Annotated in this window: 96 protein-coding genes (1 of these 96 running past the window's edge); 34 read left to right on the top strand and 62 right to left on the bottom strand. The window is 73.3% G+C overall.

What is annotated here, in order from left to right; all coding sequences use genetic code 11:
• Nucleotides 1-90: 90 nt before the first annotated feature.
• Complete coding sequence (locus ACEZDE_RS17150; RefSeq protein WP_380537138.1) at nucleotides 91-333, bottom strand: chaplin; 243 nt, start codon at nucleotides 331-333, stop codon at nucleotides 91-93.
• Between the two features lie 276 nt (nucleotides 334-609).
• Between ACEZDE_RS17150 and ACEZDE_RS17145 the strand changes: the two genes are divergently transcribed.
• The 3 genes from ACEZDE_RS17145 to ACEZDE_RS17135 all read left to right on the top strand — a co-directional run bounded on the left by ACEZDE_RS17145 (nucleotide 610) and on the right by ACEZDE_RS17135 (nucleotide 1,617).
• Nucleotides 610-840, top strand: a complete 231-nt coding sequence (locus ACEZDE_RS17145) for a chaplin (RefSeq protein WP_380537148.1) — start codon at nucleotides 610-612, stop codon at nucleotides 838-840.
• Between the two features lie 33 nt (nucleotides 841-873).
• Entirely contained in the window at nucleotides 874-1,125 is a 252-nt protein-coding gene (locus tag ACEZDE_RS17140) for a chaplin (protein ID WP_380537137.1), read from the top strand.
• Nucleotides 1,126-1,230: 105 nt separating this feature from the next.
• Nucleotides 1,231-1,617 carry a hypothetical protein gene (locus ACEZDE_RS17135; protein WP_380537136.1) on the top strand — a complete coding sequence of 129 codons (387 nt, stop codon included), beginning with the start codon at nucleotides 1,231-1,233 and terminating at the stop codon, nucleotides 1,615-1,617.
• A gap of 89 nt (nucleotides 1,618-1,706) precedes the next feature.
• Here ACEZDE_RS17135 and ACEZDE_RS17130 read toward each other — a convergent pair whose 3' ends face one another.
• Nucleotides 1,707-2,294: a hypothetical protein gene (locus ACEZDE_RS17130; protein WP_380537135.1), complete on the bottom strand. Its 588-nt coding sequence runs from the start codon at nucleotides 2,292-2,294 to the stop codon at nucleotides 1,707-1,709.
• 325 nt (nucleotides 2,295-2,619) lie between these two features.
• Between ACEZDE_RS17130 and ACEZDE_RS17125 the strand changes: the two genes are divergently transcribed.
• The 3 genes from ACEZDE_RS17125 to ACEZDE_RS17115 are packed head-to-tail and all read left to right on the top strand — an operon-like array spanning nucleotide 2,620 to nucleotide 3,733.
• Nucleotides 2,620-2,958: a rodlet layer protein gene (locus tag ACEZDE_RS17125; RefSeq protein ID WP_380537134.1), complete on the top strand. Its 339-nt coding sequence runs from the start codon at nucleotides 2,620-2,622 to the stop codon at nucleotides 2,956-2,958.
• A 50-nt stretch (nucleotides 2,959-3,008) separates the two neighbouring features.
• The gene (locus tag ACEZDE_RS17120; protein ID WP_380537133.1) at nucleotides 3,009-3,347 is read left to right on the top strand and encodes a rodlet layer protein; all 339 of its coding nucleotides are present in this window, start codon (nucleotides 3,009-3,011) and stop codon (nucleotides 3,345-3,347) included.
• Between the two features lie 47 nt (nucleotides 3,348-3,394).
• The gene (locus ACEZDE_RS17115) at nucleotides 3,395-3,733 is read left to right on the top strand and encodes a rodlet layer protein (protein WP_380537132.1); all 339 of its coding nucleotides are present in this window, start codon (nucleotides 3,395-3,397) and stop codon (nucleotides 3,731-3,733) included.
• Nucleotides 3,734-3,817: 84 nt separating this feature from the next.
• Here ACEZDE_RS17115 and hemB read toward each other — a convergent pair whose 3' ends face one another.
• The 6 genes from hemB to ACEZDE_RS17085 form a co-directional block, all read right to left on the bottom strand.
• Nucleotides 3,818-4,801, bottom strand: a complete 984-nt coding sequence (gene hemB, locus ACEZDE_RS17110) for a porphobilinogen synthase (RefSeq protein WP_380537131.1) — start codon at nucleotides 4,799-4,801, stop codon at nucleotides 3,818-3,820.
• Between the two features lie 130 nt (nucleotides 4,802-4,931).
• Entirely contained in the window at nucleotides 4,932-6,611 is a 1,680-nt protein-coding gene (locus ACEZDE_RS17105) for a bifunctional uroporphyrinogen-III C-methyltransferase/uroporphyrinogen-III synthase (RefSeq protein ID WP_380537130.1), read from the bottom strand.
• The gene (hemC, locus tag ACEZDE_RS17100) at nucleotides 6,608-7,633 is read right to left on the bottom strand and encodes a hydroxymethylbilane synthase (RefSeq protein WP_380537129.1); all 1,026 of its coding nucleotides are present in this window, start codon (nucleotides 7,631-7,633) and stop codon (nucleotides 6,608-6,610) included. The genes ACEZDE_RS17105 and hemC overlap by 4 nt, the downstream gene beginning before the upstream one ends.
• A gap of 179 nt (nucleotides 7,634-7,812) precedes the next feature.
• Nucleotides 7,813-9,150, bottom strand: coding sequence for a glutamyl-tRNA reductase (locus tag ACEZDE_RS17095; RefSeq protein WP_380537128.1), 1,338 nt, complete (start codon nucleotides 9,148-9,150; stop codon nucleotides 7,813-7,815).
• Complete coding sequence (locus ACEZDE_RS17090; RefSeq protein WP_380537127.1) at nucleotides 9,147-9,974, bottom strand: redox-sensing transcriptional repressor Rex; 828 nt, start codon at nucleotides 9,972-9,974, stop codon at nucleotides 9,147-9,149. Before ACEZDE_RS17090 ends, ACEZDE_RS17095 begins: the two co-directional genes overlap by 4 nt.
• 343 nt (nucleotides 9,975-10,317) lie before the next feature.
• Nucleotides 10,318-10,593, bottom strand: coding sequence for a glutaredoxin family protein (locus ACEZDE_RS17085; protein WP_380537126.1), 276 nt, complete (start codon nucleotides 10,591-10,593; stop codon nucleotides 10,318-10,320).
• Nucleotides 10,594-10,654: 61 nt separating this feature from the next.
• On the opposite strand from ACEZDE_RS17085, the gene ACEZDE_RS17080 reads away from it, so the two are divergent.
• The 3 genes from ACEZDE_RS17080 to ACEZDE_RS17070 all read left to right on the top strand — a co-directional run bounded on the left by ACEZDE_RS17080 (nucleotide 10,655) and on the right by ACEZDE_RS17070 (nucleotide 14,042).
• Nucleotides 10,655-11,527, top strand: a complete 873-nt coding sequence (locus ACEZDE_RS17080; RefSeq protein ID WP_380537125.1) for an HAD family hydrolase — start codon at nucleotides 10,655-10,657, stop codon at nucleotides 11,525-11,527.
• A 316-nt stretch (nucleotides 11,528-11,843) separates the two neighbouring features.
• Complete coding sequence (locus ACEZDE_RS17075; protein ID WP_380537124.1) at nucleotides 11,844-12,662, top strand: ECF subfamily RNA polymerase sigma factor, BldN family; 819 nt, start codon at nucleotides 11,844-11,846, stop codon at nucleotides 12,660-12,662.
• A gap of 192 nt (nucleotides 12,663-12,854) precedes the next feature.
• Nucleotides 12,855-14,042 carry a DUF5667 domain-containing protein gene (locus ACEZDE_RS17070; protein WP_380537123.1) on the top strand — a complete coding sequence of 396 codons (1,188 nt, stop codon included), beginning with the start codon at nucleotides 12,855-12,857 and terminating at the stop codon, nucleotides 14,040-14,042.
• An 86-nt stretch (nucleotides 14,043-14,128) separates the two neighbouring features.
• Here the strand turns inward: ACEZDE_RS17070 and ACEZDE_RS17065 are convergent, their stop codons facing one another.
• The 7 genes from ACEZDE_RS17065 to ACEZDE_RS17035 form a co-directional block, all read right to left on the bottom strand.
• Entirely contained in the window at nucleotides 14,129-15,379 is a 1,251-nt protein-coding gene (locus ACEZDE_RS17065) for a lysophospholipid acyltransferase family protein (protein ID WP_380537122.1), read from the bottom strand.
• Entirely contained in the window at nucleotides 15,376-16,458 is a 1,083-nt protein-coding gene (locus ACEZDE_RS17060) for an NAD-dependent epimerase/dehydratase family protein (RefSeq protein ID WP_380537121.1), read from the bottom strand. The genes ACEZDE_RS17065 and ACEZDE_RS17060 overlap by 4 nt, the downstream gene beginning before the upstream one ends.
• Before the next feature lie 143 nt (nucleotides 16,459-16,601).
• A complete protein-coding gene (locus ACEZDE_RS17055) occupies nucleotides 16,602-16,700 on the bottom strand; it encodes a 30S ribosomal protein bS22 (RefSeq protein ID WP_003948845.1) in 99 nt (32 codons plus the stop codon).
• 218 nt (nucleotides 16,701-16,918) lie between these two features.
• Entirely contained in the window at nucleotides 16,919-17,128 is a 210-nt protein-coding gene (locus tag ACEZDE_RS17050; protein WP_030261033.1) for a helix-turn-helix domain-containing protein, read from the bottom strand.
• Between the two features lie 125 nt (nucleotides 17,129-17,253).
• Nucleotides 17,254-18,114 carry a phosphatase gene (locus ACEZDE_RS17045; protein WP_380537120.1) on the bottom strand — a complete coding sequence of 287 codons (861 nt, stop codon included), beginning with the start codon at nucleotides 18,112-18,114 and terminating at the stop codon, nucleotides 17,254-17,256.
• A 60-nt stretch (nucleotides 18,115-18,174) separates the two neighbouring features.
• The gene (locus tag ACEZDE_RS17040) at nucleotides 18,175-19,356 is read right to left on the bottom strand and encodes an acetoin utilization protein AcuC (RefSeq protein ID WP_380537119.1); all 1,182 of its coding nucleotides are present in this window, start codon (nucleotides 19,354-19,356) and stop codon (nucleotides 18,175-18,177) included.
• Entirely contained in the window at nucleotides 19,353-20,600 is a 1,248-nt protein-coding gene (locus ACEZDE_RS17035) for an MFS transporter (RefSeq protein ID WP_380537118.1), read from the bottom strand. Before ACEZDE_RS17035 ends, ACEZDE_RS17040 begins: the two co-directional genes overlap by 4 nt.
• A 179-nt stretch (nucleotides 20,601-20,779) precedes the next feature.
• Here ACEZDE_RS17035 and ACEZDE_RS17030 point away from each other — a divergent pair, with 179 nt between their 5' ends.
• Together ACEZDE_RS17030 and ACEZDE_RS17025 are read left to right on the top strand one after the other, a co-directional pair.
• Nucleotides 20,780-22,849, top strand: a complete 2,070-nt coding sequence (locus ACEZDE_RS17030; RefSeq protein ID WP_380537117.1) for a peptidoglycan DD-metalloendopeptidase family protein — start codon at nucleotides 20,780-20,782, stop codon at nucleotides 22,847-22,849.
• 28 nt (nucleotides 22,850-22,877) lie between these two features.
• Nucleotides 22,878-23,873 (top strand): hypothetical protein, encoded by a 996-nt coding sequence (locus tag ACEZDE_RS17025; RefSeq protein ID WP_380537116.1) that lies wholly within the window; start codon nucleotides 22,878-22,880, stop codon nucleotides 23,871-23,873.
• Between the two features lie 40 nt (nucleotides 23,874-23,913).
• Here the strand turns inward: ACEZDE_RS17025 and ACEZDE_RS17020 are convergent, their stop codons facing one another.
• The 3 genes from ACEZDE_RS17020 to ACEZDE_RS17010 are packed head-to-tail and all read right to left on the bottom strand — an operon-like array spanning nucleotide 23,914 to nucleotide 26,384.
• Nucleotides 23,914-24,564 (bottom strand): HAD family hydrolase, encoded by a 651-nt coding sequence (locus ACEZDE_RS17020; protein WP_380537115.1) that lies wholly within the window; start codon nucleotides 24,562-24,564, stop codon nucleotides 23,914-23,916.
• Between the two features lie 27 nt (nucleotides 24,565-24,591).
• Nucleotides 24,592-25,401: a pyrroline-5-carboxylate reductase gene (proC, locus tag ACEZDE_RS17015; protein WP_380537114.1), complete on the bottom strand. Its 810-nt coding sequence runs from the start codon at nucleotides 25,399-25,401 to the stop codon at nucleotides 24,592-24,594.
• Between the two features lie 53 nt (nucleotides 25,402-25,454).
• Nucleotides 25,455-26,384 carry a proline dehydrogenase family protein gene (locus ACEZDE_RS17010; RefSeq protein ID WP_380537113.1) on the bottom strand — a complete coding sequence of 310 codons (930 nt, stop codon included), beginning with the start codon at nucleotides 26,382-26,384 and terminating at the stop codon, nucleotides 25,455-25,457.
• A 129-nt stretch (nucleotides 26,385-26,513) separates the two neighbouring features.
• On the opposite strand from ACEZDE_RS17010, the gene ACEZDE_RS17005 reads away from it, so the two are divergent.
• A complete protein-coding gene (locus ACEZDE_RS17005; protein ID WP_380537112.1) occupies nucleotides 26,514-26,969 on the top strand; it encodes a hypothetical protein in 456 nt (151 codons plus the stop codon).
• A gap of 86 nt (nucleotides 26,970-27,055) precedes the next feature.
• Nucleotides 27,056-28,249 carry an SCO2583/SCO2584 N-terminal domain-containing protein gene (locus ACEZDE_RS17000; protein ID WP_380537111.1) on the top strand — a complete coding sequence of 398 codons (1,194 nt, stop codon included), beginning with the start codon at nucleotides 27,056-27,058 and terminating at the stop codon, nucleotides 28,247-28,249.
• 22 nt (nucleotides 28,250-28,271) lie between these two features.
• On the opposite strand, the gene ACEZDE_RS16995 is transcribed toward ACEZDE_RS17000, so the two are convergent.
• The 5 genes from ACEZDE_RS16995 to ACEZDE_RS16975 all read right to left on the bottom strand — a co-directional run bounded on the left by ACEZDE_RS16995 (nucleotide 28,272) and on the right by ACEZDE_RS16975 (nucleotide 34,132).
• Nucleotides 28,272-28,751: a hypothetical protein gene (locus tag ACEZDE_RS16995; RefSeq protein WP_380537110.1), complete on the bottom strand. Its 480-nt coding sequence runs from the start codon at nucleotides 28,749-28,751 to the stop codon at nucleotides 28,272-28,274.
• Between the two features lie 85 nt (nucleotides 28,752-28,836).
• Nucleotides 28,837-30,681: a dihydroxy-acid dehydratase gene (gene ilvD / locus ACEZDE_RS16990; RefSeq protein WP_380537109.1), complete on the bottom strand. Its 1,845-nt coding sequence runs from the start codon at nucleotides 30,679-30,681 to the stop codon at nucleotides 28,837-28,839.
• A gap of 176 nt (nucleotides 30,682-30,857) precedes the next feature.
• The gene (locus tag ACEZDE_RS16985) at nucleotides 30,858-31,619 is read right to left on the bottom strand and encodes a class I SAM-dependent methyltransferase (RefSeq protein ID WP_380537108.1); all 762 of its coding nucleotides are present in this window, start codon (nucleotides 31,617-31,619) and stop codon (nucleotides 30,858-30,860) included.
• A 32-nt stretch (nucleotides 31,620-31,651) separates the two neighbouring features.
• On the bottom strand, nucleotides 31,652-32,464 hold the full coding sequence (locus ACEZDE_RS16980) for a sugar phosphate isomerase/epimerase family protein (protein WP_380537147.1): 813 nt from the start codon (nucleotides 32,462-32,464) through the stop codon (nucleotides 31,652-31,654).
• Between the two features lie 732 nt (nucleotides 32,465-33,196).
• Nucleotides 33,197-34,132, bottom strand: a complete 936-nt coding sequence (locus ACEZDE_RS16975) for a Ppx/GppA phosphatase family protein (RefSeq protein WP_380537107.1) — start codon at nucleotides 34,130-34,132, stop codon at nucleotides 33,197-33,199.
• A 110-nt stretch (nucleotides 34,133-34,242) separates the two neighbouring features.
• Here ACEZDE_RS16975 and ACEZDE_RS16970 point away from each other — a divergent pair, with 110 nt between their 5' ends.
• Nucleotides 34,243-35,052, top strand: coding sequence for an AIM24 family protein (locus tag ACEZDE_RS16970; RefSeq protein ID WP_380537106.1), 810 nt, complete (start codon nucleotides 34,243-34,245; stop codon nucleotides 35,050-35,052).
• An 82-nt stretch (nucleotides 35,053-35,134) separates the two neighbouring features.
• On the opposite strand, the gene ACEZDE_RS16965 is transcribed toward ACEZDE_RS16970, so the two are convergent.
• Genes ACEZDE_RS16965 through ACEZDE_RS16955 form a run of 3 tightly spaced genes read right to left on the bottom strand, consistent with a single transcriptional unit; the run spans nucleotide 35,135 to nucleotide 38,039 of the window.
• Nucleotides 35,135-35,956, bottom strand: a complete 822-nt coding sequence (locus ACEZDE_RS16965; protein WP_380537105.1) for a heme ABC transporter ATP-binding protein — start codon at nucleotides 35,954-35,956, stop codon at nucleotides 35,135-35,137.
• Complete coding sequence (locus tag ACEZDE_RS16960) at nucleotides 35,956-36,984, bottom strand: FecCD family ABC transporter permease (RefSeq protein WP_380537104.1); 1,029 nt, start codon at nucleotides 36,982-36,984, stop codon at nucleotides 35,956-35,958. Before ACEZDE_RS16960 ends, ACEZDE_RS16965 begins: the two co-directional genes overlap by 1 nt.
• A complete protein-coding gene (locus tag ACEZDE_RS16955; protein ID WP_380537103.1) occupies nucleotides 36,981-38,039 on the bottom strand; it encodes a heme/hemin ABC transporter substrate-binding protein in 1,059 nt (352 codons plus the stop codon). The genes ACEZDE_RS16960 and ACEZDE_RS16955 overlap by 4 nt, the downstream gene beginning before the upstream one ends.
• A 180-nt stretch (nucleotides 38,040-38,219) precedes the next feature.
• Here ACEZDE_RS16955 and ACEZDE_RS16950 point away from each other — a divergent pair, with 180 nt between their 5' ends.
• Entirely contained in the window at nucleotides 38,220-39,089 is an 870-nt protein-coding gene (locus tag ACEZDE_RS16950) for an HtaA domain-containing protein (RefSeq protein ID WP_380537146.1), read from the top strand.
• A gap of 111 nt (nucleotides 39,090-39,200) precedes the next feature.
• On the opposite strand, the gene ACEZDE_RS16945 is transcribed toward ACEZDE_RS16950, so the two are convergent.
• A complete protein-coding gene (locus ACEZDE_RS16945) occupies nucleotides 39,201-39,893 on the bottom strand; it encodes a biliverdin-producing heme oxygenase (protein WP_380537102.1) in 693 nt (230 codons plus the stop codon).
• 163 nt (nucleotides 39,894-40,056) lie between these two features.
• On the opposite strand from ACEZDE_RS16945, the gene ACEZDE_RS16940 reads away from it, so the two are divergent.
• On the top strand, nucleotides 40,057-40,887 hold the full coding sequence (locus tag ACEZDE_RS16940; protein ID WP_380537145.1) for a hypothetical protein: 831 nt from the start codon (nucleotides 40,057-40,059) through the stop codon (nucleotides 40,885-40,887).
• Between the two features lie 42 nt (nucleotides 40,888-40,929).
• On the opposite strand, the gene ACEZDE_RS16935 is transcribed toward ACEZDE_RS16940, so the two are convergent.
• Entirely contained in the window at nucleotides 40,930-42,645 is a 1,716-nt protein-coding gene (locus ACEZDE_RS16935; RefSeq protein WP_380537101.1) for a BACON domain-containing protein, read from the bottom strand.
• 119 nt (nucleotides 42,646-42,764) lie between these two features.
• Between ACEZDE_RS16935 and radA the strand changes: the two genes are divergently transcribed.
• Both radA and disA read left to right on the top strand, forming a co-directional pair.
• On the top strand, nucleotides 42,765-44,282 hold the full coding sequence (radA, locus tag ACEZDE_RS16930) for a DNA repair protein RadA (protein ID WP_380537100.1): 1,518 nt from the start codon (nucleotides 42,765-42,767) through the stop codon (nucleotides 44,280-44,282).
• Nucleotides 44,283-44,380: 98 nt separating this feature from the next.
• On the top strand, nucleotides 44,381-45,487 hold the full coding sequence (gene disA, locus ACEZDE_RS16925; RefSeq protein WP_380537099.1) for a DNA integrity scanning diadenylate cyclase DisA: 1,107 nt from the start codon (nucleotides 44,381-44,383) through the stop codon (nucleotides 45,485-45,487).
• A gap of 25 nt (nucleotides 45,488-45,512) precedes the next feature.
• Here disA and ACEZDE_RS16920 read toward each other — a convergent pair whose 3' ends face one another.
• Entirely contained in the window at nucleotides 45,513-46,394 is an 882-nt protein-coding gene (locus ACEZDE_RS16920; protein WP_380537098.1) for a hypothetical protein, read from the bottom strand.
• Between the two features lie 159 nt (nucleotides 46,395-46,553).
• Here ACEZDE_RS16920 and ACEZDE_RS16915 point away from each other — a divergent pair, with 159 nt between their 5' ends.
• Nucleotides 46,554-47,450, top strand: a complete 897-nt coding sequence (locus ACEZDE_RS16915) for an A/G-specific adenine glycosylase (RefSeq protein WP_380537097.1) — start codon at nucleotides 46,554-46,556, stop codon at nucleotides 47,448-47,450.
• 20 nt (nucleotides 47,451-47,470) lie between these two features.
• Here the strand turns inward: ACEZDE_RS16915 and ACEZDE_RS16910 are convergent, their stop codons facing one another.
• The gene (locus tag ACEZDE_RS16910; RefSeq protein ID WP_380537096.1) at nucleotides 47,471-49,087 is read right to left on the bottom strand and encodes an MDR family MFS transporter; all 1,617 of its coding nucleotides are present in this window, start codon (nucleotides 49,085-49,087) and stop codon (nucleotides 47,471-47,473) included.
• Between the two features lie 131 nt (nucleotides 49,088-49,218).
• Between ACEZDE_RS16910 and ACEZDE_RS16905 the strand changes: the two genes are divergently transcribed.
• Entirely contained in the window at nucleotides 49,219-49,827 is a 609-nt protein-coding gene (locus ACEZDE_RS16905) for a TetR/AcrR family transcriptional regulator (RefSeq protein ID WP_380537095.1), read from the top strand.
• A gap of 27 nt (nucleotides 49,828-49,854) precedes the next feature.
• Here the strand turns inward: ACEZDE_RS16905 and ACEZDE_RS16900 are convergent, their stop codons facing one another.
• The gene (locus tag ACEZDE_RS16900) at nucleotides 49,855-50,760 is read right to left on the bottom strand and encodes a M23 family metallopeptidase (protein WP_380537094.1); all 906 of its coding nucleotides are present in this window, start codon (nucleotides 50,758-50,760) and stop codon (nucleotides 49,855-49,857) included.
• Between the two features lie 287 nt (nucleotides 50,761-51,047).
• Between ACEZDE_RS16900 and ACEZDE_RS16895 the strand changes: the two genes are divergently transcribed.
• The 3 genes from ACEZDE_RS16895 (at nucleotide 51,048) to ACEZDE_RS16885 (ending at nucleotide 54,819) form a co-directional block, all read left to right on the top strand.
• A complete protein-coding gene (locus ACEZDE_RS16895; RefSeq protein ID WP_380537093.1) occupies nucleotides 51,048-52,595 on the top strand; it encodes an aldehyde dehydrogenase family protein in 1,548 nt (515 codons plus the stop codon).
• A 105-nt stretch (nucleotides 52,596-52,700) separates the two neighbouring features.
• Nucleotides 52,701-53,807, top strand: a complete 1,107-nt coding sequence (locus ACEZDE_RS16890) for a ferritin-like domain-containing protein (RefSeq protein WP_380537092.1) — start codon at nucleotides 52,701-52,703, stop codon at nucleotides 53,805-53,807.
• 76 nt (nucleotides 53,808-53,883) lie between these two features.
• Nucleotides 53,884-54,819: a type IV toxin-antitoxin system AbiEi family antitoxin domain-containing protein gene (locus ACEZDE_RS16885; RefSeq protein ID WP_380537091.1), complete on the top strand. Its 936-nt coding sequence runs from the start codon at nucleotides 53,884-53,886 to the stop codon at nucleotides 54,817-54,819.
• Here the strand turns inward: ACEZDE_RS16885 and ACEZDE_RS16880 are convergent.
• Nucleotides 54,797-55,213: a GNAT family N-acetyltransferase gene (locus ACEZDE_RS16880; RefSeq protein WP_380537090.1), complete on the bottom strand. Its 417-nt coding sequence runs from the start codon at nucleotides 55,211-55,213 to the stop codon at nucleotides 54,797-54,799. The genes ACEZDE_RS16885 and ACEZDE_RS16880 overlap by 23 nt on opposite strands.
• 99 nt (nucleotides 55,214-55,312) lie before the next feature.
• On the opposite strand from ACEZDE_RS16880, the gene ACEZDE_RS16875 reads away from it, so the two are divergent.
• Nucleotides 55,313-55,648 (top strand): trypco2 family protein, encoded by a 336-nt coding sequence (locus ACEZDE_RS16875; RefSeq protein ID WP_380537089.1) that lies wholly within the window; start codon nucleotides 55,313-55,315, stop codon nucleotides 55,646-55,648.
• A gap of 4 nt (nucleotides 55,649-55,652) precedes the next feature.
• Complete coding sequence (locus ACEZDE_RS16870; RefSeq protein ID WP_380537088.1) at nucleotides 55,653-58,901, top strand: NACHT domain-containing protein; 3,249 nt, start codon at nucleotides 55,653-55,655, stop codon at nucleotides 58,899-58,901.
• A 94-nt stretch (nucleotides 58,902-58,995) separates the two neighbouring features.
• Here the strand turns inward: ACEZDE_RS16870 and ACEZDE_RS16865 are convergent, their stop codons facing one another.
• Nucleotides 58,996-61,512 carry an ATP-dependent Clp protease ATP-binding subunit gene (locus tag ACEZDE_RS16865; RefSeq protein WP_380537087.1) on the bottom strand — a complete coding sequence of 839 codons (2,517 nt, stop codon included), beginning with the start codon at nucleotides 61,510-61,512 and terminating at the stop codon, nucleotides 58,996-58,998.
• A gap of 430 nt (nucleotides 61,513-61,942) precedes the next feature.
• On the opposite strand from ACEZDE_RS16865, the gene ACEZDE_RS16860 reads away from it, so the two are divergent.
• Complete coding sequence (locus ACEZDE_RS16860) at nucleotides 61,943-62,350, top strand: hypothetical protein (RefSeq protein ID WP_380537086.1); 408 nt, start codon at nucleotides 61,943-61,945, stop codon at nucleotides 62,348-62,350.
• Here ACEZDE_RS16860 and ACEZDE_RS16855 read toward each other — a convergent pair.
• The 13 genes from ACEZDE_RS16855 to ACEZDE_RS16795 form a co-directional block, all read right to left on the bottom strand.
• Entirely contained in the window at nucleotides 62,289-62,636 is a 348-nt protein-coding gene (locus ACEZDE_RS16855) for a histone-like nucleoid-structuring protein Lsr2 (protein ID WP_380537085.1), read from the bottom strand. The genes ACEZDE_RS16860 and ACEZDE_RS16855 overlap by 62 nt on opposite strands.
• Before the next feature lie 113 nt (nucleotides 62,637-62,749).
• Complete coding sequence (locus tag ACEZDE_RS16850; RefSeq protein ID WP_380537084.1) at nucleotides 62,750-63,253, bottom strand: amino-acid N-acetyltransferase; 504 nt, start codon at nucleotides 63,251-63,253, stop codon at nucleotides 62,750-62,752.
• Nucleotides 63,254-63,263: 10 nt separating this feature from the next.
• Nucleotides 63,264-63,650, bottom strand: coding sequence for a BlaI/MecI/CopY family transcriptional regulator (locus ACEZDE_RS16845; RefSeq protein ID WP_380508742.1), 387 nt, complete (start codon nucleotides 63,648-63,650; stop codon nucleotides 63,264-63,266).
• A 102-nt stretch (nucleotides 63,651-63,752) separates the two neighbouring features.
• The gene (locus ACEZDE_RS16840) at nucleotides 63,753-63,929 is read right to left on the bottom strand and encodes a hypothetical protein (RefSeq protein WP_380537083.1); all 177 of its coding nucleotides are present in this window, start codon (nucleotides 63,927-63,929) and stop codon (nucleotides 63,753-63,755) included.
• A gap of 106 nt (nucleotides 63,930-64,035) precedes the next feature.
• Nucleotides 64,036-65,562, bottom strand: coding sequence for a bifunctional lysylphosphatidylglycerol synthetase/lysine--tRNA ligase LysX (lysX, locus tag ACEZDE_RS16835; protein ID WP_380537082.1), 1,527 nt, complete (start codon nucleotides 65,560-65,562; stop codon nucleotides 64,036-64,038).
• 113 nt (nucleotides 65,563-65,675) lie between these two features.
• On the bottom strand, nucleotides 65,676-66,686 hold the full coding sequence (locus ACEZDE_RS16830) for a hypothetical protein (RefSeq protein WP_380537081.1): 1,011 nt from the start codon (nucleotides 66,684-66,686) through the stop codon (nucleotides 65,676-65,678).
• A 79-nt stretch (nucleotides 66,687-66,765) separates the two neighbouring features.
• Nucleotides 66,766-67,551, bottom strand: a complete 786-nt coding sequence (locus ACEZDE_RS16825) for a type III pantothenate kinase (protein ID WP_380537080.1) — start codon at nucleotides 67,549-67,551, stop codon at nucleotides 66,766-66,768.
• A gap of 40 nt (nucleotides 67,552-67,591) precedes the next feature.
• Nucleotides 67,592-68,572 (bottom strand): carboxylating nicotinate-nucleotide diphosphorylase, encoded by a 981-nt coding sequence (gene nadC / locus ACEZDE_RS16820; protein ID WP_380537079.1) that lies wholly within the window; start codon nucleotides 68,570-68,572, stop codon nucleotides 67,592-67,594.
• Nucleotide 68,573: 1 nt separating this feature from the next.
• On the bottom strand, nucleotides 68,574-70,265 hold the full coding sequence (locus ACEZDE_RS16815; RefSeq protein WP_380537078.1) for an L-aspartate oxidase: 1,692 nt from the start codon (nucleotides 70,263-70,265) through the stop codon (nucleotides 68,574-68,576).
• Nucleotides 70,262-70,768 (bottom strand): aspartate 1-decarboxylase, encoded by a 507-nt coding sequence (gene panD, locus ACEZDE_RS16810; RefSeq protein WP_380537077.1) that lies wholly within the window; start codon nucleotides 70,766-70,768, stop codon nucleotides 70,262-70,264. Before panD ends, ACEZDE_RS16815 begins: the two co-directional genes overlap by 4 nt.
• Nucleotides 70,769-70,819: 51 nt before the next feature.
• Nucleotides 70,820-71,671 (bottom strand): pantoate--beta-alanine ligase, encoded by an 852-nt coding sequence (gene panC, locus ACEZDE_RS16805; protein ID WP_380537076.1) that lies wholly within the window; start codon nucleotides 71,669-71,671, stop codon nucleotides 70,820-70,822.
• A complete protein-coding gene (locus ACEZDE_RS16800; RefSeq protein WP_380537075.1) occupies nucleotides 71,668-72,603 on the bottom strand; it encodes a Rossmann-like and DUF2520 domain-containing protein in 936 nt (311 codons plus the stop codon). The genes panC and ACEZDE_RS16800 overlap by 4 nt, the downstream gene beginning before the upstream one ends.
• Nucleotides 72,604-72,692: 89 nt before the next feature.
• Entirely contained in the window at nucleotides 72,693-73,373 is a 681-nt protein-coding gene (locus ACEZDE_RS16795; protein WP_380537074.1) for a lysophospholipid acyltransferase family protein, read from the bottom strand.
• Between the two features lie 124 nt (nucleotides 73,374-73,497).
• Between ACEZDE_RS16795 and ACEZDE_RS16790 the strand changes: the two genes are divergently transcribed.
• Nucleotides 73,498-74,613 (top strand): threonine aldolase family protein, encoded by a 1,116-nt coding sequence (locus ACEZDE_RS16790; RefSeq protein WP_380537073.1) that lies wholly within the window; start codon nucleotides 73,498-73,500, stop codon nucleotides 74,611-74,613.
• A gap of 59 nt (nucleotides 74,614-74,672) precedes the next feature.
• Here ACEZDE_RS16790 and ACEZDE_RS16785 read toward each other — a convergent pair whose 3' ends face one another.
• Nucleotides 74,673-75,368: a response regulator gene (locus ACEZDE_RS16785; protein ID WP_380537072.1), complete on the bottom strand. Its 696-nt coding sequence runs from the start codon at nucleotides 75,366-75,368 to the stop codon at nucleotides 74,673-74,675.
• Between the two features lie 176 nt (nucleotides 75,369-75,544).
• Nucleotides 75,545-76,852, bottom strand: coding sequence for a sensor histidine kinase (locus ACEZDE_RS16780; protein ID WP_380537071.1), 1,308 nt, complete (start codon nucleotides 76,850-76,852; stop codon nucleotides 75,545-75,547).
• 105 nt (nucleotides 76,853-76,957) lie between these two features.
• Here ACEZDE_RS16780 and ACEZDE_RS16775 point away from each other — a divergent pair, with 105 nt between their 5' ends.
• A complete protein-coding gene (locus tag ACEZDE_RS16775) occupies nucleotides 76,958-78,043 on the top strand; it encodes an SAM-dependent methyltransferase (protein WP_380537070.1) in 1,086 nt (361 codons plus the stop codon).
• Nucleotides 78,033-79,238, top strand: coding sequence for an NADH-quinone oxidoreductase subunit D (locus ACEZDE_RS16770; RefSeq protein ID WP_380537069.1), 1,206 nt, complete (start codon nucleotides 78,033-78,035; stop codon nucleotides 79,236-79,238). Before ACEZDE_RS16775 ends, ACEZDE_RS16770 begins: the two co-directional genes overlap by 11 nt.
• A gap of 38 nt (nucleotides 79,239-79,276) precedes the next feature.
• Here the strand turns inward: ACEZDE_RS16770 and ACEZDE_RS16765 are convergent, their stop codons facing one another.
• The 7 genes from ACEZDE_RS16765 to ACEZDE_RS16735 form a co-directional block, all read right to left on the bottom strand.
• A complete protein-coding gene (locus tag ACEZDE_RS16765) occupies nucleotides 79,277-80,662 on the bottom strand; it encodes a hypothetical protein (RefSeq protein WP_380537068.1) in 1,386 nt (461 codons plus the stop codon).
• A 226-nt stretch (nucleotides 80,663-80,888) separates the two neighbouring features.
• Nucleotides 80,889-81,386 (bottom strand): DUF3180 domain-containing protein, encoded by a 498-nt coding sequence (locus tag ACEZDE_RS16760; RefSeq protein WP_380537067.1) that lies wholly within the window; start codon nucleotides 81,384-81,386, stop codon nucleotides 80,889-80,891.
• Nucleotides 81,387-81,443: 57 nt separating this feature from the next.
• Nucleotides 81,444-82,031, bottom strand: coding sequence for a 2-amino-4-hydroxy-6-hydroxymethyldihydropteridine diphosphokinase (gene folK / locus ACEZDE_RS16755; RefSeq protein ID WP_380537066.1), 588 nt, complete (start codon nucleotides 82,029-82,031; stop codon nucleotides 81,444-81,446).
• Nucleotides 82,028-82,387 (bottom strand): dihydroneopterin aldolase, encoded by a 360-nt coding sequence (folB, locus tag ACEZDE_RS16750; RefSeq protein WP_380537144.1) that lies wholly within the window; start codon nucleotides 82,385-82,387, stop codon nucleotides 82,028-82,030. Before folB ends, folK begins: the two co-directional genes overlap by 4 nt.
• Before the next feature lie 92 nt (nucleotides 82,388-82,479).
• Nucleotides 82,480-82,938: a nuclear transport factor 2 family protein gene (locus tag ACEZDE_RS16745; protein ID WP_380537065.1), complete on the bottom strand. Its 459-nt coding sequence runs from the start codon at nucleotides 82,936-82,938 to the stop codon at nucleotides 82,480-82,482.
• Nucleotides 82,935-83,795 carry a dihydropteroate synthase gene (folP, locus tag ACEZDE_RS16740; protein ID WP_380537064.1) on the bottom strand — a complete coding sequence of 287 codons (861 nt, stop codon included), beginning with the start codon at nucleotides 83,793-83,795 and terminating at the stop codon, nucleotides 82,935-82,937. The genes ACEZDE_RS16745 and folP overlap by 4 nt, the downstream gene beginning before the upstream one ends.
• A gap of 10 nt (nucleotides 83,796-83,805) precedes the next feature.
• Nucleotides 83,806-85,650 carry a phosphatidylglycerol lysyltransferase domain-containing protein gene (locus tag ACEZDE_RS16735; RefSeq protein WP_380537063.1) on the bottom strand — a complete coding sequence of 615 codons (1,845 nt, stop codon included), beginning with the start codon at nucleotides 85,648-85,650 and terminating at the stop codon, nucleotides 83,806-83,808.
• A 219-nt stretch (nucleotides 85,651-85,869) separates the two neighbouring features.
• Between ACEZDE_RS16735 and ACEZDE_RS16730 the strand changes: the two genes are divergently transcribed.
• Nucleotides 85,870-87,069 (top strand): alpha/beta hydrolase, encoded by a 1,200-nt coding sequence (locus ACEZDE_RS16730; protein ID WP_380537062.1) that lies wholly within the window; start codon nucleotides 85,870-85,872, stop codon nucleotides 87,067-87,069.
• 127 nt (nucleotides 87,070-87,196) lie between these two features.
• Nucleotides 87,197-88,492 carry an alpha/beta hydrolase gene (locus tag ACEZDE_RS16725; protein ID WP_380537061.1) on the top strand — a complete coding sequence of 432 codons (1,296 nt, stop codon included), beginning with the start codon at nucleotides 87,197-87,199 and terminating at the stop codon, nucleotides 88,490-88,492.
• A 28-nt stretch (nucleotides 88,493-88,520) separates the two neighbouring features.
• Here the strand turns inward: ACEZDE_RS16725 and folE are convergent, their stop codons facing one another.
• The 6 genes from folE to dacB form a co-directional block, all read right to left on the bottom strand.
• On the bottom strand, nucleotides 88,521-89,129 hold the full coding sequence (folE, locus tag ACEZDE_RS16720; protein ID WP_380537060.1) for a GTP cyclohydrolase I FolE: 609 nt from the start codon (nucleotides 89,127-89,129) through the stop codon (nucleotides 88,521-88,523).
• Between the two features lie 121 nt (nucleotides 89,130-89,250).
• Nucleotides 89,251-91,269 (bottom strand): ATP-dependent zinc metalloprotease FtsH, encoded by a 2,019-nt coding sequence (gene ftsH, locus ACEZDE_RS16715; protein ID WP_380537059.1) that lies wholly within the window; start codon nucleotides 91,267-91,269, stop codon nucleotides 89,251-89,253.
• Nucleotides 91,270-91,519: 250 nt separating this feature from the next.
• A complete protein-coding gene (hpt, locus tag ACEZDE_RS16710) occupies nucleotides 91,520-92,074 on the bottom strand; it encodes a hypoxanthine phosphoribosyltransferase (RefSeq protein WP_380537058.1) in 555 nt (184 codons plus the stop codon).
• A 55-nt stretch (nucleotides 92,075-92,129) separates the two neighbouring features.
• Nucleotides 92,130-93,473: a tRNA lysidine(34) synthetase TilS gene (gene tilS / locus ACEZDE_RS16705; RefSeq protein WP_380537057.1), complete on the bottom strand. Its 1,344-nt coding sequence runs from the start codon at nucleotides 93,471-93,473 to the stop codon at nucleotides 92,130-92,132.
• Between the two features lie 251 nt (nucleotides 93,474-93,724).
• Nucleotides 93,725-94,921, bottom strand: a complete 1,197-nt coding sequence (locus ACEZDE_RS16700; RefSeq protein WP_380537056.1) for a zinc-dependent metalloprotease — start codon at nucleotides 94,919-94,921, stop codon at nucleotides 93,725-93,727.
• A gap of 27 nt (nucleotides 94,922-94,948) precedes the next feature.
• Complete coding sequence (dacB, locus tag ACEZDE_RS16695; protein ID WP_380537055.1) at nucleotides 94,949-96,454, bottom strand: D-alanyl-D-alanine carboxypeptidase/D-alanyl-D-alanine endopeptidase; 1,506 nt, start codon at nucleotides 96,452-96,454, stop codon at nucleotides 94,949-94,951.
• 77 nt (nucleotides 96,455-96,531) lie between these two features.
• Between dacB and ACEZDE_RS16690 the strand changes: the two genes are divergently transcribed.
• Nucleotides 96,532-97,026 carry an inorganic diphosphatase gene (locus tag ACEZDE_RS16690; protein WP_380537054.1) on the top strand — a complete coding sequence of 165 codons (495 nt, stop codon included), beginning with the start codon at nucleotides 96,532-96,534 and terminating at the stop codon, nucleotides 97,024-97,026.
• 217 nt (nucleotides 97,027-97,243) lie between these two features.
• Here the strand turns inward: ACEZDE_RS16690 and ACEZDE_RS16685 are convergent, their stop codons facing one another.
• On the bottom strand, nucleotides 97,244-97,903 hold the full coding sequence (locus ACEZDE_RS16685; protein ID WP_380537053.1) for a CDP-alcohol phosphatidyltransferase family protein: 660 nt from the start codon (nucleotides 97,901-97,903) through the stop codon (nucleotides 97,244-97,246).
• Between the two features lie 105 nt (nucleotides 97,904-98,008).
• Here ACEZDE_RS16685 and ACEZDE_RS16680 point away from each other — a divergent pair, with 105 nt between their 5' ends.
• Both ACEZDE_RS16680 and ACEZDE_RS16675 read left to right on the top strand, forming a co-directional pair.
• Complete coding sequence (locus ACEZDE_RS16680; protein WP_380537052.1) at nucleotides 98,009-98,353, top strand: GNAT family N-acetyltransferase; 345 nt, start codon at nucleotides 98,009-98,011, stop codon at nucleotides 98,351-98,353.
• A 113-nt stretch (nucleotides 98,354-98,466) separates the two neighbouring features.
• On the top strand, nucleotides 98,467-98,531 hold the start of the coding sequence (locus ACEZDE_RS16675) for an ArsR/SmtB family transcription factor (protein ID WP_380537051.1). Its footprint extends 265 nt past the window's final position; only the first 65 of its 330 coding nucleotides appear in the window; it begins with the start codon at nucleotides 98,467-98,469; its stop codon lies off the right edge, out of view.

Here is a 98,531-nt window from a genome sequence, read left to right as displayed (position 1 = left end):
AGCAGGCAAGCAGCACAGCACGCACAAGGAACGGGCGGTCTTTCACCTGAGGTGAACGACCGCCCGTTCCGGTGGAACCAGGAGGAGCGCTCAGCCGGCGTTGCTGGCGGAGTTGCCGAAGGCCGGGTTCAGCAGGCCGATCACGTTGGCGCTGACGCCGGAGACGTTCACCGGGACGTGCACCGGGACCTGGACGGCGTTGCCCGAGGCGACACCGGGCGAGTGGGTGGCGGCGCCGCCGGCGTGCGAGCTGGCGAAGGCGGCACCGGCGCCACCCGTGATGACACCGGCCGCGGCGGCGGTGACGAGAGCTCCCTTGACGACGTTCTTCATTATCGCTACTCCATCAAATTGTTCTGCAACGGCGGCGCCGCAACAGGAAACGGACACAGCGTCAACGCGCTTGACCGGCCGACGGGTTCGGGTGCGGCCGTGAGTTCACCTGAATGCATGATTTTCACTACCGGACGCCCGCGGGCGAACAACAGAGCGATCGGCTACTCGGGTGGTTGTTTCCCGCAGCGCGTATCCCCGGACCCTGCGGGCTCGTTCGCCCTGTGTCCGATCCGTAGGGGACGGACGGAAAACAAAGGATCTTCCATGAACAAGATGAAGAACGCCCTGGTTCTCTCCGCCGTCGCGGCCGGCCTGGCCCTGACCGGCGCCGGCGCCGCGTCCGCCGACGCCGGTGCGACCGGTGTCGCGGCCGGTTCCCCCGGTTTCCTGTCCGGCAACCTGATCCAGGTCCCGGTCCACGTTCCGGTGAACGTCTGTGGCAACACGGTCAACGTGATCGCTCTGCTCAACCCGGCCTTCGGCAACACCTGCGTCAACAGCTGACGCAGTTCCTCGCGTTGTACTAGGGAGACTCTCATGCAGAACATCAAGAAGGCCGCGGTCGTCTCGCTGGCCGTCTTCGGCTCCGTGCTCGCCGCCGCCGGCTCCGCCGCCGCGGACAGCAGCGCCGCCGGTGTGGCCGCCCACTCCCCCGGCGTGCTCTCCGGCAACCTGGTCCAGGTCCCGGTGCACGTCCCGGTGAACCTCTGCGGTGACAGCGTCAACGTCATCGGCGCGCTGAACCCGGCCTTCGGCAACACCTGCGTCAACGAGCCCGACAACTGCTGAACCCCCGGCACCACCGGCCAGGTCGCCCCTCGACGCATCCGCATCGAGGGGCTTCCTCGCTCCCTCCCCCACCCGCTCCCCCCTCCCGCGAACAAGGGAACCCTCATGGCCGCTGCACCCCTGTCGAAAGGCCTCGCCGCCGGCGCCCTGCTGCTGCTGGGCGTGCTGGCGGGCCAACCCGCCGCCTGGGCGGCCGAGCCGGCCGCCACCGGAACCACACCGGAGGCCCAGCTCCAGCAACCGGAACTGGGCCCGGCGCTGTCCGGCCTCACCGGCGCCACCTCGCACGCGGTGACCCCGGTCAAGACCCTGCGCCTGGACCCGATGGCGGACTCCTCCGCCGACCCGCTGTCGAACGCCGTGGCGCTCCAGCCGGACCGGCCCGGCGACGTGCCGGTGTCCACCGCGCTGGCCACCGACTCGCTCAGCCACGGCGGCGGCCTGGACAGCCTCCCGCTGGTCGGCCCGCTGTCCTCGGTGCTGCCCGGCTGAGATCCGACCGCACACGACGAGGGCCCGGCGACGACCGCTGCAGCGGTCGGCCGGGCCCTCCGGTGTTACGGCCTCCGTGCCGGGGCCGGCTACTGGTTGGACAGGTCCTGCGCGGTGGCGGTGGTGGTCGCCAGGAACTCCGACACGGTACGGGTCAGCGGACGGTTGGTGGTGCGCTGGTCCAGGGTGATGTACCCGGTCGGCGACGACTCGACCCGCGGCGTGGTGAGCGCGGGCGCCAGCCGGTCCAGGTCGATCTGCGGCTCGGCCTGCGGGTCCTGCTTCGACCAGATGACCGGGTGGCCCAGCGTCGCGGCCACGCCCCTCGCGTCCACCGGTGCGGACGGCAGCGTGGCCGCCAAGCCGTCCTCCCGCACCGCGCCGTCCCCGCCGACCAGCGGCGCGACCAGGCTGAGGTCCGGCGAGCGGTCGGCCGCGGTGAGCGGCGGCACCAGCGGGTCGGGCAGCAGGCTGTCGCCGGCCGAGCCGGTCGTGTCCGGCGGGACGATCGGCAGGCCCGGCATCGAGCCGTGCAGCCCGGCCGGCGAGGCGTCCCCGGTGACCGACTGCACCGCGCCGCTCAGCGGCAGGTCGAACGGCACCCGGGTGGCGGCCGCGGCCTGCTCGGCGGCCGTCGCCTGAGCCGGCGTCAGCGCCACCGCCTCGGCGGACTGCACGGCGGCCCCCACGCCGGCGCACGCGGTAAGGGCCACCACTGCTGCCCGCACACTGAAATTCATATCTTTCCCATTCGCTCGGGCGCCACTGGCTGAGATACCTGACGTTCTGCGTGAACGATCCAGGAGACAAAAGAATGCGCCGGGTCACCTGATTGCCGCACCGAAACCCGGCCGCGTACACGGAACGGGTGAATCTCCGCGCGGAGCTTTCCAGAAAGGTGACTCCGCCCGCACGCATTCGTTAGGACCTGAGAGCAGCAGCTCGCCCGGTGCCCTGCTCGCATCGACAATCCGCGATCCCCACCGACAAGAAGGACGTCCCATGCTCAAGAAGGCCCTTGCCGCCACCACCCTCGCCGCCGCCGCGCTGGCGATGGCCGCCGGCTCCGCTTCCGCCCTCGGCGACTCGGACGGCTCCTCGACCTCCCTCCAGGGCGCCGGCGGCACCAACACCACCGGGACCTGGGGCGACAACAGCCCCAACTTCCACTTCCTGGACAACCCGAACATCTGCCTGCCGGAGATCCACCACGTGCAGGTCGGCCTCGTGCCGGTCCAGGCGGACGTCCCGGTCGGCAACCAGCAGCTGCACCAGACCTGCAACGTCGGCCAGGCCACCCAGGGCAACGGTGACGGCGCGCTGTCCCACCTCATCGGCTGAGACCGTCCCACCCCTGTCCGACCAGTAACGCCACAAGGAGCACCACCACCATGCTGAAGAAGGCAATCGCCGCCAGCACCCTGGCCGCCGCCGCGCTGGCGATGGCCGCCGGATCCGCCTCGGCGATCGGCGACTCGGACGGTTCCGCCAACTCCCTGCAGGGCATGGGCGGCACCAACACCACCGGGACCTGGGGCGACAACAGCCCCAACTTCCACTTCCTGGACAACCCGAACATCTGCCTGCCGGAGATCCACCACGTGCAGGTCGGCCTCGTGCCGGTCCAGGTCGACGTCCCGGTCGCCAACCAGCAGTCGCACCAGACCTGCAACGTCGGCCAGGCCACCCAGAACACCGGTGACGGCGCGCTGTCCCACCTCGTCGGCTGACGAACCCCCCTTCCCCACCCCCCGCACCACTCCAGAGGAGTAACACCATGCTGAAGAAGGCTCTTGCCGCCAGCTCCCTCGCCGCGGCCGCGCTGGCCATGGCCGCCGGTTCCGCTTCGGCGATCGGCAACGCGGACGGTTCCGCCACTTCCCTCCAGGGCCCCGGCGGCACCAACACCACCGGCACCTGGGGCAGCAACAGCCCCAACTTCCACACCCTGGACAACCCGAACATCTGCCTGCCCGAGGTCCACCACGTCCAGGTCGGCCTCGTGCCGGTCCAGGCCGACGTGCCGATCCTCAACCAGCAGCAGCACCAGATCTGCAACGTGGGCCAGACCACCCAGGGCAACGGCGACGGCGCGCTGTCGCACCTGATCGGCTGAAAACCCGCACAGCGAAGCGGCCGGCACCGGGAGAGGCGGATCCCGGTACCGGCCGCTTTCGCATGCCCGGCGTATGACGGCCGGTCAGCCGCGCAGCAGACCGGCGGCCTCGACCGCCCAGTAGGTGAGCACCTGGTTCGCGCCGGCCCTGCGGATCGAAGTGAGCGTCTCCATGATGGCCCGCTCCCGGTCGATCCAGCCGTTCGCCGCCGCGGCCTCGACCATGGCGTACTCGCCGGACACCTGGTAGGCGGCCACCGGCACCGGGCTGGCGTCGGCGACCTGGCGCAGCACGTCCAGGTAGGCCATGGCCGGCTTGACCATCACCAGGTCGGCGCCCTCGGCCAGGTCCAACTCCAGCTCCCGCAGCGCCTCGCGGGCGTTCGCCGGGTCCTGCTGGTAGCTCTTGCGGTCGCCCCGCAGGGACGACCCGACGGCCTCCCGGAACGGCCCGTAGAAGGCCGAGGCGTACTTGGCGGTGTAGGCGAGGACGGCGGTGTCCTGGTACCCGGCCGCGTCCAGCGCGTCGCGGACGACCGCGATCTGACCGTCCATCATCCCGGACGGGCCGACCATGTGGACGCCCGCCTCGGCCTGCACCACGGCCATCTCGGCGTAGCGCAGCAGCGTGGCGTCGTTGTCCACCGAGCCGTCGGCGGCGAGGACGCCGCAGTGGCCGTGGTCGGTGTACTCGTCCAGGCAGAGGTCCGACATGATCACCAGCTGGTCGCCGACCTCGGCCACCACGTCCCTGATCGCCTGCTGCAGGATGCCGTCCGGGTTGGTGCCCTCGGAGCCGGTCGCGTCCTGGAGCACCGGGACGCCGTAGATCATCAGCCCGCCGACGCCCGCCGCGGCAGCCTCGGCGGCGGCCTTCTTCAGGGTGTCCCTGGTGTGCTGGACCACTCCCGGCATGGCGCTGATCGGCACCGGCGCGGTGATGCCCTCCCGCACGAACACCGGCAGGATCAGCTCCGCCGGGTGCAGCCGGGTCTCGGCGACCAGGCGCCGCACGGCCGGAGTGGTCCGGAGCCGACGCGGCCGAACCACCGGGATCTGAACGTCCATCACACTCTCCTGCCTTGAGTTGCTACCACCTTAGGGGCGCGGGGAACTGCGCGCGCAACCGTCACGGAGGTGCATGGTTGGCAGCGCAGTTCCCCGCGCCCCCAGGTGGTTGCCTGGTTGCGCGACTGCCTCAGCGGGCCTTGCGCCGTGAGCCGGGGCGCCGTTCGCTGGGGCGGTAGACCTGTTCCCCGGCCTGGGTCGCCGCGTCACGGCGGGCCGCGCCGAAGTCCGCGAGGGCCTCGGCGAGTGCGGCGACCGACGGGGCGGGGGCGAGCACGTCCACCCGGAGCCCGTGCTCCTCCGCGGTCTTCGCCGTCGCCGGGCCGATGCAGGCGATCACGGTCACGTTGTGCGGCTTGCCGGCGATGCCGACCAGGTTGCGCACGGTCGAGGACGAGGTGAAGATCACCGCGTCGAAGCCGCCGCCCTTGATCGCCTCCCGGGTCTCGGCCGGTGGCGGCGAGGCGCGGACGGTCCGGTAGGCCGTCACGTCGTCGACCTCCCAGCCGAGTTCGACCAGTCCGGCGACCAGGGTCTCGGTGGCGATGTCGGCCCGCGGCAGCAGCACCCGGTCGATCGGGTCGAATACCGGGTCGTACAGCGGCCAGTCCTCCAGCAGTCCGGCCGCGGACTGCTCGCCGGTCGGCACCAGGTCCGGCTTGACGCCGAAGTCGACCAGGGCCTGCGAGGTGGTCTCGCCGACCGCGGCGACCTTGATCCCGGCGAAGGCGCGGGCGTCGAGCCCGTACTCCTCGAACTTCTCCCGGACCGCCTTGACCGCGTTCACCGAGGTGAACGCGATCCACTCGTAACGGCCGGTCACCAGGCCCTTGATGGCCCGCTCCATCTGCTGCGGGGTGCGCGGCGGCTCGACCGCGATGGTCGGCACCTCGGACGGCACCGCGCCGTACGAGCGGAGCTGCTCGGACAGCGCCCCGGCCTGGTCCTTGGTGCGCGGCACCAGGACGTTCCAGCCGAACAGCGGCTTGGTCTCGAACCACGACAGCGTCGGACGGCTGCTGACCTGCTCGCCGACGACGGCTATCACGCTGCTGGCCGGGTTGACCGGCGCCGAGACCGGCGAGGGCAGCACCCGGGCCGCCTTCAGCTCGGCGGCCAGGGTGGCCAGAGTGGCGGTGTAGGTGCGCTGCCGGGTGGTGGTGCCCTCCAGGGTGACCGAGACCGGGGTGTCCGGCTTCCGGCCGGAGGCGACCAGCGCGGTCGCCGAGAGCGGCAGCGAGCCGAGCCGGGTGCGGACCACCAGGGTGGCGTCGCAGCCGCCCAGGTTGGACCAGTCGTAGGCGTCCGGCGCGCAGTGCGAGGCGTCCACGAAGCGCACGTCGGCGCCCGCCCCGGCCCGCAGCGGCACACCCGCGTAGGCGGGCACCCCGACCGACTGGGCCACCCCGGGCACCACCTGGAACGGGATGCCCGCCTGCGCGCAGGCCAGCATCTCCTCGGCGGCGCGGCTGTCGAGGCCGGGGTCGCCGTCCACGGTGCGGACCACCTGCCGTCCGGCCCGGACCGCGGGGAGGAGCAGGGTGATCGCCGCGGCGGCGTCGGCGGGGCCGCCGTCGAGGGCGAGGCCCTCGACGCCCGGCTGGGCGTCGTGCAGCTCCACCCCGGCCGGGCAGTGCAGCCGGACGGCGGCGGCCGTGAGCGGGTCGGCGACCAGGACGTCCGCGGCCGACAGCACCTCCACCGCGCGCAGCGTGAGCAGGCCCGGATCGCCGGGCCCCGCGCCGAGGAAGGTGACCTGCCCGGCCGGGCGCGGGCCCGCCGGGACGACTGCATGCTTAGTGGGGCTCACTGGACTCGCTCCCCCATCAGGCCGGCCGCGCCCGCGGCGAGCATCCGGGCCGCCAGCTCGCGGCCCAGGGCCGCTGCTGCCTGCTCGGACGCCGCCTCGGGCCCGAAGGCGCCGGTAACGGACAACTGCACGACGGACGAACCGTCAACGGTGCCGACCAGTGCTCCCAGGTGGAGAGCGGTGTCGGCGTCAGCACTGCTGCCGTCAGCACGGCGCTGTACTGCGGCTAGGGCGCCCACGGGGGCGGAGCAGCCGGCTTCCAGCGCGGCCAGCAGGGCGCGCTCGGCGGCGACCGCGGCCCGGGTGGCCGGGTGGTCCAGCAGGCCCAGGGCGGCGATCAGTCCGGCGTCGTCGGACCGGCACTCCAGCGCCAGCGCCCCTTGGCCGGGGGCGGGCAGCATCAGGGTGCGGTCCAGGATCTCGGTCGCCTCGTCGAGCCGGCCGAGCCGGCTCAGTCCGGCGGCGGCCAGCACCACGGCGTCCAGCTCACCGGCCCGGACGTAGCCGATCCGGGTGTCGACGTTGCCGCGGATCGGCACCGTCTCGATCCGGACTCCGGCCGCCGCGGCCCAGGCGTTGAGCTGGGCCGCCCGCCGGGGCGAGCCGGTGCCGATCCTGGCCGGGGTGTCCGCGCATTTGGCAGCCAGCTCGTCCAGGCTGAGCCCGTCCCTGGCGACCAGCGCGTCCCTCGGGTCCTCGCGGAGCGGGACCGCGGCGAGCGCGAGCCCGTCCGGGGCCGCGGTCGGCAGGTCCTTGAGGGAGTGCACGGCGAAGTCGATCGAGCCGTCGAGCAGGGCGTCGCGCAGGGCCGAGACGAAGACCCCGGTGCCGCCGATCTGCGCCAGCTGCTCGCGCGAGGTGTCGCCGTGGGTGGTGATCTCGACCAGCTCGACCGGACGGCCGGTGGCCGCCGTGACCGCCGCGGCGACCTGGCCGGACTGGGCCTTGGCCAGAGCGCTGCGGCGGGTGCCGAGGCGCAGCGGGGGGCCGCTCGGGTGCTGGGTGGTGGATGGGCCGCTCATGACATGACTACTCGGTTCCCGGTGGTGCTCGGTGTGGGTGTTCGGTGTGCCGCGGCGCGGCTCCGTCGGGCCCCCGCCGACGGGGCCGTCCGCGGCCACTGCTAGCGTGCTGGGCAGGCCTCCGCACGGGCCCGCCGGTTCGGTCCGCGGGCGTGCGCCGTCCCGCTGGTGACGGTTCGTCATGCCAGGTCACCCCGCAGCTGCACGGGTACCGGGGCGGACACGGGTGCGCCGACCACGGCGCGGACCGCGGCCGGGTCGAGGTCGAACAGTTCGCGCAGCGCCTCGGCGTAGGAGGCCCCGCCCGGTTCCCCGGCCAGCTGCTTGACCCGCACGGTCGGCGAGTGCAGCAGCTTGTCGACCACCCGGCGTACGGTCTGCGCCAGTTCGGCGCGGGCCCGCGGGTCCAGCTCGGGGAGGCGTCCGTCCAGCCGCTCCAGCTCGGTGCTGACCACCTCGGAGGCCATCGCCCGCAGCGCGACCACGGTCGGGGTGATCGCGGCGGCGCGCTGGGCCGCGCCGAAGGCGTCGACCTCGGTGCCGACGATCCGCCGGACCGCGTCCACGTCCCGGGCGCCGGCCTCGGTGGCCTGGGCGGCCTCGGCCAGCGTCTCCAGGTCGACCAGGTGCACGCCGTCCAGGGTGTGCACGGCGGTGTCCACGTCGCGCGGCATGGCCAGGTCGAGCACGCCGAGCAGGGAGCCGGGGGCCCGCTTGGCGACGGCGGCGGCAATCTCGTCCGCGCCGAGGACCACTCCGGCCGCGCCGGTGCAGGAGACCACCAGGTCGGTCTCGGCCATGGCCAGGGCCACGTCCGCGAACGGGACCACCCGGGCGTCCAGGGTCTCCGCCAGTCGGACGGCTCGCTCGTGCGTCCGGTTGGCGATGACCAGTTCGACCACGCCTGCCCGAGCCAGCGTCGCCGCCGCCAGCGAGCTCATCGAGCCCGCGCCGACGACCAGCGCCCGCTTGCCCTCGACCGGACCGGTGCGGTCGGCGATCCGCTCCAGGCCGAAGGTGACCAGCGACTGCCCGGCCTTGTCGATGTCGGTCTCGCTGTGCGCCCGCTTGCCGACCCGCAGCGCCTGCTGGAACAGCTCGTTCAGGCCGCGGCCCGCGGTGTGCTGCTCCTGCGCCAGGCCCAGCGCGTCCCGCAGCTGGCCGAGGATCTGCCCCTCGCCGACCACCATCGAGTCCAGGCCGCAGGCCACCGAGAACAGGTGGTGCACCGCGCGGTCCTCGTAGTGGACGTAGAGGTGCGCGGTCAGCTCCTCCAGGTCGACCCCGCTGTGCTCGGCCAGCAGCACCGACAGGTCGGCCACCCCGGCGTGGAACTTGTCCACGTCGGCGTACAGCTCGATCCGGTTGCAGGTGGCGACCAGCGCGGCCTCGCCGACCGGGGCCGCCGCCGCGGCGGCGTGCAGCAGCCGTCGCGGGGAGTCGCCGGTCAGCGCGGCCCGCTCCAACAGGCCCACCGGCGCGGTGCGGTGGCTGAGGCCCAGTACCAGAAGGCTCATGCCTCCGCCTCGCTTCCCAGGGTCGTGCTGGTGCTCGTACCGCGGGCCCGGGAGACCGCGCGGGCCGCCGCCGCGGCGACCGCCTTGGCGCCGGAGCCGGGGCGGGAGACCACCGGGTCCTCCTGCGGCTGCTCCTCACCGGACTTGCGCTGCTCGTGGAAGGCCAGGATCTGCAGCTCTATCGACAGGTCGACCTTGCGGACGTCCACCCCCTCCGGCACCTGGAGCACGGTGGGGGCGAAGTTGAGGATGCTGGTCACCCCGGCCGCGACCAGCCGGTCGCAGACCTGCTGGGCGGCGCCGGGCGGGGTGGTGATCACGCCGATCGAGACGTGCTCGGACCGGATGATCTCCTCCAGCTCGTCCATGTGCCGCACCGGCAGCCCGGCCGCGGTCTGCCCGGCCAGCGCCGGGTCGGCGTCCAGCAGCGCCGCCACCCGGAAGCCCCGGGACGCGAAGCCGCCGTAGTTGGCCAGCGCGTGGCCCAGGTTCCCGATGCCGACGATCACGACCGGCCAGTCCTGGGTCAGCCCCAGCTCGCGGGAGATCTGGTAGACGAGGTACTCGACGTCGTAGCCGACCCCGCGGGTCCCGTAGGAGCCCAGGTAGGAGAAGTCCTTGCGCAGCTTCGCGGAGTTGACCCCGGCCGCCGCCGCCAGTTCCTCCGAGGAGACGGTCGGCACCGACCGCTCGGACAGCGCGGTCAGCGCGCGCAGGTACAGCGGCAGCCGCGCGACCGTCGCGTCGGGGATACCCCGCACCCGGGTGCGCCGGGGGGCGCCTCCTGGGGACGGAGAGGCTGGGGTGGTACGTCCAGTTGCCACGGTGCTCCTGAGGGTGCTCCAACTTTGGAAGCTGGGCTGCGAACGCCAGGCTATGCGTTTGTGAACGTGTGCACAAAGATGGTGTCCGGTTTGTCCCCGCTGAGTGACGCGCATCACGGCGAAGTCCCCGGGCGCGGCGGTCGGGCTGGGCACGCTCTCCACTCCTCAGGGTTTCCAGGGTCCGGCGCCACTCAGGCCCGGACCGCCCCCCTCGGCACAAACGTCTCGATGGTAAGCGCACAAACGGCGCCGCCCGCCGACAGATGACCCAACCATGGGCCGATCGTCACCGCATCGTGCCCTGCCGGAGCGGCCGGGGCGGCCAGCGGCGGCCGACGGCCGTCTAGGCCAGTGCCTTCCGCAGCCGGGCCTCGTCCACCCGCCAGAAGTCGTGCTGCTTCCCGTCGATGAGGGTCACCGGGATCTGCTCCCAGTACTTCCGGTAGAGCTCCGGGTCCTCGCTGATGCTCAACTCCTCCCAGCGGAAGCCGAGCTCCCCGGCCAGCCGCTCGACCACCGCCCGCGCGTCCGCGCAGAGATGGCAGTCGGGCTTGCCGATCAGGGTGATCAGCCGCTCGGAGGGGTCCTTCTTCGGCTCACGGCGCAGCAGAGGGGTCACACCCCCATTCTGCCTTCCTGTCGATACCGGCCCGCAATGCTCCGCTGGCTATGCTCGCGGTATGCCCAGGCTGCGAAAGCTCCCCCAGGAGAAGCGTCCTTCCGCCGTACTCGCGGGCTCCGCCTCGGCGGAGGCGGCCGAGGCGGGCGGAGTCGAGGCCGAGCCGCACACCGCCGCCTTCTTCGACTGCGACAACACCATCGTGCAGGGCGCGGCGATCTTCTACCTGGGCCGGGGCCTCTACAAGCGCAAGTTCTTCAGCCACCGGGAACTGTTGCGGTTCGCCTGGCAGCAGGCCTACTTCCGGCTGCACGGGGCGGAGCACGCCGGGCACATGGCGGACGCCAAGGAGAGCGCGCTGTCCATCGTGCAGGGCCACCGGGTCGCCGACCTGGAGGAGATCTGCGAGGAGATCTTCGAGGAGTACATCGCCGAGAAGATCTGGCCGGGCACCCGGGCCCTGGTGAAGATGCACCTGGAGTCCGGGCAGCGGGTCTGGCTGGTCACCGCAGCGCCGGTGGAGGCGGCCCGGGTGATCGCGGCCCGGCTCGGCATGACCGGGGCGCTGGGCACCGTGGCCGAGGCGCTGGGCGGCGTCTACACCGGGCGGCTGGTCGGCGAGACGCTGCACGGCCCGGCCAAGGCCGAGGCGGTGAAGGCGCTGGCCGCGCGGGAGGGCCTGGACCTGAGCCGCTGCGCCGCGTACAGCGACTCCTCCAACGACATCCCGCTGCTCTCGCTGGTCGGCTACCCCTATGTGATCAACCCGGACGCCGAGTTGCGCCGGCACGCCCGCGCCCAGGGTTGGCGGGTAAGGGACTTCAGGACCGGCCGGAAGGCGGCCAGGGTCGGCATCCCGGCGGCGGCCGGACTCGGCGCGGCGGCCGGCGGCACCGCCGCCGCGGTGGCGATCTACCGCAGCCGTCGGCGCTGATCGGTTCCGATCAGCGCCCCGGCGCGGAGATTGACGTTCCGGCGCGGGCCGTCCGAGGGAAATCGCCGCGTGCCGTTCACTCAACGCTGACTTCTGATCAGGAACGAACACAGCAGGTCAGGTTGCGCTGGGCGCAGTCGGTCACATTGTGCCACCAAGCTGTAACTCATGTGACTGAAGCGGCGAATTTAGCAACAGGGTGTAGCGGTTGTTGCACGAAGCGTTATCCTCGTCAGACGCACGCCGGAGCCCATGTGTCCCACGCTGGGCGAGCGGCCCCGCACTGCACGTAAACAGTTCTGCCTCTGGGAGTCCCGTGTACCCACACGTCCGGAACGACGCGCCTGCATCCGCCCTGGCCACCGACGGTACCGCCGACGGCCTGGAGCTGCTGCGCGTCCTGGTGCGCGAACAGTTGTCCCCCCTGCTGGCCGCGGCCCCCGCGGTCGCCGTCGCCGGCGGCGGCGCCCCGGGCCGCCCGGCCCCCGTCGTACGCCGCGGCTCGGTCGCCCAGCGCACCCGCACCTCCCCCGCCTCCTCCCGCACCAGGAGCACCACCTGGGACCGGGACGAGACGGCGGTCAGCGCCGACAACCCGATCATGAAGCTGGTGGAGCGGGCCCAGGACGGCGACAGCGACGCCTTCGGCCGGCTCTACGACCACTACTCCGACACGGTCTACCGGTACATCTACTACCGGGTCGGCAGCAAGGCCACCGCCGAGGACCTCACCAGCGAGACCTTCCTCCGCGCGCTGCGCCGGATCGGCACCTTCACCTGGCAGGGCCGGGACTTCGGCGCCTGGCTGGTCACCATCGCCCGAAACCTGGTCGCGGACCACTTCAAGTCCAGCCGCTTCCGGCTGGAGGTGACCACCGGCGAGATGCTCGACTCCAACGAGTGCGAGCGCAGCCCGGAGGACTCGGTGCTGGAGTCGCTGTCCAACGCCGCCCTGCTGGACGCCGTGCACCGGCTCAACCCGCAGCAGCAGGAGTGCGTCCGGCTGCGGTTCCTGCAGGGCCTGTCGGTGGCGGAGACGGCCCGGATCATGGGCAAGAACGAGGGCGCGATCAAGACACTCCAGTACCGGGCCGTACGCACACTCGCCCGACTGCTTCCCAGCGACGCGCGATGAATGGTATCCACTCATACTGATGACCCGTCACCCGAGTGATCACGCGTGCGTAACCGAGCATCCCCACTGCTCGTTGCGCAGAGTGCAAGGCCCGTCGAGGGCCCCGCATCACCCTTTGGGGTGGTCCCTGGCACGACTGCGCAACCGTCCGGTCGGCCGAGTTGTCGACAACGACGAGAGGAGGTGCTGCCCATGACAGCCAATGTGCTGGAGCACCGTAGGGCGAGAGCCTTCGCCGACGCGGTGGAGGACCGCCCCGGTACCACGGCGGCAGGCTCGCGGGAGGACCGGTTCACCGGCATGGTGGCCGCGGTGGAGGCGCTGCGGGCCGCCCCGGTGCCGGTGCTCGACCCGGCGGTGAAGCGGGACCAGCGCGCCCTGCTGATGGCCGAGTTCGAACGCGCCTTCGCCGGTGGCGGCGGCGTCGGCTCGGTCGTGCCCGAGCAGCGGACCCGCGGCTCCCACCGCGCGACCGAGGCCGCCCGAAGATTCCGCCCCGGCACCCGCTGGGGCCGCAGGCTCGCCCTCGGCGGTCTCGCCGCCGGGGTCGCCCTGGGTACCTTCGGCGGGGTCGCCGCCGCGAGCACCGGCGCCGTCCCCGGCGACGCGCTCTACGGCATGAAGCGCGGCCTGGAGGAGTGGCAGCTCAACCTGGCCGGCTCGGACGCCGAGCGCGGCCGGCTGCTGCTCGACCAGGCGTCCCAGCGGATGACCGAGGCGCAGAAGCTGACGTCCCATCAGCGTGACGGCGAGGCGCTCAGCCCGCAGATGGTGGACGAGGTCAGCCGGGCCCTGACCGACATGAACACCGAGGGCAGCCAGGGCCGGGACCTGCTCAAGGCGATCTACGCACAGGACCACTCGCTGGCCCCGATGCGCCAGCTCGCCGACTTCGCCGACTCCCAGCAGCAGCGGCTGGCCGCGATCGAGCCCAAGCTCGGCGGCCAGCTGGACCCGGAGACCGGCAAGGTGCAGAACCTGCTCAGCGGGATAAGCCGAGACCTGGCCCCGCTGGACCTCACCCCCGCGACCGGCGGATCCGGCGCCACCGCGGGCGCGACCGGGGCCGCCTCCGGCGACGGCGCGGGACCGGCCGGGCAGACCGGCGGAGGGCGGCAGGGCGCCACCACCGCCCCGCGGGGCGCCACCACCAGCGGCACCGGGACCCACGGCGGCAGTTCCCCCGCCGCGGACCCGACCTCCGGCAACGGCGGCCTGGTCGGCAACGTCGGCGGGCTGCTGGGCGGCTCCCCCTCGCCCACCCCGAGCGACAGCGGCAGCGCCTCCGCGAGCAGCGGCGGCGACGGCAACTCGGTCACCCTCCCGCCGCTGCTGCCCGGCCTGCTCCCCGGCCTGGGCATCGGCGTCTCCGGCGGCTGACCCGGTACGCGACGACGAAGGGCCCGCGGCGACTCCCACCGCCGCGGGCCCTTCCGTTCTCCTGCTCCTGTGTTCTCCGGTTCGGTCTAGAAGAACACCGAGCGGCGCTGCACCAGCAGTTGGTAGAGCGTGTGCTGGATGGTCTCCCTGACCTCGTCGGTGAGGTCGAACAGCAGCATCGGGTCGTCCGCCGCCTCCGCCGGGTAGTCGTCGGTGGCGATCGGCTCGCCGAACTGGATGGTCCACTTGGTCGGCAGCGGGATCGCGCCCAGCGGCCCCAGCCAGGGGAAGGTCGGCGTGATCGGCACATACGGCAGGCCCAGGATCCGGGCCAGGGTACGGGCGTTGCCGATCATCGGATAGGTCTCCTCGGCCCCGACGATCGAGCAGGGGACGATCGGCACCCCGGCCCGCAGCGCCGAGGAGACGAAACCGCCGCGGCCGAACCGCTGGAGCTTGTAGCGGTCCGCGAAGGGCTTGCCGATGCCCTTGAAGCCCTCCGGCCAGACCCCGACGATCTCGCCCTGCTCCAGCAGCCGCTGGGCGTCCTCGTTGCAGGCCAGGGTGTGCCCGGCCTTGCGGGCCAGCTCGTTCACCCCGGGCAGCACGAACACCAGGTCCGCGGCGAGCATCCGCAGGTGCCGCCGGGTCGCGGTGTGGTCGTGGATCGCGACCTGGGTCATCAGCGCGTCCAGCGGGAGCACCCCGGAGTGGTTCGCCACGACCAGGGCGCCGCCCTCGGTCGGCAGGTTCTCCGCGCCGCGGACCTCCAGCCGGAAGTACCTGTCCGCCAGTGGGCGGACCGCGCTGAGCAGGACCTTCTGGGTCAGCTCGGGGTCGAAGCCGAACTCGTCGACCTCGTACTCCCCGGTGAGCCTGCGCCGCAGGAAGTCCAGGCCGCCGGCCGCGCGCTCCTCCCAGCCCTTGCCGAAGACCCGCCCGGCGAGCGCCCCGGCCGGGCCGGCCAGCGCATGCCCGACCGCCCCGGCCACGGCGTCGGCGACCCCGCGCGGCGCGGACCGCGCGGCGGCGGGCGCCCCAGCAGGCCCGGCCGCCGCGGAGCCGTCCGCAGCGGGACCCGCGCGGTCGGCGTCGGCCGCACCGGCCGGGCCGGGGGCCGCGGTGGCGGGGCCGGACGCCGGGCCGGGGATTCCCGCTGCCTCGGGGTGCAGCCGAACCGGCTCGGCGGCGGGGCCCGGCTTGGCGGCGGAGCCGCCGCCGTGCTTCCGCTTCGGGGCGCCGGACCGGCCGCCCGACCGTCCGGTGCCGATCGGGATCACCTTCGCCCGCTCGCGCTCCGCGCCGACGCCGTCGGCCTGCTCCCTCGCCGTGCTCATCGCCTCGTCCCTCCGCCGTTCGGCAGCAGTTCCGCCACCCGGGATGTCCAACTGGCCACCTGCGCCGGCGGCAACAGGCCCGAACGGGTGCTGCGGACCAGATCCGCCAGCGCCTGCTCGGTGGTGAAACGGGGGACGTAGCCGAAGGTCTCCCGCAAGTGGGTGGTGTCGACCACCCGACCGTGCGTCAGCAGCCGCATCTGCTCCGGCGAGAAGTCCAGCAGCCGGGTCTGCCGAGCCAGCCCGGCCATCCAGCTGACCGCCGGGAGCAGCATCGGCACCGTCGGCCGGCCCAGCCGCCGCGCGGCCTGGGAGAGCACCATCACGCCCTCCCCGGCGACGTTGAAGGTCCCGGTGTTGGTGGTGCCGCGGCGCGGCTCGGTCGCGGCCAGCCGGAGCACCTCGACCGCGTCGTCCTCGTGGATGAACTGCAGCCGGGGGTCGTAGCCGAGCACGGTCGGCAGCACCGGCAGCGAGAAGTACTCGGCCAGCGGCGTGTCCGCGTGCGGGCCGACGATGTTGGCGAAGCGCAGCACCGACACCGCGACGTCGGGGCGGCGGCGGGAGAAGCCGCGGACGTACCCCTCGACCTCCACCGCGTCCTTGGCGAAGCCGCCGCTGGGCAGCACCTTGGGCTGCATCCCCTCGCGGAACACCGCGGGGTCGCGCGGCGCGGAGCCGTACACGCTGGTGGTGGACTTCACCACGAGCCGCCGCACCCCGGGCGCCTTCTGCACCGCGGCCAGCAGCTGCATGGTGCCGATGACGTTGGTCTCCTTGACCGTGGAGCGGCTGGTAGAGCCCAGCATGGTGGTGCTGACGTTGAGGTGCACCACGGTGTCCACGTCGTACTCGGCCATCACCCGGGACACGGTGGGTCTGCGGATGTCGGCGCGCACGAAGACGTACTCCGCCGCCTCGGCCGCCGCGGCGTCCGCCGCCTCGTCGGCGAGATCGTGCGCGGACGGCTGCAGGTCGACGCCCACGACCAGGTCGACGCCGGGCTCCCGGCGGACCTCCTGGACGAAGCGGCTGCCCAGGTGCCGGGCCACCCCGGTGACGAGCACGACTTTTCCCAACGGACAGTCCCTTCCCGAGACCTCTCTCCGTGGAGGCTACCGCGCCCCTGTTGCCTGGACATGTCTGGATACGCCGCTGCCCGCCACGACATTGATGTCGTGGCGGGCAGCGGCGCAGACCCTGGGGTCTGCGGTGGAACTGCTTACTTCTTGTTGCGACGCTGGACACGCGTGCGCTTGAGAAGCTTGCGGTGCTTCTTCTTGGCCATACGCTTGCGACGCTTCTTGATGACGGAACCCACTGACAACCCTCACTCACTGGACAAACCCGCAGGAGCGGGAGTCAGAGCCCAAACGACTGATGTAGGCCACCAGCGTACCGAACCCTGGCGCTGAGACGTAATCCGCTCCCGCTGAGGCCCCGCGGACGCCGGTACGGGCGGGGTGGGAACCCCGCCCGTACCGTGGTGGCGCTTCGCTTCCGTCAGTCCTGAGCCCTGTTCGAACTGCCGTGCACGGCCTACGCGGTCTCCCGCCCCACGTAGGACTCACGAAGGTAGTCGTGGACCGCCTGCTCCGGAACCCGGAAGGAGCGGCCTACGCGGATCGCAGGCAGCTCGCTGCTGTGCACCAGGCGGTACACGGTCATCTTCGACACTCGCATCACCGAGGCGACTTCCGCCACGGTGAGGAAGTTGACCTCGTTCAGAGGCCGCTCTCCGGACGCCATGACAACACCGACCCTTATCCGTGTGACGGGCACCGGCTTCCCCTCCGGTGACTCCAGCCAGCACACGCGTGTACCCAGAGTAGGTGCGGGTGGTACCAGTGGGAAGAGGGGTGAGCGGCCGAAGATTACTGAGACATACCGGCCTGTTGCAGTACGTAGGCGCTCAGCAGTTCGTAGCATCCGCGCCACACACCGTCGTCGAGCGGGACGGCCACCTCGACCTCGCCCTCGGCCTCGCCGACGAACACCGCGGGGTCGTTGCAGTCCGCCAGGCCCACCGCAGCGACCCCGAGCCGACCGGCCCCGCAGGTCCAGCCGTGGTCACCGATGACCAGGTCAGGCAGTGGTTCACCGGCCGCGGCGAGGGCCGCGAGGGCGATCCGCACCGGCTGCGGCGAGTGGGTGTGCACCGGGTCCGACAGCTCCCCCGGGGCGGTCGCGGCGGCCTCGGTGGAAGCCCCCGCTCCGCTCGGCGATGCTCCTTCATACACCCGGACCACCCCCACCCGTCGGCGGTACTCCAGGGCGCAGTGCTCGACCTGCTGCCCGTGGTGCATGGCGAAGGGAGTTGGGTGCGCCGGAGTGAGGACGGCGCATCCGGCGGCGCGCAGCGCTTCGCCGAGCGCCGCGTGAAATCCGGCCAGGGTCTGCGGGTGCCCGGTGCCGAGCAGCACCGAGCCCCGGCTCGCGGCGGTCCTGGCGAGCACGGCGGCGAGCCGGTCCAGGGCGGCGACGGTCAGCGCGGGGTCGATGGTGTCCTGGCCGTACAGGTGTGCCGGGTCCGGGGAGACCCCGACCCGCTCGGCCATCAGCGCCAGCACGTCGGCGGCGGTCCACTCGCCCTCGGGGTCGAGCCCGAACAGCACGTCGGGGTCGCGGCGGCCGAAGCGGGCGTACTTGCCCAGGTTGTTCTGGCGCGGGGTGGCGACCAGGCCCGCGATGCGGTGCTCCACCAGGTGGCCGCGAAGCTCCTCTGTTGTGATCACGCCGCCAGTGTCCCAGGGCCGGGCGACAGTTGAGCGACCGCCAGGAAACCGGCAGGCAGCTCAGAGCATCAGCCCGTGGTGCGGGAACACCGCCCGGCGGGTGGCCAGGACGGCCTGGTCCAGCCGGTCGGCCGGGTCGTAGCCGGCGTCGAAGTCCTTCCACTCGGCCGGCATCCCGTCGGTCATCCGCAGCGGCCCCTGCTGCCGGGTCCGCCGCAGCACCTCGGCCCGCCACTCCTCGGGGACCGCGGTCTCCGGCGCGATCGGCCGCCCGGCGGCGATGGCGACCAGGTGCGTCCAGGTCCGCGGGACCACGTCGGCGACCGCGTAGCCGCCGCCGCCCAGGGCCAGCCAGCGGCCTTCCGCGTGCTCGTCGGCCAGCGCGGCCAGCGCGACGGCCACCGCCCGCTGGGCGTCCAGGCTGACCGCGAGGTGCGCCAGCGGGTCCTCCAGGTGCGTGTCCGCGCCGTGCTGGCTGACCAGCACCTGCGGCCGGAACGCGGCCAGCAGTTGCGGGACCACGGCGTGGAAGGCGCGCAGCCACCCGGCGTCGCCGGTCCCGGCGGGCAGCGGCAGGTTCACCGCGCCGCCCTCGGCGGACGGGCCGCCGGTCTCCTCGGACCAGCCGGTCTGCGGGAAGAGGGTGCGCGGGTGCTCGTGCAGCGAGACGGTCAGCACCCGGGGGTCGTCCCAGAAGGCGCGTTCCACGCCGTCGCCGTGGTGCACGTCCACGTCCACGTAGGCGACCCGCTCGGCGCCCAGCTCCAGCAGCCGGGCCACGGCCAGGGCGGCGTCGTTGTAGACGCAGAAGCCGGAGGCGCTGCCGGACATGGCGTGGTGCAGGCCCCCGGCGAAGTTCACCGCGCGACCGCCGTCCCCGGTCCAGACGGCTTCGGCTCCGGCCACCGACTGACCCGCGATCAGGGCGGAGGCCTCGTGCATCGCGGCGAAGGCGGGGTTGTCCTCGGTGCCGAGGCCGTGCGCCGGGTCCGGGCGGCCGGACGCGGCGGCCCGGCGGACCGCCGCGACGTAGTCAGGGTCGTGCACCAGCGCCAGGGTGGAGTCCCCGGCGGGCGGCGCCGCCCGGACGGTGACCCCGGGCAACCGGTCCAGGCCGAAGGCCCGGACCAGCGACATCGTCAGCGACAGCCGTACCGGGTCCATCGGGTGGCCGGGGCCGAAGTCGTACCGGGTGGACGCGTCGTCCCAGAACAGGTCCAGCTGGTGTGGCGCAGGGGTCATACCGCCACGGTATCGGCCTCGGCCGGGACCGCCGCGCGGGCGCCGAAGGATCGGGCGACCAGCAGGATCAGCAGCACCAGGACCATCGGCACCAGCATCGCGATCCGGTAGTTCAGCCCGCCGGCCAGGGCCCCCACCAGCGGGGAGCCGACCAGGAAGCCGACGTAGTTGAAGATGTTGAGCCGGGCCACGGCCGCGTCCGAGGCGCTCGGGAACAGCCGGCCGCCGGCCGCGAACACCTGCGGCACCACCACGCTGATGCCCAGTCCGACCAGGCCGAAGGCGACCACCGCGGTCCACGGGTTGGGGGCCAGCGACACCAGCAGGAAGCCGGCCGCGCAGACCACCGTGCCGAGCTGCACGGTGCGGACGCTGCCCCAGCGCTGCACCCGGCCGTCGCCGAGCAGCCGGCCGAGCAGCATCACCACCATGTAGGCGTCGTACGGCAGCGCGGTCATCTGGTCGGAGCTGCTGTGCAGCCCGTCCTGGATGAACTTGCCGCTCCAGTTGGAGACGGTGGCGTCGCCGATGTAGGCCATGGTCATCGCCAGGCAGAGCGGCAGCAGCGGCTTCCAGGGGATCGACCGGGCGGCGGCCTGCGCGGCCTCGGCGACGGCCTTGCCCAGCTCGGCCGGGCCCGCGTACTTGCCGCTGGCCACGATCACCACCGGGACCACCACCAGCGCGGAGTAGCCGTACAGCGACAGCAGACCCCAGTGCCAGTGGGCTTCCGCCCAGGCCAGCGACGCGCCGACGATGCCGCCGAGGCTGTACGCGGCGTAGAAGCCCTGCATGATGCTGCGGCCGCTGCGGTGCTGCAGCGCCACCCCGGACATCGCCTGGCTGGCGTCCAGCCCGCCGACGCAGAGGCCGAACGCGGCCATCGCCACCGCGGCCTGCCACTGCTGGTGGCCCGCGCCGACGCCGACCAAGGTGAGGCAGGTCAGCGGCTGGACGATCCGCAGCACGGCGCGCGGCGAGGTCTTCTTGACCACCTGCTCCATGGAGATGCTGCCGACCCCGGCCAGGATCGGCACCGCGGCGAGGTAGACGGTCAGGGTGCCGTCGGACATCCCGTACTGGGTCTGGATCGCGGTGATCCGGGAGACCAGCAGCGCGAAGACGGTGCCCTGCGCGAGATAGCTGACCAGCAGCGCGGTGCGCGCCTGGCGCAGGCGTGCGGGGAGCTCCGCCGAATCCTCTGCCGAGTCCCCCGCCGAGTCCTCTGCCGACAATGCCGCCACGTGCCGCCACCCTTACTGGCCAGTACTCGAACGATGGGCGCGAGCGTACGGACGTTTTCCCGTGCCGGGAAGGCCCTTCCGGGAAAAGATCGCAAGCCGCAACCCACGTCGCTCCCGCTCAGCGCGGCGCTCGTTACCTACGGTGAGGGTACGACCGCAAGCAGGGAGACCGGGACCAGATGACGACGCGCTCACGACTCCTCGACCCGCTGCGCCGGTTCCCGGCACAGGACGACGTCTCCCGGGCCCTGGCGGCGGTGTTCGGCGCGGAGGTCGCGGACGCGTCGGCGTTCAGCGGGGAGCTGCTGCGGCGGGTGCCGCTGGCGCGGCTCTGGGCGACGGTCGAGGAGCTGCGGAAGCGGCACGGGGCGCTCCGCGGGGTACGGCGCAGGGGAGAGCTGTACCGGGTGCAGTTCGCGCGGGGCGCGGAGCTGGTCTGGGCCCAGGTGTCCCCCGAGGGGAAGCTGACCGCGCTGGTGACCGGGCCCGGCGCGGTCGCGGCCTGCCGGCCGCCGCTCCCGTCCCAGTCCCGAACCGACCTCCCGACCATCCCGGACGGCGCGGAGCGGGAAGACAGCGCAGAGCGGGAGGACGGCACGGGTGTCACGCCGAGCGGCGCGGGAGCGGCTGCGCCGGGCGGCACGGGCACCACGTCGAGCAGCGTGGAGGCGGCGCCTGACGGTGCGGAGGCGGCTGCGCCGGGCAGTGCGGGGGCTGCGCCGAGTGGTGCGGAGCCGGCGCCCGGCGGTGCGGAGGCGGCACCTGGCGGCGTGGGCGCGGCTGCGCCGGGCGGACCCAAGGGGGCCGGGGCCCCCGCGCGCGCCGCCGGGTCCACCTCGGCGGCGAAACTGCCGCCCATGCCCGGGTACGCGCCCCGCGTCACCGGCTCCGCACCGGTGACGGAGCCGCAGGTCGCGCCAGCGGTGCCAGTGCCCGTACCGCCCGTCGTCCCCCCGCCCGTACCCGGGTCCGCGCCGCACCTCGCCGAAGCCGCCCCGGCGGTCGCCCCGGCGGCGTCAGCGGTTACCCCGGTGCCCGCGCCGCCGCCCGTGGCCGTCGTCGTGCGGCGTGTCGCCGAGGCCGCCCCGGCGGCGGAGCCGCAGGCCGTGCCGACCGCGTCAGCGGTCGCCCCGGTGCCCGCGCCGCCGCTCGTCACCCCGCCCGTGGCCGTCGTCGCGCCCACCCCGCCCGTCGTCCCCCCGCCCGTACCCGGGTCCGCCCCGGCGGTCGAGCCGCAGGCTGTGCGGTCCAGGGGGCTGGTGGCGGTGTCTCGGGTGGGTGGGGGGCGGGGTGGGGCGGCAGCGCTCTCCCGGCTTGCGTTGGGGTATCTGGCCGCGACCGCGGCCATCGGGGTGCTGCCCTACCTCACCGGTACCGCCACCGGCTGGCTGCTGCTGGTGGCGACCGCCCCCGCCCTCGGCTGGTACGCGCTGCGGACCGGGCCGACCCACGCGCTCCCCCCGTGGTTCCGCGCGCTCCCCCCGGCTGCCGTCGGCCTCGCCGTGCTGGCCGGGCTGCGGGCCCTCCCGGTGTTCGGGCCGGGCCTGCCCTGGAGCAGGCCCGGCATCCCGGAGGCGGTGCTGTTCGCGGCCGGCCTCGGCCTGGCCGGATGGACCTGGCGGCGGAGCCGCCCGCTGCCGTCCCCCAGCGCGCACCCCCTGGTGCTGTCCTTCCCGCTGCGCGGCGGGCACTTCACCTTCACCGAGGCCGGCGGCCCGGCCGTGAACCGCTACGCCCAGGAGTCGCTGACCCCCGGCGCGCCCCGGCACCGCCGGCACTCCGTGGACCTGGTCCAACTCGGCGAGGGACCGCAGTGGCGCGGGCGGCGGGCGCTGGGCCTCGCCCCGTCCGGCAATGAGCGCTACGCGATCTTCGGGCACCCGGTGCTGAGCCCCTGCGACGGCGTCGTGGTCGCCGCGGTGGACGGCCTGCCGGACCACCTCCCGTACGCCCCGGCCGCGGACCACCCCGAGGGCAACCACATCGCCATCGACACCGGCCGGGCCCTGGTCGTGCTCTCCTGGCTGCGCCAGGACAGCATCCGGGTCCGCCGCGGCCAGCACCTGACCGCGGGCACCCCGGTCGCCGCCGTCGGCGTGTCCGGGGACGGCGGCGAGCCCGCGCTGCACCTCCGCGCCGAGACCCGTACCTCGCAGTCCACCCCGGGCAGCGGCCTCGGCCTCCCGTTCCGCTTCGAGGGCCTCCGCGGCGCCCCGCTCCGGGGACGTCGGCTGCGCCTCCCGGACTGAGACCGCGCGACTACCTAACGTGATGCGCATGAACCTGCGCAAGAAGATCGTCGCCGCGCTCACCGTACTGGCCGCGGCCGCCGGGTCCGCCTTCGCCGGCGGAGCGTTCGCCGCGGACCCCCGGGCCGTGCCCGCTGTCAGCGCGCCCAGCAACTACACGGCGGTGCCGCCGGTCCGGCTGCTCGACACCAGGCTGTCGGTCCCGCTCTCGACCGGCGGGCACGTCGTGCTGCACGTCGCCGGCCAGCACGGCGTCCCCGTCGCCGGGGTGACCGCGGTGGCGCTCACCGTCACCGCGGTCAACCCGACCGAGCCGAGCTACCTGACCGTGTACCCGGACGGGGTGACCCGTCCGGTCGCCAGCAACCTGAACTTCACGGCCGGCGAGACCATCGCCGACCAGGTGACCGTCAAGCTCGGCGACGACGGCTCGATCGCCCTCTACAACCACTCCGGCGTCACCGACGTGGCGGTGGACCTGGAGGGCTACTACACCGCGGACGCGACCGTCGTCCACGCGCCGATCGCCGCGGACAACGTGTCCGGCGCGGTCCCGCTGGGACAGGTCGGCGGCGCCATCAAGACCGGGGTGACCAAGCTGACCGAGGCGGTGATCCTGCAGCCGGGCACCTACCAGGTCACCGCGTCAGGGGTGTTCTACCGCAAGGCCGGCACCGGCGCGCAGGGCGACGCGGGGGTGCCGAACACCTACGGCACCCTGGTGATCTGGGAGGACCTGAACAACGACGGCGTCTACGACTGGAACGGCACCCCGTCGGAGAACGCCGGGACGATCCAGACCGGCGCGATCCCCCGGATGACCTCCGACAGCTTCGGCTCCACCATCGAGGCGAGCGCCAACCAGACCTCAGTGATCACGGTGACCCAGCCGGACACCCGGCTCTACCTCGGCGGCTTCGGCTACAACGACGACACCAGCGGCTACGGGACGGCCGGCGGCCCCGGCGCGGGCGACTTCGCCGTCGTCCCCTCGATGACCGTGCAGAAGCTCAACGTCGGCTGACCGCAGGGGCCCGAGCACAAGGTCCCGGCGCCGCTCCCGGTCACAGCCCGAGCAGCGCCGGGACCTCGGCCGTGTCGCGGTACAGCCCATTCGCCCCGGCCAGCCGCTCCGGCGGGGTGAGCGCGGCATGGCCGTAGACGTCCATCCCGGCGGCGCGGGCCGCGGCCACGCCCAGCGGGCTGTCCTCCAGCACCACGCAGCGCTCCGGCGGCACCCCCATGGTCGCGGCGGCGTGCAGGAAGAGGTCGGGGGCGGGCTTGCCCCGGCCCACGTCCTGGGCGCTGAACAGCTGCTCCTCGGTGAAGAAGCCGGAGAGGCCGCACGTGTCCAGGGCGGTGCGGATCCAGGCGTGGTGCGCGGACGAGGCCACGCAGTAGCGCACACCCGACTCGCGCACCTGCTTCAGCAGCTCCGCGGCCCCCGGGACCGGCGTCAACTGCTCCTGGAACGCCGCGAACACCCGGGCGTGGAAGTCCTCGTCGAAGCTGTCGTGCAGCCGCGCCCCGTCGAAGCGCTCGGCCACGGTGTCGTGGACGGTGTGCGCCGCCGCGCCCATGTAGTCGCGGTAGGACTCCTCGATCGTGGTGGGGAAGCCCAGCTCGGTCAGGTAGTCGGCGAGCAGCCGGTTGGAGATCGGCTCGCTGTCCACCAGCACACCGTCGTTGTCGAAGATCACCAGGTCGTAGCGCATACCGCCACCCTAGGGGGCGGCCCGAGGTCACTTCCCGCCGGAGGCCAGCTCCTGCGAGCGGTTCCGGGCCGCCTCCAGCGCCGAGAGCAGCGCCGCGCGGACGCCGTGGTTCTCCAGCTCGCGGATCGCGGCGATGGTGGTCCCGGCCGGGGAGGTCACCGCCTCGCGCAGCTTCACCGGGTGCTCGCCGGTGTCCCGCAGCATCACCGAGGCGCCCACTGCCGCCTGCACGATCATGTCGGCGGCGACCGCGCGCGGCAGGCCGAGCAGGATCCCGGCGTCGGTCATCGCCTCGACCAGGAAGAAGAAGTAGGCAGGGCCCGAGCCGGACAGCGCGGTGGCCGCGTCCTGCTGCGACTCCGGCACCCGCAGCGTCCGGCCGACCGGCTTGAAGATCTCCTCGGTGCGCAGCAGGTGCTGCTCGGACGCGTGCGCGCCGGCCGAGATGACGCTCATCGCCTCGTCCACCAGCACCGGGGTGTTGGTCATCACCCGGACCACCGGGGTCCCCGGCGCGAGCCGCTGCTCGAACCAGGCGGTGGGCACCCCGGCCGCGCCGGAGATCACCAGCCGGTCCGCGCCGACGTGCGGGGCCAGCTCGTCCAGCAGCGCGCCCATGTCCTGCGGCTTCACGGTGAGGATCAGCGTGTCGGCGGTCTTCGCCGCCTCCGCGTTGTCCACCGCCTCCACCCCGTAGCGCTCGCGCAGCTCGGCCGCGCGCTCCGGGCGGCGCGCGGTGACCAGCACGTCCGCCGGGGACTTCCCGGCCCGCAGCAGCCCGGAGACCAGGGCCTCGCCGATCTTTCCGGTGCCGAGGACGGCGACTCGTTGCGTCATGGGGCCATCCTCGCACCGGCCGCGGGGGCCTGCGCGCAGTGTCCGGACTGCGGTCAGCCCGGACCCAGCGCGCGCAGGAAGAAGGCCAGGTTCGCCGGGCGCTCGGCCAGCCGCCGCATGAAGTAGCCGTACCAGTCCGCGCCGTAGGGGACGTACACCCGGACCGTCTCCCCGGCGGCGGAGAGCCGGCGCTGCTCCTCGGCCCTGATCCCGTAGAGCATCTGGAACTCGTAGCTGCCCTGGGCCCGTCCGGCGCGGACCGCGAGCGCCCCGGCGATCTCGATCAGCCGGGGGTCGTGGGTGCCGACCATGGGGTAGCCGTGACCCTCCATCAGCAGCCGCAGGCAGCGGACGTACGAGCGGTCCACCGCGCCCCGGTCCCGGAACGCCACCGCCTCCGGCTCCGCGTACGCGCCCTTGACCAGCCGGACCCGGGATCCCGCGTGCACCAGCTCGCGGCAGTCCGCCTCGGTCCTGCGCAGGCAGGACTGCAGCACCACGCCCACCCAGGGGTGGTCCGCACGCAGCTCGGCCGCCGCGGCGAGGGTGTCGTCGGTGCTGGTGTGGCCCTCCATGTCCAGGGTGACCGTGGTCCCGGCCGCCGCCGCGGCGGCGCAGACCCTACGGGCCCGGTCCAGCGCGGCCCGCCGCCCGTCCGGGCCGAGCCCGGAACCGAGCGCGGAGAGCTTGACCGAGACCTCGGCCCTGCCGCCGATCCCGGCCGCGCCGAGTCGGGCCAGCAGGCCGGTGTACTCGTCCCTGACCGCGTCGGCGCGCTCCTGGTCGACGGTGTCCTCACCCAGGTGGTCCACGCTGACCCGCAGCCCGCGGACGATCAGTTCGTCGACCGCCCTGACCGCGTCCTCGCGGGTCTCCCCGGCGATGAAGCGCTCGACCACGGCCCGGCCCGCCGGGGCCGCCAGCGCGGCCCTGCGGGCTGCCTGGCTGCGGGAGGCGGCGAGCAGCAGCCGACGGGTCACCATGGGCGTCAGCGTAGCCCCGGCGGGCGGTGCGCAGGTGGAGCCCCGCCCTGCTCAGGCCGGGCGGGAGCGCCGGAAAACTCAGGGTTGTCCCCTATGGCTTTCGGATCCGTGAAGGCGCACCGTTGAAGCATGAGTAGCAGTGATGTCTCGTCCCGCGAATCCAGCACGCTCGCCGTCGCCTCGGCCTCGCACGGCCCCTGGCGCACGGCCGGGGTCGTCGGCGTCATCGGCGGCGGCGCCACCCTCGGCATTGAGCTGATCACCCTGAACTGGGGGCTCGGCATGCTGGCGAGCCCGGTCAGCGTGGGCCTGTTCCTGCTGTTCCTGGTCGGCGGGGCCGGCTCGATGGTCAGCAAGAAGGGCGAGCGACGGCTGCGCCGCTGGGCCGCCGAGCACCCGTGGCAGACCGCGGCGGTGCCGGCCGTGGGCCTGCTGGTGACCAACACCGTCACCCAGTTCCTGCTCAGCGGCGACGGCGTCTTCCTCAGCTTCTTCACCGCGCTGTGGCACGCGGCGATCCTCGGCGCGATCGTCGGCGTGGTCGGCTCGGTCGCCTCGAGCCGCCGGAAGAACAGCGGATACTGAGTCAAACCACGCAAGCGGTAGGGGTCGGATGAGTTTTCTCATCCGACCCTTACCTATGAAGGTTCTGTGATCGTCATACTGTTCGCGTGCCGACGTCCGAGGATCACCAGAACCCCGCCCCCGACCCCTTCGAGGGTCTCGTCCTCGACGAGGACTTCGTCCGCGGGGCGCAGCAGAAGGAGGGTTCGGCCAGGGCCCGGATGCTCGCCGACAAGTGGAAGAAGGAGCCGCCGGTCGACACCTCCTTCCGCCCGCTCCCCACACCCCGGCGCAGGTTCCCCTGGCGGGCGGTGCTGGTGGTCGCCGCGGCGGTGGCCCTGGTCGCGGCGCTGCTCAACGCCCGCGGGCTATACCACTGGATGAACAGCGGCAGCTCCTCCTCCGACGGTTCGGCAGCCCGGCCCACGCCGTCGCTGCAGGCACCGGAGACCGCGCCGCCGACCGCGCCGCCCACGGTCGTGGCCGACCCGGTCGTGGCGACCCTGGCCCACCCCTTCGTCGGCTCCCCGGCCGAGGACTGGCCGGAGGGCGCCAAGGCGATCGTCCTGCCCAAGGCCCACGCCGTGGGCGCGTACGACACCGCCGACGTCGCCGCGTACCTGAAGCACACCAAGGACTTCCTGGTCGACAGCAACCTCGACCCCAAGGTGCTGGCGGGCGGCTACCCGACCGCCGCGCTGGCCCTGATCGACCCCGGCGAGAAGGACATCCTGACCGGGCTGAAGAAGGAACTGGCCCACCCGTCCCGCAAGGGCGACGGCACCGAGCTGTTCACCCGGTTCAACCCGGACCAGGCGCTGCTGGACGGCAGCGTGGTCAAGGTCCAGGGCGAGCTGACGTACAAGGGCGACGGCAAGGGCGGCCTGGCGATCCACGCCGACTACACCTTCGTCTACCCGCTGCGGCCCGGCCCGCACCCGGACGTCGCGGTCCCCGACAGCGGCCCGACCAGCGCGGCCCCGGCCGCCTGGGAGGTCTCCGGCAACAGCACCGACGTGGCCAGGAGCATCGTCCGGCGGGTGGTCGACGTGGACATCCCCGACCCCGGGCACTACGTGCACACCCGGGGCAGCCTGTGGATGCACCGCTGGGACGAGAACATCGGCAACAGCGCCTGCGGCGTCTACAACGGCTACGTCAACCCGCAGTTCCCGAACGCCGCGGCCCAGGGCAACGGCGGGCTGCCCAGCGCCAGCGGACCGGCGATCGACCCGTACGACCGCAGCAAGCCTCCGGCGGACCTGCCGTCCGACAGCTGCGCCCAGGACTCCCGCAGCTGACGCCGGCTCAATTGAGCAGGCGTCAGCGGCGCTTGCGACGGCCGCCCGCGGCGACCGGGGTGCGGCGGCGGGCCCTCGCGGCGACGGCGCGTTCGTAGCGGACCCGCCGCTCGCCCTCGCCCGGGGCCTCGATCAGGCTGCGCAGCAGGTAGGCGACCAGCATCCCGACGCAGCCGATCACCAGCATCGGGCCGACCGTGCGGTCGTCGGCCATCCAGCCGGTCAGCGCGGCCCGGCCGCGGTCGAACAGGCTCCAGGTGCGGATCGCCGCGCCGCAGGTGCAGACCGCCACCGCGACCACCAGCAGCGCGTCCACCAGCGGTCCGGCCCGGGAGACCAGCACGCCCTGCACGCCGAGCCGCATCAGCAGCGTCCCGGCGCCCGCCGCCGCCAGCGCGCCGGTGCTCACGCCGACCCGGCGGAGCCAGTAGCCGGGGCCGCGCTCCACCCAGCGGGTGCCGAAGAAGCGGATCGGCTCCGGGGTCACCTCGTTGTCGGGCATGGCACCGATTGTGCGACGGCGGGCCGCGGGTCCGGTGCGTCCGGTCCCGCGGCCCGCCGTAGGCGCAACCCGCTCAGCCCAACCCTCAGCCCAGTCGGGAGACGTCCCTGACCGCGCCCTTGTCGGCGCTGGTGGCCATCGCCGCGTAGGCCCGCAGCGCAGCCGAGACCTTGCGCTCGCGGGTCTTCGGGCGGTAGCCGTGCCCGGCCTCCAGCGCGGTCCGGCGGGCGGCCAGGTCCTCGTCGGAGACCTCCAGCCGGATCGAGCGGTTGGGGATGTCGATGGTGACCAGGTCGCCGTCCTCGACCAGTGCGATGGCGCCGCCGGAGGCCGCCTCGGGCGAGGCGTGGCCGATCGACAGGCCGCTGGTGCCGCCGGAGAAGCGCCCGTCGGTGACCAGCGCGCAGGCCTTGCCCAGGCCGCGGCCCTTGAGATACGAGGTCGGGTAGAGCATCTCCTGCATGCCGGGGCCGCCCTTGGGGCCCTCGTAGCGGATGACGACGACGTCGCCCTCCTTGACCCGCTTGGTGAGGATCGCCTCGACCGCGTCCTCCTGCGACTCGACCACCACGGCCGGGCCCTGGAAGGTCCAGATCGACTCGTCCACCCCGGCCGTCTTCACCACGCAGCCGTCCACGGCCAGGTTGCCGTAGAGGATGGCCAGGCCGCCCTCCTTGGAGTAGGCGTGCTCGACGTCGCGGATGCAGCCGCCGGCCGCGTCGGTGTCCAGCGTGTCCCAGCGCTCCGACTGGGAGAAGGCGCTGGCCGAGCGGACGCAGCCGGGCGCGGCGTGGAACAGCTCGACCGCCTCGGCGGACGGGGAGCCGCCGCGGATGTCCCAGTTCTTCAGCCAGTCCGCCATCGACGGGCTGTGCACGGTGTGCACGTCCTCGTTCAGCAGCCCGCCCCGGTACAGCTCGCCGAGGATGGCCGGGATGCCGCCGGCCCGGTGCACGTCCTCCATGTAGTACGAGCCGTTGGGCGCGACCTTGGAGAGGCAGGGCAGGCGGCGCGACAGCGCGTCGATGTCGGCCATGTCGAAGTCGACCTCGGCCTCCTGCGCGGCGGCCAGCAGGTGCAGGATGGTGTTGGTCGAGCCGCCCATCGCGATGTCCAGCGCCACCGCGTTCTCGAACGCGGCGCGGGTGGCGATGTTGCGCGGCAGGACGCTGTCGTCGTCCTGGCCGTAGTGCCGGTTGGTGATCTCGACGATGGTCCGGCCGGCGTCCTGGTAGAGCGCCTTGCGGGCGGTGTGGGTGGCCAGCACCGAGCCGTTGCCGGGCAGCGCCAGGCCGATCGCCTCGGCCAGGCAGTTCATCGAGTTGGCGGTGAACATCCCGGAACACGACCCGCAGGTCGGACAGGCGTTCTCCTCGATCCGGGCGATGTCCTCGTCCGAGACGTTCTCGTTGACCGCGTCCGAGATCGCGTTGACCAGGTCCAGCTTGCGGACCGTGCCGTCGACCAGGGTCGCCTTGCCGGCCTCCATCGGGCCGCCGGAGACGAAGACCACCGGGATGTTCAGCCGCAGCGCGGCCATCAGCATCCCCGGGGTGATCTTGTCGCAGTTGGAGATGCAGACCAGCGCGTCGGCGCAGTGCGCCTCGACCATGTACTCGACCGAGTCGGCGATCAGGTCGCGGGAGGGCAGCGAGTAGAGCATGCCGGCGTGGCCCATGGCGATGCCGTCGTCCACCGCGATGGTGTTGAACTCGCGCGGGATGCCGCCCGCGGCCTGGATCGCCTCGGACACGATCCGGCCGACCGGCTGGAGGTGGGTGTGTCCGGGCACGAACTCGGTGAAGCTGTTCGCGACCGCGATGATCGGCTTGCCGAAGTCCTCACGGGCTACACCTGCGGCCCGGAGGAGGGCGCGCGCACCAGCCATGTTGCGACCGTGGGTGACCGTTCGAGACCTCAGCTGCGGCACTGTGCTCAACTCCTTCGTCGTTGGCCGACGAGCCTACGCCGCCGTACCGCGTCGTGGACAAGCCGTCCGGAATACGGTACAGCGGCGGCCTCGGCCGCCGGTCGCGGACGGCTGACGGCTGACGGCGGGCGGCTGACGGCGGGCGGCGGGCGGCTGACGGCGGGCGGCCCTGGGCGTCAGCCGGTGACGCCGACGGTCAGGTCCAGCTCGTACTCCTCGACCACCTCGCCGTCGGGGAAGACCGCGAGCAGTTCCTCCCGCTCGGCCGCCATCAGCTCGGCCCGCCGGGCCTGGTCCAGCACCGCGACGTAGGAGCGCGAGCCGAGGTCGACCAGCGCGGTGTCCACCGGGATCCGGCGGCTCCAGCGCAGCACCGCCGTCCCGGTCCGCAGCCCGAGCCGGGCCAGCTCCCCGGCGGACGAGTTGACCGCGCCGTAGCCGTGGTACTGCGGGCAGGCGGCGATCATCCGCCGCTCCTGCTCCATCGGCCAGCCCCGGGTGCGATCCTTGACGTTCCAGAACAGCGCCAGCGCCCCGCCGCGGCGCAGCACCCGGGCGGCCTCCGGCACCGAGTGCTCCGGGGTGGTCCAGTGGAACGCCTGGGCGTAGGTGACCAGGTCGGCCGTGCCGTCCGCGAACGGCAGCGCATGGCCGTCGCCGCGCACCAGCGGGATCTCCGGGCTGCTCGCCCGGAGCTGCGCGGCCATGCCCGGGGTGGGCTCGACCGCGACCACCTCGGCGCCGCGGTCCCGCAGCAGCCGGGTGGCGATGCCGGTCCCGGCGCCGACGTCGAGCACCCGGGCGCCCTTCAGCGGACGGCCGCTGAGCTCCTCGATCGCGTCGAACAGGCTCTGCGGGTAGCTGGGGCGGGCCGCCTGGTAGCCGGCCGCGACGGCGCCGAAGGAGCTGGAGAGTTCCGAACCGTGCAGTGAGGTCATCGTCAGTACCGTTCCCGATCCCTGCGGTCTGGTCAGCGTCGTTTCGACCCTAGCGGGGCGGCGGCCAGGTTGAGCCGGGTGAAGGCCAGCGCCTCGGCGAGGTCGGCCTCGCGTTCGACCGGTCCCGGCGAGCGCCGGGTGTTGACCTCCAGCACCACATGGCCGTCGAACCCGGTGCGGGCCAGGCGCTCCAGCAGCTCGGCGCAGGGCTGGTTGCCGCGGCCGGGGATCAGGTGCTCGTCCTTGGCCGAGCCGGAGCCGTCGGCGAGGTGGACGTGGGCGAGCCGGTCGCCCATCCGCTCGACCATCGCCAGGGCGTCGGCGCGGGAGGTGGAGACGTGGGAGAGGTCGACGGTGAAGTGCCGGTAGTCCTCGGTGGTCGGGTCCCAGTCCGGCGCGTACGCGGCGACCTCGCGGTCCCGGTAGCGCCAGGGGTACATGTTCTCGACCGCGAAGCGGACACCGGTCTCGTCGGCCATCCGCCAGATGCCCTGGACGAAGTCCCGCGCGTACTGGCGCTGCCAGCGGAACGGCGGGTGCACCACGACGGCCGACGCGCCCAGCTTCTCCGCGGCGGCGCGGGCCCGGACCAGCTTGGTCCACGGGTCGGTGCCCCACACCCGCTGGGTGATCAGCAGGCAGGGCGCGTGCACGGCGAGGATCGGCACCCCGTGGTAGTCGGAGAGCCGGCGCAGCGCGTCGATGTCCTGGCTGACCGGGTCGGTCCACACCATCACCTCGACCCCGTCGTACCCGAGCCGCCCGGCGATCTCGAACGCGGCGGCGGTGTTCTCGGGGTAGACCGAGGCCGTCGACAGCGCGACCTTGGCGTCCGGCACCAGCACACCCCCGCCTGCGGCGGGCCCGGATCCAACAGCGGCAGACCCACGGGCCCGCGCCAGCACCCGCGGGGTCGGCCCACCCGCCTGCTCCCCGGCAGAAGTCTGGGCAGGAGCCTTGGCAGTGCGCTCGGCGGAGGCCTTGGCACCAGCCTGTGCGGGGGCCTGGGCGGAGGTGTTGGCACCAGCGTCGGCGGAGGCCTGGGCACCGGGCTTGGACTTGGACGCGGGCTCACGCCTGGCCCTGCCCCTGGCTGCGGACTTGGGCTCGCCGCCAGGCCCGGCTTTGGGCTCGGCACCGGCCTTGGGTGCGGGCTCGGCGCGAGCCGAGGTTCCCGCCTTGGCGGCGGCCTCGCCCGCAGACTTGGGGCCCCCCGCGGCCCCGGCCACAGGCTTGCCACCCGCCCCGGCAACGGCCTCGGCGCGAGCCGAGGTTTCCGCCTTGGCGGTGGCTTTTCTCCCGGTGGCCGCGGCCTTCTTCCCTGCGGCGGCGGCCTGCTTCACCGCGCCGCCCGCCTTCGCCGCCCCGGCCCGCTGCTTCGACCCGGCGCGCTTCGCCGCACCGGGCACCGGCTTGGCCTCGCCGCTCGTCGGCGCCTGCCCCGGCTTCGGGTGTTCGTCCGTTGGATCCGCCACGATTGACAGGGTATGCGCGTCCGCCCGCCCGTGGGACGGACGGCACCACAACCCTCGGCCGGACCCGCGCCCGCAGGATCGCGGCCCGCGCCCCGCAGGACTTCAGTGTTCGCCGGGCATCTGGTCCAGCCGCCGCAGGATCAGCCCTTCGCGCAGCGCCCACGGGCAGATGTCCAGCGACTCCACCCCGAACAGATCCATCGCCCCGTCCGCGACCAGCGCCCCCGCCAGCAGCTGCCGGGCCCGCCCCGCGGAGACTCCGGGCAGCAGCGCCCGCTGCTCCGTGGTCATCGCCGCCAACCGCGGCATCCACGCCGCGAGCGCGCTGCGGGTCAGCGTCCGCGGCAGGTACGGGCCGTCGGCCTCCCTCGCGGCTCCGGTTATCCGGGCCAGCTGCTTGAAGGTCTTGGACGTCCCCACCACCCGGTCCGGCGCTCCCAGCCGGGACACCTCGGCGACGGTCCGGGCGATCTGCGCCCGCACGTGCCGCCGCAGCCGCCGCACGTCGTCCGGGTCCGGCGGGTCCCCCGGCAGCCACCCCGCGGTGAGCCGCCCGGCGCCCAGCGGCAGCGACACCGCGGAGTCGGGCTGCTCGTCCAGCCCGCAGGCGATCTCCAGCGAGCCGCCGCCGATGTCCAGCAGCAGCAGCCGCCCCGCCGACCAGCCGTACCAGCGGCGGGCCGCCAGGAAGGTCAGCCGGGCCTCGTCCCCGCCGGAGAGCACCCGCAGGTCGACCTCGGTCTCGCGCTGGACCCGCTTCAGCACCTCCTCGCCGTTGGCGGCCTCGCGCACGGCGGAGGTGGCGAACGGCAGGACCTCTTCCACGCCCTTGTCCTCGGCCACCCGCATCGAGGAGGCGACCATGTCGACCAGCTGCCGCACCCCGTCGTCGCTGATCGCGCCGTCCGCGTCCAGCAGTTCGGCCAGCCGCAGTTCGATCTTGTGCGAGTACGCGGGCACGGGAGCGGCACCGGGGTGCGCGTCCACCACCAGGAAGTGGACGGTGTTGGATCCCACGTCGAGTACTCCGAGTCGCATAAACGGTCACGGTACGCGACCGCGCCGCGCCGACCGGAACCGGCGGGGGCGTCCAGCGCGTTGGTGGATGCGTACCGCACCCGCCCCGTCCTTACGGAGGAGAAACCGCCGTGGCCCTGCAACTCCAGATCGTCGGCAACGCCATGCAGATGGCCGTGGTCCAACTCCAGCCGGGGCAGACCGTCTACTGCGAGGCGGGCAAGTTCCTCTTCAAGACCGCCAACGTCAGCATGGACACCCGGATATCCGGCCCCAACAACAACCAGCAGCAGCAGGGCGGGGGCGGCGGCGTGGGCGGGATGCTGCGCCAGGCGATGGGCACCGCGATGCAGGCCGGGCAGCGGATGCTGGCCGGTGAGAGCATCGCGTTCCAGTACTTCACCGCGCAGGGCGGCGAGGGCACGCTGGGCTTCGCCGGGACGCTGCCGGGCGAGATGCGGGCGCTGGAACTCACCCCGGGCCGGGCCTGGCTGGCCGAGAAGGACGCCTTCGTGGCCGCCGAGTCCGGCGTGAACTTCGGCATCGCCTTCTCCGGGCTGCGCACCGGGATGGCCGGCGGCGAGGGCTTCATCCTGGAGAAGTTCACCGGCCAGGGCACCGTGATCATCGCCGGTGCGGGCAACTTCATCGACCTCGACCTGGCCGAGTTCGGCGGCAAGCTGCAGGTGGACACCGGCTGCATCGTCGCCTTCGAGGAGGGCGTGCGGTACGGGGTGGAGCGGGTCGGCCGGATGAACCGTCAGGGCGTGATGAACGCGATGTTCGGCGGCGAGGGCCTGTCGCTGGCGACGCTGGAGGGGCAGGGGAAGGTCATCCTGCAGTCGATGACCCTGGAGGGCCTCGCCAACGCCCTGCGCAAGGCCCAGGGCGGCGACAAGGAAGGCCCGACCGGCGGCCTCTTCGGCACCAGGGTCCAGTAACCCAGCACTCCGCCGACCGACACCCGACCGCCCGCCCTTCGCCGACCCTCCGCCACCAACCGTCCGCCGCCGACCGCCGAGGTCACCGTACGGGCAGCACCAGCGGCCCCGCGCCCCCGCGCGGATGCGGCAGGACCTCCACCGGGCAGCCGTAGACCCGTCCCAGCAGTTCCCCGTCCAGCACCTCGGCCGCCGTCCCGTACGCCGCGGCCCGCCCGCGGTCCAGCAGGGCGAGCCGGTCGGCGTACGCCGCGGCCAGGCCGAGGTCGTGCAGCACGACCACCACCGCGTCGCCCGCGCGGGCCCGCGCCCGCGCGGTCCGCAGCACCAGCTCCTGGTGCCGCAGGTCGAGCGCCGCGGTCGGCTCGTCCAGCAGCAGCAGCGGCGCCTGCTGGGCCAGCACCCGGGCCAGCGCCACCCGGGCCCGCTCGCCGCCGGACAGCGCGGGGTACGGGCGGTCCGCGAACGCCGCGGCGTCCGCCTGGTCCAGGGCCTGGGCCACGGCCGCGTCGTCCTGCTCCGGGGTGGCCAGCCCGGCCCAGGGCGCGCGGCCCATCCGCACCACCTCGCCCGCCGGGAACGGGAACGACAGCGGCGAGGCCTGCGGCAGCAGCGCGCGGTGCAGCGCCAATTCACGCGGCCGGTAGCGGCCGACCGGGCGTCCGTGCAGCAGCACCTCGCCGGTGTCCGGCGCCAGGTCCCCGGCCAGCAGCGCCAGCAGGGTGGACTTGCCCGCGCCGTTGGGCCCGAGCAGGGCCAGCAGCTCCCCGGCCCGCACCGGCAGGTCGATCCGGTCCAGCACGGTGCGTCCGGCACGGGCCAGCGACACCGCCCCGGCCCCGGCCACCACCGCACCCGCCGCCTGCCGCTGCGGCACCGCCGCCTGACGCCGAGTCAGCCACATCAGGACCACCCTCCCTGCCGGGCCCGGGTGCGCCGCAGCAGCCAGAAGAAGAACGGGCTGCCCAGCAGCGCGGTGAGCACGCCGAGCGGAAGCTCGGCCGGCGCGGCGACGGTACGGGCCGCCAGGTCGGCGGCGACCAGGACCACCGCGCCACCGAGCGCGCTGCCGGGCAGCAGGAAGCGGTGGCCGGGACCGGCCGCCATCCGCAGCAGGTGCGGCACCACCAGGCCGACGAAGCCGATCACCCCGCTGACCGCGACCGCGGCGGCGGTGAGCAGGGCGACCACGGTGATCAGCACCAGCCGCAGCCGCTCCACGTCCACGCCCAGGTGCCGGGCCGGACCTTCGCCGAGCGCCAGCAGGTCGAGCCGGCCCGCGTAGCGGGGGGCGACCAGCAGCCCGAGAGCGGCGAACGGCAGCACCGCCAGCACCTGGCCCCAGCTCGCCGAGCCGAGCGAGCCGAGCTGCCAGAACGTCACCTGGTCGACCGCGGCCGGGTCGGCGGCGAACAGCAGCAGCCCGATCAGCGCGCCGCAGAGCGCGTTGACCGCGATGCCGGTGAGGACCAGCGTCACCACCTCGGTGCGACCGCCCGAACGGGAGAGGACGTAGACGGCGAGGACGGTGGCGAGGCCCCCGGCGAAGGCGGCGGCGGGCGCGGTCCACTGCCCGAGGGTGTGCACCCCGAGGACGATCACGGCGACGGCGCCGACCGCCCCGCCGGAGGAGACGCCGATGATGCCGGGGTCGGCCAGCGGGTTGCCGAACAGCCCCTGCATCAACGCACCGGCGCATCCCAGCGAGGCTCCGACCAGCGCGGCGAGCACGGTCCTGGGCAGCCGGACGTCCCACAGCACGGAGTCGGCGACCTGGTCCAGGGCGTGTCCGCCGAGGTGGGCCCGGTGCCGGAACGAGGCCAGCAGGTCGCCGACCGGAATCCGGTAGGCGCCGAGCCCGGCCGAGAGCAGCAGCAGCGCCAGCAGCGCGGCCAGCAGACCTGCCGTCAGCAGGACGGTCCTGCGGGTCACTTCGCCGCCGCCGCGCCGTAGAGCTGGTCCACGATCGAGCGCAGCACGGCCGGGGTGCGCGGGCCGTAGCTGAGCAGTTCGCCGTCCTCGACGCTGACCACCCGCCGGTCCCGCCCGGCCGGGGTCTGCGCGACGCCGGGCAGCTTCAGCAGGCCGTCCACCCCGCCGACCGAGGCGAGTCCCCTGGTCATCACCAGGATCGCGTCCGGCGCGGCCTGCGCCAGCGCCTCGCTGGTGATCGGGGTGAACGGGGCCTTGAGCCCGCCCGCCGTCCCGGCGTCCTCGCCGCCCGCCGCGGCGATCAGCGACTCCGCGCCGGAGCCCTGGCCGCCGATCAGGTAGACCGAGGCGCTGCCGCGAACGTAGAGGAAGGCGACCCGCGGCCTGCGGCCGTCCGCCGGGGGCTTGACCGCCGCCTGGACCGCGGCGAGTTGCCGGTCGGTGCGCTGCGCCAGCCGGGCCCCGGCCTCCAGGACGCCGAGGGCGGCGGCGACGGCCTCGATCCGCGGGTCGATGTCAGCCAGCCGTTGCGGGTCGGCGAAGGTCACCACCGGGACACCGGCCGCGCGGATCTTCGCCAGGGTGTCGGCGTTGGAGGTGCCGGTCGAGGAGTCGGAGAGGACCAGGTCGGGGTGCAGCGAGAGCACCCCCTCAGCCGGGATGGTGTGGTCGTGGCTGACCAGCGGCAGCTTCGCCGCCTGCGGAAAGGTGGTGGAGACGTCCCGGCCGACCACGTCCGCGCCGAGGCCGAGGCTGAACACCAGCTCGGCGAGGCTGCCGCTGAGCGGCACGATCCGCCGCACGGCGGTGACGGTGACCTGCCTCCCGTCCGCGGAACGAACGGTGACGGGCAGTCGGGGCGCGGCGGTGCCGGTGAGCGGCAGCACCGCGTCGGCGGGGGCGGCGGTGGCGCCCGCGGCGGCCGGGGCCGCGGTTCCGGCCACCCCCGGGCCCGCGGCGCCGCCGCAGGCGGTGAGGCCCAGCGCCAGCGGCAGGGCCAGGAGGACCGCGGCCCACCGGCCCCTGACCGTCTGCGGTACTCCGGCACGCTGCATCTGACGACCCCTCGTAGAACGACTGCGGCTCTGGTGAACCCCGCAAAACTTAGGATAGCCTTACCTAACTTTGCTGGGTCGTCCAGTCCCGTCCCAGTCGTCCAGTCCAGGAGTCAGCCATGCCCCGTCGTCCCCTCCGTGCCACCGCCGTCGCCGCAGCGGCCCTGAACCCTCGGCGCGATCCCGCTGCTGGCCGCGCAACCGGCCTCGGCGGCGAGCGTCCCGTTCAGCTCCGGCTCGCTGGACTGGGGGATCAAGGCGAGCTTCCGCGACTACCTGGCCAGCCCCGGCACCGGCGGTGCGATAGCCGTCACCGGCGGCGCGGCCAAGAACGCCGACGGAACCTTCGACTTCAAGCTGGCCAAGGCGAGTTACGACACCACGACGCACACGGTCACCTCCTCCTTCACCGGCGGGCTGCACATCACCGGCCACGGCGGCCTGCTCGACATCACCCTCGCCGACCTGCACGTCGACACCAGCGGCAGCACCGCGACGCTGACCGCCGACGTCTCGTCCAAGCAGATGTCCGGCGGCACCTTCAGCGGCGACGACGTCGCCCTGGTCACCTTCACCGCCGGGCAGGACACCTTCGATGGGGCCGCCACCGCGACCAAGCTGACGGCGGACGGGGAGAAGGCGTTCTCCGGCTTCTACACCGCGGGCACCGCGATGGACCCGGTCAAGGTGCTGCTGAAGACCGCCACCGCACCCACCGCCGCGCCCACCACGGCGAAGCCGAGCAGTGGGCCGACGGTGAAGCCCACGACCGGGGGCGGCAGCACCCCGAGCCGGTCGGCCGTGCCGACCAGCGCCCCGGCCACCACGTCCAGTTCCGCCCCGGTCACCGCGTCCGCGCCCGGCAGCGCCGACTCCTCCGCCCCGGCCGCCGTGGTTCCCGGCGGCACCGGCGGCAGTGCTCCCGCTCTGGCCACCACCGGCGCCGACGGCTCGACCCTGCCGCTGGCGCTGACCGGGACCGCCCTGGTGCTCGCGGGCGGGACCACCGCCGTGCTGCTGCGCCGCCGCCGCGCGGGCTCGCACAGCTGACGCCCGCACAGACCGCGTGGGCCCCGCCGTCGGCCGGCACCGACGGCGGGGCTCACGCATCTTCCGGGCAGCTGGCTGCCTCTCCGCTGTCAGAGACCGCCGGGGACCGGCTCAGGCGCTGAGCGGGTAGCGCCCGCCCAGGTCCCGGAACAGCGCGGTGTTCAGCCGGAACGCCAGTCGGCACTCCTCGGCCACCCGCCGCTGCTCCAGCGCGCCCAGCGCCTCCCCCGCCGCGTCGAGACCGGCCCGGTAGTCGCGCTTGAAGGCGGCGGGGTTGCCGATCTGCTCGAAGACGTAGAAGCGCACCCCGTCGCCCCGGCGCTCGAAGCCCCAGGTCTTCTCGGCGACGCCGCGGATGATCTGACCGCCCGACAGGTCGCCCAGGTAGCGGGTGTAGTGGTGGGCCAGGAAGCCGGCCGGCCACTGCGCCGCGACCTCGCGCAGCCGGGCCGCGTACGCCTCGGTCGCCGGGAGCGGGGACAGCGCCCGGCGCCAGTCCTGGCCGTGCAGGTGCCGCAGGTCGCGTTGCAGCGCGGCGGTGCGGAGCAGCGCCCGGTCGACGAACGGGCCGACCACCGGGTGGTCCGCCAGGGCGGCGCCCGCCGCCTCCAACTCCCGGTAGACGAACCACAGCTGCCCGGCCAGGTCGGCGTAGGCCTCGACGCCGAGCCGACCGCCGAGCAGGTCGGCCATGAAGGCCGACTGCTCGGCCTCCCGGTGCTCCTCCGCGCTGGCGGCGCGCAGCAGCGCGGCGAAGCCGGACGCCGGTCGGTCGCTCGGGGGGTGGGCCTGGTGGGGGGTCATGGGTCCTCCGTGACTGCCGGATCAGGGGAATGATGATCGCAATTATTTTGGTTAGCCTTACCTAAGTCAATAGGATGCCGACGGGCTGTCGGGAAACCCCGGCCGCCGCCTGCCGGGTCAGGTCCCGGCCAGGCCATAGGCTTGCCGGGTGCCAGCCGTAGATGTGAAGCTCACCGATCGCAAGGCAGTCGAGAAGGCTGCGAAGAAGGCCGCCGCGCTCGCCCGCAAGCGCGAGGTCCCGTTGGACTTCGCGCGGGCCTGGGTCGAGTTCGCCGACCCCGACGACGCCGAACAGGTCTTCCGCTGCGACCTGACCTGGCTCACCTCCCGCTGGACCTGCGTCTTCGGCCGCGGCTGCCACGGGATCCGGCCGGGGCGCGCCGCCGACGGCTGCTGCACCCTCGGCGCGCACTGGTCGGACGACGACGACCGGCAGCGGGTGCTCGGCCACACCGCCCGACTCACCCCGGAGACCTGGCAGTTCCACAAGCAGGGCACCGGCCCCAAGGGCATCAGCGAGCCCGACGAGGACGGCGATCTGCGCACCCGCCGGGTCGACGGCGCCTGCATCTTCCTCAACCGCCCCGGCTTCCCGGGCGGCGAGGGCTGCTCACTGCACACACTGGCGCTGGCCGAGGGCAAGGAGCCGCTGGAGACCAAGCCGGACGTCTGCTGGCAGCTCCCGGTGCGCCGCACCTACGACTGGATCGACCGGCCCGACGACACCCGCTACCTCCAGGTCACCATCGGCGAGTACGACCGCCGCGGGTGGGGCCCCGGCGGCCATGAACTGCAGTGGTGGTGCACCGGCAGCCCGGACGCGCATGTCGGCCCCGACCCGGTGTACCTCAGCTACCGCCCGGAACTGATCGAGCTGATGGGCACGGGCGGCTACGCGGAACTGGCCCGAATCTGCGAGCAGCGGCTGGCCGCGGGCACGGGCGACGGCACGGGCGTGGTGGCCCCGCACCCGGCCGACCCCGCCGACAGCTGACAACCGACCGACGGACGGCCGACGAAGGCTGCTGACGGCCCGTCAGCCCCCCGGGCTGCCCCGGTGCCTGCCGCTGCCGGAGGCGCCCGTGGTGACCGGCGCGGACGAACCGGACGGGTCGGTGCCCGGGCCGGTCGGCGAGGGGCTCGCGGAGGTCGGGGGCGCGGACGTCGGCGCCGTCGGGGTGCCGGTCGGGTCCTGGGTCGGGGGGCTGATCGGCGCCTGGGTCGGCCCGGAGCTGGGCGGTTGGGTCGGCGGCAGCGACGGCGGCGGCATGCCGCGCCGCCCGCCGCCGGTCCCGGGGCCGCGCAGGACCACGACCGAACCGGACGGCACCACGGCCACCTGCGCGGACCAGGCGTCCGCGGGGGCGCTCGCCGAGTCCACCGTCACCAGCAGGGTGATCCGCGCGCCGGGTTGCAGCGTCCCGGCGTCCCGGCTCAGCCGGAGCCAGCCCGCGGCCGTGGTCGCCTGCCAGCCCACGGCGGTGCCACCGGAGTTGACCAGGGTGATCACGGTGCGCCCGGCCACCTCGGCGGCGCTGACGGTCAGTGCGGCCGGGGCCGCGACGCCGAGCGGGGCCCCGGTCACCGCCCCGGTCACCGCGGCGCCGAGCCCGGCGCCGGCCAGGCCCCCGGCGGCGGCGGTGGACGGCGGCAGCGCCGCGCCCGGCGTGGTCGGGGCGCCCGGCCGGGACGCCGCCGACGGCCCGGACGGCGCGACCATCGGGGTGGCCGCGTCCACCTGGACCGAGGACACCTGGTCATGCACCGGGGCGGACCGGGTGGTCCACAGCGCCACCACCGGCGCGGCCACCACCAGGGCGATCACCGAACTGGCCACCGCCCGCTGGCGCAGCATGGTCGCCCGCTCGGCCTTGGCGGTGCGGTGCACCGGGAAGCCGTGCCGGTCGAACCTCGGCTCCCTGGCCCCCTCGGCCCGGCCCGCGCCCAGCCCGGCGAAGAAGCCCTCACCCCCGGCCGCCCGCCAGGACCCGGGCGGCGCGGTCACCAGCGCGGGCGATCCGGGCGCGCGCAGCGTCCCCGGCCAGGGGCCGACCGCGGCGGCGCGCTCGGCCGTGCCGCGGCAGGTCGGGCAGGCGTCGACGTGCCGGACCAGCTCGCCGCGCAGCGCGGTGCCGAGCACCGGGCCGCGGCCCCGGCCGAGCCGGCCCAGCTCCGGGCAGGCCTCGGCGGCCAGCACCGCGAGCACTGCCGCCGTCCGCTCCAACTCGCAGACCGCCTGGGCCAGCAGCGCCCCGGCCTGCTCGTCCCGGAGGTCCAGCACCGCGCCCAGCTCGGCCGGGCGCAGGCCGTGCCGCCCGGCCAGCTCCAGCGCCTCGCGCTGGGCCGGGGTCACCCCGGCGGCCTCCGGCCAGCCCAGCACGGCCAGCCGGGTGTGTTCGGCGCTGTGCCGCCCGGCCTGCCGCGGCGGCGTCCGGACCGGGTCGGCCTCCATCCGGACCAGGCAGACGTGCCGGGCCAGCGCGTACAGCCAGGCGCGCAGCAACTCGGGGCGGCGCAGCCGACGCCGGTGCCGGACCGAGAGCTGCCGGACCTCGCGGACCGCCGCGACCGCCTCCTCCTGGTCGCAGAGCACCGACAGGCAGTAGCTGAACAGGCCGTCACCGAGCCGTTCCCAGGCGTCGTCCAGGGTCCGCGCGCCGGTCGCCCGCCCGGCGCCGACCCGCGGCTCGCCCGGCCGCACCGGCGGCCCGGCCGACGGTGCGGAAGCTGTGGCCTGCACGTCTGTGGTCACCCCACCGACGTTAGGGCCGGGACGCCGTTCGTAGGGGAAGTTGCCTCCCGGATACCCCTAACGGGTGACCCGGACCGGCGGGTCGGGGCGTGTCAGTGGGCGGCTGTAGCGTTCACGGCATGGCAGCCCGAACCACCACCAAGCCCGCCCGCGCCTCGTACCGCTGCACCGAGTGCGGCTACACCCCGCCCAAGTGGACCGGGCGCTGCACCGAGTGCAACGCCTGGGGCACCATCGAGGAGGTCGGCGCGGTCCCGGTGCGGACCACCGCGGCCGGCCCGGTGACCAGCGCGGCGATCCCGATCGGCCAGGTCGACGCGCGGGTCGCCGCATCCCGGCCGACCAACATCGGCGAGCTGGACCGGGTGCTCGGCGGCGGCCTGGTCCCGGGCGCGGTCGCGCTGCTGGCCGGGGAGCCGGGCGTGGGCAAGTCGACGCTGCTGCTGGACGTCGCCGCCAAGGCCGCAAGCGAGCAGCACCGCACCCTCTACATCACCGGTGAGGAGTCGGCCAGCCAGGTCCGGCTGCGCGCGGACCGGATCGGCGCGCTCTCGCCGCACCTCTACCTGGCCGCGGAGACCGACCTCGGCGCGGTGCTCGGCCACATCGAGCAGGTGCAGCCGTCGCTGCTGATCCTGGACTCGGTGCAGACCATCGCCTCGGCCCAGCTGGAGAGCGCCCCGGGCGGCCCGGCGCAGATCCGCGAGGTGACCGCGGCGCTGATCCGGGTGTCCAAGGCGCGGGCGATGTCCACGCTGCTGGTCGGCCATGTCACCAAGGACGGCTCGATCGCCGGACCCCGGCTGCTGGAGCACCTGGTGGACGTGGTGCTGCACTTCGAGGGCGACCGGCACGCCCGGCTGCGGATCATCCGCGGCGTCAAGAACCGCTACGGCGCGACCGACGAGGTCGGCTGCTTCGAGCTGCACGACTCCGGGATCAGCGGGGTGGCCGACCCGTCCGGGCTGTTCCTGACGAAGCGTGACAAACCGGTCCCGGGGACCTGTCTGACCGTCACTCTGGAGGGCCGCCGCCCGCTGGTCGCCGAGGTGCAGGCGCTGATGGTGGACTCGCAGATCCCCTCGCCCCGGCGGACCACCTCCGGCCTGGAGTCGCCGCGGATCGCGATGGTGCTGGCCGTGGTCGAGCGGCACGGCGGGGTGCGGCTCGGCAAGCTCGACATCTACACCGCCACGGTCGGCGGGGTGAAGCTCACCGAACCGGCCGCGGACCTGGCGATCGCGCTGTCGGTGGCCAGTTCCGCCGCCGACACGCCGCTGCCGCCGAACATGGTGGCGATCGGCGAGGTCGGCCTGGCCGGGGAGGTGCGCCGGGTGACCGGCGTGGAGCGGCGGTTGGCCGAGGTGGCCCGGCTCGGCTTCACCCACGCCCTGGTCCCGCCGGATCCGGGGAAGGTCCCGCGCGGGATGCGGGTGACCGAGGTGGCCAGTATCGGCGAGGCGCTGGCCGCGATCCCGGGCCGCGGCGGGCGGCCCCGCAGCCGTCCCAAGGCCGACTCGGACGGGGGCGAGCGCGCCGGTCGGGGCCGGTCCGGCGGCGGCGGATCGCCGCTCTCCAGCGTCCCCGAGGACGCCATGGCGCTGCTGGACGGGTGGGATCCGGTCGACCCGGACTAGCGCCCCGGCGCGCTCCGCGTCAATAACCAGACACGCCCGGCCGCGCCCGACGGTAAACTCATGGCGGTATACCGCACCCCACCGGAGGAGTCGTTCCCGTGGCAGCCAACGACCGGGCGGATCGCTCCTCCCGCGAGGAGGCCCTTCTGCGGGCCTCGCTCAGCGCCGTAGCCCCCGGCACCCCCCTGCGCGACGGCCTGGAACGCGTGCTGCGCGGCCGGACCGGCGGGCTGATCGTCGTCGGGTTCGACAAGACCGTGGAGTCGCTCAGCACCGGCGGTTTCGTGCTCGACGTCGAGTTCTCGGCCACCCGTCTGCGCGAGCTGTGCAAGCTCGACGGGGCCGTCGTCATCGACAAGGACATCAGCCGGATCGTCCGGGCAGGCGTGCAGCTGGTGCCGGACGCCTCGATCCCCACCGAGGAGACCGGCACCCGGCACCGCACCGCGGAGCGGGTGAACAAGCAGACCGGCTTCCCGGTGGTCTCGGTGAGCCAGTCGATGCGGCTGATCGCCCTGTACGTCAACGGCGTGCGCCGGGTGATCGAGGACTCCGCCGCGATCCTCTCCCGGGCCAACCAGGCGCTGGCCACCCTGGAGCGCTACAAGCTCCGGCTGGACGAGGTGGCGGGCACCCTCTCCGCGCTGGAGATCGAGGACCTGGTGACGGTCCGTGACGTCACCGCGGTGGCGCAGCGGCTGGAGATGGTACGGCTGATCAACCGTGAGATCGCGGGCTACGTGGTCGAGCTGGGCACCGACGGCCGGCTGCTGTCGCTCCAGCTGGACGAGCTGATCGCCGGGGTCGAGCCGGAGCGCGAGCTGGTCGCCAGGGACTACTTCCCCGAGCGCGCGGCCAAGCGCGGGCGGACGGTCCAGGACGTGCTGGGCGATCTGGAGGGGCTGACCCACAGCGACCTGCTGGACCTGCAGACGGTGGCCAAGGCGCTGGGCTTCCCCGGCTCGCCGGAGGCGCTGGACTCGGCCGTCAGCCCGCACGGCTACCGGCTGCTGGCGAAGATCCCGCGGCTGCCCAACACCGTGATCGAGCGGCTGGTCGAGCACTTCGGCAGCCTGCAGAAGCTGCTGTCCGCCAGCATCGACGAGTTGCAGGCGGTCGAGGGCGTCGGCGAGTCGCGGGCCCGCTCGGTCCGCGAGGGGCTGTCCCGGCTCGCCGAGTCGTCCATCCTGGAGCGCTACGTCTGACCGTCCGGCCTGCTGAGCGGCCCGCTCAGCTGCCGATCGGGGCCAGTTTGAACTGGGTCAGCGGCTTGATCGGCACACCGCTCACGGTGATCGTGGCGACGTAGGTGCCCGCGCCGACCGCGCCGCCGCCCCCGCCGGGGGTGCAGCCCGGCGCGGAGGTGGTGCGGTTCCAGACGAAGGCGACGTCGGACAGGGTGCCCGCGGCCGGAACGGCGTACCACTGCGCGGCGGTGACCCTGGGGCAGTCACCGGAGGACCAGACCCGGCTGTTCCCGCTGCCGGTGACGGTCAGCACCGCGGACTCGGCGCCCAGGTCGACCCGGCAGGCCGCCTCCGTGTTGTTGCTGATGGCCAGTCGGAAGGTGGGCCACTGGCTGGAGGCGTAGGTGTGGTCGTCGCTGGTCAGCGCGAGTTCGACGTCGGCCGCGGCGCAGGCGGGCAGATGCATGGTGCCGGTGGCGTTGGGCGGCAGGGCGCCGTCGCCGGAGCCGCCGGACGCGCTGCCGCCGGAGCCGGAGCCACCGCCGGAGCCGCCGCCCGAACCGCCGGTCCCGGCCGTGCCGCCGGAACCGCCGTCGCTGCTCCCGCCGCTGCCGCCGACCACGATGCCGCCGTTGGTCCCCGCGGGGGTGCTCGCCGTGCCGCTGCCGGACGGCGCGGGGGCGCTGCCGGTGCCGGTCCCGCCGGACTTGGCCCCTGATCCGTCGCTCGACCCGCCCGGAGTGATCGAGGCGGCCGGGGTCGAGCTGGTCGGACCGCCCGCCGTGTGGTTCCCGCCGCCGTTGCCGGACAGCAGCAGCCAGAGGATGAGCACGAGCACCGCGAGCAGGACCACGAGCACGACGAGGCGGCGCCGCCAGTAGATGGACGAAGGCAGCGGCCCGACGGGATTGCGCAGAGAAGGCACGAGCAAACCTTACGAGAGATCAACCCCCGCTCTGCACAACACCGCCGTACCGGGGGCCCCTTCTTTCACATCATCGGCCTGATGGTCCGTCCGGATGGTTTTCCGCGACCGTTCCGGTGACCTGCCGGTGACCCGGCGTGTGCGAGGATCGACACCGCCATGACTGACACCGCAGCCCCCGCCGACAGCCTCCACCGCACCGTCCTCGCCTGGTACGCCGCGCACGCGCGCGAGCTGCCGTGGCGCGAGCCGTCCGCAGGCCCCTGGGCGGTGATGGTGAGTGAGTTCATGCTGCAGCAGACCCCGGTGAAGCGGGTGCTGCCGGTGTACCAGGAGTGGATGGAGCGCTGGCCCGCCCCGGCCGACCTGGCCGCCGCGCCGTCCGGCGAGGCGGTGCGGGCCTGGGGGCGGCTCGGCTACCCGCGCCGGGCGCTGCGGCTGCACGCAGCCGCGACCGCGATCACCGAGCGGCACGGCGGCGAGGTGCCCACCGACCACGCGGAGCTGCTGGCGCTGCCCGGCGTCGGCGAGTACACCGCGGCGGCGGTGGCCTCGTTCGCGCACCGGCAGCGGCACGCGGTGCTGGACACCAACGTCCGCCGGGTGTTCGCCCGTCTGGTCGACGGTAGTGAGTATCCACCCACCGCCACCACGGCGGCCGAGCGGCGCACCGCGAACGCGCTGCTGCCGGAGCGGCCGGAGACCGCGGCCACCTGGGCGGTCGCGGTGATGGAGCTGGGCGCGCTGGTCTGCACCGCGCGCAGCCCGGAGTGCGGGCGCTGCCCGGTGGCCGACCGCTGCGCCTGGCGGCTGGCCGGCAGCCCGCCGTACCAGGGGCCGCCGCGCAAGGGGCAGACCTACGCGGGGACGGACCGTCAGGTGCGCGGGAAGCTGCTGGCGGTGCTGCGCGCCGCCGAGCAGCACCAGCTGGTCCCGCAGCGGACGCTGGACGCGGTCTGGCCCGACCCGGTCCAGCGCGCCCGCGCCCTGGACGGACTGGTCGCGGACGGGCTGGTGGAACCGGTCGGCCCCGGCGTCTACCGGCTGCCGGGCTGACCCCGGCGGGTGACGGTAGGTCAGACCTCGGCGAGGGCCGGGGCCGCGTCCCCCGCGCCGCTCGGCTTGGGGGTGGCCCGCAGCGGGACCTCCTGCAGGAAGAACGACACCGCGATCCCGGCCACGCTGATCAGCGCGCCCCACAGGAAGATGCTGTGCACCCCGTCGGTCACCGCGTGGTCGTAGGCGTCCCTGACCGGCGCGGGCAGCTGCCCCAGCATCGCCGGGGACAGCTGGGCGTGCCCGTCCACCGCCTTGGTGCCGCCCGCGCCGAGCCGCTGCGCCATGGTGTGGGTCACCCGGGAGCTGAACAGCGCGCCGAACAGCGAGACCCCGAACGAGCCGCCGATGCTGCGGAAGAAGGTGGAGCTGCTGGAGGCGACGCCGATGTCCTTCAGCGGGACGCTGTTCTGCGCCACCAGCATGGTGATCTGCATCAGGAAGCCCATCCCGGCGCCGAGCACCACCATGAACAGGGCCGAGGTGGTCTTGTCGGTGTGCACGTCCAGCCGGGACAGCAGCAGCATCCCCGCGGTCATCACCAGGGTGCCGATCACCGGGTAGATCTTGTAGCGGCCGGTCCTGGTGACGGCCTGGCCGACGATCAGCGAGACCACCAGCATGCCCAGCATCATCGGCATCAGCAGCAGCCCGGAGTTGGTCGCGGACGCGCCCTGGACGCTCTGCTGGTACAGCGGCAGGAAGGTGATCGCGCCGAACATCACAAAGCCGACCACGAAGCCGAGCGCGCAGATCAGGCTGAAGTTGCGGCTGCGGAAGACGTGCAGCGGCAGCACCGGCTCCTGCCCGCGCTGGGCCACCTGCTGCTCGACCCGGAGGAACCAGGCCAGCGCGACCGCGGCGAGCACCAGCGTCCCGGCGATCTGCCAGGAGCCCCAGGAGTAGGTCTGGCCGCCCCAGGTGGTGACCAGCACCAGGGCGACGATGCCGACGGTGAGCAGCCCCGCGCCCAGGCTGTCAATTTTCTTTTTGGCGATGCGGGCCTCGGAGCGCTGCTTGGGCAGGTGCAGCGTGAGCGCGACGACGACCAGCGCGACCGCGCCCAGCGGCAGGTTGATGAAGAAGATCCAGTGCCAGTTGAGGTGGTCGGTGATGGTGCCGCCGACCAGCGGGCCGCCGATCATGGCGACCGCCATCACCGCGGCGAACATGCCCTGGTACTTGCCGCGCTCGCGCGGCGGCACCATCGCGCCCATGATCGACATCACGCCGACGATCAGCCCGCCCGCGCCCAGGCCCTGGACCGCGCGCGAGCCGATCAGCTCGTTCATGTTCTGGGAGACCCCGGACATCGCCGAGCCGGCCAGGAAGATCACGATCGAGGCCATGAAGATGCCCTTGCGGCCGTAGAGGTCGCCGAGCTTGCCCCAGATCGGAGTGGAGGCGGTAGTCGCCAGGATGTAGGAGGTGACCACCCAGGAGAGGTGGTTGACCCCGCCCAGGTCGCCGACGATGGTCGGCATCGCGGTGCCGACGATCATGTTGTCCAGCATCGCCAGCAGCATCGCGATCAGCAGGCCGCTGAGCACGATCCGGATCTCCCGGGGGGTGCGGTACACCTGTGCGTCGGGGTCGTCCGCCGCTCTCTCCTGCTGCGGAATCTGGTCCTGGGCCATTCGAGCTCTCCCCTGCACGCGGCTTACCTGCCGACCGGCTAGTACCCTTGTCTGCCGCACGGTAAGCTCAGTGACCAGGAGACGTCAACCGGTTTCCGGACAACGCAGCGGACAGGTACTCAGGCGGAGCGATGACCACCCAGACACCTCGCGGGGACACCCGGGCGCGCATCCTCGACGTCGCCATGGAACTGTTCGCCGAACACGGGTACGAGAAGACCTCGCTGCGCGAGATCGCCGACCGCCTCGGCGTCACCAAGGCAGCCCTGTACTACCACTTCCGGACCAAGGAGGACATCCTCGCCGGGATCGTGGACAGCATGTCCGCGCCGATCGAGGACGCCATCGCCTGGGGCGAGCAGCAGGAGTACAGCCCCGGGCTGCGGGACGAGATCATCCGCCGCTTCGCCGAGGGCATGGCCGGGCGGCAGCCGCTGCTGCGGTTCTTCCACGAGAACCAGCCGACCATCCGCGAGCTCGCGGTCGGCAGCCGCTTCAAGGAGCGGATGATGGCGCTCACCCGGCTGATGCAGGGCCCGGAGCCGACCTTCGAGGACCGGGTCCGGGCGGCGATCTCGCTGATGGCGATCAACGTCACCCAGTTCATCGCCGAGGCCTGCGCCGACGACCCGGCGTCCGCCGCCCAGCTGCCGGACGAGTCCGAGCGCCGGGACGTCGCGCTGCGGGTCTCCCTGGACATCGCCGACCGGATCGGCAAGCCCGCGGACGGCGCCCAGTAGGCCACGGCCTCCAGTACGTCGCGACCTCTAGTACTTGGTGACCTGGTGCGAGCGCAGGTACGCCAGCGGGTCGACGTCCGCGCCGTAGACGTTGCTGCTGCGGACCTCGAAGTGCAGGTGCGGACCGGTGGAGTTGCCGGTGTCGCCGGACAGCGCGACCCGCTGGCCGCCGGTGACGTGCTGGCCCGGGTACACCTTGAACGCGGAGAGGTGCCCGTAGAGCACGTATCGGCCGTCGGACAGCTTGACCACCACGGTGTTGCCGTAGCCGCTCTGCCAGCCCGCGGAGACCACGGTGCCGGGGCCGATCGCGACGACCGGGGTGCCGATGTTCACCGCGAAGTCGGTACCGGTGTGGTAGCCGGCCGCGTACTCGCTGTTGGGCAGCCGGTAGCGCTCGCTGATCGAGGCGTCGCCGACCGGGGCGTCCCAGCCGTTGGGCTTGGCCGCCGGCTGGACCGCGGCGGCGGGCTTGGCGGCCGGGGCCGGGGCGGCGGGCTTCGCGGGCGCGGCCGGAGCCGGGTGCGCGGCGGGCGCCGGGTGCGCGGCGGGCGCCGGGTGCGCGGCGTCGGCGGAGGGGGAACCGGTCAGCAGCGCGGCCAGCGCCGCGCCCTGGGCCGCCTCGGCGGCGGTGGGGGCCGCGACCGGGGCCGGGTCCAGCACGGGCTGGGCCGCAGCGGCGGCCGGGGCAGCGACCGCGCCGAGCACCAGCAGGCCGGTGACCGCGGCGGCGACCAGGTTGGCGCGACCGCCGGGGGAACGGGTGGCGGCGGACAGGACAGCGTTCGTGCGGGCATGCCGAGTCGTGGCGGCGTGCCTAACATGGGCGCGTTGCATCAGCGGTTCGACCTCGTCCTCGTACTCAGGGATGATCCTGGCCAGCCGGTCGGCCGGACTCCATCGGTTGTAACGAATCCGGGCATCCGACCCCAAACCACCACAAAGATTTGCACGACGATCGGGCATAGTTGCCGAATTCAGGCCTTTGGTCCCTCGCGTCGCCGCACACCCCGCGCCTGACGCCCCCGGGGCCGCGACTAGTGCACCCGTCAACTACTACGGCGGCTAGGAGAGGCCCCGACCGCCGTGAGAAGCGACACAGACCAGCGGCGCTCCGTACCGCCCACAAGCGGCCCGTGCCACCCTGAACGCTCTGCTCCGCCCCGCTTCCCCTTGTGAACCAGGTACGTGCACCTCCTCCCCCCGACAGGAGCGCCACCGTGACCCTGCAGCTGAAGCCCGGCACATCCTGGGACGACACCTATGCCCGCTGCCTCGCAGCGGCGCCCGAGGCGTTCGCCCCCGACCGACTGCTCAACCTGGTCCGCGGCGGCTGGCACGCCGTCGGCACCCCCGGCGAGCACACCACCCCGCTGGACGGCACCCCGATCCCGGGGCCGCCCCGGATCGACATCGCCGAGGCGGCGTCCGCCGTCGACTTCGCCGTCGACCAGCACGGCGCCTGGTCCCGCACCCCGTTGGAGCAGCGGAAGGCCCGGGTCTCCGCCGCCGTCGACGCCCTGGCCGAGCACCGCGACCTGCTGGCGATGCTGCTGGTCTGGGAGATCGGCAAGCCCTGGCGGCTGGCCTGCGCCGACGTGGACCGCGCGCTGGACGGGGTGCGCTGGTACCTCGACAACATCGACCGCCAGCTCGCCGGACGGGTGCCGCTGCCCGGCCCGGTGTCCAACATCGCCAGCTGGAACTACCCGATGAGCGTCCAGGTGCACGCCGAGCTGGTGCAGCTGCTGGCCGGAAACGCGGTGATCGCCAAGACCCCGTCCCAGGGCGGCTTCCACTGCCTCACCCTGGCCCACGCGCTGATGCTGCGGGCCGGGCTCCCGGTCACCCTCCTCTCCGGGATGGGCTCGCAGATCGCCGACGCCCTGATCCGCTCCCCCGGCCTGGGCGCGCTGGCCTTCGTCGGCGGACGCGCCAACGGCCGCCGGGCCGCGACCTCGCTGGCCGACCTGGGCCGCCGCCACTTCCTGGAGCAGGAGGGGCTGAACACCTGGGGCGTCTGGGACTTCAGCGACTGGCCGACGCTGGCCGCGCACCTGCGCAAGGGCTTCGAGTACGCCAAGCAGCGCTGCACCGCCTACCCGCGCTACGTGGTGCAGCGCCGGCTGTTCCCCGCCTTCCTGGAGACCTACCTCGCGGTCATCGGCGACCTGCGGTTCGGCCACCCGCTGGCCGTCGCCGACCCGGACGCGCCACTGCCCGAGCTGGACTTCGGCCCGGTCATCCACGCCGCCAAGGCCGCCGAGCTGGCCCGGCACTTCGACGACGCCGTGGTCTCCCGCGCGGTCCCGCTGCACCGGGGCTCGCTGGACGACGGCGGCTTCCTGCCCGGCCAGGACCTGGGCGCGTACATCGCCCCGGCCGCGGTGCTCAGCCCCCCGCCCAACTGGGCGCTGCACCACGCCGAGCCGTTCGGCCCGCTGGACTCGGTCATCCTGGTGGACACCGAGTCGGAGCTGCTGGCCGCGATGAACGCGGGCAACGGCTCGCTGGTCGCCAGCATCGCCACCGACGACCAGGGCTTCGCGGCCAGGATCGCGCCCGACCTGATGGCCTTCAAGGTCGGCGTCAACGCCCCCCGCTCGCGCGGCGACCGCGAGGAGGTCTTCGGCGGTCTGGGCGCGTCCTGGAAGGGCGCGTTCGTCGGCGGCGACCTGCTGGTCCAGGCGGTCAGCCACGGCCCCGAGGGCGCGGACGAGAAGCTGTACGGCAACTTCCCCGACTACTCCCTCTACCCCTCACGCTGACGGTCGGCGGCCTTCCGAGGACCTGTTGACCCGTCAGTAACTTCGTGTGACGCTCCTCTCGTGGCCGCACCACCCGGCACCGCACCCACGACGAGGAGCGTCTCCATGTCGACTCACGACCGCTACACCACGCCCGTCGCGGAGGGGGTCTGGACCGTCCCCGCGTCCGGGTCCGCCCGCTTCACCTGGGAGTACGACGACGGGCGGGACCGCCTGCTGGCGCTCTACCAGAAGGGCAAGGACAAGCAGTGGGACGCGGCCAAGCGGATCGACTGGTCGCTGGAGGTGGACCCGTACGACCCGTTGGGGCTGCCGGACGAGGCACTGGCGATCCACGGCACGCCCTACTGGGCCAAGTTCAGCCCGGAGAACCGCGCCGACCTGCGCCGGCACTACGCCTCCTGGCAGTTCAGCCAGTTCCTGCACGGCGAGCAGGGCGCCATGGTCTGCGCCGCCCGGATCGTGGAGTCCGTCCCCGACCTGGACGCCAAGTTCTACTCCGCGACGCAGACCATGGACGAGGCCCGGCACGCCGAGCTGTACTCGCGCTTCCTGCACGAGAAGATCGGGATGCTCTACCCGATCAACGACAACCTGCAGTCGCTGCTCGGCGACACCCTGCGGGACGCCCGCTGGGACATGCCCTACCTCGGCATGCAGGTGCTGATCGAGGGCCTGGCGCTGGCCGCGTTCGGGATGCTCCGCGACACCACCAGCAAGCCGCTGCCCAAGCAGCTGCTCGCCTATGTGATGCAGGACGAGGCCCGGCACGTCGCCTTCGGGCGGATGGCGCTGCGCGACTACTACGCCCAGCTCTCCTCGGCCGAACTGGCCGAGCGGGAGGAGTTCGTGATCGAGGGCTGCTACCTGATGCGGGACCGGCTGCGCGGGGTGGAGGTGCTGACCAACTTCGGCATCCCGCTGGCCGAGGCCGAGGAGATCAGCGAGCAGAGCGAGTACCTGCGGTTCTTCCGCCAGCTGCTGTTCTCCCGGATCGTCCCCTGCGTCAAGGACATCGGCCTCTGGGGGCCGCGGCTGCAGCAGGCGTACGTCGACATGGGGGTGTTCGAACTGGGCGACTCCAACCTCGACCTGCTGATGCGCCAGGACGAGGAGATCGCCGAACGGCTGGACGCGGAGCGGTTCGCCGCGGAGGAGGCGGCCCGGGTCGAGGAGGTCCGGCAGGCGATCGAGGAGGGCGCGGCGAACTAGGCAGTTCATATGAGCGGGTGTCAGTTATCCACAGGCCCGGATCGCGGTGTGCGCACCAGCCCGACATCCTCGGTGCATGACCTCGACCCGAAGCCCGCAGCACGCCCGCACCGCCCTCGCCGCCCTGGCCCGCCGCCAGGGCGGCGTCATCCTCCGCAGGCAGGCCCAGGAGGCCGGCCTCACCCGCGAGCAGGTCCGCACCCTGGTCCAGCGCGGCCGGTGGCAGGCGCTGCACCAGGGCGTCTACCTCACCTCCGGGTTCGACCCGGGCGGTCCGCCGCCGCTGCTGGCCCGGCTCTGGGCCGCGCACCTGCGCTGCGGCCCGACCAGCGTGATCGGCCTCGGCAGCGCCGCCCGGGTGCTCCGGCTGGCCGGGCTGCCACCGGAACTCCCCTATGTGGACCTGCTGATCCCGCGCAGCCGGCACCCCCGGCCGGACCTGCGGCTGCGGCTGCACGTCGCCGCGCTCACCCCGGGCGAGGTGGTCCGGCTGCGCGGCCTGCCGGTCACCAGCCCCGCCCGCACCCTGGCCGACCTGCTGCTCCGGATCCCGGAGGACCAGGCGCTCGGCCTGCTCGACTCCGCGCTGCACCAGGGCGTGCTGACGGACCTCGGCGAGGTCGACCGGGCGGTCCGCTACCGGCCCGGGGCCGACCGCGCCCGGCGGCTGCTGCCGCTCGCCGACGGCCGGGCCGAATCCGCCCTGGAGTCCGCCGCCCGGCTGGACTGCATCCGCGGCGGGGTCCCGCCGGACGACCTGCAGTACCGGCTGCTCGACGCCCGCGGCCGACAGCTGGCCCGCGCCGACCTCTGCTGGCGCCGCGGCCTGCGGCACCCGCTGCTCGGCGACGCCGACGACACCCCGGGACCGCCCCGGGGCCCGCGCCCGCCGCCGGGCGGCTGCTCCCGGCTGCGCTTCAGCTGGGCCGACGCCCAGCAGCCGGGCCGGGTCGCCGCCCGGGTCCGCGCCGCCCTGGAGCAACTGCGGGTCAACCCGGCCGGTTCCAGGTGAGCATCACGCAGTCCTCGTCCAGCTCGGCCCCGGCCGAGCGGTAGGTCGCCAACGCGGCGGTGTTGGCCCGGTCGGTGAGCACCCACATCCCGTAGAGGCCTCGCTCCCAGGCGAGTTCGGCCAGGGCCGCGACCAGCGCCCGTCCGGTGCCCCGGCGCTGGTGCTCCGGGTCGACGGCCAGCTCGTAGAGGAACATCTCGGTTTCCTTGTCGGGGTGGGTCAGCTCCACTCCGCTGACGAAACCCACCGGCCGCCGCTCCTGATAGGCGATCAGCAGATGGTGGTCCGGCGAGGCCAGGAACCGTTCGGCGGCCTCCCGGCGGGCGGGCCCGTCGTACAGGTGCTCGGCGGCGACCAGCTCGGCGACAGTCACGGCTCTGCGGATCTCGGCCATGCCGCACCCCTGTCGTTCCGCGGACGGCGGCCCGCCACCTGTCGTACCTTCGGACCGACTATGCCGCAAGCAGCCGAAACCCAGGGGGAGCGAACCGCTATGTCCGACTTCGAGGAGATCGAACTCTCAGCCGCGGTACGGGCCGTGCGCGATCAGCTGACCCAGGCCGCGATGGAGGGGGCGGGATCGGCGGTGCGGTTCGAAGTGGGGCCGATCCAGATGGAGTTCGCCGTGGAGATCCGGCGCGAGGCCGGGGCCAGCGGCGGGGTCAGGGCCTGGGTGCTCAGCGCCGAGGCCGAGGCCAAGGCCTCCCGCGGCAGCACCCACCGGGTCAGCTTCACCCTCACCCCGAAGGACGCCGCGACCGGCGGCGGCCTGGAGATCGGCGACCGGGCCGACGCCGGCACCACCCGCTTCGGGCGCACGGGGGGCTGATCCGATGCCGGGCCACCCCTCCCCCGACCGGATCGTCGCCGTCTTCGGCCGCAGCCAGGGCAGCGGCTACCTGATCGGCCAGGGACTGGTGCTGACGGCGGCGCACCTCCTCGGCGACGAGCCCCCGGCGCTGGCCGTCCCCGGGCTCGGCAAGCTGGTCAGCCGGGTGATCTGGTCCCGGTACGAGGACGACTGCGACGCCGCGCTGCTGAAGATCTCGCGAGAGCGGACCGAACGGCTGCAGCCACCCGGCTGGCTGCGGTTCGACGACCTGGCCCCGCGGGCCGACACCTTCGCGATCGGCTATCCGCACGTCCAGCGCGACGGCTCGGGCGAACTGGACAGCGAGCAGCTCACCGGCGTCCTCAAGCCCGGCACCGGCCTGCTGACCGGCCGTCAGGTGCTGGACAGCCTGCACAGCCCGCCCGAGCCCCGCACCGACGGCGGCTCGCCCTGGGCCGGGTTCTCCGGGGCCGCCGTGTTCCACCAGGGCCGGATCGCCGGGGTGGTCCGGGCCGACCCGGTCCAGTGGCGGCACGGCCGGGTGGTGCTGACCCCGGCCTCCGCCCTGTTGGACCAGCCCGACTTCCTGCTCACCTGCGCGGCGGCGGGCTACCGGATCGAGGTGGCGACGGCCCCCTCGCTCTACCCCGACGGCTTCGAGGAGAAGCTGCGCGACTACGTGGTGCGGCAGTCCAGTACCCTGCAGATCATCGGCCTGAGCCGGGGCGGCGACGACGCCGAGTCCTGGCCGCTGGACGCCGGCTACCTCAGCCTGGAGCTCCGCGGCAGCTCCCCCGGCGCGGCGGCGGACGGCCTCGCCCCGGTCGCCCAGCGGGCCGAGCAGGCGCTGTCCGGGCAGCGCCGGATCCTGGTCCGCGGCTCCGCCGGATCGGGGAAGACGACGCTGCTGCAGTGGCTGGCCACCGCCGCCGCCCGGCGGGAGCTGCCCGGGTCGCTGGCGGACCTGGCCGACTGCGTCCCGCTGCTGATCCGGCTGCGGGCGGTCGTCCGGCGCGAGGAGCTGCCCTCCCCCGAGGAGTTCCTGGCCCTGGTCGCCAAACCGCTCAGCGGGCACCCCCAGGCGGCCGGCTGGGTCACCGCGCAGATGGCCAAGGGCCGGATCCTGCTGCTGGTGGACGGCGTGGACGAGGTCCCCGAGGCAGACCGGGTGCGCACCCGGCGCTGGCTCACCGAGCTGATGGACGCCTACCCCGACGTCCGCTACGTGGTCACCACCCGTCCCTCCGCCGTGCGCGAGGGCTGGCTGACCGGCGCCGGCTTCACCGAGCTGGAACTGCTGCCGATGAACCGCCGCGACGTCGCCGCGTACATCGCCAAGTGGCACCGGGCCGCCGCGCACGGCCGGCCCGACGACCCGCGCTACGCCCACTGGCAGGAGGCGCTGACCACCGCCGTCGTGGTCAAGCAGGACCTGGGCCGGCTCGCCACCAGCCCGCTGATGTGCAGCCTGGTCTGCGCCCTCAACCGGGACCGCAACGGCTACCTCCCCGAGGGCCGGATGGAGCTGTACGCGGCGGCCCTGGAGATGCTGCTGGTCCGCCGCGACCGCGAGCGCGGGATAGCCAACCCGCAGGGGCTCGACCTCACCGCCGAGCAGCAGATCCAGCTGCTGCAGCGGCTCGCCTACTGGCTGGCCGTCAACGGCCGGGCCGAGATCGGGCACGACCGCGCGGTGCGGATCGTCGACTCCGCCCTCCCGGCCATGCCCGCCATCACCGGCGGCGCCGAACAGGTGCTGCGCCACCTGCTGGTCCGCAGCGGCCTGCTCCGGGCGCCGACCGCCGAGTCGGTCGACTTCGTGCACCGCACCTTCCAGGACTACCTGGCCGCCAAGGCCGCGATCGAGGACGGCAGCCTGGGCGTGCTCACCCGCAACGCCCACGACGACCAGTGGGAGGACGTGCTGCGGATGGCAGTCGGCCACGCCCGCCCGCGCGAGCGCGCCGAACTGCTCCGCGGCCTGCTGGCACAGGCGGAGCAGGACCCGGCGCACCGGACCAGGCTGTGGCTGCTGGCCGCCGCCTCGCTGGAGCACGCCACCGAGCTAGACCCGACGGTCCGTCAGGAGGTCACCACGGCCGCCACCGAACTGGTCCCGCCGCACGACGACGAGAGCGCCAAGGAGCTGGCCACCGCGGGCCCGATCGTGCTGGAACTGCTGCCGGGCCCGGACGGCCTGGACGACGCGACCGCGAGGGCCGTCGTGCTCACCGCGACCACAGTCGCCGGGAGCCGGGCGGTCCCGCTGCTCAGGCAGTACACCCAGCACCCCTCCCTCGGCGTCAGGGACCCGCTCGCCTGGTCCTGGGACCGCTTCGACGCCCAGGAGTACGGCGAGCAGGTGATCGCCGCGCTCCGGCACGGCGACGCCCTGCGCTTCGTCGCGCACTCACGGCCGCACCTGGACTTCCTCGGCGCCCTCGGCGGACGCTCCCGGGTGCAGTGCTCGGGCCCGCTGACCACCGACGACCTGCTGCGACTGACCCCGGGGACGACGGAACTGCGGCTGCACGAGAACCCGCACCAGCTCGACCTGGGAGCAGTGCTGCAGCACTCCGCGCCCGCCGAGCTGTGGATCAGCAACTGCACCGGGGAGAGCAGCCTGGCCCCGCTCGCCGAGAGCCGGGTGGAGCAGCTCTACCTGCACTGGAACCCGCGGCTCCAGCACCCGGAGGCGCTCGCCGACGCCCCCGCGCTGCGTACTTTCGCGGCGGCTGCCACCCCCGAGTCGGCGCTGCCGGGACTGCGCCTGCCGGCCGGGCTGCGGGAGCTGCACATCAGCCAGTTCGAGGCGTCCCGGCCGAGGCTGGTGGAGCTGCTGGGCACGGTCACCGCGCTGGAGTTCCTCTCCTTCGACGCCCAGCGGCTGCCGGTGGTCTGGCGCGGCCCGCTGGCCGGCCTGGCCTCGCTGCGCACGGTCAGGACCATCCACGAGCACCTGGACGACCTACGCCACCAACAGCCGCTCCCCCAGGTCAGCGAGCTGCACCTGCTGCTGCCTGACGGGCTCGGGGCGCTGCGCGAGGTGGCGCGGGCCTATCCGGGCATCCGCACCCTGCGGATCGAGGCCCCGGGCCTGGACGGCATCGAGGCGCAGGTGCGCGCGCAGCTGGGCGGGCTGACCGGCTGCGCGGTCGAGATCCACCGGCACAGCGGGCCGGTGGTCCCCAACATCTTCGGCATCGGCAAGAGCTTCGTGCCCACCGTGACCGGCTTCTCCCTCGACTGAGCCGAACCCACGCGACTGAGCCGGCCCACGCGGAAGGGCCCGGTCCCCTCGCGGGGAACCGGGCCCTTCCGATCGCACGCTCCTGCCGTCAGCCCTAGCCCTTGGTCAGGTCCGGGCCGGAGGCCGCGACCGGCGGGGTGTCCGCCACCGCGACCTTGTCGGCGCCGGTGAAGGTGAACTTCGCCGACTTGCCCTCGCCCTCGACATCCACCACGACGATGTGGCCGCTGCGCAGCTCACCGAAGAGGATCTTCTCCGACAGCACGTCCTCGACCTCGCGCTGGATCGTCCGACGCAGCGGACGGGCGCCCAGGATCGGGTCGTAGCCGCGCTTGGCCAGCAGCGACTTGGCCGCCGCGGTGAGCTCCAGGCCCATGTCGCGGTCCTTGAGCCGGTCGTCCACCTTCGCCGCCATGAGGTCGACGATCTGGAGGATGTCCTCCTCGGGCAGCTGGTGGAACACCACGATGTCGTCGACGCGGTTGAGGAACTCGGGGCGGAAGTGCTGCTTGAGCTCCTCGCCGACCTTGGTCTTCATCCGCTCGTACCCGCTCGCCAGGTCGCCCTGGGCGGAGAAGCCCAGGTTGAAGCCCTTGGAGATGTCCCGGGTGCCGAGGTTGGTGGTCATGATGATGACCGTGTTCTTGAAGTCGACCACCCGGCCCTGGCTGTCGGTCAGCCGACCGTCCTCCAGGATCTGCAGCAGCGAGTTGAAGATGTCCGGGTGGGCCTTCTCGACCTCGTCGAAGAGGACGACCGAGAACGGCTTGCGGCGGACCTTCTCGGTCAGCTGGCCGCCCTCCTCGTACCCGACGTAGCCGGGAGGCGAGCCGAACAGCCGGGAGACCGTGTGCTTCTCGCTGAACTCGGACATGTCGAGCTGGATCAGCGCGTCCTCGTCGCCGAACAGGAACTCGGCCAGCGTCTTGGACAGCTCGGTCTTACCGACGCCGGACGGGCCGGCGAAGATGAACGAGCCGCCGGGGCGCTTCGGGTCCTTGAGGCCCGCACGGGTGCGCCGGATGGCCTGGGAGAGCGCCCGGATGGCGTCCTTCTGGCCGATGACGCGCTTGTGCAGCTCGTCCTCCATGCGCAGCAGGCGGGAGGACTCCTCCTCGGTGAGCTTGAACACCGGGATGCCCGTGGCGGTGGCCAGGACCTCGGCGATCAGCTCCTCGTCCACCTCGGCGACGACGTCCATGTCGCCGGCCTTCCACTCCTTCTCCCGCTTGGCCTTGGCCGTGAGGAGCTGCTTCTCCTTGTCGCGGAGGGAGGCGGCGACCTCGAAGTCCTGTGCGTCGATCGCGGACTCCTTGTCCCGGCGGACCTCGGCGATCTTCTCGTCGAACTCGCGCAGGTCCGGCGGCGCGGTCATCCGGCGGATGCGCATCCGCGAACCGGCCTCGTCGATGAGGTCGATCGCCTTGTCCGGCAGGAACCGGTCCGAGATGTAGCGGTCGGCCAGGGTCGCGGCGGCGACGAGGGCGGCGTCGGTGATCGACACCCGGTGGTGCGCCTCGTAGCGGTCGCGCAGGCCCTTGAGGATCTCGATGGTGTGCTTGAGCGAGGGCTCGGCGACCTGGATCGGCTGGAAGCGGCGCTCCAGCGCGGCGTCCTTCTCCAGGTGCTTGCGGTACTCGTCCAGCGTGGTGGCGCCGATGGTCTGCAGCTCGCCCCGGGCCAGCATCGGCTTGAGGATCGAGGCAGCGTCGATCGCGCCCTCGGCGGCGCCCGCACCCACCAGGGTGTGGATCTCGTCGATGAACAGGATGATGTCGCCGCGGGTGCGGATCTCCTTGAGCACCTTCTTCAGGCGCTCCTCGAAGTCACCGCGGTAGCGGGAACCGGCGACCAGGGCGCCCAGGTCGAGGGTGTAGAGCTGCTTGTCCTTGATCGTCTCGGGCACCTCGCCCTTGACGATCGCCTGGGCCAGGCCCTCGACCACGGCGGTCTTGCCGACGCCGGGCTCGCCGATCAGCACCGGATTGTTCTTGGTGCGGCGGGACAGCACCTGCATGACCCGCTCGATCTCCTTCTCGCGCCCGATCACCGGGTCGAGCTTGGCCTCGCGCGCCGCCTGGGTCAGGTTGCGCCCGAACTGGTCCAGGACCAGGGAGGTCGAAGGGGTGCCCTCGGTCGGGCCGCCGGCCGTGGCCGACTCCTTGCCGCCGGACGAGTAGCCGGAGAGCAGCTGGATGACCTGCTGCCGGACCCGGTTGAGGTCGGCGCCGAGCTTCACCAGGACCTGGGCGGCGACGCCCTCGCCCTCGCGAATGAGGCCGAGCAGGATGTGCTCGGTCCCGATGTAGTTGTGGCCGAGCTGGAGGGCCTCGCGGAGCGACAGCTCCAGGACCTTCTTCGCCCGAGGAGTGAAGGGGATGTGGCCGGACGGGGCCTGCTGCCCCTGTCCGATGATCTCCTCAACCTGCTGGCGGACCGCCTCAAGAGAAATCCCGAGGCTCTCCAGGGCCTTAGCGGCGACACCCTCACCCTCGTGGATCAAGCCCAGGAGGATGTGCTCGGTGCCGATGTAGTTGTGGTTGAGCATCCGGGCTTCTTCCTGAGCCAGGACGACAACCCGCCGCGCGCGGTCGGTGAACCTCTCGAACATCGTTAATCGCTCCTCAGAGCGGTCGGGCAGTGAGGGGTCGGTCCCCTCCCAGTCCTTCCGCATGCTAGTCCCGGAGGCCGGAACAGCTCACTTCAACCGCCGACACCCCACCGCCCCGCTTTGCTCGCGGCGGTAGACAATGACTCCAACCGAATGCTGCGGGATGGTGTTCCCGCAGGCCAGGCAGATCCACTCGGAAACGCTACGCCGATGGCGAACGCATGCCGCGACACGCCGCGAAGCGGCCCGTGCGGCGCTCCCCACCACTGGATTCCTACCCTGGATCGCAGACGTTCCATACCGGGTCGGGACCACGCGTGTGTTCGCCCACCGAGAAGTCGGCCGGGCCGAGCGGGCCGGACCGGCGGCCCCGGGCACCCGTTCGCGCCCGGTGCGTAACCGGGCCGCCCGGACGTCCGTTGGATGCGGTGTGACCACCCGTCAGCTCGACCTGGTCGACACCCCGCTGGCCCCCGGGCTCGCGGCGCTGGAGCGGATGCGCCGCCGGAGCCGGCCCACCGGCCCCTTCGCGGTGCGCGGGGACCGGCTGCTGGTACTGCTGCCGCCCGGCTCGGCGGCCGACGTGCCGGTGCTGCTGCACTGGCTGGGCTGGGGACACCTGGAAGGGGTCCTGGTGCCCCGTCAGCGGGCCGCGGAGCCGTGGATGGCCCCGCAGCGGGGCGGGGAGCCGGACCAGGACGCCCTGCGGGCCGAGGAGCTGCCCCGGCTGCTGGACACCTTCGCCGACGCCTGCGCCCGCGCCCTGCTGGAGACCGTCAGCCGTTCGCCTTCTCGTACTGCTCACGGACCGTGCTCGGCACCCGGCCGCGGTCGTTGACGTCGAGGCCGTTCTCCTTGGCCCACGCACGGACCTTCGCGGTGTCCGGGTTTCCGCCGACCGGGCGCGGGGCCCGTCCGGTCCGGCTGCGGCCGGCGCCGCCACTGCGACCGCTCTGCTTGCGGCCCTTCTCGGTGTACGGAGCGAGCAGCTCACGGAGCTTCCCCGCATTCGTGTGGGTGAGGTCGATCTCGTAAGCAACCCCGTCAAGGGCGAACGTCACCGTCTCGTCCGCCTCGCCGCCCTCGAGATCGTCGACAAGAAGGACCTGGACCTTCTGAGCCACGGGCTTCCCTTTCCTCAAAAGCTTGGATTACTTGAGGGAAAGGAAACCCTCTTTCCGCCGAAAATTCAAACCCTTCGACGGAACAGGGCCCCGGGAGCGACCGCGAGCGCCGTTCACAGGTGCAAGAGCATCCGGGTGTTGCCCAAGGTGTTGGGCTTCACACGTTCCAGATCGAGGAACTCGGCAACGCCTTCGTCGTAGCTGCGCAGCAGCTCCTGGTACACGTCGGAGTCCACCGCGGTCGACGCGATCTCGACGAAGCCGTGTTTGGCGAAGAAGTCCACTTCGAACGTCAGGCAGAAAATACGCCGGACGCCGATCCAGCGGGCGGTCTCCGTCAACTTCTCCAGAAGGCGGTGCCCGATGCCGGTTCCGCGGCAGGACGGATCCACCGCCAGAGTGCGGACCTCGGCGAGATCCTCCCACATGATGTGGAGCGCGCCGCACGCCACCACCTCGGCGTTGTCGTCCCGCTCGGCGACCCAGAACTCCTGCACGGATTCGAACAGGGTGACCGTCGGCTTGTTCAGGAGGATCCGTTCGCGGGCATAGCCGTCCACGAGCCGCCGAACCGCCGGTACATCGCTGGTCCGCGCACGGCGGATGGTGACCTCCATGCAGAGGACGCTATCGTGCCGGGGTGTCCGGTTGCACCGGGATTGCCGCCACCCGCAATGCGTCCCGGAGCGCCTCCTGTTGTTCCGGGGACATCATGCCGAAGAAGTGCACCAGCGCCGCCGCGGGGTTGTCGCTCGTCGCCCACGCGTCGTTCATCAGCGCGGCGGTATAGGCCTCGCGCGAGGAGACCGGCTCGTATCGAAAGGCGCGGCCGTCCTGTTCCCTGCGGAGCCAGCCCTTCTGGAACAGCTTGTCCATCACGGTCATCACCGTGGTGTACGCCAGCTCGCGTTCCCTGAGCAGATCCTCCAGCACCTCGCGAACGGTGACCGGGCGGTTCCACTGCCAAACCCGGGTCATGACCTCGTTCTCGAGTTCGCCGAGTTGCCGCACCATCGCGGTTCTCCTCCCGTTGCGGCCGGCGGAAACCACTGCGGTCACCTGACAGTGCAAATACCACCTTTGCCGGACGAACACCGGGCGCCGCGCCCGACCGGGCTACTCCGAAGCGGCGCGGGGGGCCGGGGCGGGGGCGCCGGCCCGGATCAGCGCCTCGGAGGCGGCGTCCTCCCTGGCGCTGTTGGCCCCGCCCTGGTTGCGGAACAGCGCGCGGATCATGAACGCGAAGGCGATCGCCATCACGGCGGGGGGCGTGAGCGCTGCGAGGTACTGCATGGTTCAGGACCGCCTCAACTGGAATCCGGGTATCCGTCCGGACAAAAGGCTAACCCCGGTCCCTGTGCGTTCCAGGGGCCGGGGTCGGCGCAGCAGCGCGGGACTCTTACGAAGCGTCCGGCCGTACCAGCGGGAAGAGCACCGTCTCGCGGATGTTCTTGCCGGTCAGCAGCATGATCAGCCGGTCCACGCCCATGCCCATCCCGCCGGTCGGCGGCATCGCGTACTCCAGCGCGCGCAGGAAGTCCTCGTCCACCTGCATCGCCTCGACGTCGCCGCCGGCCGCGAGCAACGACTGCGCGGTGAGCCGGGACCGCTGCTCGACCGGGTCGACCAGCTCGGAGTAGGCGGTGGCCAGCTCGGTGCCGAAGATCACCAGGTCCCACTTCTCGGCCACGCCGGGCTCGCTGCGGTGCTCCCGGGTCAGCGGGGAGACCTCGGTCGGGTAGTCCCGGATGAAGGTCGGCCGGATCGCGTTGTGCTCCAGCACCCGCTCGACCATCTCCAGCACGAGCTGGCCGTGGCCCCACTTCTGCTCGTAGGGGATGCCGTGCTCGTCGGCGAGCTTGCGCAGCTCGTCCACCGTGCTGTCCGGGGTGACCTCCACGCCGAGCCGGGCGCTGATCCCCGGGTAGACGCTGACCTGGCCCCAGGGCTCGGCGAGGTCGATCTCCACCTCCTCGCCGTGCTGGTCCAGGCCGCGGACCCGGGTGTGGCCGTTGGCGGCCAGGGCCGCGTTGACGATCAGCTCGCGGGTCAGCTCGGCCTGGGTGTCGTAGTCGCCGTAGGCCTCGTAGGACTCGATCGCGGTGAACTCCGGGTTGTGGGTCGCGTCGGCGCCCTCGTTGCGGAAGTTCCGGTTGATCTCGAAGACCTTCTCCGCGCCGCCGACCATCAGCTTCTTCAGGTACAGCTCGGTGGCGATGCGCAGGTAGAGGTCCATGTCGTAGGCGTTGATGTGGGTCCTGAACGGACGCGCGTTCGCCCCGCCGTGGATCGGCTGCAGCATCGGGGTCTCGACCTCCAGGAAGCCGCGGTCCTCGAAGGTCCGGCGCAGCGAGCGCAGCACCCGGCTGCGCAGGTGCATCATCTCCCGGGCCTCGGAGTTCACGATCAGGTCGACGTAGCGCTGGCGGACCCGGGCCTCCGGGTCGGTCAGGCCCTTGTGCTTGTCCGGCAGCGGGCGCAGGCACTTGGCGGTCAGCTCCCAGCGGTCGACCATGACCGACAGCTCGCCGCGCTTGGAGGTGATCACCTCGCCCTCGACGCCGACGTGGTCGCCCAGGTCGATGTCGGTCTTCCAGGCCGCGAGCCGCTCCTCGCCGAGCCGGTCCAGGGAGAGCATCACCTGGAGGTCGTCGGTGCCGTCGCGCAGGGTGGCGAAGCAGAGCTTGCCGCCGGTGCGGCTGAGCACCACGCGCCCGGCCACCCCGGCCCGCTCGCCGGTCGCGGTGTCCGCGGCCAGGCCCTGGTGGGCGGCCCGGAGGGCGGCGTTGGTGGTGGTCCGCGGGAAGCCGACCGGGTACGGGTCGACGCCGGCGGCGCGGAGCCGCTCCAGCTTCTCGCGGCGCACCCGCATCTGCTCGGGGAGGTCGTCAGTCGCGGGCACGGGGGCGGGGGTCTGATCAGTCACGGTCCCAGGGTATCCAGCGCGGGCGGTCCTCCCCCAACCGAGATCCGCGACCCGGCTGCCCACCCCCGGCCCTCTCGGCCGCGCCGTCGGGCGCGGCCGGGGCCGGCGGGGGATCAGCCGGTGCCGGTGGCGAGTTCCTGGTCGTCGCCGTGGCCGCGGCGGACGCCCCGGGGGAAGAGGTCGCCGGGGGTCGGGATCGGCCGGGCGGCGGCGCCGCCCTTGCCGGCCGCCGCGCGGGGCGGCGCGGGCCGCTCGGCCGGGGCGCGGTCGGCGGCGGCCCGGTCGCGGCCCTGCCCGGCCGTCTCCGGGGCTTCCGGGTCACGGTCGGCGGCGTCCTGGTCGTCGGGACGGGGAGCGGAGTCGTACGAGTCCATGGTGGGTCCTCCGGGTCGGATCGGAAACGGACGTGACTGCTCCCGCAGGCGCTGCGGACGGGCCGGGCGGGCGAACTCGGCGACGTTCCCGGCCCGCAGTCCGGCCACCCGGACGTCGGCCACCCGGCCGTCCGGCACCCGGTCGAAGCCGCGGTCCTGGCGCGGCGGGAGGGCGGGCCGCGCCGCCGGGCCGGGCAGCGGCGGCAGCGCGGGCCGCACGGCGGCGGGCGGCGGGAGGGCCGGCTTGGGGACCGGGGGCGCCGGGAGCCGCCGGACCGAGGTCTCGGCCAGCTGCCCGCAGCGCGACCGCAGCTCCAGCCGGCGGGTCCGCTCGGCGGGGGCGCAGGGCAGCGCGGTGAGGGCGCGCAGCGCGGACAGATCGTCGGCCTCGGGCACGTAGCCGTCCGCGACGGCGTCCCGCAGCCGTTCCAGGTACCCGCCGGCGCTGCCGGGCAGGGCCTGGCGGTAGCGGGCGAGGTCGGCCAGCGCGAAGGCGCGCATCCGGCCGGCCTCGTCGACCGTCTCGTCGATGGACTCGGCGAGCCGGAGCGCCTCCTGGACGTCCTCGGCCCAGGCGCCGCGCCCGGCGGGCCGGGCGGGCAGCAGGTCGGAGCGGGCGGCGGTCGGTTGGGGGGCAAGGGCGAGGGCCTGGTTCGGCGGGTGCAGGACCTGGGCGAGGGCACGCCGCAGCACCCGCAGCTCGTCCGCACTGAAGGCCATACCGCCGCGAGACCCGTGGGGGGTAGGCATGGAGCGACGGTATGCCGATAACCGCCTATTTGTGATTATCGACGCGCGGTGCCGCTCCAATGGCGCAGCCGGCCGGACCTCAGCCCGCCGTGTTGCGCTCGTACACCAAGCGCAGGCCGATCAGCGTCAGCCACGGCTCATGGACGTCGATCGAGCTCGCCTCGCCCAGTACCAGGGGGGCCAGCCCGCCGGTGGCGATGACGTGGACGTCGTCCGGGTCGGTGGCCAGCTCCGCCGCCATCCGGTTGACCAGGCCGTCCACCTGCCCGGCGAAGCCGTAGAGGATGCCGGACTGCATGCACTCCACGGTGTTCTTGCCGATCACGTTGCGCGGCCGGATGATTTCGATCTTGCGCAGCTGCGCGCCGCGCAGGCCGAGCGCCTCCACCGAGATCTCGATGCCGGGCGCGATCGCCCCGCCGACGTAGTCGCCGCGCTCGTTGACCGCGTCGAAGGTGGTGGCCGTGCCGAAGTCCACCACGATGCAGGGGCCGCCGTAGAGGTGCTTGGCGGCCAGGGTGTTGACGATCCGGTCGGCGCCGACCTCCTTGGGGTTGTCGGTGAGCACGTGCACCCCGGTCTTCACCCCCGGCTCCACCAGGATCGCCGGGACGTCGCCGTAGTAGCGCCGGGTCACCTCGCGCAGTTCGTGCAGCACCGAGGGGACGGTGGAGCAGATCGCCAGGCCGTCCACGGTGTCCTCGCCGAGGGCGGGGTGCGCGCCCATCAGCCCCTGCATCAGCACGGCTGTCTCGTCGGCGGTCCGGCGCGGGTCGGTGGACACCCGCCAGTGCTCCACGATCTCCTCGCCGTCGAACAGGCCGAGGACGGTGTGGGTGTTGCCGACGTCGATCGTGAGCAGCATGGAGACAGCCGTTCCTAACGGATGAGAGTGAGTCGGTGGACTATCCGCGCAGGTCGAGGCCGATGTCAAGGATGGGCGAGGAGTGGGTCAGCGCCCCCACCGAGAGGTAGTCCACCCCGGTCTCGGCGACCGCGCGGGCATTGGCCAGGACCAGCCCGCCGGAGGCCTCAAGGAAGGCCCGCTTGGCGACCAGGGCGACCGCCTCGCGCAGTTCCGGGACGGTGAAGTTGTCCAGCAGGATCAGGTCCGCGCCCGCGTCCAGCACCGGCTGGATCTGGTCGATCCGGTCCACCTCGACCTCGACCGCCAGCTCCGGGTAGGCGGCGCGGACGGCCTTGAACGCCTCGGCCACGCCCCCGGCCGCGATCACGTGGTTGTCCTTGACCAGGGCCGCGTCGGAGAGCCCCATCCGGTGGTTGGCGCCGCCGCCGCAGCGGACCGCGTACTTCTGCAGCGCGCGCAGGCCGGGGGTGGTCTTGCGGGTGTCGCGGACCGCCGCGCCGGTGCCCTCCAGGGCGTCGGCCCAGGCCCGGGTGGCGGTGGCGATGCCGGAGAGGTGGCAGAGCAGGTTGAGCGCGCTGCGCTCGGCGGTGAGCAGGTCGCGGGTCCGGGTGGTGACGCTGAGCAGCACCTGCCCGGCCTCGACCCGGTCGCCGTCCTCGACCGGCCGCTCGACGCTGAACGCCTCCTCGGCGACCAGCGACAGCACCGCCTCGGCCACCCGCAGCCCGGCCACCACGCCGGCCTCGCGGGCGGTGAAGTCGGCGGTGGCGACCGCGGCCTCGGGGACGGTGGCGACCGAGGTCACGTCCTCGCCGCCGGCCAGGTCCTCGGCCAGGGCCAGGGTGGCGATGTCCTCGACCTCGACCGGGTCCAGCCCGGCCTGCTCCAGCAGCTCGGCGAGCTGCGGGTCGAGGCCGGTGACGTACTCCTCGCCGCAGGCGCAGCCGTCGCCGCAGCCGCCGTCGCCCTCGGCGAGCAGCGGGAGTTCGTCGTGGGTGTGGACGTCGTGCGCGCTCATCTCAGTGCTCCTGGGGAAGGGTGGTCAGGACGCCGTCGTGCTGACGGCTGATCAGGTGTGTGTTCCAGCGGACGTCGTCGCGGTCCGGGAAGTCCTCGCGCCAGTGGCAGCCGCGGGTCTCCTCGCGGAGCAGGGCGGCGGCGGCCAGGGCGGTGGCGACCAGGTGCAGATTGGTCGCCTCCCAGGTCTCCACCTGCGGCGACTCGCCCTTGCCGGTGCTGTTCAGCCGGCCGGTGCCGGGGTGGTCCGCGGCCAGCGCGGCCAGGCCCCCGACCGCCTCGGCCATGCTCGCGGCGCTGCGCAGCACGCCGACGCCCCGGGACATCAGCCGCTGGATGTCAGCGCGGGCCTCGGAGGCCAGCAGCGGGACCCGCCGCACCTCGCGGTCAGGGGTGCTGGGCGACGGGTGGGGTTCGTGACGAGGGGTCAGTTTGCCCGCGGCGTCCCGGTCCAGGATGTCGGCGGCGATCCGCTCGGCGAAGACCAGGCCCTCCAGCAGCGAGTTGGAGGCCAGCCGGTTGGCGCCGTGCACCCCGGTGCAGGCGACCTCGCCGCAGGCGTAGAGGCCGGAGACGCTGGTGTGGCCGTGCTGGTCGGTGCGCACCCCGCCGGAGGCGTAGTGGGCCGCCGGGGCGACCGGGATCGGCTCGGTGACCGGGTCGATCCCGTGCGAGCGGCAGGAGGCCAGGATGGTCGGGAAGCGCTCCTCCCACATCGCCGCGCCGAAGTGCCGCCCGTCCAGGTACATGTGCTCGGCGCCGGTCTCGGCCATCCGGCGCATGATGCCCTTGGCGACGATGTCGCGCGGGGCCAGCTCGGCCAGCTCGTGCCGGCCGACCATGAACCGGACCCCGTCCGCGTCCACCAGGTGGGCGCCCTCGCCGCGGACCGCCTCGGAGATCAGCGGCTGCTGGCCCTCGGCGTCCGGGCCGAGCCAGAGCACGGTCGGGTGGAACTGGACGAACTCCAGGTCGGTGACCTCGGCCCCGGCCCGCAGCGCCAGTGCGACGCCGTCGCCGGTGGAGACCGGCGGGTTGGTGGTGGCCGAGAAGACCTGGCCCATGCCGCCGGTGGCCAGCACCACGGCGCGTGCGTGCACCGCGCCGACGCCGTCGCGCTGGCCCTCGCCCATCACGTGCAGGGTCAGCCCGGCGGTCCGGCCCTCGGCGTCGGTGAGCAGGTCCAGCACCAGCGCGTGCTCGATCAGCTCGACGCCGTCGTCCGCCCTGATCGCCTCGACCAGGGCCCGGGAGATCTCCGCGCCGGTGGCGTCGCCGCCCGCGTGCGCGATCCGGCGGCGGTGGTGGCCGCCCTCGCGGGTCAGCAGGATCTCGCCCTCGGCGTCCTGGTCGAAGGCCGCGCCGGTGGCGATCAGCCGCCGCACCGCGGCCGGGCCCTCGGTGACCAGGATCCGCACCGCCTCCTCGTCGCACAGCCCGGCCCCGGCCACCAGGGTGTCGGCGAGGTGCTGCTCGGGGGTGTCGCCCTCGCCCAGCGCCGCGGCGATGCCGCCCTGGGCCCAGCGGGTGGAGCCGTCGTCCAGCATCGCCTTGGTGACCACCAGCACCTTCAGCCCGGCCGCGCGCAGCCGCAGCGCGGTGGTCAGCCCGGCCACGCCGGAGCCGACCACCACCACGTCGGTGGCGGCGGTCCAGCCGGGGGCCGGGGCGGTGAGTCGCGTCACTCGGGTCATGCTTCGCTCCGTGCGTGTGTGGGCGCGGTGCTGTGGGCCACGCCGTCGGGGTCACCGTACGCCTGCCCGGGGATCGCACGGGAATCCGAACGCCCGGAGACCAGGCCGCTGCCCGCCCCGCCGCCGGACGGCGCGTACCCGGCGTCGCCGCCGAGGTGGGTGACCCGGTTGTCGCCGTCCACGAAGACCACCTTGGGCACGTAGGCGCGGGCCTCGGCATCGGTCAGCTGGGCGTAGGCGATCAGGATCACCAGGTCACCGGGGTGGACCAGGCGAGCGGCGGCGCCGTTGATGCCGATGATGCCGGTGCCGCGCTCCCCCGCGATGGTGTAGGTCTCCAGCCGGTTGCCGTTGTCGATGTCGACGATGTGGACCAGCTCGCCGGGGAGCAGGTCGGCGGCGTCCAGCAGGTCCTGATCGACCGTCACCGAGCCGACGTAGTGCAGGTCGGCCTGGGTGACGGTGGCTCGGTGGATCTTGGACTTCAGCATGGTGCGGAACATGGTCACGTCTCCTTGGGTGAGTACATGCCGGTGGTGCGGTCGGTGGCCGTGCTACGGGAAGAACACCTTCACGTTGTCGATCAGGCGGGTGGAGCCGACCTTCGCGGCGATGGCGAGCAGCGCCTCGCCGCGGAAGTCCTCCCGGTCGACCTCGGTGAAGTCGGACGGGTCGATCAGGCCGAGGTAGTCCACGGCCAGTCCGGTCTGCCGGTCCAGCTCCGCCGCGGCGGCGGCCCGCACCGCCGCGGGACCGGCTTTGCGGGCCTCCCACCCCGCGGTCAGGGTCCGGTGCAGCCCCAACGCGTGCTCCCGGTCCTGCTCCGAGAGATACCGGTTGCGGCTGGAGAGCGCCAGACCGTCCGGCTCGCGGACCGTCGGCACGCCCACGATCTCGACCGGGAAGTTCAGGTCCCGCACCATCCGCCGGACCAGCGCCAGCTGCTGGCCGTCCTTCTCGCCGAAGAACGCCGCCTCCGGCGCGGTCAGGTGCAGCAGTTTGGCGACCACGGTCAGCATCCCGTCGAAGTGGCCGGGCCGGGCCGCGCCCTCGTAGCCCGCCCCCATCGGCCCGGCCGCCAGCCGCAGCTGCGGCGCGCCGCCGGGGTAGACCTCCTCCACCGAGGGGGCGAACACCACGTCGGCGCCGGCCGCCCCGGCCAGGGCCAGGTCGGCGTCCAGGGTGCGCGGGTAGCGGTCCAGGTCCTCGCCCGCGCCGAACTGGAGCGGGTTGACGAACACCGTCACCACCACCGCGCCGTCCGGGCCGACCCGCTTGCGGGCCGCCCGGATCAGCGCGGCGTGGCCCTCGTGCAGCGCGCCCATGGTCATCACCACGGCCCGCTGCGCCGCGGGCGCCGCCGCGCGCAGTTCCTTCGCCGTGTGCACCAGCGCCGTGCCGGTCATCCGTGCTCCCCCTCCGCGAGGACGTCCAGCAGCGCTTCCGCCGCCTCTGCCTTGAGCATGCCGTTGGCCAGCGCCCGGTCGGCGGTGGCCCTGGCCATCGCCCGGTAGCTGTCCAGCAGCTGCGGCGAGGTCCGCCGCAGCTGCTGGACGTGCTTCCGGACGGTCCCGGCGTCGCCGCGGGCGACCGGCCCGGTCAGCGCGGCGTCGCCGCTGCGCAGCGCGTTGTCCAGGGCCGCGCCGAGCAGCGGGCCGAGCATCCGCCCCGGTTCGGCCACGCCCGCGTCGGTGAGGATCTCCATCGCCTGGGCGACCAGGGTGACCAGGTGGTTCGAACCGTGGGCCAGGGCGGTGTGGTAGAGCGGGCGCATCTCCTCGGGCACCCACTCGGGCTCGCCGCCCATCTCCACCACCAGCGCCTCGGCGACCGGCCGCAGCTCCTCCGGCGAGGTCACCCCGAACGGGCAGCTGGACAGCCGGGCGACGTCCACCGACGTCCCGGTGAAGGTCATCGCCGGGTGCAGCGCCAGCGGCAGCGCGCCGACCCGGGTCGCGGGCTCCAGCACCGCCACCCCGTGCGCGCCGGAGGTGTGCGCCAGCAGCTGTCCCGGACGGACCGCGCCGGTCGCGGCCAGACCGGCCACCAGCTCCGGCAGCACATCGTCGGGGACGGTCAGCAGTACCAGGTCGGAGGCCGCCATCACCTGCGGCGGGGTCACCAGCCGCACGCCGGGCAGCAGGTTCTCCGCGCGGCGGCGGGAGGCCGCGGACACGCCGGACGCGGCCACCACCCGGTGGCCCGCCAGTTGCAGCGCGGCGCCGAGGGCGGGTCCGACCCGCCCGGTGCCGACCACGCCGACGGCGAGCCGGGCCGGCCGGTTGCCGGGGTCGCCGGGATCTCCAAGCTCGGGCAGACCGAGGTCGTCCGCGCTCACACTCACCGCACCTTCTTCCGTTCCAGTCCTCACGGGTACCGGACGTACCGCCTCATCCTACGGCGGGGGGCGGCGCGGGCCGACGCCGGTCACGCCGCCTCGGTGTCGTCCTTCGGGCCCTCGTTGTAGACCGAGGCGCGCTCCTGGCCGGACAGGGCGGCGATGGCGTCCATGATCTCGTCGGTCACCGCGCGGCGGACCGGGCCGACCGGGCGCAGCTCGCGGCGGTCGTCGAAGTCCAGCGGCTCGCCGAAGCGGACCGTCACCCGGCGGACCCGGGGCAGCCGCTTGCCGACCGGCTGGATCTTCTCGGTGCCCTCCAGTGCCACCGGCACCACCGGGGCCCCGGACTCCAGCGCCAGCCAGGCCACGCCGGTGCGCCCGCGGTACAGCCGCCCGTCCAGCGAGCGCTTGCCCTCCGGGTAGATGCCGAAGGCCATGCCCTCGTTCAGCACCCCCAGCGAGGCGTCCAGCGAGGCCTGCGCGGCCCGGTGGGTGCCGCGCTCGACCGGGACGGCGCTGATCGCGGTGAAGAAGGACTTGCTGATCCGACCCTTGAGGCCGCCCATGGTCCAGTACTCGGACTTGGCCAGGAAGGCCACCGGACGCGGCGCCACCAGCGGGATCACCATGCTGTCGATGAACGAGAGGTGGTTGCTGGCGAGGATCACCGGACCGCGCCTGGGCACGTTCTCGCGTCCCTCGATCACCGGCCGGTAGACCACACGCGCGAGCGGGATCAGCAGCGACCTGAGGACTAGAGCGAACAACGGACCCTCCGGGGGCGTTCTGCGGATGTCAGCGCGCCGGGCACGCCGCCCGGCGCTCTGAGGGTAGCGGGGGCGGGCACCCGGGGTCGGAAACGGTCGCGGTCCGGTGCGCGATGATCGTCGCATGGCAGATGAGATGAAGGACCCGGCCCAGCGCCGGTTCGAGGCCCTGCGCGGCGCCCGCCGGCTGCTCTCAGGCCAGCGCCCGCAGACGCTGCGGGAGGGGCTGGCCGGGCTCGCCGAGGCGCCGTACCCGCTGGACTCGCGTCCCGACGTCTACGGCGACGGCGTGGTCGAGGAACTGGAGCGGAAGGTCGCCGGGCTGCTGGGGAAGGAGGCCGCGGCCTTCTTCCCGACCGGGACGATGGCGCAGCAGGCGGCGCTGCGCTGCTGGGCCGAGCTGACCGGCGACCGGACCGTGGCGATGCATCCGCTGGCGCACCCCGAGGTGCATGAGCGCTTCGCCTACGCCCAGCTCAGCGGGCTGCGCAGCGTCTGGCCGACGTCCGCGCGGCGGATCGCCACGGCGGACGAGGTCGCGGACTTCGCCGAGCCCTTCGGCACGCTGATGCTGGAGCTGCCGCTGCGCGACGCCGGCTTCGTCCTGCCCAGCTGGGAGGAGCTGGTCGCGGTGGTCGGCGCGGCCCGGGAGCGGGACGCGGTGGTGCACGTCGACGGGGCCCGGCTGTGGGAGACGGCGCCGCACTTCGGCCGCCCGCTCACCGAGATCGCCGACCTGGCGGACTCGGTCTACGTCTCGTTCTACAAGACCCTGGGCGGGATCAGCGGCGCGGCGGTGGCCGGGCCCGAGGGGTTCGTCGCGCAGGCGAAGACCTGGCGGCACCGCTACGGCGGGCAGCTCTACCAGCAGTGGCCGGCCGCGCTGGCCGCGCTGGCCGGGATCGACCGGGAGCTGCCCCGGCTCGACGCGTACACCGCCCACGCCAAGGTGGTCGCGGCGGCGCTGGCCGAGGCGCTGGCCGGGGTCCCCGGCGCCCGGGTGTTCCCCGAGCCGCCGCACACCCACCAGTTCCAGCTGTGGCTGCCGTTCGCCGCGGACGACCTGACCGAGGCCGGGCTGCGGCTGGCCGAGGAGGACGGCACCGCGCTGTTCGGCTGGTGGGCCGAACCGGGCCTGCCCGGCCTCTCCTGCACCGAGGTCACGGTCGCCGGCCCGGCCCTGGAGTGGACCGCGGCGGACGTGCGCGAGGCGGTGGGGCGGCTGCTGGCCCGGCTCTGACCCGCGCGCCCGGTCCGGCCTGCCTCGTGACCCGGCCTGCGTCCCGGCCCGGCCTGCCGCTAGAGCACGCCGCCGGCCCGGACCAGGCCGGTCTCGTAGGCGAGGACCACGGCCTGGACCCGGTCGCGCAGCTGCAGCTTGGTCAGGATCCGGCCGACGTGGGTCTTCACCGTCGCCTCGGACAGGGTCAGCCGCAGCGCGATCTCGCCGTTGGACATCCCCTGGGCGATCAGCAGCAGCACCTCCCGCTCGCGGTCGGTGAGCCGGGCCAGCTCCGGGGTGTCGGCCACCGGCACCGAGCTGGGCAGCACCGAGGCGAAGCGGTCGATCATGCGGCGGGTGGTGGTCGGGGCGACCACCGCGTCGCCGCCGCGGACCGAGCGGATCGCGGCGACCAGCTCGGCCGGCGGGACGTCCTTGAGCAGGAAGCCGCTGGCGCCCGCCTTGAGCGCGGCGAAGGCGTACTCGTCCAGGTCGAAGGTGGTGAGGATGAGCACCCGGGGTCCGCTCGGCGTGCCCTCGTGGTCCTGGACCTGGCTCTCGCAGATCCGCCGGGTGGCCTCGACGCCGTCCATCCGCGGCATCCGGACGTCCATCAGGATCACGTCGACCTCGGTGCCGGCCAGCACCTCCAGCGCCTGGAGGCCGTCCCCGGCCTCGGCCACCACCTCGATGTCCTGCTGCGACTGGAGCACCATCCGGAAGCCGGTGCGCAGCAGTTCCTGGTCGTCGACGAGCATCACGCGGATCGGCATGGCGGGGGGATTCCTTCGCGGAGCGGGGGCGGGGGTGGGGTGGATGGAACGGTCGGGGTGGCGGGCGGCGCGGGTAGCGGCGGCACGAGCAGGTTGCGCGGGCAGACGGGTCAGGCAACGAAGCGGTGCGGGAGCGAAGCGGGGCGGGCGGTGCAGGGCGGGCGAAGCGGCTGGGGTCAGGGGGTGGCTGGGCTGGGGGTCTCGGTCGGGGCTGGGGCGGCGTCGGGGGTGTTCGATGCGGTTCCGGGCGCAGTTGCCCTGGCGGCCCCCGGCGCAGCCGGCCTGCGGGACGGGGTGAGCGGCAGCACCGCGCTGATCCGGAAGCCGCCGCCCGGACGCGGGCCCGCGTCCAGCGTGCCGCCGACCATGCCGACCCGCTCGCGCATCCCGATCAGCCCGTGCCCGAAGCCGTCCTCGCCGCCGTCCCGGGCGAGCTCCGCGCTGGCGCCGCGGCCGTTGTCCTCGATCAGCATGTCGAGCCCGCGCTCGTCGAAGCGGATCCGCACCGTCGCGCTGGTCTGCGGACCCCCGTGCTTGCGGGCGTTGGTCAGCGCCTCCTGGACGATCCGATAGGCCGTCAGCTCGACGCCCCGCGGCAGCTCCCGCGGCTCGCCGTCGATCCGGAAGGCCACCGGCAGCCCCGCCGTGCGGACCTGCTCCAGCAGGTCCGGCAGCTGCTCGACCCCGGGCTGCGGCACGTACTCGCCCGCGCTGTCGGCCGAGCGCAGCAGTCCGAGCAGCCGCCGCATCTCCTCCAGCGCCTGCCGGCCGGTGCTGGCGATGGTGGCCAGCGCCTGCTTGGCCTGGTCCGGCGAGCCGTCCATGACGTAGGAGGCGCCGTCCGCCTGAACGATCATCACCGAGACGTTGTGGGCCACCACGTCGTGCAGCTCCCGGGCGATCCGGGCCCGCTCCGCGGCGACCGCGATCTGCGACTGGGCGTCGCGCTCCCGCTCCAGCCGGGCCGCCCGGTCCTCCAGCTCGACGTAGTAGGCCCGGCGGATCCGGGTGAACCGGCCGAGCACCCAGCACAGCACCAGCGGGGTGGACAGCAGCAGCCCGAAGAAGATCCTGGTCCAGGTCGAGGTGTGGCTGGACTCGTCCGGGCCGCTGAACCGGAACCAGGTCAGCGGCCCTCCGGCGAAGGCCGCCAGCAGGGTCAGCCGGGAGGTCCAGACGTCGGCGAAGGCGGCCCCGGTGTAGGCCAGGACCAGCAGCGCGATGTCCGCGCTGTTGGGATTCCAGCGCAGGGCCAGCTGGATCAGGCCGACCAGGATGCCGGCCAGGACGGCGGCGTCCGGCCAGCGCCGCCGGAAGGTCACCGCCGTGCAGAGCACCAGTGCGACCGGGACCACCGACAGCCGGAAACCGCCGTGCACCGTGTCGCTCAGCACTTCGAGCCCGGACAGCAGGAACAGCAGGGCGGCCCACGCGGCGTCGACCACGGTGGGGTGCCTGCGGAACCAGCTGTAGATGTACTGCACGGTTACCAGCCTAAGGAGCCGGAACGGCCGCAGGGTCACCCGCCGGGCTGAACCCGTCGTCCTCCGCAGGTCGGAGAAGGATTCCCGGCTCGCTAGGGTGCACGGATGGACCACGAGAGCAGCCCCGGTTGGCCCGGTTGGCGGCAGGCGACCGAGCGGGCGCTGTACCGGGACGGCGGCTTCTTCGTCCGCGGGCCCGGTCCGGCCGGGCACTTCAGGACCTCGGTGCACGCCTCCGGGCTGTTCGCCGGAGCCGTGCTGGCGCTGCTGCGCGAGGTGGACGCGGCCCTGGGCGGGCCGTCCGAGCTGGTGCTCACCGACGTCGGGGCGGGGCGCGGTGAGCTGCTGCTCGCGCTGGCCGCGCAGGCCCGCGAGCAGGCCCCGGAGCTGGCGCGCAGGCTGGTGCTGCGCGCGGTGGAGCGGGCGCCCCGGCCGGAGCGGCTGCCGCGGTGGGTGCACTGGGCCGACCGGGTCGCCCCGGCCGCGCACGGGGTCGTCTTCGCCAACGAGTGGCTGGACAACGTGCCGGTCGAGATTGCCGAGGTGGACGCCGAGGGCGTGCCCCGGCGGGTCCTGGTCCACCCGGAGACCGGCCAGGAGCGCCTCGGCGAGCCGGTGGCCGGGGCGGACGCGGACTGGCTGGCCCGCTGGTGGCCGCTGGACCCGGCGCACGCCGAACCGGGCTTCCGGGCCGAGATCGGCCGTCCGCGCGACACCGCCTGGGCCGCGGCGGTGGGCTCGCTCGGCCTCGGCGTCGCGGTCGCGGTGGACTACGCGCACCGGGCCGGGGCCCGGCCGCCGTTCGGCAGCCTGGCGTCGTTCCGGGACGGCCGCGAGGTCCGCCCGGTCCCGGACGGCAGCCGCGACCTGACCTCGCACGTCGCCCTGGACTCCTGCCTGGACGCCGCCGCGCGGGCGCACCCGTCGGTCGTCCACAGTCTGTGGACGACGCAGCGCGAGGCGCTCCGGCTGCTCGGTGTGGACGGCGCGCGCCCCCCGCTCGCGCTGGCGTCGAGCGATCCGGCCGGATACCTGCGCGCCCTCGCCGCCGCCGGGGAGGCCGCCGAGCTGACCGCGGCGGCCGGTCTCGGCGGGTTCGGCTGGGGCGTCCAGTCCGTGGGGATGCCGCTGCCCCCGCGCTGGTACGCCCTCGACGGCGCTGATGGCACACTCTTGCCCCATGACGAGTAGCACGGGGACGAGCGGCGCCGGGACGAACGGCACCGGCGGCGTCCGGGAGACCACGGTCGGGATCGGCGCCGGCGCGGCCACCGAGCTGGGCACCGCGGACATGGTGCTGAACATCGGCCCGCAGCACCCCTCGACGCACGGCGTGCTGCGGCTGAAGCTGCGGCTGGACGGCGAGCTGATCACCGCGGCCGAGCCGGTCGTCGGCTATATGCACCGCGGCGCGGAGAAGCTGTTCGAGGCCCGCGACTACCGGCAGATCGTCATGCTGGCGAACCGTCACGACTGGCTGTCCGCCTTCGCCAACGAGCTGGGCGTGGTGCTCGGGGTCGAACGGATGCTCGGCATGGAGGTGCCGGAGCGGGCCACCTGGACCCGCACCCTGCTGGCCGAGCTGAACCGGGTGCTGAACCACCTGATGTTCCTCGGCTCGTACCCGCTGGAACTGGGCGGGATCACCCCGGTCTTCCACGCCTTCCGCGAGCGCGAGCAGTTGCAGGCGGTGATGGAGGAGGCCTCGGGCGGCCGGATGCACTACATGTTCAACCGGGTCGGCGGCCTCAAGGAGGACCTCCCGGCCGGCTGGTACCGGCGGGTCCGCGCGGCGGTCGCCGCGGTCCGGGGCCGGATGGGCGTCTTCGACGACCTGGTCCTCGGCAACGACATCTTCCGGGCCCGCACCCGGGGGGTGGGCGTGCTCTCCGCCGCGTCGGTGCACGCCTACGGGGTGAGCGGGCCGGTCGCCCGCGCCTCCGGCGTCGACTTCGACCTGCGCCGGGACGAGCCGTACCTCGCGTACGGCGAACTGGGCGACGTGCTGCGGGTGGTGACCCGGCAGGAGGGCGACTGCCTGGCCCGGTTCGAATGCCTGCTGGACCAGGTGCACAACGCTCTGGCGCTGGCCGACGCCTGCCTCGACCGGCTGGACGCGGCGGCGCCAGGACCGATCAACCTGCGGCTGCCCAAGGTGCTGAAGGCCCCGGAGGGGCACACCTACACCTGGACCGAGAACCCGCTCGGGGTCAACGGCTACTACCTGGTCTCCCGCGGCGACAAGACGCCGTGGCGGCTGAAGTTGCGGTCGGCCTCGTTCAACAACATCCAGGCGTTGGGCGAGCTGCTGCCGGGGACCCTGGTCGCCGACATGGTGGCGATCCTGGGCTCGATGTTCTTCGTCGTCGGCGACATCGACAAGTAGCCGCCGGCACGCGCCGGCAGGTGCGGTCGGACGGCGGGTCAGATCGCGCGGAGCGCCCGGACGTCGATCGGCTCGGTCTCGTCGTCAGCGGTGAGGTCCACCAGGCCGGCCGTGCCGGGGCCGGCCCCGTCCGCTGACGCCGCGTCGGTGCGGCCGTGGACCGGGTCGGGGAGGGCGCCGACGGCGGCTTCCGTCGCGACCGGGTCGCCCGCGTAGAGCTGCTGCGCGGCGGCGGCCTCGTCCCCGACGACGTCGGCGAGGTCGCCGAGGCCGCGGGAGATCGCGGCCTCCTGGCGGCTGAAGAAGTTGAAGGTGCCGCCGCTGCCGGCCTCCTTGCGGAGCAGGTCCCGCGACTGGCGCGCCGGGCGCACCAACGCGGTCGGCAGCACGGCCGAGGCCGGCCGCATGGGCGGAAGCGCCGCCCGCGCCCACGCCGGAGCCGCCGCCCCCGCGGGGGCGGCCCGACCGGAGGTCGGCACCTGCGGCACGGCCCCTGCCGGGGCGGACAGGGCCGTTGCCCCGGACCGCGCACCGGACGCGGTGGAACCGGAAGGCGCGGCGCCCCCAGCCACAGGCCCGCCCTGCGGAGCCGCCGCGGCGGACGCGCCCTGCGGCGCGGACCCGGCAGCTGCGGACACCATCACGCCCTGCACAGCCGTCCCGCCAGCAGAACCCGTCACGCCCTGGGCGGCCGTCCCGGCGGACGCAGACGCCGTCGCGCCCTGCGGGGCTGTCGCCGCGGTGGCTTCTGCCGGGGCGGGGTGCTGCCGGGCGGCGGCCAGGGCGTCGAGTGCTGACGGCAGCGGAGCTGCCAGCCCCGGCACGGCCGGGACCCCGGTCCCGCCCCCCTGCTCGCCCGCGTACACCGCTGCCCCCGGCTCCCGCTGCTCCCCTGTGGACGCCGCGGTCCCCTGCTCCTGTCGCTCGCCTGCGTACACTGCGGTCCCCTGTGGGGCCTGGGCGGCGGCGATGCGTTGGGCCTGGCCCACCGCCGCCCGCCGCTCCAGGCCGCGGAGCGCCGCCGCGGCCTTGAGGTAGGCGGTCGGGGACGGTCGGGTGCCGCGGACCGCGGCCTCCCGGCGGCGGGCCTCCTCCGCCTCCCGCGCCGCGGCCTCGGCCGCGATCCGGGCGCGGTCCCGCAGCAGCCGGGCGTTCTCCGACTCGGTCCTGGTGATCTGCGCCCGCTGCGCCAGCAGCCTCCGCTCCAGCCGCTTGACCTGCTCCTCGGCCGCCTCCGCCTGGGCCTCCAGCTCCGCGGCGCGGTCCTCGAACCGGGCCTCGTCGCGGCCCCTGGCCGCGATCTCGGCTTCCAGCTCGGCCTCTCCCGCGTGCTCGCGCAGCCGCAGCAGCACCGCCCCGGCGAACGCGCCGACCGACGCCGCCACGACCAGGGTCCGCAGGACCACCGGATCGGTGGTGAACACTGCGGATACGAGCGAGGCGATGGCCAGGATCCCGCAGGCGGTGGGGGGAAGAAGCCTGCTCAAAGGCGAGGACTGGCGGTGGCGACCACGTGGCATGGCCAGAAATCTAGCGTGCCCGGCGCGGCGATGTCAGGTGAGGTGTCAAACACGGTCTTGACAACGTCGGAAGGTGACACCGGGTCCACGAAGGACTGCCGTAGGTGACTGTTTCAGCGCCTTCAGCGCTTCAGCGCCGTTCGCTGGACGCGTGCACCGCGGTCTCCGCGTCGGGGTCGTCCGGCAGCCGGCAGATGTGCTGGATCCAGAGCCCCGCGGCCATCACCGCGAGCCCGGCCAGCACCGCGAACAACGCGGTGAGCGCCTGGTTGCTGCGGGCCGGCGGCGCGTTCCCCATGGTCAGCAGGAACACCCCGATCCCGCCGTAGATCCCGGTCACCAGCGCCGCGACCAGCGCGCTGGCCTGGCCGAGCACCACCGCGCGGGCGGCCGACAGCGGGTCCACGCCCTTGGCGCCGGGCACCCGCTCGCGCTGCGCCTTCAGCCGGGACCGCAGCGAGACCGCCGTGGCGATCAGCACCACCGCGACGGCGGCCAGCACGATCGGTGCGGCGGTGGGGACCCCCGGCAGCGAGTCCACCGAGTTCCACAGCTGCGACCCGGCCCAGGAGAGCACCCCTGCAACGAGAGTGATCCCGACCAGTACGACCGGGCGTAGCGCCTTCACGGTCTCCCCTTCGATCCCGATTCCACGGTGCCCCCGAGCCTACCCGCCGCCGAAGGGCTATTCCGGAAGGTGCAGTGCCACGTCCCCGCGACGCTGGACGCCGGCCTCGCCGACGGCGCGGAGCAGTTCGGCGACCGGGCCGTGCCCGGGGATCCGCGCCTCGGCGTCGGCGTCCAGCCAGGGCGCGAGCACGAACGCCCGCTCGTGCGCCCGCGGGTGCGGCAGCGTCAGTTCCGGGGTGTCCAGCAGCACGCCCTCGTAGGACAGGATGTCGACGTCCAGGGTGCGCGGGCCCCAGCGGACCTCGCGGACCCGGCCGAAGGCGTCCTCGACCGCGTTGGCGCGCTCCAGCAGCGAGCCCGGCGGCAGCGTGGTGCGCAGCACCAGCACCGCGTTGAGGAACGGGGGCTGGTCCTCGGGACCGCCGACGCCCTCGGTCTCGAACACCGCGGAGACCGCGGTGACCCGGACCCCGGGGGTGTCCTCCAGCGCGTCCACCGCGCCCTGCAGGGTGTCCAGGCGGTTGCCCAGGTTGCTGCCCAGCGCGACGACCGCGCTGCGCGGGTTGTGCAGGGTGGTGTCGGCCGAGTCGACCTGGCGCTCGACCTCGGGGGAGACCGGTGTGGTGGTGGGGTCGCTGCTCATCCGCGGCTCCGAACGATGGTGATGGTCACGTCGTCGAACGGCACGGTGATCGGGGCGTCCGGCTTGTGCACGGTCACCTCGACCTCCTGTACCGCCTCGTGCTTCAGGCACTGGTCGGCGATGCGCTGGGCGAGGGTCTCGATCAGGTCCACCGGGTCGCCCTGCACGACGGCGACGACCTCCTCGGACACGATGCCGTAGTGGACGGTGCGGGTGAGGTCGTCGCCGGAGGCCGCGAGGCGGGTGTCGAGGCCCATGACCAGGTCCACCACGAAGGTCTGCCCCTGCTCGCGCTCGCGGGCGAAGACGCCGTGGTGGCCACGGGCACGCAGGCCCCGAACCGCGACACGGTCCAGCATCGAATCACTCCACTCAGGCTTTTCGGGCCACGCTGCCCGGACAGCACCAACGTACCCTCCGCCGCTGACAGCATTCGCCGGACCCGCGCCTATTCCTCGTCGGGACCGCTGGTCAGCACGGGCGATCCGTGGTGCGACCAGAGCCGCCAGCCGTCGGCGGTGCGGCGGAACAGGTTGGTGGCCACCACCCGGCCGCCCACCAGCGGGCCCAACTCGCCCTCCTCCTCGGACTCGCCGCCGGAGAGGATGTTCTCGGTGCACGTGACGAGTGCCACATCGCCGAGCAGCTCCACCTCGACGTCGGTCAGGAAGAACTGGATGTACTCGGTGTGCGCCATGATCAGCGCGTAGGAGCGCAGCACCGAGGCCCGGCCGCGCAGCACCGGCCAGCCGGGGTGGACGCAGACCGCGCCGCGGACGTCGTCGGCGTCCGCGCCGGAGACCCAGACCGCGGTGAGCGCGTCCAGGTCGCCGGCCTCCAGCGCGGCGTAGAGGGCGGCGTTGGCCGCCTCGACCTCGACCGCGGCGATGTCGTCGGAGGTGGTCACGCGGCACCGCCGCGGGCGGCCCGCAGCGCGGCCTCGACCCGGACCGCGTCCACGGTCGCGGGCACCTCGTGCACCCGGACCGCCCAGGCGCCCTGGGCGGCGGCGAGCGCGGAGACGGCGGCGGTGGCCGCGTCGCGGGCGCGGGCCGGGCGGGGCTCGCCGGTGGCCGGGTCGGCCAGCAGCGTGCCCAGGAACCGCTTGCGGGAGGCGGCGACCAGCACCGGGCGGCCCAGCCGGGACCAGGCGTCCAGCCGGGCCAGCAGGGCCCAGTCGTCCTCACGGGTCTTGGCGAAGCCCAGCCCGGGGTCGACGATCACCTGGGCGGGGTCGACCCCGCCGGAGACCACAGCGTCCATCTGCCGCTCCACTTCCTCGATGACCTCGCCCACTACATCCCCGTAGGCGGCCAGGTCATCCATGCCGGCGGACTGCCCGCGCCAGTGCATCACCACGAACGGCACACCCGTTCGAGCGGCCACCGACACCATCCGGTCGTCCGAGCGGCCCCCGCTGACGTCGTTGACGATCCGCGCGCCCGCGTCCACCGCGGCCTCGGCCACGTCCGCGCGCATGGTGTCCACACTGACCAGCGCCCCGCCCTCGGCCAGCCCGCGGACCACCGGGAGCACCCGGCGCAGTTCCTCCTCCCGGGTGACCCGCACCGCGCCGGGGCGCGTCGACTCACCACCGACGTCGACCACATCCGCGCCCTGGGCCACCAGCTCCAGGCCGTGCGCGACCGCCTTGCCCGGATCGAGCCACAGCCCGCCGTCGGAGAAGGAATCGGGGGTGACGTTGACGATCCCCATCACCCCGCAGCGCCCCCAGGCGGGCAGCGGCATCGTGTTCGCGTTCATGCGCCCATTCTCAGGGCTGCGACAGCCCCGGCTCACCGAGGGCCGGGTCGGCAGCCCGGCGCTCGCCCACCCGCGGCGCGGGCGCGGGACCGCCCCGACGCAGCCGGCGCAGGAACTTCGGCGGCTCCATCACGATGAACGCCTCGGCCTGCAGCGCCGAGATGCCGATCCGGGGCAGGTCGCGGGCGGTCGGGTAGACCAGGAAGCGCGGCTCCCAGATCGGGCGGAACTTGGCGTTGAACTTGTACAGCGACTCGATCTGGAACCAGCGCGACAGGAACACCAGCAGCCCGCGCCAGGCCCGCAGCACCGGGCCCGCGCCGATCCGCTCGCCGCGGGCCAGCGCCGAGCGGAACATCGCGAAGTTCAGCGACACCCGGCTGACGCCGAGCCCGGGACCGGCCTCCAGCGCCTTGACGATCAGCAGCTCGTTCAGGCCCGGGTCGGCGTCCCGGTCCCGGCGCATCAGCTCCAGCGAGATGCCGTCGCGACCCCACGGCACGAAGTGCAGCACCGCGCGGATGTCCGATGCCCCCTCAAGTGCGCCGTCGGGCAGCTTGTGCGCGGTGACCACCACGCAGCCCTCGTCGGCGGGGTCGCCGAAGCGTCCCAGCGCCATCGAGAAGCCGCGCTCGGTCTCGGTGCCGCGCCAGGCGTCGGCGGCGTGACGGATCGCCACCAGCTCGGCCTCGCTGAGCTCGTCCACCCGGCGCACCCGGCAGGTGTAGCCGGACCGCTCGATCCGCTTCACCATCTGCCGGACGTTGCGCATGGCCCGGCCCTCCAGGGTGAAGTCGGCCACCTCGACGACGGCCTCGTCGCCGATCTCCAGCGCGTCGAGGCCGGCCTCGCGGGTCCACACCTCGCCGCCGGTCTCGCTGCAGCCCATCACCGCGGGCACCCAGGCGTGCCGGTGCGCCTCGTCCATGAACACCTTGATCGCCCCGGGCCAGGCCTCGACGTCGCCGATCGGGTCCCCCGAGGCGAGCATCACCCCGGAGACCACCCGGTAGGCGATGGCGGCCTTGCCGCTGGGTGAGAACACCACGCTCTTGTCCCGGCGCAGCGCGAAGTAGCCGAGCGAATCGCGCGCGCCGTGCCGGGTGAGCAGGCCGCGGACCTGCGCCTCCTCGTCCACGCTCAGTTCGGCGACCGGCTTGGACGGCTTGGTCGCCAGCCACAGCGTGCTCACCGCGGTGAACAGGCCGAGCCCGGCCAGCGAGTAGTAGACCAGGTCGTTGGTGTCCTCCATGGTGTAGTGGATCGGGCCACCGACCCCGATCAGGCCCCAGGCGACCTGCCAGAAACGGTCGCCGAAGCTGGGAGTTCCCAGAGTGGTCCTGGCGTGCGAGCTGACGATCACCAGTCCGAGCCCGAAACTGATCAGCGACATCGCCAGGAAATTCCACAGCGCCCGCCAGCGAGTGCGCGGATCCGACAGTGCGTAGAACTCACGCCTGTTCACCAGTACGACCACGAACACCACCAGGGTGACCGCGGCCGTGACGGTGTGGTGCCAGCGCAGCGCCTCCAACAGGAAACCCACCGGCAGCAGCACCGCGACGGCCTGCCAGGCCCGTTGTTTCCGGCGCCGCAACGCATGCGCCAGCATGATCAGCAGAATGCCCACGACCAGCGACGCGGCGGTGGCGACCCTGGTCACCGTCCCCGGGAGAAAGCTCGCGAGCTCGTGTACCCGGGTGCCCCGGAAATGCGGGGCGACCGCGCCGACGATATCCCCGAGACCCACCAGTGCGGTGGCGTAACCGACCGCCGCGGGCGCCCACGGGCGGGAGACCTTGGGCAGTTGGATGCCCTTCCGCTGGGGGCCCTCGGGGAACTGCTGCTCACTCATGGACAGCCAGCGTAGGGGCATCGGTAAGGAACTCGGTCAGACCGAAGTAGGAGCAGGTCAGACCCAGGCATGAGTTTCCTCCCGGGAGGTGACGATTCGGTCAACCCGCGCAACCTGCCGTGCATGCTGGTACGTCGGACCCTTCGTACGCCCAGGCTCCTCCCAGGAACCTCCGCGGACGAAGGCGACGCACCGAACTCCGGCAAAACAGGATGTGACATGGGACTGACCAGCCAGAAACTGCAGATTCTCATCGCGGCACTCGCGGTGGTCTGCTTTGCGGCCGCGGTCTGGCTCTGGCCCCGGCTGAGTGGCCGCAGCTGGCGGGCCCTGCTGGGACGGATCGGCGCGCTGCTGGTCAGCCAACTGCTGACGCTGATGGCCATCGCCCTGGCCGCGAACAACTGGGGCGCCTTCTACAGCTCCTGGTCCGACCTGCTCGGCACCGACCAGGGCGGCGGGGCGGTCACCATAGGCGGGCCGCCGGTGGCCTCCACCGGCAGCACCGACGGCCCGCGCTCGTCGGTGGACGTCCAGGGCAGCAAGCCGGTGGCGCTGCAGCTGCCGGGCCACCCCGGCCTCAGCGGCGGGACGGTGCAGCAGGTCAGCATCCACGGCGGGGGCACCGGGCTGACCGAGCCCGGCTTCGTCTACCTGCCGCCGCAGTACCAGGACCCGGCCTACGCGAAGACCAGGTTCCCGGTGATCGTGGTCTTCACCGGCTACCCGGGCAACGCGACCAGCCTGATCACCCGGATGAAGTACCCCACGGTGGCGGCCCAGGCGATCCAGCAGCAGCAGATGAGCCCCACGATCCTGGTGCTGATGCGCCCCTCGGTCGCCATGCCCAGGGACACCGAGTGCCAGGACGTGCCCGGCGGCCCGCAGGCCGAGAGCTTCTTCACCCGGGACCTGCGCCAGGCGATGGCGTCCCGCTACCGGGCCGAGACCCAGGCCTCGGGCTGGGGCGTGATAGGCGACTCGACCGGCGGCTACTGCGCCCTGAAGATCACCATGCGGCACCCCGAGGCGTACACCGTCGCCGCATCGCTCTCCGGCTACTACAAGTCCGCCGTGGACAGCACCACCGGCAGCCTCTTCGGCGGGAGCAGCCGGCTCCAGGACGAGAACGACCTGATGTGGCGGCTGAAGAACCTGCCGCACCCCAAGGTGTCGCTGCTGGTCAGCAGCAGCAAGAAGGGCGAGGGCGACTACCGGGCCACGCTGGCCTTCGCCGCCGCCGCCAACGGGCAGACCAGCGTCGGCACGCTGATCCTCCCCGAGGGCGGGCACAACTTCGGTACCTGGAACCGGGAGACCCCGGCCGCGCTGCGCTGGATGTCCGCGCGGCTGAGCCCCCCGCTGAGCGGGAGCAGCGTGCCCGGCCCGGTGCCCGGCACCGGGGTCGACAGCTCCTGACGGATCACGTCATCCGTTCGGGGGGCTTCAGGCCCTCCTTGCCGCTACCCGCCGCGCCCAGGCGGGAGAATGGCGGCCGTGCCGACCGGCACAGGAGGGTGGGCGGCATTCGAGAGCGCAGGACACGATGGATCTGACCAGCAGCACGCTCCAGTACGAGGCAGGGGGCCTGACCCTCGCCTTCGTCGTCGCCACGGTCTGGCTCTGGCCCCGGCTGGCACGGCGCGGGATCCTCCCGATCGCCGGGCGTTTCATGATGATCATCGCCTCGCAGCTGTCGCTGGTGCTGCTGGTGACACTCATGCTCAATTCCTACGGAGACTTCTACCCGACCTGGCAGGACCTGACCGGCGGCGGCAGCAACACGGTCACCATCGGCTCCGGCCCGGGGAACCGGGCGACCCAGGCCGGACTGTCCGGCAGCCGGCTGGTGCTCCCGGCCGACGACTCCTCACTGCGGCAGCAGCCGGACCTGGTGCACGGCCCGGCCGCGCAGGTGGGCCAGTACAGCGCGGTGACCATCGTCGGCGAGCACAGCGGGATCCAGCAGCAGGCCTACGTCTACCTCCCGCCGGAGTACTTCCAGCCGGCCTTCCAGCACACCGCCTTCCCGGTGCTGACCACCTACGTCGGCTACCCCGGCAGCATCCAGGGGGTGATGGCCCGGCTGAAGCTGCCGCAGACCGCCGCGAAGATGATGGCGGCCGGACAGATGCGGCCCACCATCGTGGTGCTGATCTCGCAGACCGTCGCCACCCCCCGGGACACCGACTGCGTCGACGTGGCCGGCGGGCCGCAGGTCGAGACCTACCTGACCAGCGACTACCAGACCGCGATGCGCTCCGCCTACCGGGTCAGGCCGGAGGCCGCCGCCTGGGGCCTGGTCGGCTTCTCCGAGGGCGGCACCTGCGCCCTGGAGAACGCGATGCGGCACCCGAACGAGTTCGGCGTCGCGGTCTCGCTCGGCGGCGACTTCCGGGACACCGAGGACGCGCAGACCGGCACCCTCTTCGGCGCCAAGGGCACGGCCAGGGACAAGCTGCTGGACGGCTACAACCTGCTCTGGCGGCTGGAGCACCTGCCGGCCCCGAAGATCAAGGTCCTGGTCGCCACCACCGCGCACGGCGAACGCGACTACGCCCCGACCGAGGCGTTCCTGCACGCGGTCCGGCCCCCGATGGAGGCGACCCCGATGGTGCTCTCCAACGGCGGCCACAACTTCACCACCTGGGGAATCGAGCTGACCCCCTCGCTGACCTGGATGGCCCGCCAACTGCTGCCCCCGGCCCAGATCACCACGCCCCCGCCGACGCACAAGCACACCTCGGCCGGGCCCCGCCCGTCCGGGCACGGCACCCAGCCGCCCGCGAAGACCGACGCCTGGACCCCGGCCCAGGCCGCAGGACCGGCCGGCAAGCCCTGAGCGACTCGGGCCTCCGGCCGGACAAGGGCTAACGGGCGATGATCAGGCTCATCGCCTCGGAGCGGGTGGCGGCGTCGCGGAGTTGGCCGCGGACGGCTGAGGTGATGGTCTTGGCGCCGGGCTTGCGGATGCCGCGCATCGACATGCACATGTGCTCGCACTCGATCACCACGATCACCCCGCGCGGCTCCAGGATCCGCATCAGCGAGTCGGCCACCTGGGTGGTCAGCCGCTCCTGCACCTGGGGCCGCCGGGCGTAGACGTCGACCAGCCGGGCCAGCTTGGACAGGCCGGTGATCTTGCCGCTGTGCGAGGGGATGTAGCCGACGTGGGCGACCCCGCGGAACGGCACCAGGTGGTGCTCGCAGACGCTGGTCACCTCGATGTCCTTGACCAGCACCATCTCGTCGTGGCCGAGGTCGAAGGTGGTGGTCAGCACGTCCTCCGGCTCCTGCCAGAGCCCGGCGAATATCTCCTGGTACGCGCGGGCCACCCGGGCCGGCGTCTCCCGCAGGCCCTCGCGGTCGGGATCCTCGCCGACCGCCAGCAGCAGTTCCCGGACGGCTTCCTCGGCACGCTTCTGGTCGAACTCACGGACGGCGCCGGTCGGGCCCTCGATGGTCACCGGGTCGGTCATGGGTTGTTCTCCTCGCATAGGAATGCCGCTGCCCCAAGGTTAGAACCTTGGGGCAGCGGCACACATTCCGGAGCTTTCCGGTGGCCGCACCGGGAGCTCGGCTCCCGTTCGGCCCGGAAGGTCAGCTCCCGTTCGGCTCCTGCAGCGGCGGGAGCTTGGCGATGTCCACCACCGGGGAGGACCCCTCCAGCTGCGCCGTGCCGTTCGTCAGCGCCAGTTCCTTGGGGGACTGGACCGGCGGACGGGTGGACGGGGTCCGCCGGGCGGAACCGGTCCAGGCCGGGCGGGCCGGACGCTTCACCAGGTTGGCGAAGATCGCCGCGATCTGCTCCTTGTTCAGGGTCTCCTTCTCCAGGAGCTCCAGCACCAGGTTGTCCAGCACGTCGCGGTTCTCGACCAGGATCTCCCACGCCTCGTTGTGGGCGTTCTCGATCAGCTTCTTGACCTCCTCGTCCACCAGCCCGGCGACCTCTTCCGAGTAGTCGCGCTGGTGGCCCATCTCGCGGCCCAGGAAGGGCTCCGAGTTGTCGGTCCCGAACTTGATCGCGCCCAGGCGCTCGGTCATCCCGTACTGGGTGACCATGGCCCGCGCGGTGGCGGTGGCCTTCTCGATGTCGTTGGACGCGCCGGTGGTCGGGTCGTGGAAGACCAGCTCCTCCGCCGCGCGCCCGCCCATCATGTAGGCGAGCTGGTCCAGCATCTCGTTGCGGGTGGTCGAGTACTTGTCCTCGTCCGGGAGCACCATGGTGTAGCCCAGGGCCCGGCCGCGGGACAGGATGGTGACCTTGTGCACCGGGTCGCTGTTCGGAGAGGCCGCCGCGACCAGGGCGTGTCCGCCCTCGTGGTACGCGGTGATCTTCTTCTCCTTCTCCGACATGATCCGGGTGCGCTTCTGCGGACCCGCCACCACCCGGTCGATCGCCTCGTCCAGGGTGGTGTTGTCGATCAGCTTCTTGTCGCTGCGCGCGGTGAGCAGAGCGGCCTCGTTGAGGACGTTCGCCAGGTCGGCGCCGGTGAAGCCGGGGGTGCGGCGGGCGACGACCATGAGGTCGACGTCCGGGGCGACCGGCTTGCCCTTCTGGTGCACCTTGAGGATGTCGTGCCGACCGGTGAGGTCGGGACGGTCCACCGCGATCTGGCGGTCGAAGCGGCCCGGACGCAGCAGCGCCGGGTCCAGGATGTCGGGCCGGTTGGTCGCCGCGATCAGGATCACGCCGCCCTTGACGTCGAAGCCGTCCATCTCGACCAGCAGCTGGTTGAGGGTCTGCTCGCGCTCGTCGTGCCCGCCGCCGAGGCCGGCGCCGCGGTGGCGGCCGACCGCGTCGATCTCGTCGACGAAGACGATCGCCGGGGCGTTCGCCTTGGCCTGCTCGAACAGGTCGCGGACCCGGCTGGCGCCGACACCCACGAACATCTCGACGAAGTCGGAGCCCGAGATCGAGTAGAACGGCACCCCGGCCTCGCCCGCGACCGCGCGGGCCAGCAGGGTCTTACCGGTTCCGGGCGGGCCGTAGAGCAGCACGCCCTTGGGGATCTTGGCGCCGACGGCCTGGAATTTGGCCGGCTCCTGCAGGAACTCCTTGATCTCGTGGAGCTCCTCGACCGCCTCGTCCGACCCCGCGACGTCCGCGAAGGTGGTCTTGGGCGTGTCCTTGGTGATCAGCTTGGCCTTGGACTTGCCGAACTGCATGACCCGCGAGCCGCCGCCCTGCATCTGGTTCATCAGGAACAGGAACAGCAGGATGATCAGCACGATCGGCCCGAACGACAGCAGCAGGCCGACGAAGGCGTTCTGCTTGTCGACCTTGACCGTGTAGCTGTCCAGCGTCTTGTTGTCGACAGCCTTCTGCAGGGTGTCCTGGAGCCCCGCGATGTACGCGTCGGAGGCGTAGGGGGCCTGGATCTGGCTCGACCCGTCGACCTTCTGGCCGTCCTTGAGCTGAGCCTTGATCATCTGACTGTCGCCGGTGGTGATCTGTACCGACTTCGCCTGGCCGCTGCTGATCGCCGAGACGACCCTGCTGGTGTCCTCGGTCTTGTAGCCGGCCGAAGAGGACACGACCTGCATCAGCACCACGACGGCGAGGACGGCCAGCAGAATCCACATCACCGGCGCACGGAAGTATCGCTTCACGTCCATCCATGCGGGGCGACATCAGCCGCCCCGTCCCTCCTGCCACTGTGCGGCGTCACCAGGCTTCCAGCCGTGGGACGCGTCCTATGTATGACCTCGACCGGTTGGTCAACCACCGTCAGCTGCTCACAGTGGATTAAGTGGGACGGTACAGGACAGCGCCGCCGCGGGGATTCCACGGGACGCCGCCGTACCGGTGTCGAACGGCCTTTCACCGGGTCCAACGGAGAGAGGCCCTCCCCTGTTCCCGGCCTCGTCAGCCACCGTACACATGCGGTGCGAGGGTGCCGACGAACGGCAGGTTGCGGTACTTCTCGGCGTAGTCGAGCCCGTATCCCACGACGAACTCGTTGGGGATGTCGAAGCCGACGTACTTCACATCGATGGAGACCTTCGCCGCGTCCGGCTTGCGCAGCAGGGTGCAGACCTCCAGCGAGGCGGGTCCGCGCGACTGCAGATTGCTGAGCAGCCAGGACAGGGTCAGTCCCGAGTCGATGATGTCCTCGACGATGAGCACGTCGCGGCCGTTGATGTCGGTGTCCAGGTCCTTGAGGATGCGGACCACACCGGAGGACTTGGTCCCCATGCCGTAGGAGGAGACGGCCATCCAGTCCATGGTGACCGGGCTGTGCAGGGTCCGGGCCAGGTCGGCCATGACCATCACCGCGCCCTTCAGCACCCCGACGATCAGCAGGTCCCGGCCGGCGTAGTCGCGGTCGATCAGCTCCGCCAGCTCGGCGAGCTTGGCGTCGATCTCTTCCTTGCTGATGAGCACCTTCGCAAGGTCGGTGCCCATGTCCTTCTCGTCCACCCGCGGTACGTCCTTAAAAATCTGGAGTCTCAAGTGCTGGAGATCCGGCGTCTGCTCACAACCTTGCCATACCCGCTCCGGGCTCCATGCGGCGGAAGGCCAGCCGGGCCGAGCGGCGGCGCAGCTCGACCGCGCCGGGGAGGTGCAGCGGACCCTGCCCGTGCCAGTCGGTGACGAGCTGGTCCATCACTTCGAGGTGCCGGGCGAAGAGGTCGCCGGGCGGGCTGCCGGCCCGGATCGCGGCCCGGCGCAGCACCCGCCGCCGCACCGCGGGCGGCAGCTCGGCCAGCCGGGCGGTGTCCAGGCCCTCGTCGGTCAGCGCCTCGGCCTCGGCCTGCGCGGCCCAGGAGTCCAGCGCGTCGGCGTCGTCCCGGAACAGCCGGGCGGTGCGGGCCAGCGCCTCGACCACGCCGCCGCCGAGGTGCTTCTCCAGCACCGGCAGCACCTCGTGCCGGACCCGGGCCCGGGTGTAGGCGGGGTCGACGTTGTGCGGGTCGTCCCAGACCGGGAGGTCGAGCACGGCGCAGGCCTGGCGGGTGATCGCCCGGTCCAGGTCCAGGAAGGGACGGCGGTAGCGGCCGGTGGCGGCGGCCATCCCGGAGAGCGAGCGCGGGCCGGAGCCGCGGGCGAGGCCGAGCAGCACCGTCTCGGCCTGGTCGTCCCTGGTGTGGCCGAGCAGCACCAGGCTGGCGCCGTGGCGCTCGGCGGCGCCGTCCAGCGCGGCGTAGCGGGCGTCCCTGGCGGCGGCCTCCGGGCCACCCGCCCGGCGAACGCCGCCCCTGTCCGAGGCGCTGTGCGCCGCTCCGCCCGCCCGTCGCCCGCCACCACCCTCGTCCGAGGCGCTGTGCGCCGCACCGCCCGCCCGTCGCCCGCCACCACCCTCGTCCGAGGCGCTGTGCGCCGCACCGCCCGCCCGTCGCCCGCCACCACCCTCGTCCGAGGCGCTGTGCGCCGCACCGTATTCTGCGGAGCCGACGGTGACGCCGATCGCCTCGACCGGGTCCAGGCCGAGCGCGCGGAGCCGCCCGGCGACCTCGTCGGCGCGGCTGGTGGAGCCGCGCTGCAGGCCGTGATCGACCGTCACCGCACCGGCCCGCAGGCCGAGTTTGGCGGCCTCGAAGGCGGTGGCGGCGGCCAGCGCCATCGAGTCGGCGCCGCCGCTGCAGGCGACCAGGACCAGCGGCGCGTCCGGCGCGGGGCGGGGGCGGGGGGTGCGCAGCGCGGCGTGCCGCGGGTCGACGTCCCCGACGGGACGGAACACCGGGCGCGCGGCGGGCACCGGGACGGTGGCGGCGGGCTTGGGGGCAGTGGTGAAGGTGTCAGGAACCTGGGCGGCGATGTCGTTGAGCACCCGGCGTACTGCCAGGCGTATCGCGGCCACCGCGGGATGCGGACCCATAAATGATCACTCCTCGGAGCGGACCGGAGCGGAGGGGTTGCCGAATCGTCTCACAGAGTGATCGACCGACTGCGGAATGTCGTAAGGGGATGGTCGCAGAAGTCTTCCGTGTCGAGGGTCCGGAAGGTTCCCCGCCACGGAAGGGTCCGCTCGGACGGGTGAATGCAGAAACCTTTCTCCACCCGGATACCGCATTTCCCGCCCTCCTTTCGGCACGTCCCGCTCCCCCGTCGCTTCCCGGCCGGGCCCGGCTACTTGTGGATCCGGGACACCCACGCCGCCGGGTTGTGGATCTCCTCCTTGGTCGGCAGGGTGTTCGGCGACGTCCACACCCGGTTGAAGCCGTCCATCCCGACCGCGTCCACCGCCGCCCGGACGAACACCGCGCCGTCCTGGTACTGCCGCATCTTGGCCTCCAGACCAAGCGCCTTGCGCAGCAGCGAGTCCAGCCGCCCGGTGCCCTTGGCCCGGCGCTGCTGGAACTTCTCCCGGATCTCCGCGACGGTCGGCACCACCTGCGGGCCGACCCCGTCCATCACCACGTCGGCGTGGCCCTCCAGCAGCGACATCACCGCGGTCAGCCGACCCAGGATCTCCCGCTGCTCGGGCGACTGCACCAGGTCCATCAGGCTGCCGTTGTCGCCCTCCGCACCGGCCTCCGCCTCCTCGTTGCCGCCGCCGAAGCCCGGCAGCGAGCCCGCCGCCACCCGGATCCGCTCCAGCAGGGCCGCCGGGTCGATGTCGGTCTGCGCCAGGAACGCCTGGATCTCGCCCTCGATGTGGTCCCGCAGCCAGGGCACCGCGGTGAACTGGGTGCGGTGGGTCTCCTCGTGCAGGCAGACCCAGAGCCGGAAGTCGTGCGGGTCCACGTCCAGTTCGCGCTCGACCGCGACGATGTTGGGCGCCACCAGCAGCAGTCGGCCCGGCTGCACCGCGTGCCCGTCCTCCAGCGAGGACAGGTCGGAGGGGACCTCCGCCGGGGCGAAGGTCTCGTACTGGCCGAGCACCTTGGAGGACAGGAAGGCCAGCAGCATCCCCAGCTCGATGCCGGTCACCTTGCCACCGACCGAGCCCAGCACCGCGCCGCCCAGCGCCCCGCCGGGACCGGCCGCGCGACGGGCCTGCATCCGCTCCGCGAGCGGGGTCAGCAGGGTGCGGAAGCCGGTCACGTTCGCCCGGATCCAGCCCGGCCGGTCGACCACCAGCACCGGAGTGCCGCCGGGCGCCGAGCCGGACGGGGCCGCCATCCGGGAGAAGGCCCGGACGTGCTGCTCCGCCTCGGCCGCGTGCCGGTGCAGCTCCGCCACCGCCTCGCGGGCCTCCTCCCGGGTCACCTCGGGGCCCGGCCGGGCGAGCCGGGTCGCGGTGCTCACCGCGAGGTTCCAGTCGACCATGCCTGTCGCGTCTGCCGCGTCCGCCATATCCGCACCGCCGCTCTGGCTCGTCATGTCTGCCACGGTACGTGCTCCTACCCGTCAGCGGCAGCCGCATCCGGCGACGCGCCCGGCAAGCCGGTCCAGCGCCGACCGGGCCGACGCGGCGTCACCGCTGCCGTTCGACATGAAGGCGAAGACCAGCAGCCGCCCGTCCCGGTCCACCACCAGCCCGGCCAGGGTGTTGACGGTCTCCAGCGAGCCGGTCTTGGCCCGGACCACGCCGAGGCCGGCGTTGCTCCCGTCGCTGTCGTAGCGGTTGTCCAGGGTGCCGGTGAAACCGGCCACCGGCAGCCCGCTGAGCACCGGGCGCAGTTCCGGGTGCGCCGGGGACGCGGCCAGCAGCAGCAGCCGGGTGAGCACCTCGGCCGGGATCACGTCGCTCTCGGACAGGCCGCTGGCGTCGACCAGCCGGGTGCCGCCGAGCGGGACGCCGAGTGTTGTCAGCTGCTTGCGCACCGCCGCCGCTCCCCCGGCGAAGGTCGCGGGCGAGCCGGAGGCCAGGGCGACCTGGTGGCCCAGTGCCTCGGCGATGTCGTTGTCGCTCTCGGTGAGCATCCGCTCGACGATCTCACCGAGCGGCTGCGAGGAGACCTGGGCCAGCGGCTTCGCGCCGGGCGCGGTGTGCGGGCTCGGGGCAGGGGAGCCCTTCACCGTGATCCCGCGTGCGGACAGCAGCGCGGCGAAGTCGGCCGCGGCGGTGGCGGCCGGGTCGCCGTAGCGGGGGGCGTTCTCGGTGCTGTTCGGGTTGATCCGGCCCTCGTCCGCGGTCAGCGCCTGGACCAGGGCGATGTTGTCGTTGACCCCGATCGGGTGCAGCGCGGGGGCAGAGAACAGCGAGATGTCGTAGCCCAGACCCACCGTCAGCACACCGGTGGCCTTGAGCGCGGCGGCGGTGCGGTCGGCCAGAGTGGCCAGGCTGGCCTGCGGGTCGGCGCCGTGCACGGCGGCGGCGGTGAGGGTCGGGTCTCCCCCGCCGACCAGCACGATCCGGCCCGGGGCCGGGCTGACCACGGTGGTGCTGAACCGGTGCTGCGGGCCGAGCAGGGACAGCGCGGCGACCGAGGTGGCGATCTTGTTGGTGGAGGCCGGGGTCTGCGGGGTGGCGGCGCCGGAGGCGTAGAGGGTGCGTCCGGTCGCGGCGTCCAGCACCGACGCGGTGACCTTGCCGAGGGCGGGCGCGTCCATGGCCCCCGCCAGCGCGGCGGCGAGGCCCTGGCCGGTGGGGACCGGGGCCTGCGGCGCCGGGGCGGTGGCCGCTGCGTCCCCGGCCGGGGCGGGCGCGACCGACCCGGCCGGCTGCAGCACGTCCGGGGCGGGAAGCCAGCTCGGCGACGGCACCGGCCTCGGGACGACCGTGGTCACCGCGGCGCTGACCTGCGACTTCACCCGTTCGGTTTCGGCCACGCGGCGTCCACCCTGCCAGGGCCCGGCGGCGGCGACGCTGCCCACCGCCAGGGCGAGCCCCACTCCGCCTGCGGTCAGCGCGACCCCGCGCACCGGCGCCAGCGCGTACGCACGCACCCCGCGTTCCCACCACGAACCCATCCGGACCTGCCCCTTTCCCAAGCACTCCTTGCCGTAGGAGACACTATTGGCTGCAAACGTCTCGCATTGGAGGAGCCTTGGAGTTCGACGTCACGATCGAGATCCCGAAGGGTTCACGGAACAAGTACGAGGTCGACCACGAAACCGGTCGTATCTTCCTTGACCGGATGCTCTTCACCTCGACGCGCTACCCGGCCGACTACGGCTTCGTCGAGGGCACCCTCGGCGAGGACGGCGACCCGCTGGACGCGCTGGTCATCCTGGAGGAGCCGACCTTCCCCGGCTGCCTGATCAAGTGCCGCGCGATCGGCATGTTCAAGATGACCGACGAGGCGGGCGGCGACGACAAGCTGCTCTGCGTCCCGGCCTCGGACCCGCGCTGGGAGCACCTGCGCGATGTCCACCACGTCTCGGAGTTCGACCGCCTGGAGATCCAGCACTTCTTCGAGGTCTACAAGGACCTGGAGCCCGGCAAGTCGGTCGAGGGCGCGCACTGGGTCGGCCGGGTCGAGGCCGAGGAGGAGATCGTCAACTCGATCAAGCGCCTCGCGGACTCGGGCCAGCAGCACTGACGCGCTCCGCGCCAGGCTCCGTCCGTACCGGAACGCCACCCTCTCGGGGGTGGCGTTCCTGCGTTTCTGGGTTGTTCTGCGTGCTGCCGCTACGGGTGGCGGCCCGGGACGACCAGGCCGGTCTCGTAGGCGGTGTGGCCAAGGCCTGGGTCGTCCCTCCCGGTCGGCCCCTGGCCGGGCCTCGCGGTCAGCTACTCAACGGGCCGTCAGGACGGTTTCAGCGGAGCCGGGAGGAGGACAGGATCGAGGTGAGGTGGGCGACCACCATCACCCAGGTGACCGCCGCGACGGCGAGCACTGCCAGCTGGGTCGGCCGGTGGCCGTCCACCGCGGTGTCGACCACGGCGGCGGCCAGCAGCAGGGACGCCTCGATGCCGTTGGTGATCCGGTGGATCTTGAGCACCGACGCCAGCCGCCGCACCGAGGCGATCCCGGTGGAGCGCGGCCGACTGGCCTCGTCGTCCGCCACCGGCAGCCCGCGGCGTGCCCTGGCCACGTCGACCAGGAGCGCCGCGTCGGCCAGGTAGGCGCCGAGCCGGTCGACGTAGATGCCGGTCGCGCTGTTCTGCCCCTTCCAGCGGGCCACCTCGCCGTCCACGCAGTCGAACAGCAGGAACAGCTGGAACAGCACCGCCGCCAGCAGCGCCCCGGCCAGGCCGGGGATCAGCAGGGCGACTCCGGCCGCCATCCCGCACACCACCATGGTCCAGGTCAGGGCGTCGGGGGTGACCCGGGTGCGGACCAGCTGCCGGGTGGTGTGCAGCGAGATCCGCCGCATGTACAGCCGCCCGGCCCAGTGCTCGCCGTTGCGGCTCCGCAGCTTCGCCTGCGGCTGGCAGACCTCCCGCAGCTCCGCCAACGCCGGGGCGCTCACCATGGGTCTCCCTCTCGCCTGCCTCCACCGGCGGTCGCCGGGCTCCGGTCAGTCAGTCTCCCCCATCCGCCGGTAGGGTCGGCCGCCGGGGAACGGGGACGGACGCACATGTTCCTGGTGCTGCTGCTCCCGGAGGCCGTGCCGGTCGGCACCATCGGCCACTGGGACCGGGTCTGGCGGGACGAGCCGGTGTACGAGACCGGCTGGAGCGTGCTGCCGTCGTTCCAGGGCCGGGGCATCGCGGTCGCCGCCGCGGCGGCGGTGGTCGGGAGCGCCAGGGCGGAGGGGCGGCACCGGCACCTGCACGCCTTCCCCTCGGTCGACAACCCGGCGTCGAACGCGATCTGCCGCAGGGTCGGCTTCTCCCTGGTCGGCCCGTGCGACTTCGAGTTCCCGCCGGGCCGCTTGATGCACAGCAACGACTGGCGCCTGGACCTCCTCGCCACGTCCTGAACCGCGCGCGGTCAGGGGTTGACAGGAACGGCGAGGCGGCGCATATTCAACTCAGAGGTTGATTAACCGATGGGTTGATTGACCGAACGGTTGAGAGAGGCGGCGGCAGGCAGATGGCGGACCGGCTGAGCGAGGTGTTCAGCGCCCTCGCCGACCCCACCCGGCGGGCCCTGCTGGC

Origin of the sequence: Streptacidiphilus cavernicola, from assembly GCF_042510955.1 — a bacterium.
Taxonomy (GTDB): Bacteria; Actinomycetota; Actinomycetes; order Streptomycetales; family Streptomycetaceae; genus Streptacidiphilus; species Streptacidiphilus cavernicola.
The sequence above is the reverse complement of the archived record's forward strand: the minus strand, read 5'-3'. Positions and strand labels throughout refer to the sequence as shown.

Excerpts from the sequence above, each read along its gene's own strand:
- ACEZDE_RS16770 (WP_380537069.1), top strand. The coding sequence starts at position 78,033 with ATGACGAGTAGCACGGGGACGAGCGGCGCCGGGACGAACGGCACCGGC.
- ACEZDE_RS16825 (WP_380537080.1), bottom strand. The coding sequence starts at position 67,551 with ATGCTGCTCACGATCGACGTCGGCAACACCCACACCGTCCTCGGCCTG.
- ACEZDE_RS16700 (WP_380537056.1), bottom strand. The coding sequence starts at position 94,921 with ATGACGAGCCAGAGCGGCGGTGCGGATATGGCGGACGCGGCAGACGCG.
- ACEZDE_RS16985 (WP_380537108.1), bottom strand. The coding sequence starts at position 31,619 with ATGACCTCACTGCACGGTTCGGAACTCTCCAGCTCCTTCGGCGCCGTC.
- ACEZDE_RS17065 (WP_380537122.1), bottom strand. The coding sequence starts at position 15,379 with ATGAGCACGGCGAGGGAGCAGGCCGACGGCGTCGGCGCGGAGCGCGAG.
- tilS (WP_380537057.1), bottom strand. The coding sequence starts at position 93,473 with ATGGGTCCGCATCCCGCGGTGGCCGCGATACGCCTGGCAGTACGCCGG.
- ACEZDE_RS17030 (WP_380537117.1), top strand. The coding sequence starts at position 20,780 with ATGACGACGCGCTCACGACTCCTCGACCCGCTGCGCCGGTTCCCGGCA.
- hemB (WP_380537131.1), bottom strand. The coding sequence starts at position 4,801 with ATGGACGTTCAGATCCCGGTGGTTCGGCCGCGTCGGCTCCGGACCACT.
- ACEZDE_RS16785 (WP_380537072.1), bottom strand. The coding sequence starts at position 75,368 with ATGCCGATCCGCGTGATGCTCGTCGACGACCAGGAACTGCTGCGCACC.
- ACEZDE_RS17135 (WP_380537136.1), top strand. The coding sequence starts at position 1,231 with ATGGCCGCTGCACCCCTGTCGAAAGGCCTCGCCGCCGGCGCCCTGCTG.
- ACEZDE_RS16870 (WP_380537088.1), top strand. The coding sequence starts at position 55,653 with ATGCCGGGCCACCCCTCCCCCGACCGGATCGTCGCCGTCTTCGGCCGC.
- ACEZDE_RS16830 (WP_380537081.1), bottom strand. The coding sequence starts at position 66,686 with ATGCCTACCCCCCACGGGTCTCGCGGCGGTATGGCCTTCAGTGCGGAC.
- ACEZDE_RS17095 (WP_380537128.1), bottom strand. The coding sequence starts at position 9,150 with ATGAGCCTTCTGGTACTGGGCCTCAGCCACCGCACCGCGCCGGTGGGC.
- ACEZDE_RS16735 (WP_380537063.1), bottom strand. The coding sequence starts at position 85,650 with ATGAGTGAGCAGCAGTTCCCCGAGGGCCCCCAGCGGAAGGGCATCCAA.
- ACEZDE_RS16955 (WP_380537103.1), bottom strand. The coding sequence starts at position 38,039 with ATGCAGCGTGCCGGAGTACCGCAGACGGTCAGGGGCCGGTGGGCCGCG.
- ACEZDE_RS16790 (WP_380537073.1), top strand. The coding sequence starts at position 73,498 with ATGGCAGATGAGATGAAGGACCCGGCCCAGCGCCGGTTCGAGGCCCTG.
- ACEZDE_RS17125 (WP_380537134.1), top strand. The coding sequence starts at position 2,620 with ATGCTCAAGAAGGCCCTTGCCGCCACCACCCTCGCCGCCGCCGCGCTG.
- ACEZDE_RS17120 (WP_380537133.1), top strand. The coding sequence starts at position 3,009 with ATGCTGAAGAAGGCAATCGCCGCCAGCACCCTGGCCGCCGCCGCGCTG.
- ACEZDE_RS16725 (WP_380537061.1), top strand. The coding sequence starts at position 87,197 with ATGGATCTGACCAGCAGCACGCTCCAGTACGAGGCAGGGGGCCTGACC.
- ftsH (WP_380537059.1), bottom strand. The coding sequence starts at position 91,269 with ATGGACGTGAAGCGATACTTCCGTGCGCCGGTGATGTGGATTCTGCTG.
- ACEZDE_RS17020 (WP_380537115.1), bottom strand. The coding sequence starts at position 24,564 with ATGCGCTACGACCTGGTGATCTTCGACAACGACGGTGTGCTGGTGGAC.
- ACEZDE_RS17150 (WP_380537138.1), bottom strand. The coding sequence starts at position 333 with ATGAAGAACGTCGTCAAGGGAGCTCTCGTCACCGCCGCCGCGGCCGGT.
- panD (WP_380537077.1), bottom strand. The coding sequence starts at position 70,768 with ATGTTCCGCACCATGCTGAAGTCCAAGATCCACCGAGCCACCGTCACC.
- nadC (WP_380537079.1), bottom strand. The coding sequence starts at position 68,572 with ATGAGCGCGCACGACGTCCACACCCACGACGAACTCCCGCTGCTCGCC.
- ACEZDE_RS16915 (WP_380537097.1), top strand. The coding sequence starts at position 46,554 with ATGACTGACACCGCAGCCCCCGCCGACAGCCTCCACCGCACCGTCCTC.
- ACEZDE_RS16680 (WP_380537052.1), top strand. The coding sequence starts at position 98,009 with ATGTTCCTGGTGCTGCTGCTCCCGGAGGCCGTGCCGGTCGGCACCATC.
- ACEZDE_RS17010 (WP_380537113.1), bottom strand. The coding sequence starts at position 26,384 with ATGGTGACCCGTCGGCTGCTGCTCGCCGCCTCCCGCAGCCAGGCAGCC.
- ACEZDE_RS16880 (WP_380537090.1), bottom strand. The coding sequence starts at position 55,213 with ATGGCCGAGATCCGCAGAGCCGTGACTGTCGCCGAGCTGGTCGCCGCC.
- ACEZDE_RS16995 (WP_380537110.1), bottom strand. The coding sequence starts at position 28,751 with ATGCCCGACAACGAGGTGACCCCGGAGCCGATCCGCTTCTTCGGCACC.
- ACEZDE_RS17115 (WP_380537132.1), top strand. The coding sequence starts at position 3,395 with ATGCTGAAGAAGGCTCTTGCCGCCAGCTCCCTCGCCGCGGCCGCGCTG.
- proC (WP_380537114.1), bottom strand. The coding sequence starts at position 25,401 with ATGACGCAACGAGTCGCCGTCCTCGGCACCGGAAAGATCGGCGAGGCC.
- ACEZDE_RS16840 (WP_380537083.1), bottom strand. The coding sequence starts at position 63,929 with ATGCAGTACCTCGCAGCGCTCACGCCCCCCGCCGTGATGGCGATCGCC.
- ACEZDE_RS17145 (WP_380537148.1), top strand. The coding sequence starts at position 610 with ATGAAGAACGCCCTGGTTCTCTCCGCCGTCGCGGCCGGCCTGGCCCTG.
- ACEZDE_RS17025 (WP_380537116.1), top strand. The coding sequence starts at position 22,878 with ATGAACCTGCGCAAGAAGATCGTCGCCGCGCTCACCGTACTGGCCGCG.
- ACEZDE_RS17140 (WP_380537137.1), top strand. The coding sequence starts at position 874 with ATGCAGAACATCAAGAAGGCCGCGGTCGTCTCGCTGGCCGTCTTCGGC.
- ACEZDE_RS16730 (WP_380537062.1), top strand. The coding sequence starts at position 85,870 with ATGGGACTGACCAGCCAGAAACTGCAGATTCTCATCGCGGCACTCGCG.
- radA (WP_380537100.1), top strand. The coding sequence starts at position 42,765 with ATGGCAGCCCGAACCACCACCAAGCCCGCCCGCGCCTCGTACCGCTGC.
- folP (WP_380537064.1), bottom strand. The coding sequence starts at position 83,795 with ATGAACGCGAACACGATGCCGCTGCCCGCCTGGGGGCGCTGCGGGGTG.
- ACEZDE_RS16850 (WP_380537084.1), bottom strand. The coding sequence starts at position 63,253 with ATGGAGGTCACCATCCGCCGTGCGCGGACCAGCGATGTACCGGCGGTT.
- ACEZDE_RS17005 (WP_380537112.1), top strand. The coding sequence starts at position 26,514 with ATGAGTAGCAGTGATGTCTCGTCCCGCGAATCCAGCACGCTCGCCGTC.
- ACEZDE_RS16965 (WP_380537105.1), bottom strand. The coding sequence starts at position 35,956 with ATGTGGCTGACTCGGCGTCAGGCGGCGGTGCCGCAGCGGCAGGCGGCG.
- ACEZDE_RS16685 (WP_380537053.1), bottom strand. The coding sequence starts at position 97,903 with ATGGTGAGCGCCCCGGCGTTGGCGGAGCTGCGGGAGGTCTGCCAGCCG.
- ACEZDE_RS16905 (WP_380537095.1), top strand. The coding sequence starts at position 49,219 with ATGACCACCCAGACACCTCGCGGGGACACCCGGGCGCGCATCCTCGAC.
- panC (WP_380537076.1), bottom strand. The coding sequence starts at position 71,671 with ATGACCGGCACGGCGCTGGTGCACACGGCGAAGGAACTGCGCGCGGCG.
- ACEZDE_RS16885 (WP_380537091.1), top strand. The coding sequence starts at position 53,884 with ATGACCTCGACCCGAAGCCCGCAGCACGCCCGCACCGCCCTCGCCGCC.
- ACEZDE_RS16815 (WP_380537078.1), bottom strand. The coding sequence starts at position 70,265 with ATGACCCGAGTGACGCGACTCACCGCCCCGGCCCCCGGCTGGACCGCC.
- folK (WP_380537066.1), bottom strand. The coding sequence starts at position 82,031 with ATGAGCAGCGACCCCACCACCACACCGGTCTCCCCCGAGGTCGAGCGC.
- ACEZDE_RS16775 (WP_380537070.1), top strand. The coding sequence starts at position 76,958 with ATGGACCACGAGAGCAGCCCCGGTTGGCCCGGTTGGCGGCAGGCGACC.
- ACEZDE_RS16845 (WP_380508742.1), bottom strand. The coding sequence starts at position 63,650 with ATGGTGCGGCAACTCGGCGAACTCGAGAACGAGGTCATGACCCGGGTT.
- ACEZDE_RS17050 (WP_030261033.1), bottom strand. The coding sequence starts at position 17,128 with ATGGCGTCCGGAGAGCGGCCTCTGAACGAGGTCAACTTCCTCACCGTG.
- ACEZDE_RS16945 (WP_380537102.1), bottom strand. The coding sequence starts at position 39,893 with ATGACCCCCCACCAGGCCCACCCCCCGAGCGACCGACCGGCGTCCGGC.
- ACEZDE_RS17080 (WP_380537125.1), top strand. The coding sequence starts at position 10,655 with ATGCCCAGGCTGCGAAAGCTCCCCCAGGAGAAGCGTCCTTCCGCCGTA.
- ACEZDE_RS16975 (WP_380537107.1), bottom strand. The coding sequence starts at position 34,132 with ATGCGACTCGGAGTACTCGACGTGGGATCCAACACCGTCCACTTCCTG.
- ACEZDE_RS17040 (WP_380537119.1), bottom strand. The coding sequence starts at position 19,356 with ATGACCCCTGCGCCACACCAGCTGGACCTGTTCTGGGACGACGCGTCC.
- ACEZDE_RS16875 (WP_380537089.1), top strand. The coding sequence starts at position 55,313 with ATGTCCGACTTCGAGGAGATCGAACTCTCAGCCGCGGTACGGGCCGTG.
- ACEZDE_RS16890 (WP_380537092.1), top strand. The coding sequence starts at position 52,701 with ATGTCGACTCACGACCGCTACACCACGCCCGTCGCGGAGGGGGTCTGG.
- ACEZDE_RS16910 (WP_380537096.1), bottom strand. The coding sequence starts at position 49,087 with ATGGCCCAGGACCAGATTCCGCAGCAGGAGAGAGCGGCGGACGACCCC.
- hemC (WP_380537129.1), bottom strand. The coding sequence starts at position 7,633 with ATGAGCGGCCCATCCACCACCCAGCACCCGAGCGGCCCCCCGCTGCGC.
- folE (WP_380537060.1), bottom strand. The coding sequence starts at position 89,129 with ATGACCGACCCGGTGACCATCGAGGGCCCGACCGGCGCCGTCCGTGAG.
- ACEZDE_RS17070 (WP_380537123.1), top strand. The coding sequence starts at position 12,855 with ATGACAGCCAATGTGCTGGAGCACCGTAGGGCGAGAGCCTTCGCCGAC.
- ACEZDE_RS16865 (WP_380537087.1), bottom strand. The coding sequence starts at position 61,512 with ATGTTCGAGAGGTTCACCGACCGCGCGCGGCGGGTTGTCGTCCTGGCT.
- dacB (WP_380537055.1), bottom strand. The coding sequence starts at position 96,454 with ATGGGTTCGTGGTGGGAACGCGGGGTGCGTGCGTACGCGCTGGCGCCG.